Here is a 115343-nt window from a genome sequence, read left to right on the forward strand (position 1 = left end):
TGTCGGTCAGGAAGGCCTTGGTGATGGGGGTCAGCAGCGAGAGCATCTCGTCGCTGTCCTTGCGCACCTTCTCGTCGGGGTGGTTGTGCACCTTCTCCAGCAGCACCGAGCTGTAGATGGCGAGCGCGCGGCCGCCTTCGGCGTAGGCCTTGGCGGTCAGCAGCATCTTGCGCACGTCGGGGTGCACGATGATCGGATCGGCCGGCTTGTCCTTGGCCTTGGCGCCGGTCAGGCTGCGCATCTGGATGCGGTCCTTGGCGTAGGCCAGCGCGTTCTGGTAGGCCACCTCGGTCAGGCCGAGCGACTGGTTGCCCACGCCCAGGCGGGCGGCGTTCATCATCACGAACATGCCTTGCATGCCCTTGTGCGGCTGACCCACCAGGGTGCCGATGGCGCCGTCGATCACGATCTGCGCCGTGGCGTTGCCGTGGATGCCCATCTTGTGTTCCAGGCCGCCGCAGTAGATGCCGTTGCGCTCACCCAGCGAGCCGTCGGCGTTCACCAGGAACTTCGGCACCACGAACAGGCTGATGCCCTTGATGCCGGGAGGCGCATCGGGCAGGCGGGCCAGCACCAGGTGGATGATGTTGGGCGCCATGTCGTGTTCGCCGGCGCTGATGAAGATCTTGTTGCCGGTGATCTTGTAGGTGCCGTCGGCCAGCGGTTCGGCCTTGGTGCGCATCAGGCCCAGATCGGTGCCGCAGTGCGGTTCGGTCAGGCACATGGTGCCGGTCCACTCGCCGCTGGTCATCTTCGCGAGGTAGGTGGCCTTCTGCTCGGGCGTGCCGTGCGTGTGCAGCGAGGCGTAGGCGCCGTGCGTGAGGCCGGGGTACATGGTCCAGGCCTGGTTGGCCGAGTTCATCATTTCATAGAGGCACTGGTTCACCACCAGCGGCAGGCCCTGACCACCGAACTCGGGGTCGCAGGAGAGCGCGGCCCAGCCACCGTCCACATAGGTCTTGTAGGCCTCCTTGAAGCCCTTGGGCGTGGTGACTTCATGGGTCTTCTGGTCGAGCTTGCAACCCTCGGTGTCGCCGCTGATGTTCAGCGGAAAGATCACTTCGCTGGCGAACTTGCCGGCCTCTTCCAGCACCGCGTTGATGGTGTCGGCATCGACCTCCGCGTGCTGCGGCATGCCCTGGAACTCGGCGGTCACGTTCAGCACTTCGTGCATCACAAACTGCATGTCGCGCAGGGGCGGGTTGTAGACGGGCATGGGGATGAACTCCTGTGGGTTTGCGAACAAAAAGAATCAGACCTTGGGCGCTGCGCTCTTTCGCGCGCGCCTGGGTGCTGGTGGGGTGGTGTCGGCGGCCTGCGCTACACTGAAGCGGGCCACGATGCCTTCAAAGGCCGCCAGCGATCGCTTGAGCGAATCGGGGCTGCGCAGGAAACGCGCCTCGTAGTGCAAGGCCAAGATGAGCGAGTGGATCTCGAAGCGCATCTGGTCGGCGTCGGTGTCGGCGCGCAGGTGCCCCTCTTCGACCGCGATGTTGATGGCGCGCTGCATCGCGCTCAGCCAGGTGTTCACCGAGCTGGCCAGCGCGTCGCGCACCGGGCCGGGCCGGTCGTCGAACTCGACCGCGCCGCTGATGTAGATGCAACCCGAGTCGATCTCGACCGAGGTGCGCTTCATCCAGTTGTCGAACATGGCGCGCAGTCGGGGCAGCCCGCGCGGCGCGCTCATGGCGGGATAGAACACCTCTTCCTCGAAGCGTGTGTGGTACTCGCGCACCACCGAGATCTGCAGCTCTTCGCGCGAGCCGAAGTGGGCGAACACACCCGACTTGCTCATCTGCATGACCTCGGCCAAGGCACCGATGGACAGGCCCTCCAGGCCGATCTGCGTGGCCAGACCGAGCGCGGCGTCGACGATGGCCGCCTTGGTCTGCTGGCCCTTCTGCAGGGGTCGAACCTCGGCGGTTTCACGGCGGGCGCGCTTGACGGAAGAAGAGATGCTCATGCAGCGGGGTGATGGGTTGAAAAAACAAACCGCTCGTAAATCGAACGGTCGTGCTATTTTTACCGCAAAACGTGCCACCCATGCGATCAGCACGCCACAGGCATCGAAATTGTTTAGGGGCCAGGGCCTAAAAAGTCCGGAGAAGAACGTTCCGGTGCGGGTTTACCCGCACGCCTTGGCGCCATCCGTCTTGCATCCGGCTTGGCTTGGTGCGGACGCGCGAGGCGGTCAGCCCAGGGCACCGCCGGGCCGGCTCCGCCGGACGGCCAGTGCCGCCCCCTAGGGGGGGTCGCGCAAAGCGCGGCGGGGGTGATCCGTCTACAGCCGGCCGTCGGGCAGCAGCATGGCCAGGCTGTGGTCCAGGCTTTCGCTGGGTGAACGCTTGAAACCGCTGCGCGCAAAGCGCTGCAGCCGCCCCACACAAAACGAGGTGATCACCGATGCGTCGGCCTGTGCATCGACCGTGGGCGTGGTGGTGCCCACGAGCACGGCCGCTTCGCGCAGGTTCTGGCGCAGGGCCGATTCGATCTTGTCGAAGAAGAGATTCATGCGCTGCTGCAGCCGCTCGTTTTCAAACACCAGCGCGTCGCCCACCATGACGCGTGTCATGCCGGGGTTCTTTTCACCGAACTGCAAGAGCAGGCTGACCAGCTTGCGCGAACGAACGATCGCGTCGGGTTCGCGGTCACCCAGCTGGTTGATGAGGCCGAACACGGTCTGTTCGATGAATTCGATCAGGCCCTCGAACATCTGGGCCTTGCTGGCGAAATGGCGGTAGAGGGCGGCCTCGCTCACCTCGAGTCTGGCGGCCAGCGCCGCCGTCGTGACCCGCTCGGCGCCGGGCTGTTCCAGCATGGTCGCCAGCGCCTGCAGGATCTGCACCTTGCGCTCGCCCGGCTTGGGCCGCTTGCGCCCAACGCCTTCGCTGCTGTCGGCGGCATCGGAAGCGGCGGCGGACATGGGCAGGGGGGCGCTGGAGGTCATGGGCGAAAAGGTCCGTTGGTTTTCGGCGATGGGCGAGAGTCCCTGCCCGTGGTGTGTCTTCCCTGTTTTGATTCTCGCACAGGCCCGTCGGCCCTCCGCCCGCGCTGAAGTCAGGGCGCGACAGCGGCAGACTGCGGTGTCACCGCGTCAAAACTCACCCGCACCCGCAGGCCATGCCCCATCGCACCCACCGCCAGCTGAAGCTGTGTGCGATGCGCGCGCGCGATCTCGTCGGCAATGGCCAGGCCCAGGCCATTGCCCTCGGCCTGTGTGCCGGGCAGGCGGTAGAAGCGCTGCAGCACACGCTGCTGTTCGTCGCAAGCGATGCCCGGGCCGTCGTCCTCGACCTCCATCCAGGCGCGCCAGCCGGTCGCCGTGTCGTCCTGCCCGCAACGCAGGGTGATGCGCCCGCCCGGCGGGGTGTACTTCACCGCGTTGTCCACGATGTTGATCAGCAGCTCGCGCAACAGCCAGGCATGGCCGCGCGTCTGCGCGGGCTGGCTCTCGATGCCCAGGTCCATCTGCTTGTTCGCGGCCGCATCGAGGTACAGCGCAAGGATGTTCTCGCACAGCTCGCGAAGGTCCACCTGCTCCATCGGCTGGGTGTCGGCGCTGACGCTGTCGGCGCGCGACAGCGCGAGCAACTGGTTGGCCAGCTGCGAGGTCCGGCGGGTGGCGTCCCGCAAGCGCTGCACCTGTTCCACGCGCAGGCTCAGCAGGTCGCCTGCGCCCATGGAGCGGGCGGCCTGCGCCCAGGCCTCGACCTGGGCCTGCAGACCGGCCAGCGGCGTGCGCAGCTGGTGCGCGGCGTCGGCGACAAAACGGCGCTGCGCCTGCGTCTGGTCGTTCACCAGCGAGAACAGGCGGTTGAGCGACGCCACGAGCGGGCGCACCTCGGCGGGCGCGCTCTCGGCGTCGATGGGGCTCAGGTCGCGCGGGGAACGGTGCTCCACCGCCTCCTTCAGATCGATCAGGGGGCGCAACGCCCGGGCCACGGCCCAGGTCACGGCCGCAGCGGCCACCAGCAGCAGCAACAGGTTGGGCAGCAGCACACGCAGCAGCACCGTGTCGAGCCAGTGCTGGCGCGCGTCCGATCCGTCGGCCAGCATCACGATCAGATCGCCCGCCGCCGTGGCGTTGCGCTGCGCCACCACCCGGTAGGTGACGCCGCCTTCGACCACGCTGAGAAACTCCGCGTCGCCGGTCGATGGCAGCACCGTCGGCAGCCAGGCGTCTCCGAGCAACAAGCGGCCACTGGCGTCCATCAAACCGTAGGCCGCAAAGCCTTCCCGCTCTTTGAGAAACTCCTCGACCGGCGGCGCCAGGAGCAGCGCGAGCCCCAGCTCGGTGCCCAGCGCGCGGGGCTCGGAACCGTCTTGGCTCACCACCACCGAATCGGCCAGCAGCGGCACCAGGCGCAGCAACTGCTGGTCCTGCTGCAGGGCCGCCGTGCCGGCACTCTGGTAGTGGAAGAACACGCTGACCAGCCCCACCATGCCCAGGGGGAGAAACAGCATCACCAGCAGGCGGCGCTGCAGGCCCCAGATCAGGCCGTCCGAGGCGGCACGCTCAGCCCTTGGGCGCATGGTCCGGCGGCGCCATCAGCTCCAGGCGGTAGCCAAAACCCCGGATGGAGCGCAGCGCCACGCCCGCCGGTTCGAGCTTGGCCCGCAGTCGCGAGACATAGACCTCGATCGCGTTGGGCGTGATCTCCTTGTCCCACCCGGTCAGGGCGGCCAGCAGCTTGTCTTTGGCGGCGGGCTTGGGCGCCTGGAGCAACAGGTATTCGAGCACGGTCCACTCGCGCGGGCCCAGCTCCATCGGCTGTCCGGCGAGGCTCACGCGCCGTTGCGCGGTGTCCATCTCCAGCGGCCCCAGCCCCAGCACCGCCGAGGTCGCGGCCTGCGAGCGGCGCAGCAGGGCGCGCAAGCGCGCTAGCAGCTCGGGCAGCTCGAAGGGCTTGAGCATGTAGTCATCGGCCCCGAGGTCCAGGCCCTGCACGCGGTCGTGCAGCGCGTCGCGCGCGGTCAGGATCAGCACCGGCATGGTGAGTCCGCGCCCGCGCAAACGCTGCGTGAGCTCCAGGCCGTTGAGCCCGGGCAGGCCGATGTCCACGATCGCCAGATCGAAACTGTCGCGCTCCAGCGCCTGCTCGGCCCGCTCACCGCTGCCCACCCAGTCCACGGTGTAGCCAGCGTCGGTGAGCCCCAGCTTCATGCCACTGGCGACCATCACGTCGTCCTCGACCAGCAAAAGCCTCATCTAGTGCTTCCCCCTGCCGCGCTTCGCGCGTTCCCCCTGAGGGGGACGCGCCCTGGGACCGGCGGAGCCGGATCCTCGGGCGCCCTGGATCGGAGGCCTCGCTCCGGACAGGAGCGTGCGAGTTGCCATGTCAGCGGTTCTTGATCATGGTGCCGAAGGGCTGGTCGCCCAGCACTTCCAGCAACAGCGCGTGTGGCACGCGGCCGTCGATGATGTGCACGGCATTCACGCCGCTCTTGGCCGCGTCCAGCGCGCCCGCGATCTTGGGGATCATGCCGCCGCTGATCGTGCCGTCCTCCACCAGTTCGTCGATGCGGCGCGGCGTCAGCTCGGTCATCAGATTGCCGTCCTTGTCCAGCACCCCACGGATGTTGGTGAGCATCAGCAGCTTCTCGGCCTGCAACACCGTGGCCAGCTTGGCGGCCACCACGTCGGCGTTGATGTTGTAGCTCTCGTTCTTCTCGCCGAAGCCGATGGGGCTGACCACCGGGATGAACTGGTCGTCCTGCAGCGCCTGGACCACGCTGGGGTCGATGCTGACGATGTCGCCCACCTGGCCCACGTCGTGTTCCAGGCCTGGGTCCTTCTGATCGGCCAGGCGCAGCTTCTGCGCGCGGATCATCGCGCCGTCGCGCCCCGTCAGGCCCACGGCCTTGCCGCCGGCGGCGTTGATCAGGCCCACGATGTCCTGCTGCACCTCGCCGCCCAGCACCCACTCCACCACCTCCATGGTTTCGGCGTCGGTGACGCGCATGCCCTGGATGAACTGGCCCTTCTTGCCCAGGCGCTGCAGCAGCGTCTCGATCTGCGGACCACCACCGTGCACGACGACCGGGTTGATGCCGACCAGCTTCAGGAGCACCACATCTTCGGCAAAGTCCTGCTGCAGGGCCGGGTCGGTCATGGCGTTGCCGCCGTACTTGATGACCATGGTCTTGCCGTGGTACTTGCGGATGTAGGGCAAGGCCTGCGCCAGGATCTCGGCCTTTTCGCGGGGCTGGATGTGGGAGAGGTCGACGGGAGTGTGGTCAGGGCTGGTCATGGCGGGTGGGCTGATGAAAAGAGAGTGCCGCCAAATTGTAGGTCGCGCCGCGCAGCAGATCCGCCGACCAGAACACCGCGGGTCCGGCTCCGCCAGGCCGTTGGTGTTGCCCCCTTGAGGGGGTGGCGCAAAGCGCCGCAGGGGTGTGAAAGCCCCTAGAAGTGGATGCCCCGCATCATCTGCTGCATCGCCACCGCCTCCGGCGACAACTGCGACTTCGCGCCCTTCTCGCCCTTGGCCGCCGATGAATCCGGGAACATGCGGAAGCTCGTGTTCATCACGATCTGCGCGATGCGCGGCACGAAGGCGTGCAGCACCTGCCCCGTCACCCCCAGGCGCGTGGCGATGCGCACCGGCTTGAAGATGCAGGCCTGCGCGATCATGTCGGCCGCTTCTTCGGGCGCCAGCGTCGGCACGTTCTTGTAGATCTGGGTCGGCGCGATCATGGGCGTGCGCACCAGCGGCATGTTGATGGTGGTGAACGAGATGCCCTGGTCCGCGAACTCGCTGGAGGCGCAGCGTGTCCAGGCGTCCAGCGCGGCCTTGCTGGCCACGTAGGCGCTGAAACGCGGCGCGTTGGTCAGCACGCCGATGGAGCTGATGTTGACGATGTGCCCCTTGCGCTTGGCCACCATGCCCGGCAGAAAGCCCATGGTCACGCGCAGGCAGCCGAAGTAGTTGAGCTGCATGGTGCGTTCGAAATCGTGGAAGCGGTCGTAGCTGCCTTCAATCGCGCGGCGGATCGAGCGGCCCGCGTTGTTGATCAGGAAATCCACGCCGCCGTGGTTGGCGATCAGCAGCTGCACGAAACGGTCCGCGTCGGCCATGTCGGCGATGTCGGCCGGGTAGGCGATGAACTGGTAACCCTTGTCCTTCGCCTCCTTGCAGGCCTCATCCAGCTTGTCCTGGTCACGGCCACAGATGATCGTCACGGCGCCCGCCTCGGCGAACTTGTGTGCCGCCGCCAACCCGATGCCCGAGCTGCCGCCGGTGACCAGCACCACCTTGCCGGCCACCGTGCCCTTGAGGCTGCGGTCGATGTGCAGGTCGGGGTCGAGGTGGCGCTCCCAGTAGTCCCAGAGGCGCCAGGCGTAGTCCTTGAAATCGGGGCACGCGATGCCGCTGCCCTTGAGCGCGGCCGTGGTCTCGCGGCAGTCGAAGCGCGTCGGGTAGTTGACGAAGGTCATCATGTCCTCGGGCAAGCCGAGGTCCTGCATCACCGCGCGGTAGACGCGCCGCACCGGCGCCAGCGCCATCAGTCCCTTCTTCACGCTCTTCGGGATGAAGCCCATCAGCGCGGCGTTGATGAACAGGTTCATCTTGGGCGCGTGCGCGGCCTTGCTCAGGATGTCCAGCACGTCGCCCACGCGGTAACCCATCGGGTCCACCAGGTGGAAGCACTGGCCGCCGCCGCGTTTCTGGTGGCTGATGTGGTCCAGCGCATTGACCACAAAATCCACCGGCACGATGTTGATGCGCCCGCCTTCCAGCCCCACGCTGGGCATCCACGGCGGCAGGATCTGGCGCATGCGCTGGATCAGTTTGAAGAAGTAGTACGGCCCGTCGATCTTGTCCATCTCGCCGGTGCGGCTGTCGCCCACCACGGCGGCCGGCCGGTACACCGTCCAAGGGCCTTTGCATTCCTGGCGCACGATCTTTTCGCTCTCGTGCTTGGTCATGAAGTACGGGTGGTCCAGGCCCTCGGCCTCGTCGAACATGTCCTCGCGGAACACGCCTTCGTAGAGGCCGGCGGCGGCGATCGAGGACACGTGGTGGAAGTGACCGGCGCCGATGGCCTTGGCGAACTCGACGGTGTTGCGCGTGCCATCGACGTTCACCGCGATCTGGCTCTCGGCATCGGCCTCCAGGTCGTACACCGCGGCCAGGTGGTAGAAGTGATCGATCTGCCCTTTCAAGGCCTTCACAGCCTCGGCGCTCACACCCAGCTTCTTGGCCGTGAGGTCCCCAAACACCGGCACCGCGCGCGCCGCGCTCACGCCCCAGTACTCGCGCAAGGCCGCCACCTTCGCTTCACTTTCCTGGCGCAGCAGGAAGTGCACCACCGACCCTTTGCGCTCCAGGAGCTTCTTGACGAGGCGTTTGCCAATGAAGCCGGTGGCACCGGTGACGAAGTAATGCATGGCGGTTCTCCTGAGGTCGTTGGTTTCGGGCACAGCCCGCCATTCTTCACCATGCCCGTGGCCCTGGGGTTCAGCACAAACCCGTGTGCAAGCGGCCAGGATTTAGTCGTGAACCCCTACACAGGCCCCATGGCACCCCCTTACATTGATTCCGTTGCAGAGGGTTTTTCCCTCTGTCGAGCACACCCCCTGTCCACTTTCAACGGAGCCCCCCATGGTCACCAAGACACAGAAATCCGGCACCTCCAAAGCCAGCACCGCCACCTCCGGCTCGCCCCTGTCCGGCGCCATCAAGGACTCCGCGCAGCAGATCTGGCTGGCCGGCCTCGGCGCCTTCTCCAAGGCCCAGGAAGAAGGCGGCAAAGCCTTTGAATCGCTGGTCAAGGAAGGCCTGTCGATCCAGCGCAAGACCCAGGCCGTGGCCGAAGAGCGCATCTCGGAAGCCACCCACCGCATGAGCGGCATGGCCACCGAAATCTCGTCCAAGGCTGCGGGGCAGTGGGACAAGCTGGAGAACATCTTCGAAGACCGCGTCGCCAAGGCCCTGAACAAGCTGGGTGTGCCCTCAGCGCGCGACATCGACGCCCTGATCGAGCGCATCGACGCCCTGAACGCGCTGGTGCAGAAGCAGGGCATCAAGGCCGTTGCCGCGCCCAAGGCGCCCGCTCGCAAAGCCGCGCCGGCCAAGGCAGCGCCAGCCAAAGCCGCCGCCAAGCCAGCCGCTCGCAAGGCCCCTGCCCGGGCCAAGAAGGCCTGAGACCGCTGACCGTGCACACCGTTTGCACACAGCATCCGGGGCGCGAGGCGCCCCTTTTTTTGGCCCCGAGGTCGTGCTGCGATGCAGCATGACCGGTCACGTGGGCGGTCTACACTCAATCGCATGACGCCCTCCCGCACAGCCCCCGCCGCTCGACCCAAGGGCCCGGCGCGCGACAGGCGCCGGCCGCGCATCGCGCTGGCGTTCGCCGGTGGTGGACCGCTCGGCGCCATCTACGAGATCGGCACGTTGTGTGCGCTGGCCGATGCACTGAAGGGCCTGGACTTCAACGGCTGCGATCACTACGTGGGCGTGTCGGCCGGTGGCTTCATTGCAGCGGGTCTGGCCAATGGCATCACCCCGCGCCAGCTCTGCGACGCCTTCATCGAAGACCGCCTGGGTGACGACCACTTTGATCCGGCCAGCCTGATGAAGCCGGCGTGGCACGAACTGGGCGATCGGGCCAGGCGCGTGCCGGGCCTGCTCGGTGGCGCGCTCTGGGCCTGGATGGCTCAGGGCAAAAGCCTCACCAACGCCTTCGAGCGCATGGGCGCCGCACTGCCCACGGGTGTGTTTGACAACGAAGGCATCCACGAGCAGGTTCAACGGCTCTTCGACAAGCCCGGTCGCAGCAACGATTTCCGCCGCCTGCGCGCACGCCTGACCCTGGTGGCCACCGAACTCGACACCGGCGAGGCCGCTCCATTTGGCCGGCCGGGCTGGGACCACGTGCCGATCTCGCGCGCCATCCAGGCGAGCGCGGCCCTGCCCGGCCTGTTTCCGCCGGTGGAGATCGAAGGCAAACATTACGTCGACGGTGCGCTCAAGAAGACCGTGCACGCCACGGTGGCGCTGGATGAAGGTGTGGACCTGCTGATCTGCCTGAACCCGCTCGTGCCCTTTCACGCCGATCCCCGCGCCAGCCGCCCGACCCGCATCCCCTCCCTGGTGGAGGGCGGGCTGCCCGCGGTGATGAGCCAGACCTTCCGCTCCATGATCCACTCGCGCCTGGCGCTGGGGTTCAAGCACTATGAGCGTGCCTATCCCGACACCGACATCGTGCTGATCGAGCCCGACCAGCGCGACGCCGAGCTGTTTTTCGCCAACACCTTCAGCTACCGCCAGCGCCGCGAGCTGGCCGAACACGCCTACCGGCAAACGCTGAGGCTCTTGCGGCAGCGCGCATCGGCGCTGGCGCCGCGCCTGCAGCGCCATGGCGTGACGCTGGACATGGACGTGATCCACGACCGCCAGCGCCGCCTGCTCGCACCGCTGCGTCCAAGGCGCCCCGCCGCGCTGGACCGGCTGCACGCCACACTCGACACCCTGCAGCACCGGCTGCAGTCGCAGCGCGCCTGAACCATGGCAAAAAAAGCCCCCCGCCGCACCGCCGAGCGCATCCTGGAGGTCTCGCTGGCACTGTTCAACCGCTTCGGCGAACCCAATGTCTCCACGACCCTGATCTCGTCGGAGCTGGGCATCAGCCCGGGCAACCTGTACTACCACTACCCGGCCAAGGACGAGCTCATCAACTCGCTGTTCGAACGCTACGACAAGGCGCTGGGCGAGTTGCTGCAGGCGAGCGACGGTGTGCGCAACGTGGAAGACGCCTGGTTCTTCCTGCACTCGCTGTTCGAGATCGTCTGGGAATACCGCTTCCTGTACCGCGACCTCAACGACCTGCTGTCGAAGAACCGCCTGCTCGAAACCCGCTTCCAGGGCGTGCTGAAGAACAAGACCCGCGCCATCCGCAGCCTGCTCTCGGGCATGAGCCGCGCCGGCGCCATCGACCTCGATGCCCGCGAACTGGAGCCCACGGCCAACTGTATGGTGGTGCTGCTCACCTACTGGCTGAGCTTCGAATACGTGCGCGATCCGCGCCATGCGCTCGAACCCGACAACGCCCAGAAAGCCCTGCTGCGCGGTGCGCAACACGTGCTCAACCTGCTGGCGCCCTACCTCGAAGCCGGTCAGCGCCAGCATTTGCTGCAGCTCACCGGCGCTTACCAGAACCCGGTCTGACCCCCGGGACGCGCCATGCCTTCATGGACACCTTGCCCCTTCACCGGTGTTTTTCAACACCACCGCGACAGCATCGTCGGGCACTGGGCCCGCCTGCACACAGGCGACGCCGAGCCGCTGCCCACCGATGTGGCGCTGCTGGACGCCTGGGTGCTGTACCACAACGGGGCGTTCGAAGACGCTGCACTTGCCGCACTGGCGCTGGGCCCTTCCGGGTTCACCCTGGCCAACAAGGCCGCGTGCATCCACGCCACCTATGTCGAACCAAGCGAGCCGGTCCGCCTGGAGCGCCTGCTGGGCGCCGTGGAGCGTGCCCAGCAACAGCAGGCCCTTGCGCCGGACGTCCCCGGCGCCTGGTACTGGCAAGGTTATGCGCTGGGCCGCTACAGCCAGGGCGTGAGCGTGGCCAAGGCCCTGGCCAAGGGGCTGGGCAGCAAGGTGCGGCACGCCCTGGACACCACCATCGCGCTGGCCCCGCACCACGCCGACGCCCACCTGGCGCTGGCCAACTTCCACGCGGAAGTCATTGACAAGGTCGGTGAGCTGATCGGAAGCATGGTGCACGGCGCGCGCAAAAGCGCTGCGCTGGGCCTCTACGAGAAAGCCCTCGCGCTCAACCCACAGTCGGCCGTCACGCTCCACGAATACGCCAACGGGCTGATGATGCTGGAGGGTGAGGGAGGTCTGGCGCGGGCCACGCAACTGCGCGAGCGGGCCGAAGCCTTCGAGCCGCTGGATGCGATGGAGCGGCTCTACCTCGCCGGGGTCAGGGCCGACCTCGGCGGCTGAGCGCGTCCAGTCGCCGGCCTGCCGGACCCCACGGGCTGGCCATCAAAGTGAGAACAAGGCGCGAAGCCGCAGACAGTGCCACAGCACGGCAAGGCGAAGCAACGCAGTTATCGCCTTGATGGCCAGCCCGTGTCACACGCTGGCGCAGCGCCGGCGCAGGCCGTCCACCGCCTGAAACATCGCCTGCCGGGCCTGCACCACCACCTGGGCCCGCCACTCGTCGGTGTCCACATAAAACGCCTCTTTCATGCGCCGCTGGATCGCCGTGCGCAGGTCCGCCGGCGCGCCGGGGTGCTGGTGCAGCCAGTGGTCACCGCGCAAGGCGTTCAGCATCTCCAGCAGGGGCAAGGCGCCGTACTCCATCGCGATGCCGGTGTACTCGGCCTGCGGGCACTCTTCGTACACCGCGCCGCACATGAGCCCCGTGAGCCGGGTCGATGTCGACGTGCCGTCGTAGATTGACGTCACCGGGGTCTGTCCGTCACCTCCCCACCAGGCACGGGCGCGCCGCATCGCGTCCACATCGTCGCGGCCGGCGAAGATGCGCTCACCCAGGCCGCTGGGGCCGAGACCCGTGTGCAGGTCGATCCACGCGATGTGCCGCGCGGTCTGCGCGTGCTGACGCAGCACCTGCCTCAGGGTCAGGTTGCTCCAGGTGGGCGCGATGCCGCCATAGAACAGGCCATCGGGGTGGTGGTGCTGCCCCTGGGAGACCGCCGCCTGGTAGCGGTTCAGGCCATGCTGGCCGATGTAGTGGGCGATGCGCGCCTCGGTGTCGGCCGTGGGGGGCCACTCGGCCGGCACCAGGGCGCTGTGCAGTTCTTCGTAGGCCGGATTGACCGGCAGCGGCTGGCGAAAATCGTGGAAGTTGCGGTTGAGATCCACGTTCTCGTGGGTCACGCGACGCAGGTGGGAAAACCCGTGCGGGTTGAGCGCGTGGATGTAGAGCACGGCGACGCCTGCTGCCTTGGCATGAGCGCGCCATTCGGCGTCGTGCGCAGCGAACACCTGCACCCCCGAGCCACAGAAACCCTCGACGCCGTGACAGGCGCTGCTGACGATCAGCAGGCACCCGTCATCGGGCGACCCATCCAGTGCGGTGTCCATCGCCAGGGTTTCGCCGTCGCGCCCCGCCAGCGGGTGGTTGTGGCTCTGGATCGCCATCCCGGCGGTGGCGGCGCCTTCCAGAAACTGGACGCGGGCGCGCGCATAGGAGGTGGCAAAGGCCAACAGGGGATTGATCATGCCGCTGGCCCCGGCCGGGCCTGCCCCAGCCACTTCTCCGCGAGCCGGACCCAGTAGGTCGCGCCCAGCGGGATCAGGTCGTCGTTGAAGTCGTAGCTCGGGTTGTGCAGCATGCAGGGGCCACCGCCATGGCCCATCTCGCGGTGCGCACCGTCGCCATTGGCGATGAAGGCGTAGCAGCCCGGTTTCGCCTGCAACATGTAGGCGAAGTCTTCGGCGCCCATGGTGGGCTCCTGCTCCAGCACATGCTCGGCCCCCACGATTTCGGCCATGACCTCGCGCGCGAACGCGGTCTCGGCGGGGTGGTTGACGGTGGGCGGGTAGTTGCGTTTGAACTTGAACTCGACCGTGGCACCGAAGGCTGCGCAGGTGTGTTCGGCAATGACCTGCATGCGCTGCTCGATCATGTCGAGCACCTCGAACGTGAAGGTGCGCACCGTGCCCTGGATCTCGCAGCTGTCGGGCACCACGTTGGTCGCCTCACCGGTGTGGATCATGGTGACGCTGATCACGCCCGCGTCCACCGGCTTCTTGTTGCGTGTGATGATGGTCTGGAAGGCCATCACCATCTGGCAGGCCACCGGCACCGGGTCGATGCCGTTGTGCGGCAGCGCGGCGTGCGCGCCCTTGCCGCGGATGACGATGTGGAACTCGTTGCTCGACGCCATCACCGGACCGGAGCTGGCAGCAAAGCTGCCCACCGCCAGGCCGGGCCAGTTGTGCATGCCGAACACGGCCTCGACGGGAAACTGCTCGAACAGGCCGTCTTTGATCATCTCGCGCGCACCGCCACCGCCCTCTTCGGCCGGCTGGAAGATCAGGTAGACCGTGCCGTCGAAGTTGCGGTGTTTCGCAAAGTGCTGTGCCGCGGCCAGCAACATGGCGGTGTGGCCGTCGTGGCCGCAGGCGTGCATCTTGCCGGCGTGCTGGCTCTTGTGGGCAAAGTGGTTGTGCTCCTGCATGGGCAGGGCGTCCATGTCGGCGCGCAGGCCGATGGCCCGACCGCAGGCGCCGCCGTCACGCCCGTGCACGATGCCCACCACGCCGGTGGTGCCCAGACCCCGGTGCACCGGGATGCCCCACTCGGTGAGCTTTTGCGCCACCAGGTCGGCGGTGCGCACCTCTTCAAAACAGAGCTCGGGGTGGGCGTGGATGTCGCGGCGCACGGCCGCGATGCCGGCCGCCTGCGTCAGGATGGAGTCGATCAGTTGCATGGGAGCCTCCGGGTGCCCGGGAAAGGGCACCCCGGGTCAAAGGCTCATGGTAACCAAGACCGGTCGCGGCCGAGCACGCCGCCCATCATTCGACCCGCCGGGCCGGGGTTTCAGCGCCGGATGCGCCCGTCCTCGGTCAACAGGGTGAGCTCCACGAAGCGCGAGCCGGTGTGCTTCTGTGGGCCGAAATCCACCGGGAACCCCCCCAGATTGACCGCCTGCATGCCGTGGATGGCATCGATGAACGATTCCCGCGTGGCACCGCGACCGGCCCGCTTGAGTGCTTCGACAAACACCTTGGCCGCCACATAGCCCTCCATGCCCGAGTAATTGGGCGCCTGGCCACGCTTGTCCTTGAGGTCCGCGAGGTACTCGCCCGACAGCTGGGTGGCCGGCGAATAAGGAAAGGGCATCACCTGGCTCACCACCACCCCTTTCGCCACCGCCCCCAGCTCATCCATCAGGGCCTGCGTGCCGACGAAAGACACGTTGTAGAAGTTGCCGCCAAAGCCCTGCTGACGGGCCAGCCGGATGAAAGTGGCACAGGCCTTGTAGGCACCGATCTGCACGATCGCCTCGGGCTTGGCCGCCAGAATGGTTTTCAGCGCCGGCGCCACGTCGTTGGTGTTGCGCTCCACCGAGCCCTGCGCCACGGTCTCCAGGTTCATCGCCTTCAGTGCGCGCTGCACGCCTTCCAGTCCGGTCTTGCCGTAGGCGTCGTCCTGGTAAAACACCGCGAGCTTCTTGATGCCCGTCGACGTGACCTGCCGCACGATGGCCGCCGTTTCATCAAAGTACGAGGCCCGGACGTGGATCGCGTAGCGATTGAAGGGCTCACGCAGCGCCTGGGCGCCGGAGAAGGGCGCAAAGAACGGCGTCTTGGCTTCGCTGGCCAGCGGCAAGGCCGCCAGGCTGGTGGCGGTCCCGACATAACCGAACAAGGCGAACACGCCGTCGGAGATGAACTGCTTGGTGTTGGCCACACAGCGTTCGGGTTCGTAGCCATCGTCAAGGCGCTGAAGCTCGATGCGCCGCCCATTGACGCCACCCTTGGCATTGACCTGCTCGAAGTGAAGCTGTGCCCCGAGGTGAAACTGCAGGCCCAGCTGGGCAGATGGTCCGGTGAACGGGGCCGACTGGCCGATCACAATGCGGTCGCTCCCGCCAGCACTTTGGGCCTGGGCCATGGCGCTCCACCCACCCAGAACAGAACCACCCATCAACGAACCCACACTCGCAATCACCCGACGACGTTGCATACAGTTTCTCCTGATATGCTTTTTTTGATGTGTTCGGCCCGCTGCCTCGCACTTCTCAGTGTGAGGAGCTGTGACCACTGGCCGTGAGCGTACTACAGCCCCTTCCCCCTGCCTACACTTTCGCCGGTACCAAATGTCCCAAGTTATGCAAGAACGCACGGTGCGCGGCGCCTGCCCTCACGACTGCCCCGACACCTGTTCATTGATCACCACCGTGGTCGACACCAAGGCGGTGCGTGTGGCCGGCAACCCGGCCCACAGGCACACCGACGGTGCGCTGTGCACCAAAGTCTCGCGCTACACCGAACGGACCTACCACCCCGAACGCATCCTCCATCCGCTCAGGCGCGTCGGGCCCAAGGGCAGCGGCCAGTTCGAGCCCGTGGACTGGGACACCGCGCTGAGCGACATCGCCCTCCGCCTCAAGGCCATCGCCGCACGCGACCCGCAGGCCATCCAGCCCTACAGCTACGCCGGCACCATGGGTCTGGTGCAGGGCGAGGGCATGGCGGCACGCTTCTTCAACCGCCTCGGCGCCGCGCACCTGGACCGCACCATCTGCGCGGCCGCGGGCGGCGAGGCCCTGGTGCAGACGCTGGGCGGCAAGCTGGGCATGAAGGTCGAGTTCTTCGCCGAGGCGAAACTGATCGTCATCTGGGGCAGCAACTCCATCGCCAGCAACCTGCACTTCTGGCGCCTCGCACAACAGGCCAAACGCGACGGCGCGCGGCTGGTGTGCATCGACCCGCGCCGCAGCGAGACGGCGGACAAGTGCCACGAGCACATCGCCCTGCGCCCCGGCACCGACGCGGCGCTGGCGCTGGCGCTGATGCACCAGCTGATCACCCACGACTGGCTGGACCACGGCTACATCGCGCAGCACACGCTGGGCTGGGAAGCGCTGCGCGAACGTGCCTTGCAGTGGCCGCCCGAGCGTGCGGCCGAGGTGTGCGGCGTGCCGGTGCAGCAGATTGTCGATCTGGCGCGCGCCTACGGCACGACGAAGCCCGCCGCGATCCGCCTGAACTACGGCATGCAGCGCGTGCGCGGCGGCGGCAACGCGGTGCGGGCCGTGGCCTGCCTGCCGGCGCTGGTGGGCTCGTGGCGGCACCGGGCGGGGGGCTTGCTGCTCTCGGCCTCGGGCCATTTCCCGGTCCAGCGCGCCGCGCTGCACCGGCCCGACCTGCTGGCCGGGCGCACGCCGCGCACCATCAACATGGTCACGATCGGCGACGACCTGCTGCGCGAGGCCTCGCCCGGTTTCGGTCCGAAGATCGAGGCGCTGATCGTCTACAACAGCAACCCGGTGGCGGTGGCGCCCGAGTCGGGCCGGGTGGTGAAGGGCTTTGAACGCGAAGACCTGTTCACCGTGGTGCTTGAACACTTCCAGACCGACACCGCCGATTACGCCGACTACATCCTGCCCGCCACCACGCAGCTGGAGCACTGGGACATCCACACCAGCTACGGCCACACCGACGTGCTGCTCAACCAACCGGCCATCGCGCCACTGGGCGAGTCGCGCAGCAACACCGACATCTTCCGCGCGCTCGCGGCGCGCATGGGCTTCGACGAACCCTGCTTCGCCGACGACGATGAAACCTTGTGCCGCACAGCATTCGGCCCGGTGGTGAGTTTCGACCAGCTGCTGGAACACGGCTTCGCCACCCTGCCCCTGCCCGACGCCCCCTTTGCACAAGGCGGTTTCCCCACCGCCTCGGGTCGCTGCGAGTTCTTCAGCGCCGCACTCGCCGCGCAGGGCCAGGACGGCCTGCCCGACCACCTGCCCAACTTCGAGACGGCCGGCAGCGACCCGAGCCACCCGCTGGCCATGATCTCGCCACCGGCCCGCAACTTCCTCAACTCCAGCTTCGTCAACGTGAAGAGCCTGCGCGACATCGAGGGCGAACCGCTGCTGGAAATGCACGCCGGGGACGCCGAGGCGCGTGGCATCCAGAGCGGCGACACGGTGCGAGTCTTCAACGGCCGGGGCGAGTACCGCTGCAAGGCCAAGGTCTCGGCACGCGCCCGACCCGGCGTGGTCAACGGCCTGGGCATCTGGTGGCGCAAGCTGGGGCTGGACGGCACCAACGTCAACCAGCTCACCAGCCAGAAACTGACCGACATGGGACGGGGCCCGGTGTTCTATGACTGCCTGGTGGAGGTGGAGAGAGGATGACCCCCCCTGCGCCGCTGCGCGGCTTCCCCCCAGGGGGACCACGCCCTGGGACCGGCGAAGCCGGATCTTCGGCGTGTGCTGGTGGGACGCCCCTTCTTTGGCTGAGGGGTTTGTTTTCCGACGGCATCGCTGCGCTGGCGGTTCACATTGAGTCAGGAGGGCGACCACGGCGCTTGCTGGCGCTGCTGCTGGTGGCGAGTCTGGTCGGCGGCTGCGCTGCCACAGACGCTGGTCCCAGCTACTACTGGCAGTCGGTCACCGGTCATCTGAAGCTGATGAACGCGGCGCGCCCGGTGCAGGAATGGATCGACGACCCGGCCACGCCGCCGGCCCTGCAGCAAAAGCTGGTGCTGGCTCAGCGCATGCGCCGTTTCGCCGTGACCGAACTGGGCCTGCCCGACAACGCGAGCTACCAGCGGTATGCCGACCTCCAGCGCCGCGCCGCCGTCTACAACGTGGTGGCCGCGCCGGAGCTGTCGCTCACGCTGCACCAGTGGTGTTTTCCGGTGGCAGGTTGTGTCGGTTACCGCGGCTATTTCGACGAGGCCGAAGCCAAGGCTTTTGCGGCGACCTTGCCATCGAACATGGACACGGTGGTCTACCCGGTACCGGCGTATTCGACACTGGGCTGGATGAACTGGGCCGGCGGCGACCCGTTGCTCAACACCTTCATCGGCTACCCTGAGGGCGAACTGGCCCGGCTGCTGTTTCACGAGCTGGCGCACCAGGTGGTCTATGCCTCGGGTGACACGGTCTTCAACGAATCGTTTGCCACAGCGGTCGAACGCATCGGCGGCGCCCGCTGGCTGGCCCAGGCCGACGAGCCGGCGCGCCGGGCCTACGCCGAGTTCGACGGCCGCCGGCAGGCCTTTCGGGCCCACGCACTGGCCACGCGGCAAAGGCTGCAGGCGGTCTATGACGACGCCAGCCTCGACGACCAGACCAAACGCCAGCGCAAGGCCGCGGCCATGAGCGCTTTCCGCCAGCGCTACGAGGATCTGAAGCAGGGCTGGGGTGGCTACAAAGGCTACGACGCCTGGGTGGCGAGAGCCAACAACGCCAGCTTCGGCGCGCAGGCTGCCTACGACCAGTGGGTGCCGGCCTTCGAGGCCCTGTTCGCGCGCGAGGGCCGTGACCTGGCCCGGTTCTATGATGCGGTTCGCGTGCTGGCCGACATGAACGCCACGAACCGCCAGGCCGCGTTGCAGGCACTGGCCCCCGGGGCCGGACCTACCTCAACCCACTGAACAGGACACCCATGGCCGACATCCACATTCAGCGCTCCCACCAACTGGGCCTGAGCGGCGCACGCAAGGTGGCCTGGAAATGGGCCGAGCACGCCGAGGCCGAGTTCGACATGGCCTGCGCCTACGAAGAGGGCGACGATTGCGACGAAGTGCAGTTCACCCGATCGGGCGTGAAAGGCACGCTCAAGGTCTCGGCCGATCACTTCGAACTCGACGCCCAGCTCGGTTTCCTGCTGGGTGCGTTCAGAGACCGCATCGAAAGCGAAATCGTCAAGAACCTCGACGAGCTGCTGGCCGAAAAGAAAAAAAAGCCAGCGACCAAAAAGAAAACCACCTGAAGGGCCGGCAGCGATCTCACCGGCGCGAAATGCCTCATCGCAGGATGCGGCGCAACCGGCTTCGCCGGGCGGCGGTGTTCAGGCCAGCGAGCTGATCAGGTCGACATACTGTTGCTTGGCCGCGTCTGGCGCAGTGCCTTTCAATCCGTTCCACGCATCCCACTTGGCACGGCCAACCATGTCGCCGAAGCCGGGTTTTTTCTCGGTGTTGTCGCCGGTCGTGGCCTGCTTGTACAGCGCGTAGATCTTCAGCAGCGTCGCGTTGTCCGGGCGCTCGCTGAGGTTCTTGGAGTTGGCCACGGCGGCGTCGAAAAGGGACTGCAGATCGGACATGTTGAGGCTCCTGTGGAAAGCATGGGGGCGCCGGCGGGAGGCCGGGCTAAGGGCTGGCCCGGTATCTTACGTTTGGATCCACCGGCAAAATAGACGCCAGCATCCAACCACAGACCCCGCGCCATGACGCGGTGCAGCAGGAGACCCCATGGTTCAGCGCACTTCCCGGGCGACGCGTCCAGCAGCAGCCCCTCCCCTCCCACGTGCCGTCGCGGCCCTGAGCCTGGCAACCACGCTGGGACTGGAAGGCGAGCGCATGAGCAAGGTGGACACCGCGTGGCTGCGCATGGACTCGGCCACCAACCTGATGATGATCTTGGGCGTCTGGATCCTGCGCCCGGGCATCACCCTGGAAGCGCTCACCGAACGCGTGAGCGAGCGCCTGCTGCCCTACCGCCGCTTCGTGCAGGTCGCGCGCCAGGACGCGGCCGGCGCACACTGGATCGACGACCCGGATTTCGCGGTCAACCGCCACGTGGTGCGCCACGTGCTCACCCGCCAGCGCGGTCAAAGCGAGCAGGAGGCTCTGCAGGCGCGCGTGGGCACGCTGGCGATGGAGCCACTGGACGCACAGCACCCGCTGTGGCGCTTTGAGCTGATCGAGCGCTACGACGGCGGCTCGGCGCTGGTGGCCCGCATCCACCACTGCATCGCCGACGGCATCGCGCTCATCAGTGTGATGATGAGCCTGGTCGATGGTGGGGCCTCCCCACCGAAGCGCAAAACCAGAGCGAACAAAAGCGGCATGGACGCCGCCGAAGACTGGGTGGCGGACACCCTGATCCGCCCGTTCGGCGAGCTGACCGCCCGGGCGCTGGAGGCCGCCGGGGGCGGCGCCGCCAAGTCCTTCGCCATGCTCGCCTCGCCACAACAGGGGCTCAGCGACTCGCTGGGCCAGGCCGTGGAACTCGCCCGCATGGGTGGCCAGCTCGCGAGCGACCTCGCCGCGCTCGCCCTCATGCCCGACGATTCGCCGACCCGGCTCAAGGGCCAGCCCCAGGGCCACAAACGCGTGGCCTGGTGCCAGCCGATCCCGCTCGACGAGGTCAAGGCCATCGGCAAGGCCTTGAACTGCTCGGTCAACGACGTGCTGCTCGGCTGCGTGGCCGGCGCCATCGGCGCCTACCTGAAACAGCAGGGTGACGACCCGAAGGGCCAGGAGATTCGCGCCATGGTGCCGATCAACCTGCGGCCCATGGAGGACGCCTGGAAACTCGGCAACCGCTTCGGCCTGATTCCGCTGGTGCTGCCGATCGGCATGCCCAACCCCATCGAGCGCGTGTACACGGTGCGTTCGCGCATGAACGCCCTCAAAGGCAGCCTGCAGCCACTGCTGACCTTCGGGCTGCTGTCGGTGGCGGGCCTGCTGATCAAACCCGCACAAGACGCCATGTTGAGCCTGTTTGGCCGCAAGACGACGGCGGTGATGACCAACGTGCCGGGGCCGGCGACCAAGCTCAAGCTCTGCGGCGCCACGCTGGAGCAGACCATGTTCTGGGTGCCGCAGACCGGCACCGTGGGCCTGGGCGTGTCGATCCTGAGCTACGGCGGCGGCGTGCAGTTCGGCGTGATTGCAGACAGCGCGCTCTGCCCCGACCCGCAGCAGATCATCGATGCTTTCGAACCCGAGTTCGCCCAGTTGCTGGCGGTGACGCTGATGCTGCCCTGGGGGGACAGCTAACCCCCCGCGCCGCCTGCGGCGTCACCCCCCAGGGGGCGATGCGAGTGGCCCGGCGAAGCCGGTTCCACCGCATCCTGGGTGAACGGCCCCTCCGGCGTGAAGTACCTTCACTCAGGGCACCGCGGAACCGGCTTTGCCGGGCCGCCAGTGCCGCCCCCTTGGGGGTGACGCCGCAGGTGGCGCGGGGGATCAAGTGAAACGGTTTCGGGCGATTTCAAGCAGCCCGTCGAAGATCAGGCTGTCCACCAGTTCGCAGGGCGTCGACATGCTTGGCGCCATCTTCCAGCCAGCACCACCCGTCATGAAGACCGCAGGCATTTCGCCGCAATGGCGCTGGAGGTTGTCCACCATGCGCTGCACGGCGCCTGAGATGGCAAACGTGCCACCACTGGTGAGCGCGTCGCTGGTGTTGGTGGGAAAGTCGCGCACCTCGCCGGTGGGCACGTGCAAACCGGCCGTACCCGACTCCAGGGCGCGCAGCATGATGCCGTGGCCGGGCAGGATGATGCCGCCGAGAAAACGCCCTTCGGCGTCGATGGCCTCCACCGTCACGGCGGTTCCGACCATGACCACCACGCAAGGCCTCGGAGGACCTTGTCGCAACAGCCGCTGGCGCGCACCGATCATGGCCACCCAGCGGTCTGAGCCCAGCCGGGCCGGGTGATCGTAGCCATTGGTCAGCCCGGCTTCTGCGGCGCTGGAGACCACCCACTGAGGGGCCACGTCCCACAGCTCCATTTGTTCGATCACACGGCGCTTGACGGCGTCACCGGCCACCACACAACCCAGCACCCAGGCGGGGGCCGGCAGCGCGCTCCAGTCACCCTCGGCGAGTTTTTCGATGTTTTCCAGGAACTGCGCGCCATGCGCCAGCAACCGCCCGCCCACTCGGGGTGCGTCGTACAGCGCCCATTTCAATCGCGTGTTGCCTACGTCCAGGGCCAAGAATGTCATGGTCCGATTATGAACAAGGGTCAGCACCGAATATGCGGCGGCGCAGCACGGACACTGCCGGACAGCCCACGCAACCCCTGCAAGCTGAAGAGCTCATCCGGCGCGAAGTGAATGCCCCCAGGATGCGGTGGAACCGGCTCCGCCGGGCCACTCGCGTTGCCCCTTGAGGGGGTCACGCGCAGCGTGGCGGGGGTGGGTCAGATCAACCCGATCCAGCAAGCCCGCTGCACCGCCGAGAGCTTGTTGTCGGTCTTGAGCTTGGCCATGGCGTTGGCCAGGTGGTAGTTGACCGTGCGCTCGGAACAATCCATGCGCAGCGCCGTTTCGCGCGCGGTCAACCCTTCGAACGCGAGGTTCAGGCTCTCCTGCTCGCGTGGACTCAGGGTCACGCGCTGCTCAGCGATCGCGCGCCGCAACATCGGCCAGATGTTGAACGCCGACCAGGCCAGCGAGGCCGCTTCCGAGCGGTCCGCAAAGGCCCGGGGGCTGAACATGAAACACTCGAAGGCCCGGCCCGCCGGCAGGCTGAACGCCACGCGCACCAGTGTCTGGTGGCCGTGGGCCAGCCACAGGCGGCGCCAGCGCCCGGCCTGCTCGGCGTAGGCCGACTTGGAGATGTCCTGCCAGGCCACCAGGGGCGCATCGCTGTCGCGCCAGGCGGCGCCGAAGTCGGGGCTCTCGGCGAGCGCCTGCGCCGGACCGAGCAGGCGCGGCGGGTGCACCGCCAGCACCTCGCGCTCATCGCGACCGCCCAGCGGGTTCGGGCCGAGCACCAGCACCGCTTCCACGCCGTGGTCCTGCAGCGCACGGACCCAATCGGCCAGAATGGCGTCGACCCCCACGCTGTCAAAATTGACAGGCAAGGTCATGACCGGGACCACCCCGCAAAAGGGACAATGCACCACTTCGTCCCAGAGGCTCTGGCGAAAGGTGTGAACCGTAGCTGAAAGGAATACATGTTGCCGCTGGACCGCTTGTGGGTTCACAACGCCAGTGCAAGGTTCTGGCGCTGGGTGGTGGACGAAGTCGTCCACGCTCCTCTGGAACCTATTTTGCACCCATCCACGGTGCGGACTCAGTGGCTGGGCCTGTTCACGTTCGGAGGGCACTTCCTGTTCGCGTGGCTGTGGGGGCGCCTGCTGCCGCAGCCCTACGAGGTCTTCAGCGTCCGGGTCGCCCTGGCCGTCATGGGCCTGCTGCTGCTGCTCAAGCGGGTGAACCGCGATCTGACCGCCAAGACGAGCATCTGGGTGTTCGGCCTGATCTTCTGGACACAGCTGCCCCTGTACTTTGGCTGGATGTACCTGATGAACGAGGGCAACAAGGTCTGGCTGGCCAGCCTCTGCTCGATGGTCCTGATCTACTACCACATCACCGACTGGCGACTGGCAACACTCGGCACGGTGACCGGGTTTGCCCTCGCGGCGGTGCTGTTCGAACTCACCCGGACCGACCAGGCATGGCTGGGTCTGGACCTGGACAACCTCGCCGTGCTGTCTTTCGCCTGGGTCATGAGCATCATGCTCGGCATGTCGGGCGCCAACCTGCGCCGTGCCCGGCTCATCAACACCCTGAGCACCATGGGCGTCATGGCGCACGAATTGCGCACGCCGCTGGCGTCGGTGAACCTGATGGGCGACGTGCTGCGCGGTCTGGCGCAGGCCGACATGCCCGAGGTCAAACGCAAGAAACTCGAGGAGCTGTCGGCCCGGCTGCAGAACATGGTGCGCAGCATGAACCGGCAGATCGACACCCAGATTTCCAATGCCCAGCTGCTGCGCCTGCCCCGACCGACCACGCGGATCATGGCGTTTGAACTGGTTCAGGACGTGGTGGCGGAATACCCCTACCGGTCCGCCGGTGAACGCGGATGCGTCACCCTGGATCTCAAGGAAGACTTCTGTTTCCTGGGGTCGCGGGCCCAGTTTGCCCAGGTGTTGGTGAATCTGATCAAAAATGCACTGCATTCACTGGCCTCGTCCAGCGAGGCACTGCAATCCGGCGCCCTGCACATCACGGTGGACGTGTCCCGGGGCCGAGGGTGTTTCACGGTGACAGACCAGGGCATGGGCATCCCTCTGGCCAAACAGCAGCGTGTCTTCGAACCCTTCTTCTCGCTTCAAAACACCGTGGGCAACGGACTGGGCCTGACCTTCTGCAAAAACGTGGTGGAAGCCGCAGACGGTGTGCTGAGCGTGCGTTCCGATCCCCCGCATGGCGCCACCTTCACGATCGACCTGCCCATTCACCACCCCACGTCCGCCGAACCGTCACCCGATACCGCTTGATCCATGGCCCTCAAACTACCGCTGTACCACCGCTCGGGCTGCATCCTCTTCCTCGATGACGACATCGACTACCTGGAGATGCTCGGCATGGTCGTGCCGACCCACATGCAGGTGGAGCTGTACTCCCGCCCTGCTGCATTTCTCGCACGCATGCGCGATGAACCCGCCAAGTGGGAAGCCGATGCGGCGCTGCATCTGCAGATGATCGAACGCTGGCGCCAGGGGCATCCGCTGCTGCCGCAGGTGATGGGTTACTGGGGCAGCCACCCGGCGCGCTACCAGCTGGCCCACACCTGCGTGGTCGACTACGCCATGCCCGGCACCGACGGCCTCAAGGTGCTCAAGACGCTGCTGGACTGGCCGGGCTCGCGCATCCTGCTGACCGGGCAGGCCGACGAGCAGATCGCCATCCAGGCCTTCAACCAGGGTTTGATCGACCAGTTCATCCCCAAACAGACGGCCGACATCACCGGGCGCCTGCTGACCACCCTGGTCCGGCTCGCCCACGCGGCCCACCCCCGGCTCAACACCCTGTGGCGCACCGCGTTGCAACCGGCGCAACAGTCGCTGCTGCAGGTGCCTTCACTGGCCGAGGCGCTGCAGGCCTACGCGCTGAAGCACTGGATCGAGTACGTGGTGCTGGGCGAGCCGTTTGGCATGCTCGGGCTGGACGCGGCGGGTCGCTGCCACTGGCTGCAGCTCGAACCCGCCGCCGGTCTCAACGACGTCGCCGAGCTGGCCCGCTCGGCGGGGCTGGGGTCCGACACCGTGCGCGCCATCCAGAGCGGCACCCTCCTGCCCGCGGTCGAGCTGCACCAGCAGCTGGGCCTGCGCGGTCCGATCCGCACCGCCCCCGCCTTTGCCATCGGCAACGAAAGCCTGCTGAGCGGCGCGGTGTTCAGCCTGGACGAGGCCGACACACCGCACCCGGTGTACCCGTACCACAACTTCCTGGACGTGCAGGGCTCCCGCGCGATTCACGACAGTTGAGTCGCGCCCCGGTTCCGGCGCGCCACGGGCCAGTCCCAGGGCTTCACCAGCGCCGCCACCTCCTGCGCGGCCGCCTCGACGTGGCTCAACTCGGCCTCGGTCAGCGCGGCGTGCAAGGTCATCCTGGCGAGCGACCGGTTGCGGCTGGTCGCGGGCGCACCAAAGAACGCGGTGTGCACCCCCCGGGCATCCAGCTCGTCGCGCAGGCGGATGGTGGCCGGTTCGAGCCCGGCCTCCAGCGCAATGATCTGTTCGGTCCCCTGATGGATGGGGTAGCCCATGTCGGTGAGCGACTGGCGCATGCGGCGGGTGTGCCGCTGCAGCGTGGCCCGCGCGGCATCGGCCTGCTGCAGCACGTCCACGGTCGCGCCGAGACCGACCGCCTCGTGCGGCAGCACGCACGAACTGAAGATGTTGGGAAAGCTCGATGTGAGGATGTGGTACCGCAGCTTCGCGGGGGCGCTGAAGAAGCCCGCTCGGCCGGCCAGTGCCTTGGCGAGGCTGGCCGAGATGAAGTGCACGCGATCGGTCACGCCCAGCTGCGCGCACAGGCCCGCGCCGCGCGGACCGTGTGTGCCCAGCGAGTGCGACTCGTCGACCAGGATCATGGAGCCGTGGCGCTCGACCACCTCCAGGATCTCCTCCAGGGGACACACGGCGCCCGTGGTGCTGTAGACCGAATCGACCGCCACCAGGCCCGGCCCCGCGCGGGACATGAGCTTGTCGAGGTGCTGCGGGTCGTTGTGGCGGAACACGTGCGCCGGGGCGCGGGCCGCGTGTGCCCCTTCCCACAGCGAGGCGTGGGCCTGTCCGTCCAGGTACACCGGCGTGTCCTGGTTCGCGACCGACTGGATCAGACCGACATTGGCCGCGTAACCCGATTGACAGACGAACCCGTCGTCCATGCCCACCCAGTCGGCCAGCTTCAGCTCCAGATTGCGGGTCGGGTGCTCATCGTGCATGAACACGCCCGATTGCACCGCGAAATTGCCGTTGCGGGTCAGGGCCTCGACCTGCGCGCGAACAATGTCCGGATGGCCTGAAACGGCCAGGTAGTCGTTGCCGTCCAGTCGCACCGAATTGGGCCCGGGCCGGGCGCCTTGAACGGCGAAACGCCCGTTCCAGAGACCGTTCCAGCGCGGCGCAAAGTCCCGCTCCACGCGGGCCTCCAGTGCCGCACTCAAACGGGGTGCCTGACGGGGTGTTGAACGGGCGGTGGTTTCGAGCAGTTCCATGGGATTCTCCTGAGTAAAGAAGAACCCATTGAAAAAAGAAACAAAATGAAACCCCCGCACCACCTGTCAAGGTTGACAGGGGTTGTTACGCTTTCTTCTCAAGTTTGGGGCTGTTCATCCGATAAGCGGCGCCGTTGCCGTCCCGCCAAGGCCAGAAACCGCCGGGTTCGACCCGCCATCCGGGGCCGCGCACCGGCTCAATTCTGGCGCCAGGGCAAACCGTGGTGGCGCCAGCCGCCCTTTCGCCCCCGCTGGGCCTGGGCGTCCGGATCGCCCTCGAAACCTTCCAGGATGTTGTAGGCCTCCAGGCCCAGCTCGGTGGCCCGCTTGGCGGCGGCGATGGAGCGCACGCCGCTGCGGCACAACAGCACCAGTGGCTTCCCGCCGGCCGCGGCCTGCCGCACGGCGTCGTCGAACTGCGGGTTCATGGCCATGCCCGGCCACTGCTTCCAGGCCACCGGCACGGCGCCCGGCACGAAGCCCACCCATTCGCGCTCGGCATCGGTGCGCACGTCCACCAGCACGGCCCGGCCCGCCTGCGCCCACTGCCAGGCCAGCTGCGGCGACACATCGCCGGCGTAGCCGCTCTGGGTGGGTCGCGGCTGCATGAGCAGCGCACCGTCCATGTCGTGGCGGATGCCGGAGGTGAGGTTGGCCGGCACGGCCTCGTCGATGCGCCTGGGCTTGGGCAGGTTCAGGGCGTCCATGAGGGCCACGAACTCGGCCTCGCTCTTGCCCGCCACCCTGGCGTTGCCGGCCTTCTCCTGCCCGATGGTCGAGTGGCTGCGCCCCTGGTAGTCGTGGCCCGGCCAGACGGTGGTCGTGTCGGGCAGCGCAAACAGCACCTGCGTGAGGCTGCGGTAGAGGTCGGCGGCGCTGCCGGACTGGAAGTCGGTGCGGCCGCAGCCGTTGATGAGCAGCGTGTCGCCGGTGAACACGTGCTCGCGCCACACGAAGCTCATGCTGCCGGCGGTGTGTCCCGGCGTGTGCAGGGCGCTCAGCGTCTCGCCACCGAACGACAGGGTGTCGGCGTGCTGCAGCTGCACCCCCGCCGTGCCGATGCCGCAACCGACCGGTGCGGCGGTCCTGGCGCCGGTCAGCTCGGCGAGCTTGCCAGCGCTCGTGATGTGGTCGGCGTGGGCATGGGTCTCCACCGTCCAGACCAGCTTCAGGCCGTACTCGCGCAGCGTCGCCAGGTCGCGCTCGATCTGCTCGTCCACCGGATCGATGATCAGCGCGTCGCGGGTGGACTGGTCAAACAGCACATAGGTGAAGGTGCTGGACGCGGGGTCGAACAACTGGATCGGCTTCATGGCGGGTCGGCTTCCCAAAAATGGTGTCTCAGGCAAAACGCGACAGCATATCGGCCACATCGTCCGGCGGCACGTCACCCTGTGCGATCACACAACCGACCATGGCGAAAAACGTCTTGTCGAGGGCCTTGCGCGCGGCCGCCATCTGCTGCGCCACGATCTCGCAGTCCGCGTTGCCCTCAATGAGCTTCTGGATGCCGCGCAGCTGGCCCTCCACCCGTTTGAGGCGCAGCACGAGAGCGCGTTGGCGTGCGGGGTCGTGGACGGTGGTCATGGGCACTCCTGTGTGCGTGGTGGCAAGTCCGGGACGGCATCACACTATACCCCGGCAGGTATTTCAAGAACACCCGCCCCGCTGTTCTTCGGCCTGCTGGGGTGCTGAGCCCGCCGGTGGCCATGAGCGCGTTCGACCTGAAAGGCGTGGCGCCCAGGCACGTGGCGCGGCACCAGAGCGTCGCTGGCATGCTGCCGTTCATGACCATCGTGCTGCTGCCCTTGTTTCCGGCCATCGGCATGTGGCTGCCCGAGCGCTGTACAAGTGAGCGGCGCGGCGACACACTGAGGCCGTCAGGCTTCTTGAGAGGGCGCTTGGATGCCCTTTTTTCTGTCAAACCGGTTAATATGACGTTTACGTAAACGTCAACTCGGCCAGATGGCCACGCCCACCCTATCCGGAGCCGCCATGCCCTGCCCCACCGACGTCCCGCTGCCCTTCCCTGTTGCCGCCATCCAAGGCGGCAAAGGCAGTCTCTGGCAGGACTGGCTGATCGCACCCGCCGACGGGGAGCGCAGCGACAAGGCCCGAAAGAACCAGGCGCTCAAAAGCTTCGACACCGGCGCCAAACCGTTCAGCCAGGGCAAGAAGGCCGCCGACCTCGCGGCCACCGAGGCGCTGGCCCTGGAACTCGACGGTTTGCAGGACCGCTTCTACGCCGACCGCCGCTTCAAGATGCTGCTGGTGCTGCAGGGCACCGACACCTCGGGCAAGGACGGCACGGTGCGCGGCGTGTTCGCGCGCACCAGCCCGCTGGGCGTGCACACGGTGGGATGGAAGGCCCCGACCGAGGCCGAGCGCGACCACGATTACCTCTGGCGCATCCACCAGAAAATGCCCGGCGCGGGCGAGATCATGGTCTTCAACCGCAGCCACTACGAAGACGTGCTGGTGCCGGTGGTCAACGGCTGGATCACGCCCGAGCAGACGCAGCAGCGATATCGGCAGATCAACGATTTCGAGCGCCTGCTGGCCCAGAGTGGCACGGTGATCATCAAGTGCATGCTGCACATCGGCAGCGAAGAACAAAAACAGCGCTTGCAGGAGCGCGTGGACGACCCCGCCAAACACTGGAAATTCAGCCTCGGTGACCTGGAGGTGCGCAAGCAGTGGCCGGCCTACCAAGAGGCCTATCAAAACCTGCTGCACGCGACATCGACGCCCTGGGCGCCCTGGACCGTGGTGCCCGCCGACTCCAAGACCCACCGCAACCTGATGATCGCCACGATCGTGCGCGACAGCCTGCAGGCGCTGGACCTGCGTTACCCGCCCGCGAACCCGGCCCTCAAGGGCCTGCGCATCGAATAACAACCGCCCCCACCCGAGAGAGACAAAGAGATGACCGACCTGTCCGCCGACTTCAAGGCCCTGGCCAACTACCGCCCCACGAACAAGGTGCGCTTCGTCACCGCCGCGAGCCTGTTCGACGGCCACGACGCCGCCATCAACATCATGCGGCGCATCCTCCAGGGCATGGGCGCCGAGGTGATCCACCTGGGCCACAACCGCTCGGTGGACGACGTGGTGACGGCCGCGCTGCAGGAAGACGTGCAGGGCATCGCCATCAGCTCCTACCAGGGCGGCCACGTCGAGTACTTCAAGTACATGGTGGACCTGTTGCGCGCGCGCGGCGGTGAGCACATCCAGGTGTTCGGCGGCGGCGGCGGCGTGATCGTGCCGGCCGAGATCCGTGAGTTGCACAGCTACGGCGTGGGCCGCATCTACAGCCCGGAGGACGGGCAGAAGATGGGCCTGCAGGGGATGATCGGCGAGATGGTGATGCGCTGCGACCGCGACATCAGCGGCTACGCACCGAAGGCGCTGGAGGCGATCCAGGGCCACAACGAGCTGAACTGGCGCGCGCTGGCGCAGCTGATCACGGCCATCGAGAACGGCAAGGCCGAAGGGTCGGTGCTCGACGCGGTGCGCCAGGCGGCCGCGGGCATCACAACGCCCGTGATCGGCATCACCGGCACCGGCGGCGCCGGCAAGTCCAGCCTCACCGACGAACTGATCCGCCGCATCCGGCTCGACCAGGACGACGCGCTGCGCGTGGCCGTGATCTCCATCGACCCCTCGCGCCGCAAGAGCGGCGGCGCCCTGCTCGGCGACCGCATCCGCATGAACGCGATCACGCCGTGGCTCCGGCCGGCTGGTCAGACGGCCGCAGGAGATTCCGGGCAGCGTGTCTACATGCGTTCGCTCGCCACGCGAGACACCAGCAGCGAGATCAGCGCCGCCCTGCCCGACGTGGTGGCGGCCTGCAAGGTGGCGGGCTTCGATCTGATCGTGGTCGAGACCTCGGGCATCGGCCAGGGCGACGCGGCCATCGTGCCGCACGTGGACATCCCGATGTACGTGATGACGCCCGAGTTCGGCGCCGCCAGCCAGCTGGAGAAGATCGACATGCTCGACTTCGCCGAGTTCGTCGCGATCAACAAGTTCGACCGCAAGGGCGCCGCCGACGCGCTGCGCGACGTGGCCAAGCAGGTGCAGCGCAACCGCGAGGCCTTCACCGTCATGCCCGACCAGATGCCGGTCTTCGGCACCATGGCCGCGCGCTTCAACGACGACGGTGTGACCGCGCTGTACCAGGCCATCAAGGCGCGGCTGATCGAACTCGGCTTGAAGCTCGCCGACGGCCACCTGCCGCGGGTGAACGTGCGCCACAGCACCAACCAGACCCCCATCGTGCCGCCGGCCCGTACCCGCTACCTGGCCGAGATTTCGGACACCGTGCGTGGCTACAAGAAGAAAGCGCGCGAGCAGGCGAAGCTGGCCCGAGAGATCCAGCAACTGCGCGCCGCCGCCGACATGCTGGCGGTGGACAAACCCAACCGTCCCAAGGCGTCCGAGGCCGCGATCGACCTGGCCGAAGCCCGCGAGCTGGCGCAGGACCCGGCCGCGCGCAAGCTGCTCGTGCAGTGGCCCGACATGCAGAAGGCCTACGCGGGCGACGAGTACGTGGTGAAGATCCGCGACAAGGAGATCCGCACCGCGCTCACCACCAAGTCGCTCAGCGGCACCACCATCCGCAAGGTCGCGCTGCCACAGTACGAGGACCACGGCGAGATCCTCAAGTGGCTGATGCTGGACAACGTGCCCGGCAGCTTTCCCTACACATCCGGCACCTTCGCCTTCAAGCGCGAGGGCGAAGACCCGACCCGCATGTTCGCGGGCGAAGGCGACCCCTTCCGCACCAACCGCCGCTTCAAGCTGGTGAGCGAAGGCCTGCCGGCCAAGCGCCTGTCCACCGCGTTCGATTCGGTCACGCTCTACGGCAACGACCCCGACCTGCGGCCCGACATCTACGGCAAGGTCGGCAACAGCGGCGTGAACGTGGCGACGCTGGACGACATGAAGGTGCTGTACGGCGGCTTCGACCTGTGCCACCCAACCACCTCGGTGTCGATGACGATCAACGGCCCGGCGCCGAGCATTCTGGCGATGTTCATGAACACCGCCATCGACCAGAACATCGACAAGTTCAAGGCCGACAACGGCCGCGAGCCGACCGACACCGAAGCGCAGAAGATCCGCGAATGGGTGCTGGCCAATGTGCGTGGCACGGTGCAGGCCGACATCCTGAAAGAAGACCAGGGCCAGAACACCTGCATCTTCTCGACAGAGTTTTCATTGAAGGTCATGGGCGACATCGCCGAGTACTTCGTGCACCACGACGTGCGCAACTTCTACTCGGTGTCGATCAGCGGTTATCACATCGCCGAAGCCGGCGCGAACCCGATCAGCCAGCTGGCTTTCACGCTCTCGAACGGCTTCACCTTCGTGGAGGCCTACCTCGCGCGCGGCATGCACATCGACGACTTCGCGCCCAACCTCAGCTTCTTCTTCAGCAACGGCATGGACCCGGAGTACACCGTGCTGGGCCGCGTGGCGCGCCGCATCTGGGCCGTGGCCATGAAGGAGAAGTACGGCGCCAACGAACGCAGCCAGAAGCTGAAGTACCACATCCAGACATCGGGCCGTTCACTGCACGCGCAGGAAATCCAGTTCAACGACATCCGCACCACGCTGCAGGCGCTGATCGCGATCTACGACAACTGCAACTCGCTGCACACCAACGCCTTCGACGAGGCCATCACCACGCCCACCGAAGAGTCGGTGCGCCGCGCCATGGCGATCCAGCTCATCATCAACCGCGAGTGGGGCCTGGCCAAGAACGAGAACCCCAACCAGGGCGCCTTCATCATCGACGAGCTGACCGAGCTGGTGGAAGAAATGGTGCTGAGCGAATTCGAGAAGATCGCCGAGCGCGGCGGTGTGCTGGGCGCGATGGAGACCGGCTACCAGCGCAGCAAGATCCAGGAAGAGAGCATGCACTACGAGATGCTCAAACACACTGGCGAGTACCCCATCATCGGCGTCAACACCTTCCGCAACCCGCACGGCGACCAGACGCCCGAGACCATCGAGCTGGCGCGTTCGACCGAAGAAGAAAAGCAGAGCCAGCTGCAACGCCTGGCCGATTTCCACACCCGCCACGCGAACGAGGCGCCCGCCCAGCTCGCGCGACTGAAGCTGGCCGTCATCGAGAACAAGAACGTGTTCGAGGTGCTGATGGACGCGGTGCGCTGCTGCTCGCTGGGCCAGATCACCTCGGCCCTGTTCGAGGTGGGCGGCCAGTACCGGCGCAACATGTGAACCCTTCGGGGGTGCGGCGGTCGCGGGCATCTGGCCTGCTTTTGCAGGCCAGATTTCCCACTGAAACCGGTGGCGGATTGCTAGACTTGGTCGCGGCCCCACATGGGGTCACGCACCGAAGCCCACCCCCGACCCATGGCCTCACACACCACGCCGTCCGAGCCCCATCCCCCGGCATCCGCGGCCATGCGGCCCCGGTCCGGCACCAGGCCCTGGGGGCTCGTGGCACTGGCGCTGGTGTCGATCGGGCTGCTGCTGGCGCTTTCTGCGGTCCTGCTGGCCGCCCAGCGCGATGCCACCCTGGACCAGGCCAAGGCCCGGGCCCAACGCGAGGTCAAGCGCCTCGCGGCCGAACTTGACCAGTCGCTGCGACTGGGTCGCGCCAGCATCGAGGTCTCCAGCCATTCGCCACCACTGCAGGCCACCCACCTGCTGGGTGACCACCAGCCGCTGGTCGAGACGCTGAGCCTGCCGTTCGAACTGAACCTGCTGGACCCGGGATCGCGTCCGGGCCCACCGCTGCCGGAACGGACCTGGGTGCCGGAACTGGCCCGCCCGCTGGGCGACCGCTGGGTGCTGCCGCTCCTCTGGCAACAGCCGGGCGCGGACGCTCCCCAGACCTACGAGCTGTTGTTGCCCCGCGACGCCGTCCTGGCGCGTTTCGAGTCCGAGGGCCTGCCCGCCGGTGGCAGCATGAGCCTTTTCCGGCTGGAGCCCGACGGGGCGACCACGCTGCTGGTGCGCCATCCGCTGGTGCCCGAGGAGCAGGGGCGCAGCTTTCACGGACATGTCGCCACCGCGGTGACGGCGCAGGCCGCCGGGGTGTTCCGGGCGGAGGCCCGGCTCGACGGCGTCGAGCGCATCGTCGGCTACCAGCGCCTGGGTGGCGCAGCCGACCGCATGGTGGTGGTGTTCGCGCTGTCGGTCGACAGCGTGCTGGCCGAGTGGCGGGCCATCCTGCCGCTGGCCTGGGGGCTGACCCTGCTGGTGGCCGCCGCCATGGCCTATGGCGCCTGGCGCCTGGACCGTTCGATGCGCGCCCTCGCGCGCAGTGAACGCCACTTCCAGACCCTCACCGACCACATGCCCGACGTGGTGGTCCGGTACGACAGCGCCTGCCGGGTGCTGTACGCCAACCCGGCCATCGAGTCGGCCACCGGCCGCAAACCGGAAGAACTGACCGGCCGCTCGGTCGAGGCCTTTGGGGCATCCCCCGGCGCCGAGGCGATGTGGACCACCTGCCTGCAACGGGTGCTCGGCACCGGACAGGCGGAGACCCTGTACTTCAGCCACCCCGGGCCCGGCGGTGTGCGGCACTGGGAGGCGCAGGCCCGTCTGGAAGCCGTGCCCACCGGTGAGGCACCCACCGTCCTGGTCATCACGCGCGACATCACCGAACGCCATGAGGCCGAGGCCCTGCGGTACTCCGCGCAGCAGCTCTTTGAAACCGTCTTTCAGGCGGCTCCGGAGGCCATGTCGCTCAGCGAATGGGACAGCGCCCGCCTGCTGCTGGTCAACGATGCGTTCTGTGCCCTGTTCGGCCGCGCCCGCGATCAGTTGGTCGGCCAGCCCTCCACCGGCCTGGGTCTCTGGCGATCGGTCGCCGCCCGTCAGCAGCTGCTGGAGGCACTGGAGCGTGGCGAGAAGGTGTGCGATGTCGCGGGCAGCAGCAGCCGTCCGGATGGACAGGTCATCCACGTGCGCTACAGCGCAGAACGGGTGCAGCAGAACGGAGAACACCGCCTGTTGCTGATGTTCCGCGACGTGACCCAGCTGGAGCTCGACCAGCGGGCACTGGCGCGGAGCGAGCAACGCTTCCGGCTGGCGGCCTCACATGGCCAGGTGTGGGAGTGGGATTTCGGGCAGGGTTTGGCCCAGCCCAGTGACGAGTTTTTCGTTTCCCTGGGCCACCCGTCCCCGTCGACCGACCGCATGGCGCAGACCCTCAAGCACCTGCTGCACCCGGAAGACCGGCCGCGGATGCGCGAAGCCCTGGACCGCTTCTATGCGGGCGGGGCCGACTTCCGCATCGAGTACCGCGCCCGCGATGCACACGGCCAGTACCACTGGTTCGACACCCGGTGCAACGGCTTGCGCGATGCCAGCGGCCGTGTGACCTACATGGCCGGCACCACCTTCGACATCACCGATCGCAAGGCCCTGGAGGAAGCGCAGCGGCAGACCCTGAAGCACCTGGACACGGTGGCCAATGCCTCGGCCGCCCTGGCCTGGACCGTGGACGCACAGAAGCACCCGGACTGGCTCAACCAGGCCTGGCTCGACTTCACCGGGCGTGACCTGGCCACCGAGTGCGACACCTTCTGGCTGGAGGACCTTCACCCGCTGGACCAGCAGCGCTGCGAGAAGATCTTCGATGAAAGCTTCGCGGCACGCCGGCCCTACAGCATGGAATACCGCCTGCGGCGCCACGACGGCCAGTACCGCTGGGTGCACGAGCAGGGCAAACCCCGGTACGACGCCGACCACCGCTTCATCGGCTACGTGGGTTCCTGCCTGGACGTGACCGATCTGCGGGAGGCCGAAGCCACCGCGCGCGAACGCGACGCGATGCTCAAACAGGTCTTCGACGTGCTCAAGGACATGCTGTTCGTGGTGGACGCCCAGCAGCGCTTCATCTTCTTCCAGGCCGGTTCCGATGAGCGGCTCTACCGCCGGCCAGAGGACTTTCTGGGGCACACCATCAGCGAGGTCATGCCCCCGGCGCTGGTGTCCGACCTGAGGTCCGCCATGGAGAAGGCGCGCACCGACGGCCTGCAGGAACTGGACTACAGCATGGCGCTGCCGGATGGCACCCACCACTTCAACGCCCGCCTGGCCTGGCTGCCCGGCGCCGGCCAGTGCATGTTCCTGGTGCGCGACACCACCGAGCAGCAGGCGGTCCAGCGCGAGCGCGAGCGCCTGAACGATTTCGTGCTGCTGCTGTTCCGGCTGGCCAGCCGTTTCATCAACCTGCCGCTGCAGCAGATGGACGAAGCCATCGACGCGGCCCTGGGCGACATGGGCGTTTTCGTCGGCGCCGACCGCGCCTACCTCTTTGCCTACGACCCGCAGGCCGGCACCTCCTGCAACACCCATGAGTGGTGCGCGACCGGCATCGCCCCGCAAAAAGCGCAGTGGCAGAACATCCCGATCGGGCGCCTCTCTGAATGGCACCAGATGCATTTGCGCGGCGACAGGGTGCAGGTGGCCGACCGGGAGGCCCTGCCCGCCAGCGCCCTGCGCGACGTGCTGCAGGCCATGGACATCCGCGGCCTGCTCACCCTGCCGCTGATGAACGGCGACGCCTGCCTCGGCTTCGTGGGCCTGGACTCGGTACACCACGCGCGGGAGTACGGCAGCGAAGAGATCACGCTGCTGGAGCTGTTTGCCCAGATGCTGGTGAATCTGCGGCTGCGTGCCCAGGCGGCGGCAAAGGTGCACGAGATGACCGAGCAGCTGGAGCAGAAGGTGGAGGAGCGAACGCAGCAGCTGCACGAGAGCGTGCAACGCTTGCAGACCGTCAACCGCGAGCTGGAGTCCTTCACCTACTCGGCCTCGCACGACCTGCGCACGCCGCTGCGCGGCATCGAGGGATTCAGCGCCCTGCTGCTGGAAGAACACGCCGCGCAGCTGGACGAGCAGGGCCGCGAGTACCTGGGGCGCATCCAGCGCGCGACGCTGCACATGTCGCGGCTGGTCAGCGACCTGCTGGCCTACTCGCGCCTGCAGCAGATGACCGAACAGATCGAACCGGTGGCCCTCGCCGCCTGTGTGCGGGAGGTGACGGCCCCCTTCCGGGACGAGCTGGAAACGCGCCAGGGCGTGCTCACGGTCCAGATGCCCGATGACCTGCGGGTGCAGGCCGATGCCAAGGGTCTGGCGATCGCGCTGCGCAACCTGATCGACAACGCGCTGAAGTTCACGCCAGCTGGCCAGGCGCCGCGCATCGGCATCGAGGCGCAGGCCCGCGGTGAGCGGGTGCTGCTGAGCGTGTCTGACCAGGGCATCGGCTTCGACATGAAGCACCACGAGCGCATCTTCGGCATGTTCCAGCGCCTGCACCGGCAGGACCAGATTCCCGGCACCGGCATCGGCCTGGCACTCGTGCAGAAAGCGGTGGAGCGCATGGGAGGGCACATCCGCGCCGACAGCGCACCCGGACAGGGTGCCACCTTCCACATCGAGCTGCCGCGCGGGTAAGCCCGCTCAGGCTGATGCCGCCAGCGGCAGGTTGAGCAACAGGTTCTGTGGCTTGAGCCTGAGCAGGCCATCGGCCGTCATGGCCAGCCCCAGGTAGACCGGCTTGCCCTGCAGGTCGGCGCGCATCTGCTGCGGGTCGTCGAAACGCAGGCGGAACAGGCTGATCAGACGCTGCAGGCGCTCGGGCGCCACCTCGTGGCCCAGGTACAGGTCGTTGAGCAGGGGGCTGGACTCGGCGTCCAGGCCCAGGTGCCAGCGCCACGACGGGTCGTCCACGCGCGATTCGGGCTGGATCTGCACCGAGGCCCCCAGGAAGTGCCGCACCCACCGCTCCAGCACCCGGGCCAGCGCCGTCAGGCCCGAATCCGCGCGGTGCATCGTCAGGGTCAGGCCGTGGGGCAGCTCGTTGTGCACCTCGTGCGTGAGGTCCAGCAGAAAATTGAAGCGGCCCGCCCCCGCCCGGCTCTGCATGTAGCCCGCCGCGTTGTCCGGCCCCAGCACGGCCATCTCCACCGCCGGCAGCGCCGCCCCGCCCTGCATCAGCAAGCGGCCCATGTCACCGAGCCCGCCGGTCTGGCTCATCATGTCCAGCACCTCGCTGTCGCCGCAGAGCACGCGGCCCTCCTGCACGCTCACGCGCTGGCGGCGGAACAGCAACTCGGCCGCGCGCCAGTGCCAGGCATCGTCGTCGCCATCCAGCAGGCGGCAGACGATGGCCTGCGCCATCAGGTCGAGGAACAGCGGCGGGATCTGGATCGCGCCGTCCCGAAAGAAACCCGCGTAGGCCGCTTCGAGCGAGCCCGCCGCCTGCACCGCGTCGCGCAAGCCAAGAAACAGGCGGAAATTGGCGCGCACGTCGGCGTCTTCGATGGCGTCGAGTTCACGGGACGTCACCGCTCGCCCAGGAGATTCCACCAGGGCCGCGTGCAGGGCTTGTTCCCCGTTGCACGACTCATCGACCAGGGCGAGTTCGGGCCGCTCCAGCCACAGCCGCCAGTAGGCATCGGTCGGCACGAGCCAGCCATGGGCATTGCGTTCGAGGCGGTCGTGGCCGCAGGAGGTCCAGAAGGGGTTCACGGCAGGGGAGAAAAAAAGAAACCGCAGCGCGCTGCGGTGGTCAATCGGGCAAGCGATTGTCGGCCCGCGGGGGTGACTCGCTTCACAATAAGGGCATGCAACACCCCATCAGTCTCATTGGCGTTCCCACCGACATCGGCGCGGGCGCGCGCGGCGCCTCCATGGGGCCCGAAGCCCTGCGCGTGGCGGGCCTCCAGGCCGTGCTGGAAAGCCATGGCCTGCAGGTCGCCGACCGCGGCAACCTGGGTGGCCCAGCCAACCCCTGGTTGCCACCCGCCGAGGGCTACCGCCACCTGCCCGAGGTGGTGGCCTGGAACACCGCCCTGCACGACGCGGTGCACGCCGAGCTGGCCCAGAGGCGCATGCCCATCGTGCTGGGCGGCGACCACTGCCTGGGGCTGGGGTCGATCAGCGCGGTCGCGCGCCATTGCCGCGACACCGGCAAGACGCTGCGCGTGCTCTGGCTCGACGCCCACGCCGACTTCAACACCGCCGCGCTCACGCCCAGCGGCAACATCCACGGCATGCCGGTGGCCCTGCTCTGCGGCATGGGGCCGTCGGCCCTCACCGGCATCGGCGGCACCACCCCGGCCATCAGCGCGAACGTGGTGCGGCAGATCGGCATCCGCAGCGTGGACGCGGGCGAGAAGCGGCTGGTGCACGAAGCGGGGCTGGAGGTGTTCGACATGCGCTACATCGACGAGATGGGCATGCGCCACACCATGGACCAGGCGCTGATGGGCATGGATCACAACACGCACCTGCACGTGAGTTTCGACGTCGATTTCCTCGACCCCGAGATCGCCCCCGGCGTGGGCACCACGGTGCCCGGCGGCCCCACCTACCGCGAGGCGCAGCTCTGCATGGAAATGATCGCCGACACCGGGCGCCTGGCCTCGCTCGACGTGATGGAGCTGAACCCCGCGCTCGACGTGCGCAACCGAACCGCCGAGGTGGCTGTCGACCTGATCGAGAGCCTGTTCGGCAAGTCCACGCTGATGCGCCAGACGGCGCCACGGGCTTGATGCCATGAGCGCCGCGCGGCCGTTCCGAAGGCGCTCAGCCCCGCAGTGCGCAGCAGGGAGGGTGGTCGAGTGAGCCTGCACATGCTGCTGGCGTACAGCCTCATCACCTGGCTCACGGCGGCCACGCCCGGCCCGGCGGTGCTGCTGGCGCTGCGCAACGGCGCCACGCGCGGCTTTCGTGCCGGTTTCTTTTCCACGCTGGGCAACCAGCTGGGCCTGGTGCTGCTGGCAGGCGCGTCCATCCTCGGCCTGGGCGTGATCCTGCACACCTCGGCCTGGCTGTTCACGCTGGTGAAGTGGGTGGGCGCGGCCTACCTGGTGGTCCTGGGCACGCGCATGCTGCTGGCGCGCGGCGGGATGGAGCTGGACAGCACCGACAGCGGCGAAGCGCCGCCCGCCAGCGATGCGCAGATGCTGCGCCTGGGCCTCTGGGTCTCGCTCACCAACCCGAAAGCCATCCTGTTTTTTGGCGCGCTGTTCCCGCAGTTCGTGCACACCGACCAGGCGCTGCTGCCGCAGTTCGCCACGCTCGTGTCGCTCAGCATCTGCGCCTCGGTGTCGTGCCTGCTGACCTATGTGTGGCTCGCCAGCCGGGCGCGGCGCTGGCTGCAGCGGCCGAGGGCCGCGCTGTGGATCAACCGCGTGGCCGGCAGCGTGTTCATCGGCTTCGGACTGGTGCTGGCGGGGTTGCGCCGGACACCTGCCTGAATCTAGGAGGGGGTCAGCTCTTGCTGACCAGCTCCAGGTGCTCGACCACCGGTGGCTGCGCGAAGAACGGGCCGACGATGGCGCGCCAGTCGGCAAACGCCGGCGACTGGCGGAAACCCACCGTGTGGTTCTCCAGCGTGTCCCAGTAAATCATCAGGATGTAGCGGCCTGGGCTTTCGATGCTGCGGTTCACCTTGTAGCCCTGAAAACCTTTGGCCAGGGCGATGACGGTGCTGGCACCACGGGTGATGGCGGCTTCAAATTCAGCAGTCTTGGCGGGGTCGATGCGGATGTCGGCGTGTTCGAGGATCATGGTGGTGCGAGGTGGAGCCCAGTTCAGAAACACCGCAGAACCGGCTTTGCCGGGCTGCTGGTGTTGCCCCCTGGGGGGGGTGACGCGCCGTCAGGCGCGGCGCGGGGGGAAGTCCTGTCTGATCATATCCACCGCCTTCTCCGCCATCATGATCACCGGCGCATTGGTGTTGCCGCCGACCACGCTGGGCATCACCGAGGCATCGACCACCCGCAACCCCTGCACGCCGTGCACCCGCAGGCGGGCATCGACCACCGCCATCGCATCGGCGCCCATGCGGCAGGTGCCCACCGGGTGGTAGATGGTGTCGGCGTGGTTGCGCACGAACTTCTCGATCTGCGCATCGCTCTGCGCGCCCGCCGAGGCTTTTGATTCCCGGCCGCCGTGGCGCGCCAGCGCCGGCTGCTGCAGCAACTGCCGCATCACCTTGAAGCCGCGCACCAGCCGCGCGACGTCGTCCGGGTCCTTCAGGAACGCCGGGTCGATCAGCGGCATCACCTGCGGGTCGGCGCTCGCCAGGCGCAGCGTGCCCCGGCTCTTCGGGCGCAGCAGGCACACATGGCACGAATAGCCGTGGCCCAGCACCGTCTTGCGCCCATGGTCCACCAGCTTGCCGACCACGAAGTGCAACTGCAGGTCGGGAATGGCCTCTTCCGGCGCGCTCTTGATGAAGCCCCCCGCCTCGGCGAAGTTGCTGGTCAGCATGCCGCTGCGGTGGCGCCGCCATTCAAAGATGCCCTTGAGCATGTTCAGCACGCCAGCCGGTGAAATGCCGAAGAGGTCGGTGACCTTGGGCGCGTTCACCACCATCACCACATCGGGATGGTCGTGCAGGTTCTCGCCCACGCCGGGCAGGTCGAGCACCACCGGAATGCCGTGCCCGCGCACATGCGCTGCAGGACCGATGCCCGAGAGCATGAGCAGCTGCGGTGAACCGAAGGCCCCCGCGCTCAGCAGCACCTCGCCACCGGGTGTGAGCTTCAAGGCGTGCGACGCGCCTCGACCGCCATCGGCCCGGTATTCGACGCCCACCGCGCGCAGCTGCCCATTCACCGTTTCGGTGAGCACCCGAGTGGTCAGCGCGCCCGTGATCACCTGCAGGTTGGGTCGGCCCAGGTGGGGCGTGAGGTAGGCCTTGGCGGCACTGAAGCGTTCACCGTTCTTGTGCGTGACCTGGTAGACGCCCACGCCCTCCTGCTCCGGGCCGTTGAAGTCGGTGTTGAGCCGGTGACCCGCCTGCTGACCGGCCTCGACGAACGACGGCAGGAACGGGTTGGGCGAACGCAGGTCCATCACGTTGAGCGGGCCGCCCTGGCCGTGCAGCGCGTCCGCGCCGCGTTCGTTGTGTTCGGCGCGTTTGAAGTACGGCAGCACGTCGGCGAACGACCAGCCTGGGTTGCCTTCGGCCGCCCAGCCGTCGTAGTCCTGCGCATGGCCACGCGCGTAGATCATCGCGTTGATCGAGCTGGAGCCGCCGAGCACCTTGCCACGCGGCTGGTAACCCCGGCGCCCGTTCAGGCCGGGTTGCGGCGTGGTGCTGTAGCCCCAGCCGTTGAGCTCGTACTTGGCCATCACGGCCAGGCCGCCCGGGCAGTGGATCAGCACGCTCTGGTCCGCCGGGCCGGCTTCGAGCAGGGCCACGCGCACGGCCGGGTCTTCGCTCAGGCGCCCTGCGAGCACGCTGCCGGCCGATCCGCCGCCGACGATGATGAAATCAAACATGGGGTCTCCGTTGTGTGGCACGGGCATCGATTCCCCGTGAAAAGCGCACCGCTGTCGTGCCCCGGCACGGTGTGGCGCGACAATCTGCGGGCAAGTTAGCACGGCCCCGGGGCGCGCCGGTAGGTGCGCCAGCCTAGGAAAGACGCCTGCGGGACGGCCCTCTGCGCCCGCCTGGACGCCACCCCGGACAATGTATTTTTCGCAACGAACCACACAGGAGTGAACCTTTCATGAGCAGCATTCAAACCGTCGGCATCATCGGCTCGGGCACCATGGGCAACGGCATCGCCCAGGCCTGCGCCACCAGTGGCCTGCGCGTGGTCATGGTCGACATCGCGCAGGCCGCGGTCGACAAAGGCCTGGCCACCGTCGCCGGCAGCCTGGACCGCCTGATCAAGAAAGAGAAGATCACCGCCGCCGACAAGGACAAGGCCCTGGCGCTCATCACCGGCAGCACGAACTACGACGACCTCAAGGGCGCGCAGCTCGTCATCGAAGCCGCGACCGAAAACGAGGGCCTGAAGGTCAAGATCCTGCAGCAGCTCGACGGCCTGCTGGCGCCCGAGGTGATCGTGGCCACCAACACCAGCTCGATCAGCATCACCAAGCTGGCCGCCGCCACGCAGCGCCCCGACCGCTTCATTGGCATGCACTTCTTCAACCCCGTGCCCATGATGGCGCTGGTGGAGATCATCCGCGGCCTGCAGACCAGCGACGCCACGCACGATGCCGTGAAGGCGATGGCCGAAGCGCTGGGCAAGACGCCGATCACGGTGAAGAACGCGCCCGGCTTCGTGGTCAACCGCATCCTCGTGCCCATGATCAACGAGGCCTTCTTCGTGCTGGCCGAAGGTCTGGCCACGCCGGAAGACATCGACGCCGGCATGAAGCTCGGCTGCAACCAGCCCATCGGCCCGCTGGCGCTGGCCGACATGATCGGCCTGGACGTGTGCCTGGCGGTGATGAACGTCTACATGGCCGAGTACAACGACAGCAAGTACCGCCCTGCGCCGCTGCTGAAGGAAATGGTGGCCGCTGGCTGGCTCGGCCGCAAGACGGGCAAGGGTGTGTACACGTACTGACCCCAACACCGCGGTTCATCGGGAGCCCGCTTCGGCGGGCTTTTTGTTTGCGCAAGATCAAAATGCCGCGGCACCGCATCCTCAGAATGAACCCTTCGATTCACCGGAGTTCATCATGAGTGCCGCCCCTGTCTCCCTCGCCGTCTTCGAGTTCCTTGACAGCACCCATCAGGACATCCAGAGCCAGATCAAGCTGCTGCATGCGCTGGTGGACGCCATCGAGTTCTCAGGCCTGAATCAGGCCAACCGCGCCCAGGCGCGCCGCGTACTCGACTATTTCAATGGCGAGGCCCGCCAGCATCACCTGGACGAAGAGAAACACATCTTCCCCGCGCTGCTGGCCAGCCAGAACCCCGAGGTCGTGCAGGCCACCGAACACCTGATCCAGGACCATGGCTGGCTGGAGGAAAACTGGATCCAGATCGCGCCTTCGCTCGAAGCCGCCACCGGCGGCAACCTGTGGTTCGACACCATGGAGCTGCGCCACGCGCTGGAGGTGTTCGAAGCGCTGTACCTCGACCACATCATTCTGGAGGAGTCCATCGCCTACCCGGAAGCGAAGAAGCGCCTGATCGGCACCGACACCCTGGGCATGGGTCGCGAGATGGCCAAGCGCCGTGCGTTGCAGCGCGACGAGGTGCGCGCCAAGGCGTAGCCCCTGCGCCCTCGCCTATCGGGAAGACCCATGTCCCATGCCGGCGAGATGGGGTGAGCGCTCGGCAGGGCCCCAGCGCAACGGCAAGCCGCCCTGCACGCGCAGGGCGTTTGTGACCTCCAACCGCAGCAAGCGCTGCGCGCCCTCGAAGGCCGCGAGCTCGGCGCCGTCCCACACCACGCTGGCACGCGCGGTGAGGTAGAGCCGGTCGCCGCGATCAAAGTCCATGAACAGCAGGCCCGCCAGCGGATGCACCGCGAGGTTGCCCAGCGTGTTGAAGAACTGGTTGCCCACGAAGTCGGGCACGGTGAGGCGCTCGCCCTCGACCTTCACGAAACCCGGCGCGCCGCCTCGGTGCGACACGTCCACCCCGTGGCTCGGCTCGCGCGCCACGGCCGCATCGGGGTGCGCGGTGGCAATGAAAAAGGTGTCGGCCGCGCGGATCAGTTTGCGCGAGGCCTCGTCCAGCCCTGGGCCCTGGTGAGCCACCTGGCCCGCAGGCGCGTCGGGTGTCCACACCGGCTCGCGCGCCTGGATGTACTTCGGGCAGTTGCCAAAGCTCTGCCCCACCTCGACCTCGAAGCCGTTTTCCCCCAAGTGCGCCCTGCCGTTCAGGCGGTTGCGCCGCCGCGTGTGCGGCTGGATGCCGAGCAGGCCGAGCGCCGCGCCTTCCCACAGCGTGTGCTGCAGCGGGTCGTGCGGCAGCGCCTGTGCGCGAACGTGCAGGTGCCGGGGGTCGGGCGAACGCATGAAGCCCGGTGCGCCCGCGAGCACGCTGGCCCAGGGCTGGCCCTCGGCGTCCACGCTGCCCACCACCACAAAGGGCAAGAGGCCGAAGAATTCGCGGTGCTGGTCGGGCATGTGGTCGCGCATCACGCGCGGACCGATCTGCGCCAGCTGCGCCTGCACACCGGCTCGTGCCTGCAGGGCCTGCTCACCAGCGTGGAAGGCAGCAATGCCGGTCATGACGCCAACCCCACCGGCGACTTGAGCATGGGCACGAACCCCGGCAACGCCTCGATGCGCGCCAGCCAGGCGCGAATGGCGGGATAGGGCTGCAGCGACACCAGGCCCTCGGGCGCGCGCGCCACATAGGCGTAGTGCGCCAGGTCGGCCAGCGTGGCGCGCTCACCCACCAGAAACGGCGTGCGGTGGAGCTCCGCCTCCATCAAGCCGAGCAGTGCCTCGGCCCGCACGATCGCGTCTTTCGGGTCGGTCGGCAGCTTGAAGAGCTGCACCACACGGGCGGCCGCCGGCCCGAAGGCCAGCGGGCCGGCGGCCAGCGAGAGCCAGCGCTGCACGCGCGCCGCACCCACCGGGTCGCGCGGCAACCACTGGCCTGGCGCGTGGCGGGCTTCCAGGTAGACCAGGATCGCGTTCGAGTCGGCCAGCGTCAGCTCGCCATCGCACAGCACCGGGATCTGACCCAGCGGGTTCATCGCGAGGAAGTCGGGGGCCTTGTGCTGCTTCTGCGCGAGGTCCACATCGATGCTCTCGAACGGCAGGCCGAGCAGCGAGAGGAACAATTCAACGCGGTGGCAGTGGCCCGAGACGGGGTTGCGGTAGAGCCTGAGGGTGGGGAGGGTGGGTTTCATGACGGTTCCTGGGTGATGAGGCCGCCATCTTGTTTGCTGCGGCCAGTTTCACAAATACCCTTTCCTACACATCACTGCTCCGAAAATCGGTTTAATGCCGCATGGACAAGTTCCGCGCCATGGACACCTTTGTGCAGATCGCCGACGCCGGCAGCCTCACCGCGGCGGCCTGGGCCATGGGCACGTCCTTGCCCTCGGTGGTGCGCCTGCTCGCGACCTACGAGGCCGATCTGGGCGTGCGCCTGTTCAACCGCACCACGCGCCGCATCTCGCTCACCGAAGAGGGCCGCCGCCACCTGGAGAGCTGCCGCCAGCTGCTGGCCGCAGTGAACGACGCCGAGGCCGATCTGAAAAACGACGCCGCCGAACCCACCGGCCACCTCACCATCACCGCGCCGGTGCTGTTCGGCCAGATGCACGTGGCGCCCATCGTGACGCGCTTTGCGCAGCAGTACCGCCAGATGCGCTGCCGCGTGACGCTGCTGGACCGGGTGGTGAACCTGCTGGAGGAAGGCATCGATGTGGGCATCCGCATCGGCCACCTGCAGGACTCCAGCCTGGTGGCGCTGCCGCTGGGCGAGATGCGGCGCGTGGTGGTGGCCAGCCCGGTGTTTCTGCGCGAGCACGGCCGGCCGGCGCATCCGAACGACCTGCTCGCGGCCAACTGTGTGCGGGTCATCGACCACACGCCCACCTGGGGAGGCTTTCGCGACGGAAGCAAAACGCTCAAACTCAGCGTCAGCGGCAACCTCGAGTTCAATCACATCGCGCCCGCCGTGCAGGCCTGCGCCGCGGGCGCGGGTTTCGGCCAGTTTCTCTGGTACCAGGTGGCACCGCTGCTGAACACTGGAGAATTGCACACCGTGCTGGAAAGCTTTGAGGACAAGCCCCGACCGATCCATGTGGTCTACCCCCACGCCCGCCTGTTGCCCGCGCGCACGCGGGCCTTCATCGATTTCATCCGCCTGGAACTCAAGGGCTTCGAGCCCGGGAACACACACACATGACCTCTCCAACTTTTGACTTTGACCTGTTCGTGATCGGTGGCGGCAGTGGCGGCGTGCGCGCGGCCCGCATGGCCGCGCAGCGCGGCGCGCGCGTGGCGCTGGCCGAGACGCTGGGGCAGGACGGCCTCGGCGGCACCTGCGTCAACGTGGGCTGCATCCCGAAAAAGCTGTACAGCTACGCCGCGCATTACGCCGACGCCTTCCACGAGTCGGCCGGATTCGGCTGGGAGCTGGAGAGCGCACCACGCCTGAACTGGGCCACGCTCAAGGCCAACCGCGCCACCGAGATCAGCCGTCTCAACGGCGTCTATGGCAACCTGCTGCGCGGCTCGGGCGTGAGCGTGTTCGACGGCTTCGCGCGCATCCAGGGTGAGCACAGCGTGGGCCTGGCCACCATCAACGCCGATGGCAGCCCTGGCCACCAGAACTTCACGGCGAAACACATCCTGATCGCCACTGGCGGCACGCCGCACGTGCCGCACTTCGTGGGCCGTGAACACGTCATCACCTCCAACGAGATCTTCGATCTGGAGCCCTTCCCCCAGCGCCTGCTGGTGGTGGGCGGTGGTTACATCGCCTGCGAATTCGCCTCCATCTTCAACGGCCTGGGCTCGAAGGTGACCCAGCTCTACCGTGGCGAGCAGGTGCTGCGCGGCTTCGACGACGAGGTGCGCCACTTCGTCGCGGCCGAGATGAGCAAGTCGGGCGTGGACCTGCGACTCAACGCCGACGTGGTGGACATCCGCCAGACCGCCGATGGACTGCGCGTGGAGTGCGAAGGCGGCGGCGTGGTGCTGGCCGACGCCGTGCTCTACGCCACCGGCCGCAAGCCCAACGTGACCGGCCTGGGGCTCGACACGGTGGGCGTGGCCCAGGGTGCACAGGGCGAGGTGATCGTGAGCGACACCTACCAGACCAACGTGCCCAGCATCTACGCCGTGGGCGATGTGACCAACCGCGTGCAGCTCACGCCGGTGGCACTGGGCGAGGCGATGGTGGTGGTGGACCAGCTGTTCGGCCCGGCCGCCGGCAAACCGGCGCGCGCCATGAGCTACGACTTCGTCCCCACCGCCGTGTTCACGCACCCCAACATCGGCACCGTGGGTTTCAGCGAAGCGCAGGCGCGCGAGAAGTTTGGCCACATCACCGTCTTCCGCAGCGAGTTCAAGGCGCTGAAACACACGCTCTCGGGCAGCAGCGAGCGCACGCTCATGAAGCTGGTGGTGGACACCGCGAGCGACCGGGTGGTGGGTCTGCACATGGTGGGCTCGGAAGCCGGCGAGATCGTGCAGGGCTTTGCCGTGGCCATGAAGGCCGGTGCGACCAAGGCCGTGTTCGACAGCACCATCGGCATCCACCCGACCGCTGCCGAAGAGTTCGTGACCATGCGCGAACCCGTCAGGGTATAGCCCCCACACTCCGCCGCTGCGCGGGTCGTTGCCCCAAGACCCGGGAGGGGCCCGGTCTTTGCCGGGCCCGGGGGCTGATCCACCTTGGGGCGGCCCTGCGGTGGATCGCTCCGTCCCCGCACTCCGCCGCTGCGCTGGCCTATCCGCGAGCCATCCAGTACACCCCCGCCACGCACAGCGCCGTGTGGGCCCACAGCCCCGGCGCCAGGGCCAGCAGGTAGCGCCAGCCGCCGGTGATGCCGGCGGTCACGCTCTTGCTGCCCGCGTGCACCGACACCGCCAGCATCACCGCCCAGACCGCCGCACCACCCGCCTGGGGCGGGCCGGAGGCCAGCACCGCCGCCAGCGAGGCGTGCAGGTCGGCCAGCGCCGCCAGCGTGGCCCCGAGCAGCAGGCCCATCGAACCCAGCCACAGCTCCATGGCGTGCACGGCCACCTGAATGCCGCTCAGCAGCGCCGCCACACCCGCCGCACCCCACAGGCTGAACATGCGGTCTTCGTCGGGTTCCCGCGGCGCCTCGGCCGGGTCCACCGGTGCCCCGCGCACCATCCACCCGCCCCACAACAAGGCCAGTGCGCCGGCGGCCAGGGCCGGCGCCCAGAGCCACGCCAGCCAGGCCGGCTGCACGGCCGCCGCCACCAGCAGCAGCTGCACCTGGGTCGACACGCACGACAGCAGGCCACCACCGGCCAGCAGCCGCACGTCCGACGGCCGCTCGCGCACCGCCAGCCCCAGCGTGGCGATGGTGGCCGTGCTCGACACGAAACCCGAGGCCAGCGCCGACAGGGCCACCGCGTGGCGCGCCTGCAGCAGGCGGCGGCTCAGGTGCGCGAGCGCCTGCACCCCGAGCAGCAAAGCCAGCAACTGCACGATCACATGGGGGTTGAGCACCTTGTCCCACAGCGGCCGGTCGGGCACCAGCGGCAGCGCCATCAGCACCAGCGCCGCCAGCACGATGCCGTCGCGCACCTCGCCGGCGGTGAGCCACTGCCGGGCAAACCGGTGCAGCCGATCACGCCCGGCCAGCAACGCCGTCAACCCCACCGCCAGCGCCGCGGCCAGCGGCAGGCTCTGCGCACAGAGCACCCCGATCAGGTAGGTCAGCAGCAGGGCGATCTCGGTGGTGGCGCCGGGGTCGCCGGAGCGGTCGCGCCAGTAGGCCACCAGGGCCAGTGCCGCCACCAGCAGCGCGCCCGTCACCACCAGGCCGGACAGCTGCGTCAGCGCCGCGGCCGCGCCCACCACGCTGGCCAGCGCGAAGGTGCGCAAGCCGGCAAAACGGCGGCCCGGGCCCTCACCCTTGCGCCGCTCGCGCTCGATGCCCACCAGCAGGCCACAGCCCAGGGCCACGGCGAGCACGGCGGCGGCGGGGCCAGAGGCAACAAGGGGTTCAGGCAACAGCATCGGGGGAGCTCATCAGCGGCCCCACTGTACGCCCCCGCTGTGCCTCAGGGGAGGACCAAGCCGTCCATGCGAACCACCTCAAAGTGGCTTCCACGCACCTGCCCCAGCTCCCGGTTCAGCACGTCGTTGTTCCAGCGCGGGTCGGGCGCACCACTCACGTACCAGTTGCTGCCGTTGTCGGCCACGAACATGCCGTGTGTCTTCATGGCCGTCAGCAGCGCGCGGGTTTCGGTGCTGAAGGTCGAGGGGATCGCGTAGCTGGCCTTGAGGCGCACGCGCATGCCCATGGGCGGCAGGTTCGCACTGGTGTTCGACGACGCCCAGTGCGTGGCCGGCGGCACATACGCGCGGCGGCTGCGCTGCACCGTGAAGCGCAGGGCATGGGCGATGCCCCCCGGGCCGAGCGCCGCCTCCTCGTAGCGCGCCAGGCCAGGGAAGATCGGCAGCCCCGCCGCATCGGCGCTGGTCCAGCCCGGCAGGCCGCCCGGCCGGACGTTGTTGCTGTCCAGATGGAACAGCGCGCCGACGTCTGCGGACCAGGCGCCGCCCGCCTGCGGAAAAGCCCGTCCGATTTCGTAGAGCCGCTGGTTGTCCCGGTCGATCACGATCACATGGCGATCGCCCGTGCTGGCCCGGCCGCCTTCGACGGGCGCGTCCGGTGGCACCGGGTACGGCCCGGGATCGCTCTCGTCCCCATAGGCGGTCCAGGCCATTGGCACCTTGGCCTGCGCCCCCGACACGACCACGTACGGTATGCCGATGGGCGCCCCCTGCCAGAAGCCGGACCCGAAGTCCGGATGCAGCCCGGTGTCCAGCCCGATGCTCGCGATCAGCGCGCCCGAGTTCGGGTCCACCGGCAGGGCCGACACATCCTGGTTCCAGGGGTTGTCGGCCGGGAAGGCCAGCGCACCGTACAGCGGCGCCCCAGGACCGAGCGCGGCCCGCGAGAAGTTGCCGTGGCTGCGGATGGTGGCCGGCTCGCTGCCGAACACGTGGTAGCCCGTGCCCTCATGGGCGTACTGCGGCAGGTAGGCCACCTCGGTCGGGGTGACGGTGTAGAAGTGAAAGCCCTTGCCCGCCAGGTAGAAACGGCTCAGCGGCCGCAGCCCAGGGCCAGCCACCTGGCTGGCGAAATACGCCACGCCTTCGTAGGTGAACTGGGGCAAGGTGGCCAGGATGTGGGCCCGCTCCGCCTCGCTGATGGTGTAGAAGTGCACCCCGGTCTGGCGGTTGTAGAACCGGTGCAAGGGGCTCAGACCGGCGGCGGGTTGCACGCTGGCCTCGAACGCCGGGCCGTCGTAGACCATGTTCGGCAGCGTGGCCAGAACCACGTCGCGCTCGCTCGCGCTCACGGTGTAGAAGTGCGCGCTGGTGTTGCGGTTGTAGAAACGGTAGACCGGGACCGCGGAAACGGCCTTGGCGCGGGCATGGACGGCGCTGGAGGCCTGGGCTGCGGCCAGCTCTTGGGCATTGAGTCGCGCGCCCTCGGCCAGCGCGGCGTGGTCGGTCTCGCTGCGCGCGGACCGCTCTGCCACGGCGGTGGTGGACGCCGAAGGGGTGCCGGACCGGTCGCTCCCGGCGCCACCGCAAGCCACCAGCGGGCCCAGCAAGGTGGCCGCCGCGCCCAGAAGCGCCCATCGGCGAAGAAGCAGTGAACGAACCAGCATGGGCACAACCGTGAAGAGGTGATGAAGGGCAGCGCACCGCGCCGGGCAGACCCGGGGCAGTGTGCCACCCGCTGACCCGACTGGCACCACGCGCACCGCCACCGGAAACACCCCCTTACAGGCTGTTACATCGTCACAATGGGAACCACTCGGCCGGACCCCCTCCCACCTCGAAGCGAGCGACGTCATGAACACCACGCGCAACACCTGCGTCTACACCGTGATGGTGGGCGACTACGAGACCTTGAACGAGCAGCCCGTGGCGGCCGCGTCGGGCATGCCCTTCATCTGCCTGACCGACAACCCGCGACTGACGAGCCAGAGCTGGCGCATCGTCCATGTGCCCACCGCTTTCGCGATGGACCCGATCCGCAGCCAGCGCTTGCTGAAAATCTGCCCCCACCGGGTCGATGCCCTCGCCGGGTTCGAGCAATCGCTCTACATCGACAACGCCGTGCTCCTGCGCGAGCGGCCCGAAGCACTCATCGGGAAGATGGCCTTTGGCAGCGGTTTCGCCCTTCCCCTGCACAGCTTCCGGGACAGCGTGCACGACGAATTCATTGAGGTCGCGAGGCTCGGCCTGGACGACCAGGGCCGGATCTTCGAGCAGCTGAACCACTACCTGGCCCACGGCGACCCGACGCTCGAAGAAAGGCCCTTGTGGGCGGCCATCCTTCTTCGCGACCACCGCAACCCCGCGGTGCTGCGCACCATGGACCTCTGGATGGCCCACGTGCTCCGGTATTCCCGGCGCGATCAGCTCTCGATCAACACGGTCCTGCACCAGACGGGGCTGAACGCCGACCGCTGGACACTGGACAACCACGCCTCCTGGTTCCATTCATGGCCGCACCCGACCGGGCGAACGCCCTTGGCGGGCATGCGCCACCCCTTGAACGCCAACATGCCGGTCCCGGCGCAGCTGCAGCAATCCCGCAGCGACCTGCTGCTGACGCGCCGCGACCTGGACACGGCACGAGCCGCGATGGAGTCCGAGCGCCAGGCCCTGGAACAAGCGCGCCAGGACATCGCCGATCTGACCGGGCGCCTCGCGGCCACGGAACAGGCGTGCACCGACATGACGCAGCGGCATGCGCAAGCGGCGGTCGCCATGGCCTCTGCCGTGGCGGCCATGCGCGCCAGCACCAGCTGGCGCCTGACCGCCCCGCTGCGCCAGCTCAAGACCTGGCTGAACTGAGCCCGCTTTTGACCCCCTCGGCATCACCGGCGCAGCGGGGTCCCACACGGGTTGTCCGGGTCGGGGGAAGGTGTCATGGCGCGGCGCCACAATACGCCCATGCACAAAACGCCCGCCTTCACCGCCCCCGTTTTTTACCGCAACCCGGCCGCCGCGCTGGCCCAGGTGCAGCGCATCTACCAGCAGAACATCGAGTTCCTGCGCGCGGCCATGCGCGACTTCGTGGCCGGCGCCGATTTCGACGATGCCCGTGTGCGCGCCTGCTACCCCTTCGTGCGCCTGCACACCCACAGCGCCTCGCACCAGGGCACCGGGCGACTGAGCTATGGCTTCGTGGCCGGCCCGGGCCGTTTTGAAACCACCCTCACCCGGCCCGACCTGTACGCCGACTACCTGCTGGACCAGTTCAGCCTGCTGCTGATCAACCACGGCGGCGAGCTGGAGGTGGGCACCAGCACGCACCCCATTCCCATCCACTTCTCGTTCGCCGAACACGACCACGTCGAAGGCAGCCTGAGCGCCGAGCGCCGCGCCCTCATGCGCGACGTGTTCGATCTGCCCGATCTGGCGGCCATGGACGACGGCATCGCCAACGGCACACACGAACCGCGCCCCGGTGATCCGCATCCGCTCTCGCTGTTCACCGCCCCGCGCGTGGACTACTCGCTGCAGCGCCTGCGCCACTACACCGGCACCGCGCCCGAGTGGTTCCAGAACTTCGTGCTGTTCACCAACTACCAGTTCTACATCGACGAATTCATCCGGCTCGGCCACGCCGAAATGGCCAAGCCCGACAGCGAGTACATCGCCTTCGTCGAGCCCGGCAACCTGGTCACGCGACGCATCAACCTGCCACCCCAGCCGGGCGACGAGCTGGGCACCCCGCCGCCGCGCCTGCCGCAGATGCCGGGCTACCACCTCATGCGCGCCGACCGCAGCGGCATCACCATGGTCAACATCGGCGTGGGCCCGGCCAACGCCAAGACCATCACCGACCACATCGCCGTGCTGCGCCCGCACGCCTGGCTCATGATCGGCCACTGCGCCGGCCTGCGCAGCTCCCAGCAGCTCGGCGACTACGTGCTGGCGCACGCCTACGTGCGCGAAGACCATGTGCTGGACGAAGAGCTGCCGCTGTGGGTGCCCATTCCCGCGCTGGCCGAAATCCAGCTTGCGCTCGAAGCCGCCGTGGCCGACGTGACCGGGGTGGCGGCGCAGGAGGTGAAACGCATCATGCGCACCGGCACCGTGGCCAGCACCGACAACCGCAACTGGGAACTGCTGCCCGACAACCGGCCGCAGCGCCGCTTCTCGCAATCGCGCGCCGTGGCACTCGACATGGAGTCCGCCACCATCGCCGCCAACGGCTTCCGCTTCCGCGTGCCCTACGGCACCCTGCTGTGCGTGAGCGACAAGCCGCTGCACGGCGAGATCAAGCTGCCCGGCATGGCCAACCACTTCTATCGCGAGCGGGTCGATCAACATTTGCGCATCGGCATCCGCGCCGTGGAGCTGCTGCGCGAAGGCGGTTCGGCCCAGCTGCACAGCCGCAAGCTGCGCAGCTTTGCGGAGGTGGCTTTCCAGTAAGACGTCTCACGCCAAATCCGCGCGCGCCACACCCACCCCGTTCGGGCTGAGCCTGTCGAAGCCACCCCCTGGCTTCGACAGGCTCAGCCCGAACGGCCTTGAGGGCTTGTTGCTAAGCTCCCGCCCTCTCCCCCCAAACATCGGCCCCCATGCTCACCGGCGAACTCAAAAGCAAAATCGACCAGATCTGGAACGCCTTCTGGTCCGGCGGCATTGCCAACCCCATCGAGGTGATCGAGCAGATCACCTACCTGCTCTTTCTGCGCCGGCTCGACGACCTCCACACGCTCGAAGAAAACAAGGCCAATCGCCTCGGCCGCCCCATGGCGCGGCACATCTTCCCGCTCGGCCACGACGCCAAAGGCCGCCATTACGACACCCTTCGCTGGAGCCGTTTCAAGAACGAAGCCCCCGCCGAGATGTTTGAAACCGTGGGCGAACATGTGTTCCCCATGCTGCGCACGCTGGGCGCGAACGGTCAGAACGGCGGCAACACCGACGGCTCCACCTACGCGCAGCACATGAAAGACGCGCGCTTCACCATCCCCACGCCCGCGCTGCTGGCCAAGGTGGTCGACCTGCTCGACGCCGTGCCCATGGACAACCGCGACACCAAGGGCGACCTCTACGAATACATGCTCGGCAAGATCGCCAGCGCGGGGCAAAACGGCCAGTTCCGCACACCCAGGCACATCATCCAGCTCATGGTGGCCATGACCGCGCCCACCCCCACCGACACCATTTGCGACCCGGCCAGTGGCACCTGCGGTTTCTTGGTGGCCGCGAGCGAACACCTGCGCGAACAGCACCCCAGCCTGTTCCACGACCCGGCGTTGAACCAGCACTTCAACCACGGCATGTTCCACGGTTACGACTTCGACAACACCATGCTGCGCATCGGCAGCATGAACATGCTGCTGCACGGCGTGGAGAACCCCGCCATCACCTACCGCGACTCGCTGGGCCAGGAACACGGCAGCGAAGCAGGCCGCTACAGCCTGGTGCTCGCCAACCCACCCTTTGCCGGCAGCCTGGACTTTGAGAACGTGGCCAAGGACCTGCTGCAGACGGTGAAAACCAAGAAGACCGAGCTGCTCTTCCTCGCCCTCTTCCTGCGCCTGCTCAAGCCCGGCGGCCGGGCCGCGGTGATCGTGCCCGACGGCGTGTTGTTCGGCAGCAGCACCGCGCACAAAACCCTGCGCAAGCTGCTGGTGGAAGAGCAGAAGCTCGACGCCATCGTCAGCCTGCCCGGCGGCGTGTTCAAACCCTACGCGGGCGTGAGCACCGCCATCGTCTTCTTCACCAAGACCAACAGCGGCGGCACCGATCACGTGTGGTTCTACGACCTGCAAGCCGACGGCTGGAGCCTCGACGACAAACGCCAGCCCCTGCTGGGCGAAGAGCTGCTGGGCACCCGCCCGGCCCGCGCGCTGACCGACGCCGAACACGCCAAGAACAACCTGCCCGACGTGCTGGCCCGCTGGCAGACCCTGGCTTCACCCCCTCTCCCGCTCGCGGGAGAGGGCCGGGGTGAGGGCTCCCCCGAACACCAGCGCCCCCGCACCGCCCAGAGCTTCTGCGTGCCCAAGGCACACATCGCCGCCAACGGCTACGACCTCAGCCTCAACCGCTACAAGGAAGTGGTGCACGCGCAGGTGAACCACCGCGCCCCGGCCGAGATTCTGGCGGAGCTGGCGCGACTAGAGGCCGAGATCGCCCAGGGGACGAAAGCGCTGGCGGAGATGTTGAAGTGAGCAGGTGGGAAACGGTTGCGCTCGAAAAGGTTGCCGATATTGAGCGCGATGGCGTAGCGGCCTCGGCTATACGCGATGGAACGCTTTATGTCGGCCTGGAAAACATCCAGTCTGGAGGTGAATTTCTCGACGTCCGCGCTGTCGATGAGGGCGAATTGGCAAGCAGCAAGTTTGCCTTCACAGAAGAGCACTTGCTCTACGGAAGCACTTGCTCTACGGAAAATTGCGCCCCTATCTCGCCAAGATCGCGCGTCCAACCTTCGCAGGCGTTTGCAGCACCGACATACTTCCGATCAAACCCGGACCTCTGCTTGATCGAGACTACCTTTCGCACTTTCTTCGCCAACCGGGAATGGTGGACTTTGCGAATTCCCGCGCTACTGGCGCCAACCTGCCAAGGCTGAGCCCCCGCGTTCTGGCGAGTTTTGAGATCCTGCTCCCACCCCTCCCCGAACAACGCCGCATCGCCGCCATCCTTGACCAGGCCGACACCCTGCGAACCCAGCGCCGCGCCGCCCTCGCTCAACTCGACAGCCTCACCCGGTCCCTCTTCCTCGACATGTTCGGCGACCCAGTGACGAATCCGAAGGGCTGGCCGCGCTTCAAGCTGGGCGACTTGGTCGCAACCGGTCCGCAAAACGGTTTGTACAAACCGTCAACCGACTACGGATCAGGCACACCCATTTTGAGAATCGACGCTTTCTACGACGGAGTGGTCACCAAGCTGAACTCGCTCAAACGTGTGCGGGTGTCCCCCGAAGAGGCAACGCTGTTTGGCCTCGCTTGCGACGACATCGTGATCAACCGGGTAAACAGCATCGAATACCTCGGCAAGAGCGCGATCATTCCCCCCCTGCCCGAGCCCACGGTTTTCGAGTCCAACATGATGCGGTTCTCTGTTCAGCGTGACCGCGTGGACCCAGGCTTTGTGGTGCAGTTCCTGCAAACGCCCTATGTCAAGGCGCAAATCCTTTCTGGCTCAAAAAACGCAGTCAATCAGTCGAGCATCAACCAGCAGGACGTAAAGGGATTTCTGATCAACGTCCCCCCTCTCCCTCTCCAACAAACCTTCGCCACCCGCGTCCAGGCCATCGAAGCCCTGAAGGTCCAGCACCGCGCCGCCCTGGCCGAGCTGAACGCCCTGTTCGCCTCCCTGCAGCAGCGCGCTTTTGCTGGCACGCTTTGACGCTCAGACACTGCCGGGCAGCCACTCGCCCGTCGGACCAGACCGCAGCACCTAATCCCGTGGGATTACGGGACGACGTGTTGGGAAAGCGGGTTGCCAGCACGCTGCTGCGTCGGGTGCGCTTTCACTGCACGCCCAAGCACGCAAGTTGGCTGAACATGGCCGAGAGCGAAATCGGCATCCTCACGTGCCAATGCCTGAACCGCCGCTCGCCAAGCCAGCAACTTCTGCGAAGCGAAGTCGATGCTTTGCAAGCAGACCGAAACGCGCTGCGTCGAACCATCGAGTGGAAGTTCACTCGACAGGATGCAGATCACAAGCTCGGACGTCACTGCGCTACGAAACTTGCGTGTTGATGTGCCAGGCCCAGATCCGCATTTGTCGGAGACTGCGTGCTGATGGTTCCCCCCGCGTAAGCGGGGATGGGCCTTACGGGGTCAAGGTGACCCCTTATTAGGAGCAGGCTCCCCCGTCAGCCATGGTGGCCACCGGCAGTCAACATGGATTCGTCGGACGCTTACGGACAAATGGCAGCGATGCCATTTGTCCGGTCCACAAGGGGACAAGAAAGAACACGGGGAAGATCTTCAAAATTCTGACCCCATGAAAGCAAATTTGCGAAGTTTGCTTATCAGACATGCAGTTTCGCCCTCACGGGATCAATTTTTGATGCACCCACCCCGCCCCAAGGTGAGACCGCTTCGCCGTTGCGACATTTGGAAATTCTGCCCTCATGAGATCAATTTTTTCTCGATTGCTTGACAGCTGAGCTAAACTGACCCTCCAAGGTCAAAAAATGAACATCACCCCCGACACCCTGTCCGAGTTCGCCAAGCGGTTGATGACGGAGCGCAAGCGCCAGGGTTTGTCTCGCGCGCAGGCGGCCGCAGTCTGCAATGTGAGCACGTCGTTCATCCGCGACGCGGAGTCCGACCCGGGGCGCTGTTCGCTGGCGCGCCTGCAGCAACTGACCCGGGGGCTGGGGCTGACGCTGTCGGTCACGGGCTGGCAAGGCGCCGGCCCGGCAGGGAACTCCGATGACGCTGTGCCCGGGCAGCAACCCTTGAGCGGCGCATGATCCGCCTGCGCGTCTGGGCCAATGTTCGCCCGATGGGTTGGTTTGGCCATGCGGCAGGCGACTACTTCTTCGAGTACGACCCCCAATGGATTGAGCAGCCAGGCAGCTATGTGCTCGCGCCGCAGTTTCCGGTGCGGGCCGGGCGCTTTGCAGGTCTGGCCGTGCGCACGTTCTTCGAAAACCTGCTGCCAGAAGGCAATGCACTGGACGACATTGTCAGCGCCATTCATCTGCGGGGTGCCTCGTCGTTCGAGGTGCTGGGCAAGCTGGGGGCCGAGTTGCCGGGTGTGCTGTCCCTGTTGTCTGAGGATGCGCGTCCGGACAACCAGCAGGAATACCAACCCCTTTCGTTTGCGACCCTGAGTCAGCGCTTGGCCGACCGGGGGCGCACGCCTTTGCTGGTGTCGAACGACCAGGCGACGATGTCGCTGGCGGGCGCTCAGGACAAGATGGGCCTGCGTTTTGACAAGAAGAGCAAGCGACTGAGCGACAGCGTGGGGCACTCGCCCACCACGCACATCCTGAAACCCGACTCGCGCCAACCGCGCTACCAACCCAGCGCCATCAACGAATACGCCTGCATGAAGCTGGCCCGGGCCTTGAAGCTGCCGGTGCCCGATGTGTGGCTGTTGCGTGTGCCCGAGCCGGTCTATGTGGTGGAGCGCTACGACCGACAGATGACTGCCGGCAACATCGTGGGGCTGCATCAGATCGACGGCTGTCAGTTGCTGGGCCACGGGCCGGGCTGGAAATACGAACGCACGGGCGGACTGGTGAGCATTCCCAAGCTGGTGGCGGCGTTGCGGGCCTTGCGCCTGCGCGGCAATGACCTCCTGCAGTTACAGCGCTGGGTGATGTTCAACTACCTGATCGGCAATGCCGACGCACACGCCAAGAACCTGTCGGTGCTGATCGACGAGAAGGGTTTTCGACTGGCGCCGTTCTACGACCTGTTGTGCGTGCGCGCCTATGGCGATTCCGGGCTGGCGCTGTTCATTGGCGACGAAGACCACTTTGACGCGGTGGGAGCGCACTCGTGGGAGGCGCTGTGCGCTGACTGCGACTTTGGTTTTGCACCGGTACTGCAGGAATTTCGCCGGATGGCGCAGGACTTGTTGCCCGCCTGGCACAAGGTGAGCGAACGCATCGGCAAGGAGCCCGTGGTGACCGCTGCCGAGCAAGCACTGTTGGCACGCATGGGAACCGTCTTTGAACAACACTGCGGTCATGCAATGTCGATGACGGCGCGCTGAGACTGGCTCTGGGAGGAGCACACATGAAGGCATCGAACTTCGCCTTTCTGCAAGCCAGCTGGCCCGAGCTGCTGGCCGAGGCGCAGCGCGCCGAAGCGGCCTGTCATGCAGACCCGCGCACAGCCTGCTTCTACGCGCGGCGCACGCTGGAGCTGGCGGTGGCCTGGCTGTACCGGGCCGAGGGTGGCGCGGGTGGCGCGCTGCGTTTGCCCTACAAAGCGGATTTGTCGGCGTTTCTGTTTGAGCCGAGCTTCAAGCTGCTGGTGGGCCCGGCGCTGCACGCGAAGATGGACGTGATCCGCCGCCAGGGCAACAGCGCGGCGCACAGCACGCGGACCATGAGCAGCGCGGACGCGCTGGCGGTGCTGCGCGAGCTGTTTCAGGTGGCGTTCTGGCTGGCGCGACACTATGGGCGCCACGCAGCGGCGCGGCCAGACCCAGCGCTGCAGTTCCGCGCGGAGCTGCTGCCTACTGCGCAGCCATTGCAGCCCGAGAGCGCCAAGACACCGGCCGAGCTGCAGCGGCTGGCCACCGAGCTGGCCGAGCGCGACGCGGCCCTGGCGGCTGCGCAGCAGCGGAACGCGGCGATGGACGCGGAGCTGGCGCAGTTGCGCGCCGAGATCGCTGCGAGCAAGGCGGCCAACGAAGCACAGCCCGACACGCACGACTACACCGAAGAGCAGACGCGGGACCTCTACATTGACCTGCTGCTGAAGGAAGCTGGCTGGGCACTGGACCAGCCCCGCGACCGCGAGTTTGAAGTGCGGGGCATGCCGAACCGGTCGGTCGCCGGGCCGCCCCAAGACCGACTGCACCCCCTCGGGGGGTCTGGCGAAGCCGGGGTTGGGGGTCAGCGCCAAGCGCTGGGCTATGTGGACTATGTGCTGTGGGGCGACGACGGCTTGCCGCTGGCGGTGGTGGAGGCCAAGCGCACGCGGCGCGACGCGCGCGCGGGTCAGCAGCAGGCCAAGCTGTACGCCGACTGCCTGGAAAAGCAGTTTGGTCAGCGCCCGCTGATCTACTGCACCAACGGCTACGAGCATGTGTTCTGGGATGACAGCCAGTACCCGCCACGCGCGGTGCAAGGCTTTCACAAGAAGGACGAGCTGCAACTGCTGGTGCAGCGGCGACGCACGCGCAAGCCGCTGGCGGCGATGACCATCAACCCGGCGATGGTGGAGCGGCACTACCAGCTGCGCGCGATCCGCCGCGTGGGCGAAACCTTCGATGTGGACCGGCAGCGCCGGGCACTGGTGGTGATGGCCACGGGCGCGGGCAAGACGCGCACGGTGATCGCGCTGGCCGATCTGCTGATGCGCGCGAACTGGGCCAAGCGGGTGCTGTTTCTGGCCGACCGCGTGGCGCTGGTGAACCAGGCGGTGAACGCGTTCAAGACACACCTGCCCGAAGCGGTGCCGGTGAATCTGGTGACCGACAAAACCGCCGAGGGCCGGGTGTATGTGAGCACCTACCCGACCATGATGGGCCTGATCAACGAGGCTCGGGACGGCCAGGCCGGCGGCCAGCGGCGCTTTGGCGTGGGCCACTTCGACCTGATCGTGGTGGACGAAGCGCACCGCTCGATCTACCAGAAGTACCGCGCGATCTTCGGCTACTTCGACGCGCTGCTGGTGGGCCTGACGGCCACGCCCAAGGACGAGATCGACCGCAACACCTACGGCCTGTTTGGACTGGAAGACGGCGTGCCGACCGACGCCTATGGGCTGGACGACGCGATCGCCGAGGGCTACCTGGTGCCGCCGAAAACGGTGTCGGTGCCGCTGCGGTTTCAGCGCGAGGGCATTCGCTACGCCGAGCTGAGCGAGGCCGAGCGCGAGCAGTGGGACGAGCTGGAATGGGACGAAGACGGCACCGTGCCCGACGAGGTGAACGCCGAGGCGGTGAACAAGTGGCTGTTCAACCTGGACACGGTGGACAAGGTGCTGGAAACGCTGATGACCCGGGGCCACAAGGTGGCCGGCGGCGACCGACTGGGCAAGACCATCGTCTTTGCCAAGAACAACGCGCACGCCGAGTTCATTGCCGAGCGCTTCAACGCCAACTACCCGCACTACGCGGGGCAGTTTGCGCGCGTGATCACCTTCAAGACCGAATACGCACAGAGCCTGATCGACGACTTTTCGGTGAAAGACAAGGCGCCGCACATCGCGATTTCGGTGGACATGCTGGACACCGGCATCGACGTGCCCGAGGTGGTGAATCTGGTGCTGTTCAAGATCGTGCGCTCCAAAGCGAAGTTCTGGCAGATGCTGGGGCGCGGCACGCGCTTGTGCAAAGACCTGTACGGCCCGGGGCAGGACAAAGCCGACTTTCTGGTGTTCGACTTCTGCCAGAACCTGGAATTTTTCAGCCAGGACCTGGAAGGCAGCGACGGCGCGCTGGCGCAGCCGCTGGGGCAGCGGCTGTTCAACACCCGGCTGGCGCTGATTGCCGCGATGGACGATCGCCTGGCTGCCACCGGCGAACCGTCGGCCACCGCACAGGTTGGCGATGCAGACGCGGTGGGCGAAATTCGCCTGACCGAAGCGGGCATGCGGCGCGACACCGCGAGCCTGTTGCAAGCCATCGTGGCGGGCATGAGTTTGGACAACTTTGTGGTGCGGCCGAAGCGCCAATGGGTGGAGACCTGGGCTGCGGCCAGCGCCTGGGCACACCCGAGCAGCGAACAGCTGGTGGACGCGGGCGTGCACCTCTCGGGCCTGCCCAGCGCTGTGCGCGACGAAGACGAAGATGCCAAGCGCTTTGACCTGCTGATGCTGCGGCTGCAGCTGGGTGTGCTGAACGCGGAGCCGGGCTTTGAGCGGCTGGCGCAGAAGGTGCGCGACATCGCCGAACGCCTGCTGGAGTTGGGCAACATTCCCGAGGTGCGCAAGCACGGGGTGTTGATCGAGGCGGTGGCCGGTGAGGCGTGGTGGATGGACGTGACCCCGCCCATGTTGGAACAGGCGCGGCGTCACCTGCGCGCGCTGGTGAAGTTGATCGACAAGACGGCGCGCAAGGTGATCTACACCGACTTTGAAGACCATCTGGGCGAGTTGACCGAAGTGCTGCTTCCACTGGGTGGCGGCGCTGGCGACTTCGAGCGTTTTCGCACCAAGGTGCGAGTTTTTTTGCGCGCGCACGAAGACCACATCGCCCTGCACAAGCTGCGCCGCAACCTGCCGCTCACGCCGGCCGATCTGGCCGAGCTGGACCGCATGCTGGCCGCCAGCGGCACCGGCTCCGCGCAGGACTTTCAGCGAGCCGCTGCCGAATCGCAAGGACTGGGCCTGTTCGTGCGTTCGCTGGTAGGGCTGGACCGACAGGCCGCCACCGAAGCACTGAGCAGCTTCTTGCAGGACAAGGCGCTGGGCAGCAACCAGATGGAGTTCCTGAACCTGATCGTGAACCACCTGACCGAGCGCGGCGTGATGGACCCCGCCCTGCTCTACGAGCCACCGTTCACCGGCTACGCGCCGCAAGGCCCGGAAGCGCTGTTCACCCGTGCGAAAGTGAACCAGCTGTTCCAGACGCTGGACCACATCAAGGCCACGGCCACAGTGGCCCAGAGGGCTTGACCCTCTGACGCGCCGACACAACCCTACAATGACGCCTTGCAACAATTGCAAGACGTTCTCAGGGCGGGGTGAAACTCCCCACCGGCGGTATCTGTGACTGGATCACAGGAGCCCGCGAGCGCCTGAAGGCCCACTCCTTCGGGGTCAGCAGACATGGTGAGATGCCATGGCCGACGGTCACAGTCCGGATGAAAGAGCAACGTGTTTTCGCCTCGACCCCCGTGTGCACACCCGGGGTCGGGCGTGCCGTCGCACGCGCTGAGAGCAGCTTTCCCATGCCGGAACCCTGCCCTTTTCATCTCCACCGCGACCACCCGAACCCCACCTGCCCCTGGCCACCGTGCGACGCGGCGCGCCGCCGTCGTCATTCACACCGAGGAAACACCATGTCCGAATTCACATTTGCATCTGTCCCTGAGCTGGTCGCCGACATGGCGGCGGGCCGCATGGTCGTCCTGGTGGACGACGAAAGCCGCGAGAACGAAGGCGACGTGATCATTGCCGCCGACAAGATCACGCCCGAGGCCATCAACTTCATGGCCCGCTATTGCCGCGGCCTGATCTGCCTGACGCTGACCGCCGAACGCTGCGACTTTCTGCGGCTGCCCCCCATGGTGACGCGCAACGGCACCAAACACGCCACCGCCTTCACCGTGTCGATCGAAGCCGCCGAAGGGGTGGACACCGGCATCTCGGCCGCCGACCGGGCGCGCACCGTGCAGGTGGCGGTCGCGGCCGACTCCACGGCGGCCTCGCTGGTGCAGCCGGGCCACGTGTTCCCGCTGCGCGCGGCCGTCGGTGGCGTGCTGATGCGCGCCGGCCACACCGAGGCGGGCTGCGATCTGGCCCAGATGGCCGGCCTGCAACCGGCGGCGGTGATCTGCGAAATCATGAAGGACGACGGCACCATGGCCCGCCTGCCCGACCTGATCGAGTTCGCGAAACAGCACGGCATCAAGCTCGGCTCGATCGCCGACATGATCCGCTACCGCAGCCAGACCGAGCGCCTGGTCACGCTGGCCGGCCAGCGCCCGGTGAACACGCCGTATGGCCGCTTCGAGCTGCTGACCTACCGCGACAAGGTGGGCGGCACCCACCTGGCGCTGACCCACGGCGAATGGACCGCCAGCGATCTCGTCACCGTGCGCGTGCACGAGCCGGTGTCGATGATCGACTGGCTGGAAACCGACCAGAGCCCGCACTCGTGGCCACTGCCGCAGGCGCTGGCCGCGATCCACCAGCAGGGCAAGGGTGTGGCCCTGCTGCTCAACGCCGCGGAAGACGCGGACGACCTGGCCCGGGCCGCCAGCCAGCCCCGCGCCACGCGCCCGAAGAAAGAGGTGGCCAACGACGCCGACCTGCGCACCTACGGCGTGGGCGCGCAGATCCTGCGCGAGCTCGGGGTGGCGCGCATGCAGGTGCTGGGCAACCCGCGCCGCTTCCCGAGCATGGGCGGCTACGGCCTCACCGTCGAGGGCTTCGTGCCGCCGACGTCGGCGGCGTGACCCCCGCCCGGCGGCGCTGATCGACGGCCCCGGCGGGGGCCACGGCGCACCGGCCGGGGCCGGCGGTGGACACGGATCTTTACCGGAACTTCACCGCAGCGCCACGGTCGGTGGGGTGGGTTTGCGCACAATGGCTCCACGGCATACCCAGTATGCTGAATGAACACCATGAACCAGCTCCCCCCCTCCCCCCTGCGACGGTCCGCCACCTTCCTGGCCTCGGCCAGCGTGGTCCTGCTCACCGCCTGCGCCAGCCTGTCCCCCGCCAGCAGCGCCCTGCCGGCCACGCCCGTGCCCGCCGCCTGGTCCACCGGCCCGACGGCCACGGCGGGCTCCTCGGCCACCGTGCTCGCCCAGTGGTGGCAACGCTTCAACGACCCCGCCCTCAGCGCGCTGGTCACCCAGGCCCTGCAGGCCAACACCAGCGTGAAGAGCGCGCAGGCCGCCCTGCTCCAGGCCCGCGCGCAGCGCGACGTGCAGTCGGCCAACGCTGGCCCCTCGCTCAGCGCCTCCGGCTCGGCACAGCGCAGCCAGACCGGCAGCGCCGCCGGCAGCAACCGCTTCCAGGCCGGCTTTGACGCCAGCTGGGAGCCCGACGTGTTCGGGGGCAACCGCGCTGCGGTGAACGCCAGCGAAGCCGATGCGCTCGCCGCCGAAACCAGCCTGGCCGACGTGCAGGTGTCGCTGGCCGCCGAGGTGGCGGCCAGCTACATCGAACTGCGCGGCCTGCAGGCCCGCCTGGCCATCGCCAACAGCAACCTCTCCCTCCAGTCCGAGACGCTGCAGATCACCCGCTGGCGCAACCAGGCGGGCCTGGTGTCGTCGCTGGACGTGGAGCAGGCCGTCGTGTCCTCCGAGCAGACCCGGGCACAGGTGCCCGCGTTGCAGACCAGCGTGGCGCAGTCGCTCAACGCGCTGGCGGTGCTGACCGGCCAGGCCCCTGGCGCCTTGCAGGCCACGCTGGGTACGCCCGCCGCCGTGCCGCAGACGCCGCCTGGCCTGGCGCTCGCCTTCCCCGCCGAGACGCTGCGCCAGCGCCCCGACGTGCGCACCGCCGAGCACCGCATCAGCGCCGCGCTGGCCCGTGTGGACGCGGCCGAGGCGGCGCGCTACCCGAGCTTCCGCCTCGGTGGTTCGCTGGGCCTATCCGCGCTCACTTTGGGCACGCTCACCAACGGCGCTTCGGTGGTCCGCTCGCTGCTGGCCAGCGTGTCGGCGCCGTTGTTCGACGGTGGTGCGGCCCGGGCCCAGGTGCGCTCGCAAGAGGCCGCGCTGGAGCAGGCGCGCCTGAGCTACCAGGGCACCGTGCTCACCGCCTTGAAAGACGTGGAAGACGCCCTGGTCGCGCTGCAGGGCGACACCGAGCGCCTGGCCCGCCTGCAGGCCGCCGCCAGCGCCGCGGCCAACGCCGAGTTGCTGGCCCGCCAGCGCTACGAGAGCGGCCTGATCGACTTCCGCACCGTGCTCGACACGCAGCGCACCCTGCTCTCGGCGCAGGACAGCGTGGCCAGCACGCAGGCCACGCTGAGCGCCGACCACGTGCGCCTGTACAAGGCCCTCGGCGGCGGCTGGACACCCGACGCCAGCGCCGGCCGCTGAGACGCCCCGAACCCCGTATTCAGAGAAAAACACCATGAGCAAGCCCAAAGACGCCACCCCCGCCGACCTGCAAAACCTGCTGGGCAGCGACCACCCGCCGCGCTGGTGGCAACGCCCCACCCTGTGGATCGGCGTGGCCACTGTCGTGCTGCTCGCTGGCGGCTGGACCTGGTGGCAGGCGCAGCAGCAGACCAAGGCCGCACCGGTGTATGTGACCGAAGCCCTCAAGAAGGGCGACGTCACCCTCACCGTGTCGGCCAACGGCACGCTGCAACCCACGCGCTCGGTCAACATCGGCAGCGAGCTCTCGGGCACGGTCAAACGCGTGCATGTGGACGTGAACGACCGCATCAAGGCCGGCCAGGTGCTGGTGGAGCTGGACACGGCCAAGCTGATGGACCAGGTGACGCAATCGCGCGCCGGTCTGGCCTCGGCGCAGGCGCAACTGGCGCAGGCCGGTGCCACCGCGCGCGAGGCCCGCGCGACGCTGACGCGCTTCGAAGAGGTGTCGCGGCTCTCCGGTGGCAAGGTGCCCTCGGCCACCGAGCTGGACACGGCCAAGGCCGCGCTGGAGCGCGCCGTGGCCAGCGAGGCCGCCGCGCGTGCCTCTGTCACCGAAGCGCGCGCCGGCCTCGCCACCACCGAAACCAACCTGTCCAAGGCCTCGATCCGCTCGCCCATCAACGGCGTGGTGCTCAGCCGCACGGTCGACCCGGGCAACGCCGTGGCCGCCTCGCTGCAGGCCGTGACGCTGTTCTCCGTGGCCGAAGACCTGACCCAGCTCAAGCTCGACGTGGCGGTGGACGAGGCCGACGTGGGCGCCGTCAAGGTGGACCAGAAAGCCACCTTCACCGTGAGCGCCTTCCCCGCGCGCCGCTACCCGGCCGTCATCAACCGCGTCGCCTTCGGCTCCACCAAGACCGACAACGTCGTCACCTACACCACCACGCTCAACGTCGACAACGGCGACCTCAGCCTGCGCCCCGGCATGACGGCGGCCGCCACCATCGTGGCCCAGGAAGCGAAAGGCGTGCTGCTGGTGCCGAACACCGCGCTGCGTTTCTCGCCCGCCAGCGGCAACGGCGCCGCAGCGGCGAACACCAGCATCCTCTCGAAGCTGATGCCTCGCCCGCCTCGCACCGCCACCAAGACCGCCGGCACCGACCGACGTGGCGGCGGACCGCGCCAGATCTGGGTGCTGCAGGACGGCCAGCCGGTGGCGAAACCCGTCAAGACCGGCATCAGCGACGGCCGCAACACCGAGGTCAGCGGCGAAGGCCTGGCCGAAGGCATGGCCGTCATCACCGAGCAACGGTCTTCTGCCACGGGTTCCTGAACATGGACACCCCGCTGATCCGCCTGCGCGGCATCACCAAGACCTACGGTGAAGGCAACACCGCCTTCCAGGCCCTCAAGGGCGTGGACCTGGACATCCAGCAGGGCGATTTCGTGGCCATCATGGGCCCCAGCGGCTCGGGCAAGTCCACCGCGATGAACACGCTGGGCTGCCTGGACGTGCCCACCACGGGCGACTACCTGTTCCGTGGCGTGCACGTGGAAGCGCTCTCGCGCGACGAACGTGCGCGCCTGCGGCGGCGCTTCTTCGGCTTCGTGTTCCAGGGCTTCCATTTGCTCGCGCGAACCTCGGCGCAGGAGAACGTAGAGCTGCCGCTGGTCTACCGCGGCGAGCCCGCGGCCTCGCGCCACAGCCTGGCCCAGCGCGCGCTGGAAAAGGTCGGTCTCAAGGGCTGGGAACACCACACGCCCGGCGAACTCTCGGGCGGGCAGCAGCAGCGCGTGGCCATCGCGCGCGCCATCGTCACAGAGCCGCAGGTGCTGTTGGCCGACGAGCCCACGGGCAACCTCGACACGCACCGCAGCCAGGAAATCATGGAACTGCTCTGGCGCCTGAACGCCGAACAGGGCATCACCGTGCTCATGGTCACGCACGAACCCGACATGGCCGCCTACGCCAAGCGCATCGTGCGTTTCGTGGACGGGGTGGTGGCGAGCGACGAGCGCAACCCGCACCCGGTGGCGCTGCAGGCCGGACCTGCCCACGCCACCGCCAGCGACTTCAGCGGGGAGGTGGGTCATGTGGCTTAACACCCTGCTGCTCGCGCTCCGCTCGATCCGCCGCAACCTGCTGCGCTCCTTCCTCACCATCCTGGGCATCGTGATCGGCGTGAGCGCGGTGATCACCATGGTCACCGTCGGCAACGGCGCCACGCTGGCGGTGCAGAACCAGATCTCGGGCCTGGGCACCAACCTGCTGCAGATCCGCCCCGGCCAGCGCATGGGCCCCGGCGGCAGCGGTGCCAGCGCCCCGGCGTTCAAGGAAAGCGACGGCGACGTGATCGCGGCCCAGGTGGCCGGCGTCGCCGCGGTGGCGCCCGAAGCGCGCAGCGGCGTCACGCTGGTGGCCAACGGCCGCAACTGGACCAGCAGCGTCATCGGCAGCACCAACGCCTGGCTCACCACCGGCAACTGGAAGCTGGCCGACGGCCGCGAGTTCTCCGACGACGAGCTGCGCGCCGGCGGCGCGGTCTGCCTGATCGGCAGCACCGTGCAGCGCGAGCTGTTCGGCAGCACCAGCGCCACCGGCGGACAGCTGCGCGTGAAGGCCATGAGCTGCGAGGTCATCGGCACGCTGCAGTCCAAGGGCCAGGGCGCCTTCGGCAACGACCAGGACGACATGGTGCTGATGCCCATCAAGACGCTGCAGCGGCGCATCACCGGGCACACGCGGGTGAACACGCTGCTGGTCTCGATGAGCGAGGGCAGCAACGCCACCAGCGTCACCGCCAGCCTCACGCAGCTGCTGCGCGAGCGGCGCAAGCTGTCCGAGACCGACGAAGACAACTTCAACGTGCTCGACACCAAGCAGCTCGCCGAAACGCTCTCGGGCACCACCAAGATCCTCACCATGCTGCTGGGCGCGGTGGCGGCCGTGAGCCTGCTGGTGGGCGGCATCGGCATCATGAACATCATGCTGGTGAGCGTGACCGAGCGCACCCGCGAGATCGGCCTGCGCCTGGCGATTGGCGCGCTGGAGCGCGAGGTGCTGCTGCAGTTCCTGATCGAGGCCGTGGTGCTGGCCGCGCTCGGCGGCCTGATCGGCATCGTGCTCGCCACCGGCGCCTCGATCGGCCTGTCGGCGCTGATGAACGTGCCCTACCAGTTCAACCTGAGCGTGAACCTGCTGAGCTTCCTGTTTTCCGCGGCCATCGGCGTGCTGTTCGGTTTCTTCCCGGCGCGGCGCGCGGCGCGGCTGAACCCGATTGACGCGCTGAGGCACGAATAGGCCCACCCCCGCGCCGCCTGCGGCGTCACCCCCTCAAGGGGGCGGCACTGGCGGCCCGGCAAAGCCGGTTCCGCGGTGCCCTGGGCCCGACTCCCCCTCCGGCGTGAAGTACCTTGTTCGAGGATGCGGTGGAACCGGCTTTGCCGGGCCACTCGCATCGCCCCCTTGAGGGGGTGACGCCGCAGGCGGCGCGGGGGTGTCTAGATCAGGGGCCCGAAGATCCAGGCCATCAGGACCAGCCACCACACAGCCCCGGCCCAGCCGACCCAGCGCGGCGGCAACCACACCAGCAAGGGCAAGGCCGCCAGCAACACCACAGTCTGACCGACCCACACCGCGTCGGAGCCAAACACGGTCACGACGCCCTGGTAGCGCGTGGAGCTGGTGTGCACCTCGGTGACGATGGCGAGGGTGCCCGCTGCGGCCAGCACCAGCGCGATGGCGGTGAACAGCAGCTTGGCCGAGGTCTTCATGCCGGCCCGCAGGTCTTGACCTCTCAGGCCGTGCGCGGCTTGACTTTGGAGGCCGCCAGCTTGGCCTGCGTGCGCGCGACCTCGACGTCCGCATCGTGCACCAGCGCCACGCCCATGCGGCGTTTCACGAAACTCTCGGGCTTGCCAAACAGGCGGATCTCGCTGTTCGGTACGCGCATCGCTTCGTCCACGCCGTCGAACACGATGCCTTTCGCTTCCACGCCACCGTAGATCACAGCGCTGGCGCCGGGGCTCTTGAGCGCGGTGCTGACCGGCAGACCGAGGATGGCGCGGGCGTGCAGCTCGAACTCGTTCTGCCACTGCGTGATCATGGTGACCATGCCGGTGTCGTGCGGGCGCGGGCTCACCTCGCTGAACCAGACCTGGTCGCCCTTGACGAACAGCTCCACACCGAACAGGCCGAGACCCGAGGGCTGGCCGTCGTGGCCCATGCCGAGATCGTCCGTCACCGCCTTGGCGATGCGGCGCGACTCGGCCAGCGCGGTCGATGTCATGGGGTGCGGCTGCCAGCTCTCCACGTAGTCGCCACTCACCTGCACGTGGCCGATGGGGTCACAGAAGTGCGTTTGAATCTGGCCGTCGGCACCGCGCGCGCGCACGGTGAGCTGCGTGATTTCGTAGTCGAAGTCGATGAAGCCTTCGACGATGATGCGGCCCGGGCCGACGCGGCCGCCCGACATCGCGTAGTCCCACGCGGTTTTCACATCGGCCGGGCCGTCGATCTTGCTCTGGCCTTTGCCCGAGCTGCTCATCACCGGCTTGACGATGCAGGGGTAGCCAATGCCACCTTCGATCGCGGCCTGCAGCTCTTCGAGCGAGTCGCAGAACTGGTAGGGGCTGGTCGGCAGGCCCAGCGTTTCGGCGGCCAGGCGGCGGATGCCCTCGCGGTCCATGGTCAGGCGGGCGGCGCGCGCGGTCGGGATCACGCGCACCACGCCGGCGGCCTCCAGTTCCTGCAACACGGGCGTGGCGATCGCCTCGATCTCGGGCACCACCAGCTGCGGTCGCTCGGCCTCGATCAGCGCTTTCAGCTGAAGCGCGTCGCGCATGGTGATGGTGCGCGCGTGGTGCGCCACCTGCTGGCCCGGCGCGTTCTCGTAGCGGTCCACCGCGATGGTCTCCACGCCCAGGCGCTGCAGGGCGATCAGCACCTCCTTGCCCAGCTCGCCGGAGCCGAGCAGCATCACGCGGGTGGCCGAAGGAGACAGCGGGGTGCCGATCATGGTCATGGAAAACCTTGAAAAAAGGGGTTCAGGGAATCATCCGGCCCATGGCCTCGCCCATGCGCACATCGCGCTCGGGCGTCCACGTCGGGTTGAAGTCAATCGTGTTTTTGGGCCAGAGCAGCACCACGGTGGAGCCCAGCAGGAAACAGCCCATTTCTTCACCGCGGCCGAGCATGCAGGGCTCGTCGTCGTAGGTCCACTCGCGCACGGCCTTCGTGCGCGGCGGGTTCACCACGCCGTGCCACACGGTGGCCATGCTGCCGACGATGGTGGCGCCCACCAGCACCTGCACGAAGGGACGGGTTTCGCCTTGGTCACCGTGCGGCACGTCGAACACGCAGACCACGCGCTCGTTGCGCGCAAACAGGCCAGGCACGCCACGCGCCGTGGTCGGATTGACTGAAAACAGCTCGCCGGGCACGTAGATCATGCGGCGCAGGCGCGCGGCGGCGGGCATGTGGATGCGGTGGTAGTCCTTGGGGCTGAGGTAGATCGTGGCGAAATTGCCGTCCTGGAACTGCGCCGCCAACCGGGCATCGCCGCCCACCAGGGCGCGCGTGCTGTAGCTGTGGCCCTTGGCCTGGAAGATCTGGTCCTTCTTGATGGCACCGAGCTGGCTGATGGCACCGTCCACCGGGCAGACCCACCCGCTGGGGGCCAGAGGCCGCACCCCGGCCTTGAGCGGCCGGGTGAAGAACTCGTTGAAGGTCGCGTAGCCCTTGGGATCGGGGTTGGCCGCATCGGCCATGTTCACGCCATAGCGGCGGATGAACCAGGGGATCACGTTGTGGACCCACCAGGTGGCGCGCGAGTGGGCACACCAGCCCGCGAACACGTTGATGGCGCGCTTGGGCAGCAGGTATTGCAGGGCAACAGCGGGAGGAACAGACACTTCGAAGCGCGCACAAGGCGGCAAAAAGACCGGCCGGTCGGGTGGCGCCCATTGTAGGGCGCGCGCCCTCAGCGCCCGAGGGGCGGCGGGGCGCGGGCACAATGCCGGCCATGCCCTCACCGCTCTTTGCATGCCAGCACCTCGTCAAGCGTTTTGGCGGGCACACCGTCGTCAACGACCTGTGTTTTGCCATCGACCCGGGCGAGTGCCTGGGCGTGATCGGACCCAACGGCGCGGGCAAGACCACCACCATCCGCATGTGCCTGGGCCTGACCGCGCCCGACGAAGGCCGAGTGAGCGCCTTCGGTCTCGACATGCCGCGCGATGCGCTCGCGATCAAGGCCCGGCTGGGTGTGGTGAGCCAGATGGACACGCTGGACCCCGACTTCAGTTGCGCCGAAAACCTGCTGGTCTATGGCCGCTACTTCGGCATGAGAGACCGCGACATCCGCGCCCGCATCCCGCAGCTGCTGGAGTTCGCCGCGCTGACCCACAAGGCCGACGCCAAACCGGGCGAACTCTCTGGCGGCATGAAGCGGCGGCTGTCGCTGGCGCGAGCACTGGTCAACGACCCGCAGCTCCTGCTGCTCGACGAACCCACCACCGGCCTGGACCCGCAGGCCCGCCACCTGATGTGGGAGCGCCTGCAGATGCTGCTGCAGCAAGGCAAGAGCATCCTGCTGACCACGCACTTCATGGACGAGGCCGAGCGCCTGTGTTCGCGCCTGCTGGTGCTGGACCACGGCCGCAAGATCGCCGAAGGCCGCCCGCGTGAACTGATCGCACAGCACCTGGAGCCCGATGTGGTGGAGGTCTACGGCAACGGCGCGACCGCGCTGGCGCAGGCGGACGCACACGCCGGCTTGCGGGCGATGGCCGCGCGCGTGGAGGTGAGCGGCGAAACCGTGTTTTTCTACACAGCCCAGGCTCAGCCACTGCTGGCGGCGTTGGGCGCACACCACGAACTGCGCACCCTGCACCGGCCCGCGAACCTGGAAGACCTGTTTTTGAAGCTCACCGGACGCCAGATCCGGGAAGAAGGATGAACACGATGACCTCCTCCCACTGGGCGTTACCCCGGCTGTCCCTGCGCTGGTGGCCCGTGTTCCAGCGCAACTTCCTGGTCTGGAAAAAACTCGCCGTGCCCAGCCTGGTCGGCAACATCGCCGAACCGCTGATGTGGCTGGTGGCGTTCGGTTACGGCATGGGCGCACTGGTGGGACAGGTGAACGTCGCCACACCCGAAGGCAGCACGGCCGTGCCCTACATCCTGTTCCTGGCCAGCGGCAGCATCTGCATGAGCGCGATGAACGCGGCGAGCTTCGAGGCGCTGTACTCGGCGTTCTCGCGCATGCACGTGCAGAAAACCTGGGACGGCATCCTGAACGCGCCGGTGCGGCTGGACGACGTGGTGCTGGCCGAAATGTTGTGGGCCGCCTTCAAGGCGCTGTTCACCGTGGTGGCGATCATGGGCGTGATGCTCGCCCTGGGCATCAGCCACAGCCCCAAGCTGCTGCTGGCCCTGCCGGTGCTGCTGTTCGCCGGCATCACCTTCTCGTGCATCGCGCTGGTGTTCAACGCGCTGGCGCAGGGTTACGACTTCTTCACCTACTACTTCACGCTCTTCCTGACCCCGATGATGTTCCTCTCCGGGGTCTTCTTCCCGCGTGAACAGCTGCCGGCGGTGGTGCGCGTGATCTCGGACTGGCTGCCCCTCACCAACGCGGTGGCCCTCGTTCGACCCCTGTTCATGGACCAGTGGCCCGAGAGGCCTTGGTTGCACCTGGCGGTGCTGGCGGTCTATGCGGTGGCGGCCTTCTGGCTGGCACTGGCACTCACGAGGAAGCGCTTCGCCAAATAGAAACAATACAAATCAACCTCACCGGAGCACGTGTCCCAGCCGTGAACGCGGCGGAGCTGGCTCTGCCAGGCCGCTCGCGTTGCCCCCTTGAGGGGGTCGCGCGCAGCGCGGCGGGGGTGTGTCCTCAGTGCACTGCGTGCAACGCAGGCTGCGCGTCCACCCAGCTCTCGATGCCGCTGTCCATGAATTCTTCGTTGTCGATCACGGCGTCGAACTGGGTCAGCAACACGCGGTCCAGACCATGGGTCTTGGGAATCAGGGGCTTGTCCAGAGGGCGGCAGATGCGGTGGCGCAGGCCACGCAGGTTCATGCTGCCTTCCATGGCGCTGATCACGGCTTCCGGATCAAGCATGAGGACGAAGGGGTTGAGGCGGCTGTGGATCGAGTTCATGGCGGTGTCCTGGAGAAAAGCGGGGTGAAAACAACTTGTTTGTCGATGTGTCAAACTGTATTCATCCTGTTTCAAGACGTTAAGTCGGCGCACCCCCATTCAGCGTGTAGGAAGTTGCCTGACAAGACCTGAGAAGGCCGGAAAACACCCTGCTGTTTTCCCCCGTTCCTGCGCCGGCAGGAACGCGTCCGCCGCCCGCCTCAGGCCCGCAGGGCCTCGACCGCGGCCGCCACCACCCCCTGCACGCTGCCGCTCGCTCCGTAACACTTTCGAAGGAAGCTGGCGTGGTTGCCATCGCGCGCAGCAGTACGTTCGATTTCATCGAGCGCGGCCTGGGCGTTGAGGGCGTCGGCGTGTGGACCGAGCACGCGCAGGGTGGCCAGGATGTCTTCGCGGATGCTGATCTGCTCGCGGGTTTTGGGGTTGACCATCATGCCGTCGAGGCCGAAACGGCAGGCCTGGAACCGGTTGTAGGTGTACACAAGGTAGTCGTCTTCTTCGGGCGCGGGCTCCTCGCGCTGTAACAGGTGGCGGCACAGACTCTGCAGGTAACAGGCCAGCCCGGCGGCGCGTTCCACGGTCAGCGGCGTGTCGCACACCCGCAACTCGATGGTGCCGTACTCGGGCTTGGGCCGAATGTCCCAGTAGAAGTCCTTCATGGACTTGACCACGCCCGTGCTCTCCATCTTGGTGAAGTACACGTTGGCGAACTCGTCCCAGCTCAAGGTGAACGGCGCGCGGCCGCTCAAGGGAAAGGCGAACACCGAGTTGAGCCGCGCCGAATCGAACAGCGTGTCCACGCCCTGCGAGAACGGCGACGAGGCCGAGAGCGCAATGAAGTGCGGCACGTAGCGGTTGAGCGAGTGCAGCAGGAACAGCGCCTCGTCGGGCGAGCTGCAGCCCACGTGCACATGCTGCCCGAACACGGTGAACTGCTTGGCGAGGTAGCCGTACAGGCCCGACAGCTCCTGGAAGCGCGGCTTGGAGAAGATGCGCTGCTCGAACCAGCGCTGGAACGGGTGGGTGCCGCCACCCGCGATGGCGATGTTGAGGCGGTCGCCCGCGTGCACCAGGGTGTCGCGGATCTCGCGCAACTGGCCCAGCAGGGGGCCGTGTTCGGTCTGCACGTCGGTGGCGATCTCGATCATGCTCTGCGTCATCTCGGGCGTGACCACGCCGGGGAAGGGCTTGCGTCGCAGCAGCTCCAGCAGGTCGTTGGCGCTGCTGGAGAGGTCCATGTCGTAGGTGTTGACGAGCTGCAGCTCCAGCTCCACGCCGAGGGTGAGCGATTTCGAGGCTTTGAAGGTTTCGAGCGGCATCGCTTATTCCTGTGTCACGTGCGTTTCGGCCGCGGCATTGAGGGCGCGCTGGGTCACCAGCGGTCCGAACAGTTCCTGCACCAGCATCATGAAGGCCAGCGCGGTGAGCACCTGCTGCGCCGGCTCGAAGCCGTAGAGGCGGCTCTGTTCCAGCAGCAGGATGGCGAAGGCCGACATGGGCGTGAGCGCCAGGCCGGTGAGCAGGCCCTTGCGCTCGGTGCTGCCCGAGAGCCGCGCCGCCGCCACGTTGCACAGCACCTTGGAGGCCGTGCGCACAACAATCAGCGCCAGCCCCAGCAGCACGCCGCCGCCCACGTCGCTCCAGTCCAGCAGCGCGGCGATGTAGACGAACAGGAACAGCGTGAGCAGGTCACCCGCGGTGCCGAAGCCGCGTTGCGCGTTGGTCAGGTGCACCCGGCGTTCGCGCGCCACGATGCCGAAGGTGAGCGCGGCCAGCAGCGGCGAGAGCTTGAACCCGTAGGCCATGGTGGTGAGCAGCACCACGGCGAGCGCAAACACCAGGGTCACGTCGCGCTCCTGGATGCGCTGCGCGCGCAGCAGCGCCGGCATGGCCATGCCGAGCAGCGCGCCGACCGCGACCGAGGTCACCAGCACGTGCACGCTGCCAAACGCGGCCATCACCAGGTCGCCGGAGGTCGACAGGTGCCAGTAGCCCACCACCAGCTTGAGCGCGAGCACCGCGACCAGGCAGTTGATGGCGCAGAGGTGCAACACGCGCTCGGTCACCTGGCCCGCGCTGCGCAACTCGTTGGCCACGCGAAGGATGCCGGCGGGCGAAGCCGACACCGACAGCGCCGCGACGATGAGCCGGGTGTCGGTGGACAACGCGAAGAACCCCGAGGCCAGGTAGACCACGCTGAAGGTCACCACCGACTCCACCAGACCGAGCGCGAGCACCCAGGGGTTGTGGCGGAACCAGCGCAGGTGGATGCGGTAGCCCAGCTCGAACAGGATGAGCGAGAGCGCCACGTTCGCGAGAAACGGCAGGCCGGGCACCGCGTCCGTCAGACCCGGCAGGTTGATCAGGCTGGCCAGCAGGCCGACCGTCACGTAGCTGCTCACACGCGGGATGCGCGCGGCCTCGTGAAGGCGTTCACCCAGGAACCAGGCCACCAGCAGCACCAGGGGCCAGGCCATGGACTGCAACAGAAAAGACACATCAGACACCATGAGACAACACTTGGAAACGGGACCGCGTCCCGGAGCGACTGTGTAACACCTGCAGCGCAGGCAGCTTGTAACAAGACGAAAGGACCTAGGGTTTGTCCAGAAGTTCAAACCGCTGTTCCAGCAGCCGCGCGTCATCGAAGTGCCGCCGGCCCACAAAGGCCGTGGGATGGCGACCCCATTGCCGCATCGCGCCCGGGCTCGCGATGCCCATCGGCCAGAACAGCGCACGTTCGCCCCGTTCGGTGCCGGGCATGATGCCATGGGACCAGAAGGCGCTGCGCCGGCCGCCGTCCGGCGTGGGCAGGCTGCGCAAGCCGTCTTCGTCGGTCAGCGTGTAGGGCACCGCGTCCACGCGGACGGAGCCGCCCCCATCGGGTTGCGCCCCGACGACCTGGTGGTCGGCCGACGACAGGCGCACGCGCAGACGCTGCCCGGCGGCCATCGCCGGCAGGGTCGCGGGCACAAAGGCCCACTCCGTGCGCGCCTCGGGCGGGGGCTTCAGGGCCATGGACGGCGTGGGCACGAACAGGTGGTAGCAGCCACAGCCATGGATGCTGTCGAGCATCAGCACGCGGCCATCGCCGGACAGCGTGAGGCGCAGCACCACGGCGTCGATCCGCCCGGCCAGCAGGTCCAGTCCCGACCGGGCGGGCCGCTCGCTGAACCAGACGCTGTAGACCAGCTGCATCAGGGTCTGGTCGCCGTGACGGGTGTGGGCGATGCGCTGGTAGACCACCGGTTCGCGGGTGTTCACGTCGGGCGCGGGGCCCTGGGTCCAGCGCAGCGCTCCAGGGCGATCGAAGTCCCCGCGGGTCTCGATGTCCAGCACCGGGGCATGGGCCTGCAAGAGACGCTGTGCGGTGGCCTCGTCGGGCTGCGGAATGCCGAGGGCGTCCCGAGGCACGGCGCGAACCAGCGCCCCGACCTCGGCCGCGCCCAGCGGCGACGCCGTGTTCTGGTAACGCACCCAGCCCGGCATCGGGTCGGGCACCGCCGCCAGCGCCGCCCAACGCGCCTGCCAGTGCCGTTGCTCGCGCTCGACGCCGCCGAAGAACGGCCGCCGGCTCAAGGGGTACAGCCCGAGGGTGCGCATCAGCGCGCTGTAGTCGTCGGGCACGCGGGCGGTGGCCTGGAGCCGCTCGCGTTGAGTGGCATCGGCCGAAGTCGCGGCCCACAAGCGCGCGCCGCAGTCGCGCACGCGGGCCTTCGCCGCGGCCGGGTCGGGCACCGCCAGCGAAGCCATCACCCAGGGCGGCAGGTGGTCGATTTCCAGGGCGCGTGCCTGGGCATCCAGCGCGAGCAAGCCCGCCCCCCAGTCCCGCCACCGCGCGTCGCCGTGCCCGGCCTCGTCGCGGAACGACGCCAGCAGGCGGTCCACCCGCAGGAAACGGAAACCCGGCACGGGGGCCGCACCACCGTCACGCACCGCCTGCGCGTCCACATGCCCGTCCAGCCGCTCCAGCCAGCGCCGGCATTCGGCGACGGCGACGGGCTCCACGGGCGCACGGGCCGGGGTCGCACAGGCGCCCAGGATCAGGAGCAGAGCCACACCGACCACGGCCCGAATGGGGCGGGCAAGGAGGTACGAAAGCGACATCACGGCATGGTAACGGCCCGTTACGCAACGCTCCCGTCCCGTGAGAACCACCCCACGGCCAGCGTTACCATGCACCATGCCCTACATCCCACGCTCCTCCCTGGCGCTCGCACTGGTGCTCGTCACCGGCGGCGCCCACGCCCAATCAACACCCGCCCCGGCTGCGCCGGCCTCCGCGTCCGCACCCGCGCCCTCCAGCCCTGCGAAAAAAGAACTCGTGCAGCGCGTGCTCAAGCTCCAGCAAAGTGGCATCGAGCGATTGGCCACGGCCATGACCGAAGAACCGGCGGTGGTGCTGGTTGAGCGCGCGTCGATGATGATCGCGGCCAACGTGCCCAAGGAGCGCCAGGAAGCCATCTCCAAGGAGATCCAGGCCGACGTGCAGAAGTACCTCAAAGACACCGTTCCGCAGGTGCGCAAGAGCGCCCAGCAGCTCGCCCCATCGACCATCGGCGCGGTGCTGGAGAGCAAGTTCAGTGAAGAAGAGCTGCGTCAGGTCGTGGCCGTCATGGAGTCACCGGCCTACGCCAAGTACCAGCAACTCAGCGGCGAGATGCAGCAGACCCTGCAGGCCAAGCTGGTGGACGACACCCGCGCCACCGTCGAGCCCCGGGTGCAAGCCCTGGAAAAGACGCTCGGCGACCGCCTCAGGGTAGCCACGCAGGCCTCAGCCCCCGCCACCAAACCGGCGGCGCCGGCCAAGCCCGCCAAGTGAAGCGAAAAGGTCCGCGTTGACGGCCCGTCGATATCTGTTTTCCATGGCGCCGGAGCACCTTCCCGGAGCGTGAGGCGGTGCCACCCAGGGCACCGCCGGGCCGGCTGTGCCGGACGGCCAGTGCGCCTTGCAGGCCGCAGCTTCGCCAGAGGCGAGGCTTCTTCGGGCCGTCCAAGCCTGCGCAGGCAGGCTCGGAGCCGCGGCCCTCAGCCCCCTGGAGGGGGTCGCGCGCAGCGCGGCGGGGGTGGGTCAAACCCCGAAGCGTTCGCTCAGCGGCTGCAAGCCCAGTTCATCAAGGATCTGGCCCAGGCGCTCAAGGGAGCGTTCACGCTGGGCGCGGGGCGCCTCGTTGCGGCGCGCCAGGATCAGTTCGTTCTTCATCGAGTGCTCCCAGCCCACCAGCTCGGTCACGGTCACGCTGTAGCCGTGGGCTTCGAGCTGCAGGCAGCGCAGCACGTTGGTGATCTGGCTGCCGAACTCGCGCGTGTGCAGCGGGTGGCGCCACAGTTCGGCCAGCGGCGTGCGCGACAGCGAGAGCGCCTTGTGCTGCCGCATCACCGACGCGACCTCGGCCTGGCAGCACGGCACCAGCACCATGAAGCGCGCCTGCCGCGCCAGCCCGAAAGCAATGGCGTCGTCGGTGGCCGTGTCGCAGGCGTGCAGCGCGGTCACCACGTCGATCTGCGCGGGCAGCTCGGGGTGGTTGAGCGCCTGTTGCACCGTCGTGGCCAGAAAGGCCATGCGGTCAAACCCCAGCCGCGCCGCCAGCGCCTTCGATTTCTCGACCAGCTCGGCGCGGGTCTCCACACCCACGACGCGGCCCACCGGCTTCGCTTTGAAAAACAGGTCGTACAGGATGAAGCCCAGGTACGACTTGCCCGCGCCGTGGTCGGCCAGGGTCACGTCACCGCGCTCCTTCAGCACCTCGGCCAGCAGCGGCTCGATGAACTGCACCAGGTGGTAGACCTGCTTGAGCTTGCGCCGCGTGTCCTGGTTGAGCTTGCCCTCGCGGGTGAGGATGTGCAGCTCCTTGAGCAGTTCGACGGACTGGCCTTCGCGCAGTTCGGGCAGTTGCTCCTGCAGGGTTTTGGGCGGCTGGTGGGGGGCCTTGGTGGTTTTCACGGACGGGTCTTTTCGGATGGTTGTGTGGCGGTGTGCGCGGGTCCGTTCAGCCGCTGATCGAGGGCCTGCACCTGCTCGCGCAGCGCACGGATTTCGCGCATGAGTTCGTGTTCGATCTGGCGCTCTTCGGTGTGGACCTCGTCCTCCACCTCCTGCTCCACGAAGATCGCCGCCAGCGACGCAGTGACCAGCGACAGCACCGCCAGACCCAGCAACACCATCAGCGCGGCGAACACGCGACCGGCCTGGGTGTGCGGCACCACGTCGCCGTAGCCCACGGTGGCGGCGGTCGTGAAGGCCAGCCAGAGGCCGTCCTGCAGGGTGATCACCTGCGGCTCCAGCATCCAGAAACCGACACCGCCGAACAGCATGATGACCAGGCACAACGCCAGCGAGTACCACAGGCCTCGGCGCATGATGTGCCGACGGCGTTGTCTTGAACGTGTCATCGTTGGATTCTGGCACGCCCCAAGGCGACAATGCCCCTCATGCACTCCCCAGAACCGTCGGCAGCCACCCACCCCTACACCGCCCTCACACCCGATGTGGTGCAGGACGCGCTGGGCCACATCGGCCTGTGGGGCGACGGCCGGCTGGCCGCACTCAACAGCTTTGAAAACCGGGTCTACCAGATCCACCTCGAATCCCCGTTCGACGGCCACGCCCAGGTGGTGGCCAAGTTCTACCGCCCCGGGCGCTGGAGCGACGCGCAGATCGCAGAAGAACACGGCTTCGCCGCCGAGCTGGTGGCGGCCGAAATCCCGGCCGTGCCGCCGCTGGCGGTGAACGGACAGACGCTGCACCACTTCGGCGGGTTCGCGTTCGCCGTGAGCCCACGCCGCGGCGGGCGGCGGCCCGAGCTGGACGACTTCGAGGTGCTGGAGTGGATCGGCCGTTTTCTGGCGCGCATCCACAGCGTGGGCGCGGCTCGCCCCTTCGTGGCCCGCCCGGCGCTGGACGTGGCCGGCTTCGGCCACGAGCCGCGCGACTGGTTGATCGAACACCGCATGGTCTCTCCCGAGGTGCAGACCGCCTGGTCCGCCGCGCTGGCCGAAGCGCTGGCGCTGATCGACGCCCACCCGGTGCTGCGAGCCCATCCGCCGGCCGATGAAGACGGCATCCAGTGCATCCGCCTGCACGGCGACTGTCACCCCGGCAACATCCTCTGGACGCCCGAGGGCCAGCCCGGCGCCGGCCCGCATTTTGTGGACCTGGACGACGCTCGCACCGGCCCGGCTGTGCAGGACCTCTGGATGCTGCTCTCTGGCGACCGGCGCCAGCAGAACCAGCAGCTCGGCGCGCTGGTCGACGGCTACGAACAGTTCCGCCCGTTCGACCGGCGCGAGCTGGCCTTGATCGAACCGCTGCGCACGCTGCGCCTGATCCACTACAGCGCCTGGATCGCGCGGCGCTGGGAAGACCCGGCCTTCCCGATCAACTTCCCCTGGTTCGGCAGCCGCGACTACTGGCAGGGCCAGGTGGACATGCTGGTGGAGCAGATCGAGGAAATGCAGAACCCGCCGCTGGTGGCTTGAGGGGCATCCACCCCCGCGCCGGGCTGCGCCCGTCACCCCCTCAAGGGGGCAACGCGAGTGGCCCGGCAAAGCCGGTTCCACCGCGTTCTGGGCAAGACATCGCGATCGACATTGACCACGCTTGTTTAAAGGTTTTCATCAATTCAATTGCACACAATTCAATTGACAGCTACAGTTCACCCCATGGTCACGCAAAACACCCCTCGGAACACCTTGTCGGACCAGGCCCTGCGCCTGGACAACCAGCTCTGTTTCGCGCTGTATTCGGCCTCGCTGGCCATGACCAAGCTCTACAAACCGCTGCTCGAAGACCTGGGTCTGACCTACCCGCAGTACCTGGCGCTCCTGGTGCTGTGGGAACAGGATGGTTTGACCGTGTCCGAGCTGGGCGCTCGCCTGAGCCTCGACTCCGGCACCCTCACCCCCCTGCTCAAGCGCATGGAGGCCGCCGGCCTGGTGTCGCGGCTGCGCGATGCGGCCGACGAACGCCGCGTGCTGATCCGCCTCACCGCCGAGGGCCGCCAGCTCAAGGCCCGTGCGCGCCGCATCCCGGGCTGCGTGCTGGAAGCCTCGCAGTGCGATCTTGCCGAGATCACGGCACTCACCCGCCAGGTGCAGGTGCTGCGCGACCGGCTCACCGCCTGACCCCCCCTTTTTTCACCCCGCTTCACCGAAGCAACCAACCACCAAGGAACCACCATGGCATCCCTCGACAAAGTCCTCTACACCGCCCGCACCCACACCACCGGGGGCCGCGACGGCGCGTCCAAGTCCGACGACGGCCGCCTGGCCGTGACCCACACGCCCCCCGGCGCGCCCGGCACCGGCACCAACCCCGAGCAGCTGTTCGCCGCCGGTTATTCCGCCTGTTTCATCGGCGCCATCAAGGCCGTGGCCGGCAAGATGAAGCTGGCCGTGCCCGCCGACGTGGCGGTGGACGCCGAGGTGGACCTGGGCCCCGTGGGCCAGGCCTACGGCATCGCCGCGCGCCTGACGGTGCACCTGCCCGGCATGGACCGCACCCAGGCCCAGTCGCTGGTGGACGCTGCCCACCAGGTCTGCCCCTACTCCAACGCCACGCGCGGCAACATCGACGTGACGATCACGCTCGCCTGATTTCGCGAACACCATGAAAAGAGGCCCTTCCCGGGCAACCGGGAAGGGCCTCTGTCATTCAGGCAAGGTCTGCAGCGTTGAGCAATGCAGCCAAGAGGCACCGCCGGGCCGGCTTTGCCGGACGGCCAGTGCCGCCCCCCTTGGGGGGGGACGCGAAGCGGCGCGGGGGGTGTTTCCTGCTATCCGCGTTTCTGGATCGTGTTGGCCAGGTGGCGCTCGCGGAAGCGGCGCATCGCGCGGAACAGGATGGGCGGTGTGTAGTCCTGCGAAATCTTCCAGCGCAGGCCCCCGATCTTTTCGTTGGGACGCTCGGCGAAGATCGTCGTGTGTGCCCCGTTGACCTCGGCCTCGGGTCGCCCGTTGGTGTAATAGAACAAGGCCAGCGACTTGCGGGAGTCACCCTCGGGGCAGGTGAGCGGATCGGGGTGGCCGTGGAAGGTGTTGCTGGTCGGCGAGAAGATGGCCAGGCGGTTGAAGACGGGCAGGATCTTGGCGCCGCAGTAGGTGACCTCGCGGTCCCACAGCTCCAGGCTGCCGCCGTACTCTTCCTTCCAGTCCTTGTTCATGTAGAAGATGACGTTGATGCGGCGGTCCAGGAAGTTGGCATCGTGTTTGTTGAAGTCTGCGTGCAACTTCAGCAGGCCACCGCGCGGTGTCTGGTGCAGACCGCCCCCGCGCATGCTCGGGTCGGCGATCATGTTGTCGATGCCGGTGACCTTCTCCAGGAAGCGAAGGAACGGGGCGGAATTGAACTGGTACAGCATCTGCCGGGTGACCGGCCCGAACTTGGTTTCGTCCACGCACACCAGCTTGCGCTCGGCAGGCCGGTTGTAGTTGTGCCACTGAATCTCCTGCGCCTTGGGAAACTCCTGCCACATCGCCTCGGCGATGTCCGGCGGCAGGAAGTTGTCGAACGCCATGTGGTTGAAAGGGGTGCCCAGCTTGTACTGGGCCTCACCCTCCAGGGCGAGTTGCGCGTAGCGCGGGTCATCGAACACAAACCGGTTGGCCAGATCTTTCAGTTCCACCAGGGACTCCTTGGACACGGGGCCGAACGCCGGCCCCTTCACAAAAAAGTCCTGAAACGATGGCCAGCGGCAGGATCAGCCCGGCAGCTCCTGCGACTTGCGGGACTGCAGGTGACGCCCCAGCACGCCCACCAGCACGGTGAGCCCATCCCCCAGCAGCGTGGTGAGACGCATGCTGACGGCCAGCCCGGTCGCCACCGCACCGCCGGTGAGCGGAGACAACAACACCACCATCATGGCCTCACGGACACCCAGGCCACCGGGTGCACCCGGCACCACATAACCGACCACCCAGGCACTGCTGAACAGCAGGGTGATGCTGAACCAATCGACATCAGGACGCGCGAAAAACACTTCAGCCTGCAATTTCAGCACGTACCCCAGGATCATGAAATTGACCAGGATCAACAGGGACACAAGTAACGATGTCCGCAGACGCGGCAGGCGCAGCAGCTGGCCGCCACCGATCTTCATGCTGAGCTTGGGCAGCACGGTGTTGAGCACCTTGATGCCCAGCCAGGGCAGCACCAGCGCCAGCGGCAGCAGCCAGGCCGCCTGCGCGGTGAAGCCCGGGCTGACCGCCTGCACCGTGTTCAGGTCCCAGAGCACCCAGGTGGACAACAAGGCCAGCGACAGGCTGATGATCAGGTTCCAGATGCCCTCGAACACCGCCGTGCCCACCGCCACGCCGACGGGAATGCCGGTGGATTTCGCCAGCACGCCGCGCCCCAGGAACTGCCCGACGTTGCCCGGCAGGTACTTGCCCAGCTGGGAGATGAAAAACACCTGGACCGCGAGCCGCGTGGGCACGCGGTGCCCCTGGTCGGACATCAGCAACCGCCAGACGTGGGTGCCGAAGAAGTGGGTGAGCACCACGCTGCAGATGCTCAGGATGGCCACCGCCACGGTCTTGGGATTGAAGGCGATCGGTGGCAGCTGTTCGACGTGCTTCTTGAACGCCAGCAGGAAATAGGCGAAGGAGACCAGGACGGCTGCGTACATCAGCCACTTGAACAGGGTCTTGGCGTGCTTCATGAGATCGGTTGTCGAGGGAGCGGGATCACCCGGAGCGGCACCCGCCGGTCAGCGGGGCGCCGGGTGCAGGCGCCGCGAATGCGGTGTGCTCGGCGTGGCGCGGGAAGGCCCGAGTGTACCGACCCCACCACGGACAGCCCCTTGACGCAGGGCAAACGCCGGTCGACGTCAGGCGGTGCGCCCGAGCCGCTCCATCGCGTCGGCCAGCCAGTCCGGCGGCAAAGCCACGGGCCCGGTGAGGCTCACGCGCCAGCCGCCCGGCTCCGCCGCCACCTCGGCGGCGCTCCCGCACCAGAGCAGCCACGCGAACCAGGCGCAGGCCGGCGCCGGTGCCGCCTCGCCCGCGGGCGCGGCCAGCAACGCGGTCAGACCCGCCGCGTCCGGCAGGTGCACGGCCCCGCCCCGGACCGCGCCGCCCAGCGCCTGCGCCAGCACCGTCAGCGCCTGGTCGTCGTCCGCGCGGGCGCCCCACTGCTGCATCCGGTGGCGCAGATGGGTGGCGATGCCCGCGCCGCGCCGCGCTTCGGCCTGCAGCAGGTCGGCGTGGTCCCAGCGGTTCCAGTCCACCGCGGGTTCGATCCCGCCCACCACCAGGGCCGCGCGGGCAAAACCGGCCACGGCGGCCTCATGGGCCGTCTCGTGCACGGCGGCGGCGATCGTCAGCAGCGAGCCCAGCCGGCTGCCCAGCAGGCGGGACTGCTGCGCGAGCAGCTTGTCGCGCACGAGCCCGTCGCGCTCGCTGCGCAGCTCGGCCAGTTCCATGGCGTTCTTGAGGTCGGTACGCAGGCTCTCCAGCTCCCAGGGCTTGGCGATGTAGCGGTAAATCTCGCCGGTGTTGATGGCGTCGATGGCCTCGCCCAGCTCGGAGTAGGCGGTGGTCAGCATGCGCACGATGTTCGGGTAATGCTGGCGCGCATGGCGCAGCAGCTCGTTGCCGCGCTCACCCGGCATGCGCTGGTCACACACCAGCACCGCGATGTCGGCGTGGTGCGCGCTGAGCACCGCGCGGCCTTCTTCGACCGAATTCGCCGTGAGCACGGGCGCCAGCGGTCCCACCAGGCGCTCGAAATACTTCAATGCAATCGGTTCATCGTCAACGTAGAGGATTTTGGTGGGTGTCATGTCGGTTCCTCGTCTGGGTGTTCTTGGATAGGGGGAAAGTACAGACTGACCACGGTGCCGCCATCCGGGCCCGACCGGACCTCGATCGTGCCGCCCATCGAGGTCATCACCCGCTGGCAAAACACCAGGCCCATGCCGCTGCCGCCGCTGGTCGCGCGGGTGGTCACCGGTTCGTGGGTCAGGCGCCGCAACACCTCGGGGGCGATCCCGGGGCCGTTGTCGATCACCCGGATCACCGATTGCGGGGGTAGGCCCGGGGCGGGCGCCCCCAGTTCGAGCAGCAGGTGGACGCGGGGCTGCCCGGGTGGCGCAGCCCGTAGGGCCATCAGCGCGTTCTTCACCAGCGTGCAGATCACGAGATACAACAGATCGCGCCGCCCCGGCAGCGTGAAATCGCGCGCCAGATCGCAGCCGAGCCACACGGACTCCCCCTCCTCGAAGGGGTACTCGTCCAGCACCGCCTGCACCAGGTCGCTGGCCCGCAAGCTGGCCGAACTGTCGGCATGGTAGGCGTCACGGGCGGTTTGCACAAACGAGGACACCAGCGACTGGGCGTAGTCCGACCGGCGCAGCGCGGCCTCCAGCATGGCCTTGACTTCACCCGGACGGCGCTGGCCGATGCAGGCCACCTCGGGCTTGCAACCGATCGCATCCAGGTGCCGGTCGCGCATCGCGGTGAGGTAACCGCTCACGGTCGCCAGCGGTGTCGTCACTTCGTGGGCCAGAAACCCCAGGGTCTCGCGCAAGGTGGCCTCGCGGCGCTCGATGAGCGCCTTGTCGCGCGCCCGCTCGCGGCTGTTGGCCAGCGCGCTGCGCAGGGCCTGGCGCGTGATCGTTTCGTCCAGCGGCTTCTCCAGGATGGCCTCCACATGCCCCTGGTTGACCGCGGCCATGGCCACGTCCTTGTCGGCGCAAGCTGACACCAGGAGGCGCGACACGTGGGGGTGTTCGCGCCGTGCGGTGCTCAGCAGCGCCACGCCGTCCTGGCCCGGCATGCTGTAGTCGGTCAGCAGCACCGCCACCTCGTGCCCACGTTGTGCCAGCAGGTCGAGCGCCTGCGCGACCCCGCCGGCCGTGAGCACGACAAACTCGTCGCCGTACTGTCTCGCGAACCACTTGAGGGCCATGGGCTCGTCATCGACCAGCAGGATGGCGTGGGCGTCCAGCGCGGAGGGCTTTGCACCCGGGGTGTCGGACATCATGTGGACGGCCTCGGCAGATCAAAGGTGAACTCGGTCCATTCACCCCACACGCTGTCCACGGCCAGGGTTCCGCCGTGGCGCTGCACGATGCCGTAGCTCACGCTCAGCCCCAGGCCCAGTCCGGCACCGACATCGCGGGTGGTGAAAAACGGCTCGAACACCCGCCCGATGTGGGCCGGATCGATGCCCGGCCCGTTGTCTCGCACCGAAACCGCCAGCCGCTCGCCCTGCTGCTGGACGCGCACCACGATCTTCGCCCCCAGGCGCTGCACCGCCTGCAACGCGTGCGCCGCGTTGCTCAGCAGGTTGATCAGCACTCCGATGATGGCCGGCTCGTCGCCCAGCACGTGGGTGTCCTGTGGCAGGTCCACCGTGACCTCGATGCCCTTGAGTTCGTAGCCCGCGAGCCGCAGCGCCGAGCGCACCGCGTTCTCCAGCAGGAACGGGCGCTGGCTGTCTTCCCCGGGTTTCTGGTAGGCGAAGGTCTTGAGGTCGGAGACGATGTTCTGCACCCGGGTCATGCCTTCGAGCGCGTCGTCCAGGCTCTCCTTGAGCATGGGGTCGGTCTTGGCCGCGGGCACCATCAGGCCCATGTTGATCGCCATCAGGCTGTAGTTGACCGGGTTGTTCAGCTCGTGCAGCAGGCCGGCGGAGAGCGTGCCGATGGCGGCCATCTTTTCGCGCTGCAGCAACTGGCCCTTGACTTCGGCCAGGGTGCGGTTGGTTTCCTTCAACCGCTCGTTCTGCTCCGCCACCTGCTCCCGGAGGGCAAACAGGCGCAGGCGGCTCAACTCGGCAAAGTAGGTGCAGCCCACGCAGATGATGGCCGAGAAGGCCGTGAACAGCAGGTGCGCGACGAACTGGCCCGTGGTGACGATGCCGCCCGCGTGCCAGAAGCAGGCCACGGCATAGATGAGGCAGGTGAACACCCCGAACGCCAGCCCTTCGAGGTAGCTGATGGGCACGATCATGCCCACGGCGTACAGCGCCAGATGAAGCCCCACGAAGTAGATGGACGCCGCCCCTTCGGTCTGGGCGATCATCCAGGCGATCATGACCTGCGGCAGGACCAGCCACAGCAGGGTCAGCATGCGCACATGGCGCCGCCCGAACTCGCCCTGGATGACCCAGAGGATCAGCAGGGTCGCCACCGCCACCAGCGCACGCACCAGCAGAAACACGGTCGCCTGCTCGGGATAGATCGCCATGTCCAGCCCGATGCCCGCCAGCACCAGCACGGCCGAGGTGACGCAGCCGGTCTTGCTGAACGCCAGCCGCACGTCCTGCACCGCCGCACCCAGTGACTGAACGGAGGCGTCGGTCATCAGGCCGTGACGCGCTCAAGCGCTGGGACGAGGAAGGACGCGAACACGTTCACGCCGGTGGCGTCGGTGAAGATCTTCTCGTCGCTGCGCCGGCTCGGAAGCACCCCCTGAAGGCGGGCCTCATCGCGGTAGATCAGGTACCACTCCAGCACATGCTCCATCACCCCGCGCTGCGAGTTGCTGGCGTGCACGTTGGTCACCAGCACCTGGCCGCCCGGCAGGGTTCTGGCGTGCAGGTACTCCAGCAGGCGGCTGCAGACCTTGTCCGACAGGTAGTCGAACAGACCGGCGCAGTAGGCAAAGTCGTAGGCCTCGCTCGCCTCCGTGGCGTCGGCCCGGGTGGCCCGCTTGAGCAGGTTGTGCACCGAGTCGTTGACCAGCTGGAACTGCACCGGCTTGCCCAGCTGGCGCCCCACCTCCAGCATCTTGGCGCGGGTGTGCTCCAGGGTCACTTCGCTGAAATCCAGCAGCGTGAAGTGCACGCTGTCCGGGTCGCCGCCGCCCAGCAGGAAGCGCTCGACCTCCACCGCCGGCCCGCAACCGATGTTCAGGATGCGCACCGGCCGGCCCAGGGTCCGCGCCCGGGCGCTGACTTGCTTCAAATGGTCCACCAGGATGTCGATGCGGTTGCGATGCGCCTGGGCCACAGCGGACTGCAGGAACAAGGCGTTGATCATCTGGAAGTAGGTGGTGGCCCCTTGCTGGGGGTCTGACAGGATCTGGTTCACCATCTCGTAGTCACCGGCATAGCCCAGTGGCTTGGCAAACGTGCGGTACACGAAAGGCGCGCGCAGCAGCAGGGGGTGCAGGGAGGCCTGGGCGAAACTGCGGTAGGTGGCCAGGTCTTCCTCGGGCACATCCTGGGTTTCGGCCTCCAGCGCGGCGAAATAACCGGCCGCCGCCGCCATCACCGGCGACGCGATTTCCTGGAACACCGCCGGCGACACGCGGCCGTCAGCGTCCCTCGGCAGGGCACTGGAAAAATCGGCGTGGTCGGTCCACCGGGACACCTCCGTGAGATAGGCGCGGATCTCGCTCACCGCCACCAGGTAGCCCCGCTTGATCTTGAAGCGCCCGAACCAGTCCTCCACGAACCGCTGGGCCTGCTGGCCCACACTGCCCGAGTCGCCCCGGGCCATGCTCAGATCGGACCACTCGTCGATCAGGGCCAGCGACACCACGGCCATCAGCCCGGTGTTGAGCAGGCTCACCACCACCGCCTTGCCCTTGTAGATGCTGCGGTCGCCCGAGCGGATGTTCAGCTCGGTGAGCACCTCGCTGACCTGGACGATGGAGTAGGGGTTGTAGACCTCCATCGCCAGCGAGCGCCGCTGCAGGCTCGTCAGGGTTCCGCGTGCAACCTCACCCTGGCTGTTGCGGAAAGTGACGACGGGGTCGAATGGACGCTGGAGTTGCACGGCGGAGTTGCTATCAATAAGGGAGAGGCCGAGCAATGCATCGACCGTAAACAAAGAGCCCGAGCGCCAGTGTAGTCATCTGCGGCCGATGGCGTCCGGATCGACTGCCGATCCGCCGCACCCACCCCCTTTAGGCGAAAGAGCCCGACCGGGATTTCACCGGCCGGGCTCTCTGTGCCCCCCGCAAAGGGGCTGTTGCGGCGGCTTTGCGCCGCCGCGCCGTTCACACCAGCAGGGCATTCACCCGCTTGACATACTCGGCAGGGTTTTCCGGCAGGCCGCCTTCGGCCAGCAGGGCCTGGTCAAACAGGATGTGGGCCAGGTCGTCGAAGTGGGCGCTGCCCTCCAGCTTCTTCACCAGCGGGTGCTCGGCGTTCACCTCCAGGATGGGCTTGCTGGCCGGCGCCTGCTGGCCGGCGGCCTTGAGCATGCGAGCCAGCTGGTTGGAGAGGTCACCCTCGCCCACCACCAGGCAGGCCGCGGAATCGACCAGGCGCGTGGTCACGCGCACGTCCTGCGCCTTGTCCTTGAGCGCCTCCTTGAGCTTGTCGAGCATGGGCTTGAAGCTCTCGGCGGCGGCTTCGGCGGCCTTCTTCTCTTCTTCGTCCTGCAAGGTGCCCAGATCCACCGCGCCCTTGGCCACGCTCTGCAGCGGCGTGCCGTCGAAGTCGTGCAGGTGCGACACCGCCCACTCGTCCACGCGGTCGGCCATCAGCAGCACCTCGATGCCCTTCTTCTTGAACACTTCGAGCTGGGGGCTGTTCTTGGCGGCGGCGATGCTGTCGGCCGTGATGTAGTAGATCGCGGCCTGGCCTTCCTTCATGCGCGCCTTGTAGTCCGCCAGGCTCACGCTCACCGCGTCGCTGGTGGTGGAGGCAAAGCGCAGCAGCCTGGCGATCTTCTCGCGGTTGGCGAAATCTTCGCCCAGGCCTTCTTTCAACACGGCGCCGAACTCGGCGTAGAAGGCCGAGTACTTGCCGGCGTCCTTCTCGGCCGCGGCCTTCTCGTCGTCGCTCAGCACGTCGGTCACGCCGTCCGCGCCCTCTTCGGCCTTCGGCGCCACGTCCTTCTTCGCCAGGTCTTCCAGCATGGCCAGCACGCGGCGCGTGTTGCCTTCGCGGATCGCCTTCACGTCGCGGCTTTCCTGCAGCAGCTCGCGGCTCACGTTGAGCGGCAGATCGGCCGAATCGACCACGCCCTTGACCCAGCGCAGGTACGAGGGCATCAGCGCCTCGGCCTCGTCCATGATGAACACGCGGCGCACGTAGAGCTTGATGCCGGCCTTGCGGTCGCGGTTCCACAGGTCCATCGGCGCCTTGGCCGGGATGTAGAGCAGCTGCGTGTACTCGGTGCTGCCTTCCACCCGGTTGTGGCTCCAGGCCAGCGGGGCCTCCTGGTCGTAGCTGATGTTCTTGTAGAAATCGGCGTACTGCTCGTCGGAAATGTCCTTCTTGCTGCGCGCCCACAGCGCGTTGGCCGAGTTGGCGGCTTCCCACTCGTCCTGCGTCACGTACTCGCTCTTCTCGGCGTCCCACGCTTCCTTCTGCATCAGGATCGGCAGGCTGATGTGGTCGGAGTACTTGGTGATGAGCGACTTGAGCTTCCAGTGGCTCAGGTACTCGCCCGCGTCGTCGCGCAGGTGCAGGGTGATGGTGGTGCCGCGCGCGGCGCGCTCGATGGTCTCCACCTCGAACTCGCCCGTGCCGCCGCTGGTCCAGCGCACGCCCTCGGCCGCCGGCAGGCCGGCGCGGCGCGACTCGACCGTGATCTTGTCGGCCACGATGAAGCCCGAATAGAAGCCCACGCCGAACTGGCCGATCAGCTGCGCGTCCTTCTTCTGGTCACCGCTCAGGTGGCTCATGAAGTCCTTGGTGCCGCTCTTGGCGATGGTGCCCAGGTGCTCCACCGCTTCGGCCTGGCTCATGCCGATGCCGTTGTCGGTGATGGTGATGGTCTTCGCTTCCTTGTCGAAAGCCACGCGCACGTCGAGGTTGGGCGCGTCTTCGAACAGCGCGGCGTTGTTCAGGCCTTCAAAGCGCAGCTTGTCGCAGGCGTCAGACGCGTTGGACACCAGCTCGCGCAGGAAGATCTCGGGGTTGGAATACAGCGAATGGGTGACGAGGTGCAGCAGCTGCGCCACCTCGGCCTGGAAAGACAGGGTTTGTTTGCTCATGATTTCAGTTGGCTGGAAAACGACAGACCGGCGCACACCGGATCGAATAGCGCGTGGCGCGGACCGGCATTCTGGCACCGGACCGCAGATCCGCTCACCAGATGGCGGTGGCCGGGCCCGTTTCAAGAGGCGGCCAGCAGCCTGGGCAGCCTTTCCCCGAGCAGGTCCAGCACCACCCGGGTCTTCAAGGGCAGGCGCCGGCTGTGCGGCCACAGCAGGTGCATGGGGAAGCCGAACGGCTCCGGCTCGTCAAACACCTGCAGCAATTGCCCCGAGGCCACGTCCGGCGCCACCAGCCATTTCGGCAGACGCACCAGCCCCAGCCCCGCCACGCCCGCGGCGCACATGGCCTCGAGGCTGTCGAACACCAACGCCGGCGCGGGAATGGGCAGCGTGTCTTCAGCCCGTTCGCCTTGGCCGAACTGCCACAGCTTGGCGGCCCCGTCGCGACCATAGGCGATGAAGCGGTGCGCAGGGCATTGCGCGCGCAGGTCGGCCAGGCCTGCGGGCCTGCCTCGGGTGGCCAGGTAGGCCGGCGCGGCATACAACCCCATCCACTGGTGTCCGACGGACCGGGCCGACAGCACCGCGCTGTCGGGCAGCTCGCCACTGCGCAACGCCACGTCCACCCCGTCTTCCACCAAGTCCACACGCCGGTCGTTCAGCGACACCTCCAGCACCAGCTCGGGGTGCTGCTGCGCCAGCTCCAGCAGCAAGGGCACCACACACCGGCGCCCCACCACGTCGGGCAACGACACGCGCACGCGCCCGGTGGGCACCAGCCGGCCCGCATCGATCTCCTGCCGCGCGGCCTCCAGTTCCTGCAGTGCGCGGCGGCAGCGTTCGTAACAGGCAGCACCCTCGTCGGTCAGGCTCTGGCTGCGGGTGGTGCGGTGGAACAGCCGCACACCCAGGCGCGACTCCATCACCGAAATGCTCTTGGCCACCGCCGAGCGGGTGATGTGCAGGCGCTGCGCCGCTTGCGCAAAGCTGCCGGCCTCCACCGCCGCCACGAACTCTTCCACGCCCCTGAAACTTTCGCTCATTGACAACCCCAAATCAACAATGTGTTGAAAATTATCCACCACACAGCAATCTTTGGAACCAATAGCATCGGTCGCTGGTTTCAACCCTTCAAGCAACACACCATGACGGACGCACCCAACACCCTTTCCCGCTGGCAACTCAGCGCCTATGGCCGCCAGCACCTCAGCCACGTCGAGGCCCCCATGCCCACCCCGGGGCCGGGCCAAATCCTGGTGCAGGTGGCCGCCGCTTCGCTCAACTACCGCGATCTGCTGATGATTCACAACGGCATGGGCACGCCCTTCACCGCCCCCTGGACGCCCGGCTCCGACATGGCCGGCCGCGTGCTCGCCGTGGGCGACGGCGTCAAGCGCTGGCAAGCCGGCGACGCAGTGATCAGCAGCTTCTACGCTGGCTGGATCGACGGCAAACCTTCGCCCGAGGTCTTTCCCCTGGGCGGACCCGGCCCCGGCATGTTGGCATCCCACGTGCTACTGGACGCGCAATGGGTCGCGGCCGCGCCCACCACGCTGAGCCCTGCGCAGGCCAGCACCCTGCCCTGTGCGGCCCTGACCGCCTGGTTTGCCCTGATCGAACAGGGCGGGCTGCGCGCCGGCCAGACCGTGCTGATCCACGGCACCGGCGGCGTCGCGCTGTTCGGCCTGCAACTGGCACGCTTGCACGGCGCGCGCACGGTGGTGGTCTCGGGCGACGCCAGCAAACGCGAGCAGGTGCTGGCGATGGGTGCCACCCATGCCCTGGCGCGGGATGGCGACTGGGTCGCCGAGCTGCACCAACTGACCCAGGGCCACGGCGCGGACCACGTGCTGGAACTGGTGGGCGGCGCCAACGTGGAGCGTTCGGTGCAAGCCCTGGCGGCAGGCGGACGGCTGTCGGTCATTGGCGTGCTGGACGGCGACCGCATCGGCACGTCCGCCTACCCGCTGATTCGCCACCGGACCGTGCTGCAAGGCATCAACGTGGGGCACCGCCGTGCCCTGGAGGATCTGGTGCGCGCCATCGACGTGAACGGGCTCACGCCCACCGTGGCCGCCACCTACAAGGCCAGCGAGCTGACCGCCGCGCTGGACCACCTGGCCCGAGGCGCTTTCGGCAAGATCGTGGTCACGTTCTGACGCAGGGAGCCCGAGCGCCGGGGCTTTGGGCCACACCCCGCCCGGCGAACGCTCAGGCCGTGGGTGCCAGCCAGTGCAGGAGCTGCTGCGCCACCACCGGGCTGGAGAGCAGCTCCAGGTGGCCGGTGCGGTAGACGATGTGCTGGCTGTCCTTCGCAAACACCAGCCGGCGCGCGGGCTCGTCGTGCTGGCCCAGCGCGCTGCGGAGCGGCACCAGGCCATCGCCCATCAACCGGTCGGCCAGCAGTCCGCGCTGACCGACCAGCGAGGCCGCCACGGTGAAACAGGCCACGCCCTCGGGCAGCGGCAGCGGCACGCGGTGGTCGTCGGGCGAATCGAACTGGTCACGGCTCTGCCAGTCCACATCCTGAACATGGCCGTGGCGCAGGTCGGTGATGCCCGCGCTGCGGATGCGGCCCAGCCGGGCGAACGGCGCCGTGTGCGGCGAGGACGCCAGCAGCAGGTCCACCCCGTGGCCCGCGCGCTCCAGCGGCGCGCCGTGGTGCGGCGTGCCCAGAAACACCAGCTCGCGCAGCAGCCCCGGCCAGCGCTGGCCCGCCTCGCGCGCCACCTGCACGGCCGAACGCGCCACCAGCCCGCCCATGCTGTGGCCCACGATCGTGATGCGCTCCAGCGGCACCGGCCAGGCCGCCACCAGCCGGTCCATCAACGCGGCCAGTTCACGGCCGTTGACGGAGGTGTGCAGGCCGGAGTTGTAGCGCAGGTAGACCGGCGTGCAGCCGAGTGCCCGTGCGAGGAATTGGCCATGGTCATGCCCACTGCGGCGCCATTGCGTGTCGCTCATGCACAGGCCATGCGCCAGCAAGAGCAGGTGCGAACCCGTCGCCGTGCCGAGCGATGCGGCCAGCGCATCGGCCTCGCCCAGCGACAGCGTCGCGCCATCGAAGCGCAGCTCCATCGGCTGCGCCAGCGGGTTGCCCATGGCCAGCAGCTTGTCGCCCAGCACGCCGTTCAGCGCCGCCAGCACCGCCTCACGCGCGGGCGAAGCCTCGGGGTGCTTGGCAGGGTCGTCCAGCAGCGGCAGCAACAGGCCCAGCACGGTGTCCGTGCCGCGGCCCACCAGCCGGGTCACACCGCGCACAGCCTGGTACACCTGCCCGGTCAGTCCACCGGCCTGCTCAGCGGAAGCCCCGTTCGACATTCCCAGCCGCCGCCGCACCGACTGATGCACCCCCTCGGTGATGTTGATGGCGCCCTGCGTCGCCTGCAGGATCAGCTGCGCCACGGCCTTCAGGTCCGATGGGCGCACATGGCGCAACACGGCGTGTTGGGGGGTGGTGGGTGGGGTGGGAGCGGTCATGGGGCATTGTGGCGGTGGCCATGGAGCGACGGTAGACACGCCTCACCAATGGTGCCAAGGGTTAGAAACTCGCAAAAACACGACCACGGCGTCCCCCGAAGGCGGCCTCGTGCCTGTCAGTCGGAAACGGCTCCGGCCATGAAGCCAGATCAGCAATACGCCCTTGGACTGGGCCGAGACTCATTGGAAGTCCGTATCAAATGACCGCCACGTTCAATGCCGCTGCCAAGGGGCTCAGAAACTCTCCCCAGCCCCCAGATACCGCCACTGCCCCACCGGCAGATTGCCCAGCACCACGTTCCCGATGCGGATGCGCTTGAGGCCCACCACGTGCAGGCCGACCTGTTCGCACATGCGGCGGATCTGGCGCTTCTTGCCTTCTTTCAATATGAAGCGCAGCTGCTCGGGGTTCATCCAGTCCACCTGGGCGGGCTTCAGGGGCTGGTCGTCCAGGCTCAGTCCGTGGCGCAGCCGGGCCAGCTGGGCGGCGGGAAAAACGGACTGCACGTCCTGCGTGACCACGCCCGCGCCGTGCGGGCCGTTGGGTGCGTAGTGCACGCGCACCAGGTATTCCTTTTCGATGCCGCTGCTCTCGCCGATGAGCTGGCGCGCGATGCGGCCGTCCTGCGTGAGCACGAGCAGGCCGACGGAGTCGATGTCGAGGCGGCCACAGGGCGCGAGGCCGCGCGTGTGTTCGGGGGCGAAACGGCGGCCGTCGGCCGGGTGGCGGGCATCGCCACGCCACTGGCTGGGTGCGCCGATCAGCGTGGCGGCGGCTTCGTGGCCGTCTTCGGGCTGGCCGCTCACGTAGCCCATGGGCTTGTGCAGCAGGATCGTCACCTGGCCCGCCTGCTGGTGGCGCGCCTGGGGCAGCACCTCCACGTTGGCGTCGGGCGCCACGGGCATGCCCATGACGGCGGGCTCGCCGTTGACCAGCACCCAGCCGCGCGCGATCCACTCGTCGGCCTCGCGGCGCGAGCACAGGCCGAGGTCGGCCATGCGTTTGTTGAGGCGGATTTCACCGCGCACGTTGCCCACGCGGGCGAGGTCGGGCCGGTGCGGCTGCACCGGGCGCGGGGCAGCGGACGGCGCGCGTTGCGGGCGGTCGGCCGCGCCATAGGGTGCGTCGCGCGGGTCGGCGCGGCGCGGGGCCGGACGCTCGCTCCAGCCACGGTCGTCACCGCGCGGTGCGGCTCCGGGGCCTGAGCGCGGGCGGTCGCCGGTGGGTCGGGGGCCTGTGGGCCGGTCGCTGCCCGGGCGGTCGGCGCCATAGCGGGGCCGCTCGGCACGCTCGCCTTCGGGGCCAGCCCGTTGGGCACCGCGGCCAGGTGAGGGTTCACGCGGCGGCTTGGGGGCGGAGGCCGACACGCTCTTGGCGCGGGCCGGACCGGGCGGGCGCACCGGGGCGCGGCGCGGCGCGAAGGGGTCGGGGGCGGTCTTTTTGGCGGCGCCCGGGGTGAGCTTGAGGGTGCGTGCGGGCTTGTCGGTGGTCATGGAGGGGATCATCCCAGATTGGCGCGGCGGCATCGGCACAATCGACGGTTTGTGACCCCAGATCAAGGTGCCTCTCGATGAAACGTTTCCCTGCCACCTGCGCAGCTTTGAGCCTCCTGCTGCTGAACGCGTGTGCCGCGCGGTCCAACCCGGATGCAGAGCCACCGATTTCCGAGCGCACCTACGCGGATCACGGCTGCGCCGACCTGGGCGAGGCCTGGCGCGACATGCGCGACCACGAAGACCAGCTGAGCGGCGAGGTCGCGCGCATCGCGAGCGGGCAGCCGGTCACCGATTCCCCGCGTCCGCCGAAGGACCGCGGCCACGCCCAGGCGCTGGACGCGGTGCGCGCCCACCTGGACGCGATCCGGGCGCGCGCCAGCCGCACGGCCTGCACCTTGCCGACGGGCACCACGGCGCGCAATTGAGGTTCACGAGGCCTGCCTCCGGAGCGTGCCTCAATCTGGAAACCCCACCGGAGCGCGTGCCTCAACCCAGAACGCGGTGGAACCGGCTTCGCCGGGCCACTCGCGTTGTCCCCCCGGGGGGAAGCCGCGAAGCGGCGCAGGGGGGCCTACAACTCGCCTTGCCGCAGCGCCGCAAGGTCCAGCACCCGCAGGCCGCCGTACTCGATGCGGATCCAGCCCTTCTCAGCCAGCGTGGACAGCGCTTCGTTGACCCGCTGGCGCGAGAGGCCGACGAGGTACGCCAGCTCCTGCTGGGTGATGCGCAGGATGCCGCCCACGTTGGGCGAGAGCAACGGGTGAAACAGCGCCGCGAGGTTGCGCGCCACGCGCAGGTCGGGGTTGTTGATGCGGTCGATCTCGCGCGCGGCGATGAACTGGCCCAGCCGCTCGTTGAGCTGGAACATGACAAACCGGTTGAACCCGATCGAGTGGTCGAGCAGCCAGTCAAAGGTCTCGACCGGCAGGCCGGCCACGTGGCTGCGGCGCAGGGCCTGGATGTTGTAGCGGTACTGCTCGTGTTTGAGCACCGTGCCTTCGCCGAACCAGCCGCCCGGCGCCACACCGGTGAAGGTGATCACCGGGCCTTGCGAGTCGTCGTTGCTCATCTTGAGCAGACCGTCGACCAGGCCGAACCAGTAGGTCACGGGCCGGCCGATGCGGCAGATGTAGTCGCCGACCTGCGCCTGCGTCACCACCAGCGCGTCGACCGCGCGCTGCCGCTCGCTCTCGGTCAGGCGCTGCAACCAGGGAATCTGGGCCAGTTCGCTGGCCTCAGGCGCACGGGCGCGCTCTCGCAGCGCGGCACCGGAGCGCAGGGGTGTCATGGGCGCCATGGCGTTGGTCCTGTCACTCGTGATGTCCATGTCGGGGGGCCGAACGGCCCCCCGCTCCTGAAACGGCGGCACGTTGTCATGTCAACAGCACGGACATGATCATGACGGCACCCATGCCCGCGTACAGCGCACGGTAGCGGATCTGCAGTCGGCGCACGCTCTGGAACGGCAGGCCCTCACGCATCGCCTGCAGCGTCCAGTGGAGATGCAAGGGGTAGATCGCGGCGACGACAAGGGCCAGCCCTTGCGGCACGGCGCCGTTCAAAGCCAGCAGGATCAACAGCGCGTCGGCGAAGTTGAACAGCGCGAAGCTGACGATGAAGACCCGCTTCTTGCCGAACTTCACCGCGTTGGTGTGGATGCCGTTGCCCAGGTCGGCCTCGCGGTCGCGAACCTCCTGTGTCAGGTGCCCCGCGCTGAAGATCACGGCAAAGAACAGCGCAATCTGCAGGCCATGGATGTCGGGGCTTCGAAACACGGAATAGCCCAGCAAGAAGTGCAGCACGCCACTGACCAGGTGCAGCGCCGAGCTGACCAGGGGGACACCCTTCATATAGACATGGGGGACGGAGTACAGCGCGCTCGCGACGGCGATCATCAGCCCCAAGCCCAGCGTTGCAGGCCCCAGCTGGCTGAAGGCCATCAAGCTCAACAGGAGCAGCAGCAGGAGCAAGGCCGCGACCTCATGGCGCCGAATGCCTCGGTTCAGGAACACGCCCGCCGAACGTGCGGGGTCCCGAAGGTCCTGGTGGACGCCGGCCCAGTCGTTGAGCAAAAAGACGTGAGCCACCAGGAAGGCGTTGCCGGCCGCCAGCAGCATGAGCGCCATCACGCTCTGGTTCGTGAGCTGGCTCATCGCGAACACGGCACCCAGCAGGGGCGTGCCCTGAAGCACCAGGACCTCGTCGAACCGGATGCACGACAACAGACGCAGCGCCCAAGGCGCAACGGGAGACCGATCCGTCATGGCTGGCGACCCGCGCTGTTCAGATACAGCCGCAGCCAGATGGCGTACCCCACATCCTCTGACCAGTACAGCCGCGACACCGAGGCGCTGAGGTCGTTGTGGTAGAGCATGGGCGGATTCTGTCTCACCGCGGAAAACCCGTCGTCCGAGAGCGCCTGCAGCAATTGAAGCACCTGGGCCTGGGAAGGCACCTGATCCCCGCCCCCTTCCAGCGCCACCAGCATCCGGGCCGCATCCAGCCAGACGCGCTGCTCTGGAATGTCGGTCTGCACCCGGGTCGGCGGCAGCTGCAAGTCGCAGCCCACGGCTTTCAGGTCCGTCTGGCGCATCACGGGCACCAGCGGCGCCTTGCGGTAATAGACCCAGAGGCGTTCCTGATCGATGGTGTTGCGCAGCGCCGTACACAGCGCTCGGGCGGCTGGCGGGTCCACCTGGGCCAGCCACATGAGCAGGTGCATCTGGATGCCCACATCCGGAGGGTTCGGGTCGGCGCCGGGGTTGAGGCAGCTGTACCCGCTTTGCGGCGCCAGCCAGGTCTGGTACAGACCTTCAGCGGTGCGGTAGCGTCGCAGCGTCTCCAGAGCGGCCGGTCGCAGCGAATCGGCGCCCGGCGCCAGGCGCCACACCAGCGCGGTGTCGTCGGTGTCCGGCGTGATGGTGCACATGCCGTTCTCTTTCATGGCGCGTCCACCGGGCTTGCCGTGGTACCGGACCAGGCCACTGGACTCGATCTGCTGTTGCAGATGGTTCCGGGCCAACGCCAGGCTGCCCGCCAGACCCACGTTGTCGGCCTTGCTCCCGAGCACATCGACCATCAGGGCGGTGACGTAGGTGTTCATCTCTTTCACAGGCTGCTCAAAGCGTGTCCCGGTGGTGTGTGAAGTGAGCCAGTAACCGTCGGCCTGCTGCCGGCGGTGGATCAGCCCCACGGCCAGCCCTGCGCGTCGGGCCAGCTCACCGTCTGGCGTGCGGGCTTCAGGGTCCTCGGCAATCCCTGCCTGTGCCGGTTCGACACGGATGTCGCTCAGGCCAAGAACCAGGTTCCGGGCATCGCCACTGGGCAAGGGATTGACCGTGGCGCTGTCCAGCGCCAGGAGGTTGATGAGGTTGCGTCCCGCGTGGAGGCGGGTGCGCACCACGACAGAGGCTGCACCCTCGAAGGTGCGCTCCCGTCCCACCGGCAGACCATCGTGGAGCAACAGGAACCTGCGATCGGAAGTGGTGAGACCGGGGCCGGGCACCACATCGAGCCGCAGGTCCACGTCGCGGTCCTGCCGCGACCACAGCGCAAACTCGATCCCTTCGGCGGCCCCCTGCCCCAACCACAGGAACCCGCGCTCCTGGCCTCCATGGTCTTCCACGGGCCAGGGTGTCTGCCACATCGCGGGATCAATCCCCACCTGGTTCATGAGCGGGGGCGCGACCCTCACCAGGGGCAACGCGGCGGGAACTTCCGTGTGGGCCAACGGCAGCTCGTTCATGGGCGAGCCCTTCACCTCGTACAGCCGCTGACCCGGCGAGCGCAACGGGATGTCCCTCAGGTTCGCATCCTCGTTGAGCCACCGCACGAACTCGCGGGTATCGTGGGCCGGCGACCAGAGAAAGCTGGCCCGCTTATCGTTGTGGATCAACACATGGGTCACCCGCTCCGTGTCCATGATCCGGCGCATCCGGACCGGGTCGAACCGGCCGTTCCCCCAGGGAATCACCGCGTTGGCGTAGTGCGTTTCCGGTGAAAAGAGGGGGTATTCGCGCGAATCCCTGTCCCCCACGAGCAGCACACGGGACCCGGAGGGCAACACCGATCTGGTCACCTCGCTGAACGGTTCGCTGAGCACCACACCGGTCGCCGCCCCGGAAGCCGGTTGCCACACGTTCTGGACCAGAGACCGGATGGGCTGGAACGCGGCGTACACGACCGCCAACGCCGCCAATGCCCTGGCAACGCGGCTGCCCGACAGGCGTGGGGCCAGCACCGCGATGCCCAGAGTCAAGGCCAGCGCATAGGCGCCCACCAGAAACCGCCCGGGCACGTCCGAATGGACCATCCAGCGCGCCCCGAACAGAATCGCCGCCCACAGGGGAATGGCCAGCAAGGCCAGCACCGAGACATCGGTCAGCCTGACGCGGGGCCATGTCGACACCAGGTTGCGCGCCAGGTGCACCAGCGCGACCAGCAGCACCGGCATCCAGAGCAGCCCCCACAGCGAATACCGGGCGGCCTGCTCTGGCAGCGTGTAGGCAAACAGGCCCGGCCAGGATTGGTCCTTCTCGCCCAGCAAGGGCTCGCCCGCCCCCAACGCGGCCATCGCCTGGTTGGCCGCCCGACTGAAGCCGGCGCGAGCTTCCTCAGAAACAGGCACGACAGGCAACTCCAGCGTCTGGAAGGCAAAGCGCACCGCGTGCGTGTACATGACTTGTGGCTCGATCTGCGCTTTCACCGCCTGTTGCGCCAGCTCGGGCCCCATCGGGTGACCGTGGTTGACGGTGTTGAAGACCAAGGGGATCAGCAGCGCGCTCAACAGTCCTCCACACAGTCCTCCTGCGGCCAGGAACTTCAGCTGCCGGACACGTGACACCTCGCCGGACGCCCACCACACGATCAGCACCAGGCTGGGCAGCAGCACCACCGGGAACGACCGGACATTGATGCTCAGGACCGCGAACACGCCCAGGAAGAAACACCGGATCGGCCCCGGCGCGGCACCCACCGTCACCGCCCAGTGAGCGAGACCGAGCAAGGTCAGGATCGCCCAGATTTCCGGCTTGAGGCCCATCGCGCTGGAGAGCACCAGTGGCGTCGAGACCAGGACCAGCACACCCGCCAGGGCCGCGGTCTGCCCCAGCCTCAATGCGCGCAAGAGCAGGTACTGCCCGACGGTCGCCAGCGGCAACGCCAGCCCGAACACCAGACGGCCGACCAGCTCCGACTTGGTCAGCAACACCGGCCACAGGAAAAACAGCTCACTGCCGAACGGCACGATGTTCTGCTGGATGATGTGCGCGCTGTAGGGAAACACGCTGCGGTTCTGGATCCAGTGGATGACCCGCGTGGCGTGATACAGCCAGTCGTCCGAGTTCCGCAGCGGCTCCATCCCCTGCCGCACCATCGCCAGCAGGACGACCGCGCCGATGACGCACAGGAGCAGGAGGCCCCACACCGAAAGCCCCCCGACAAACGCCGCCAACCCCGAGCGCAGCCGGCTCACAGCCTGTTCGACACCTTGCCGCGTGGGCCAGTGCCAGCCGCCCGTGAACCGCAGGGTCAGTGCGCACAACAGCCCCTGAAACAGCAACCACCCCGCCGGGGTCAGCTGGTGAACCAAGGAGGTCAGGCTGGTGATCGCACCGACCTGCAGCATCACGCTGGCCACAAAGATCCAGTAGCCGTCGGCCGGTGTGCGAGCGAGTCGCGAGGCCCAGCGCAGCGAGACCCAGACCATCAACAGCAGGGAGATGAAAAAAAACATGCGTGGCGTTTCGAGGTGTGGTCTCGTCCGTGGACGGTCTGCGCTGCGGTGGCGGCCTGCCCCCATTGTCGGGTGCACCCATGCGCGCCCTCGCGCGGCATCCAGAGGTTCGACAGCCAGCGCCGCGGCTTGAATGGCGGGGTGCCGTTCGGGCGCTTGCTGGGCGGGGCGCCCCTAGGGAAAGTCCTAGCAGGGGTCAACCCTCAATTGTCGTCGTACCGACAACATAACGTCAAACATCTGCCTACCATCGCGACCAGAGTGATTTGAACGTGGGGTGCCCCACAGATCCCGGAAGCGGTCTGTCCCGACCCTCGGACCCAGGAGATTTTGGCAATGCAAACGACTTTCCCCCGGCTTTTGCTGGCTCACGCGAAGCAGCGTCCCGACGCGGCCGCGATGCGCGAAAAGGAATACGGTATCTGGCAAACCACGACCTGGGCCGCCATGGCGCAGCTGGTGGAAGCCATCGCCTGCGGCCTGCATCAGGCGGGCCTGCAGCGCGGTGAGCACATGGTGGTGATCGGCGCCAACCGCCCGCGCCTCTACGCCACCATGCTGGCCGCGCAGTCGCTGGGCGCGATTCCGGTGCCGCTGTACCAGGACGCCGTGGGCGCCGAATGCGTGTTCCCCATCAACAACGCCGAGGTGCGCTTCGCGGTGGTGGAAGACCAGGAGCAGGTCGACAAGATGCTCGAAATCCGCGACCGCTGCCCGCAGCTCTCGCACATCTACTACGACGACCCGCGCGGCCTGCGCCACTACGACCAGCCCGGCCTGGGCGCGCTGGAAGAACTCATCGGCGCCGGCCAGGCGTTTGCCAAGATCCACCCCCAGCTGTTCCAGCAGCAGGTGGACATGGCGCAGCCCGACGACGTGGCCGCGATGTTCTTCACCTCGGGCACCACCGGCAACCCCAAGGGCGTGGTGCACACGCACCACACGCTGATCAACCGCGCCGACGTGGGCGCGCGCTTCGACAAGCTGACCAGCGCCGACGAGGTGCTGGCCTACCTGCCGCCGGCCTGGATCGGCCAGAACATCTTTTCGTATGCACAGTGGCTGGTGGCCGGCTACGTGGTGAACTGCCCGGAGTCGGGCGCCACCGTCACCATCGACCTGAAGGAAGTCGGCCCCACGTATTACTTCGCGCCGCCGCGCGTGTTCGAGGGCCTGCTCACCACGGTGATGATCCGCATGGAAGACGCGGGCACGATCAAACGCAAGATGTTCCACGCCTTCATGGACGTGGCACGTCGCGTCGGCCCGGCCAAGATGGACGGCAAGTCGGTCGGCTTTCTGGACGGCCTCAAGTACGCGCTGGGCAACCTCTTCGTGTACGGCCCGCTGCGCAACAGCCTGGGCCTGTCCCGCGTGCGCGTGGCCTACACCGCCGGCGAGGCCATCGGGCCCGACCTGTTCAGCTTCTACCGCTCCATCGGCATCAACCTCAAGCAGCTCTACGGCTCGACCGAAACCGCCGTGTTCGTCTGCCTGCAGCCCGACCACGAAGCGCGCGCCGACACGGTGGGCGTGCCTTGTGAGGGCGTGGAGATCAAGCTCAGCGAGACCGGCGAGATCCTGGTCAAGTCGCCCGGCCTGCTCAAGGGTTACTACAAGAACCCCGAGGCCACGGCCGAGGTGCTCACCGCCGACGGCTGGTACCACACCAGCGACGCCGGCTTCATCGACGCGTCGGGCCACCTGAAGATCATCGACCGCGTGAAAGACGTGGGCCGCATCAAGGGCGGCAGCAACGACGGCGCCATGTTCGCGCCCAAGTACGTGGAGAACAAACTCAAGTTCTTCTCGCAGATCAAGGAGGTGGTGGCCTATGGTGACCAGCGCGAGAAGGTCTGCGTGATGGTCAACATCGACTTCGAGGCCGTGGGCAACTGGGCCGAGCGCCGCAACCTGCCCTACGCCGGCTACACCGACCTGGCGCAGAAGCCTGAGGTGTACGAGCTGATCCGTGAGTGCGTGGAGAAAGTCAACGCCGACCTGAGCCGAGACGAGCTGCTCGCCGGCAGCCAGATCAGCCGTTACCTGGTGCTGCACAAGGAGCTGGACGCCGACGACGGCGAGCTGACCCGCACCAACAAGGTCCGTCGCGGCTTCATTGCCGACAAATACAGCGCCCTGGTCGACGCCCTCTACAGCGGCAAGACCGAGCAGTACATCGAAACCCAGGTGAAGTTCGAAGACGGCCGCACCGGCAGCGTGAGCGCCACGTTGCAGGTGCGCGATGCGAAAACCTTTGCTCCTGTGAAAGCTGCGGCATGACCAAAAAGATTGGCGACGTCATCCTGGACGTGCAAAACATCAGCCTGCGCTTCGGCGGCGTGAAGGCGCTGACCGACATTTCCTTCAACGTGAAGGAACACGAGGTGCGAGCCATCATCGGCCCCAACGGCGCGGGCAAGAGCTCCATGCTCAACTGCATCAACGGCGTGTACCAGCCGCAGGAGGGCAGCATCAGCTTCCGCGGCCAGACCTTCAAGCACATGAACAGCCGGCAGGTGGCCGAGATGGGCATCGCGCGCACCTTCCAGAACCTGGCGCTGTTCAAGGGCATGAGCGTGATCGACAACATCATGACCGGCCGCAACCTGCGCATCAAGAGCAACCTCTTCCTGCAGGCGCTGCGCCTCGGCCCGGCCCAGCGCGAAGAAGAGCAGCACCGCGAGTTCGTCGAACACATCATCGACTTCCTGGAAATCCAGGCCTTCCGCAAGACGCCCGTGGGCCAGCTGCCCTACGGCCTGCAAAAGCGCGTGGACCTGGGGCGCGCCCTGGCGATGGAGCCGCAGGTGCTGCTGCTCGACGAGCCCATGGCCGGCATGAACCTGGAAGAGAAGCAGGACATGAGCCGCTTCATCCTGGACGTGAACGACGAGTTCGGCACCACCATCGTGCTGATCGAACACGACATGGGCGTGGTGATGGACATCTCCGACCGCGTGGTGGTGCTCGACTACGGCAAGAAGATCGGCGACGGCACCCCGGAAGAAGTGCGCAACAACGAAGAAGTCATCAGCGCGTACCTCGGCACATCTCATTGATGGGACAGACCATGTATCAGAACAACACACCAGTCCACCTGAAGGAGCGCCAACCCAGGGCGCCGCAGATCCGGCTTTGCCGGGCTGCCAGCGCCGCCCCCTTGAGGGGGGATGCGGCTACGCGCAGCGAGCAAGCAACGGGGGGGAGATAACTCATGGCTTTTTTTCTGGAAACTTTGCTGGGCGGCCTGATGGCCGGCATGCTGTATTCGCTGGTCGCGCTCGGCTTTGTGCTGATCTACAAGGCTTCGGGCGTCTTCAACTTCGCGCAGGGCGCGATGGTGCTGTTCGCGGCGCTGGCCATGGCCCGCTTCTCGCAATGGATCCCCGAGTGGCTGGGCTTGGACAACAAGTTCCTCGGCAACGTGCTCGCCTTTGCCGTCGCGGCGGCCTGCATGTTCGTGCTGGCCTGGCTGATCGAACGGCTGGTGCTGCGCCACCTGGTCAACCAGGAAGGCGTGACGCTGTTGATGGCGACGCTGGGCATCACCTACTTCCTCGACGGCCTGGGCCAGACCATCTTCGGTTCGGACATCTACCAGATCGACGTCGGCATGCCCAAGGACCCGATCTTCCTGCTCGAAGGCGTTTTCGAAGGTGGCGTGCTGGTGAACCTGGAAGACGTGTACGCGGCCTGCGTCGCGGCCTTGCTGGTGGTGGTGTTGTCTCTGTTCTTCCAGAAGACCAGCACCGGCCGCGCGTTGCGCGCCGTGGCCGACGACCACCAGGCAGCGCAGTCCATCGGCATCCCGCTCAACCGCATCTGGGTCATCGTCTGGTTCGTGGCCGGAATCACCGCGCTGGTGGCCGGGATCATCTGGGGCTCCAAGATGGGCGTGCAGTTCTCGCTCACCACGGTGGCCCTGCGCGCCCTGCCCGTGATCATCCTGGGCGGCCTGACTTCGGTGCCCGGCGCCATCATCGGCGGCCTGATCATCGGCGTGGGCGAGAAGCTCTCCGAGGTCTACCTCGGCCCCATGGTCGGCGGCGGCATCGAGATCTGGTTCGCGTATGTGCTGGCGCTGGTGTTCCTGCTGTTCCGGCCGCAAGGACTGTTCGGCGAGAAGATCATCGACCGCGTGTGACCGCACAACGAAAACAAAGAAAGGGCTCGCACCATGTTCTATCGTGAAAACGGTCAATTCAAGACCTCCTACCGCACCGACCAGCAGATCTTCCCGATCGCGCAGGACCGCTGGGCCATCCTCGCACTGATCGCGTTCGCCTTCATCGGCGTGCCGTTCCTGGTGGACGAGTACATGTTCCGCGCCATCCTGATTCCGTTCCTGATCCTGGCGCTGGCCGCGCTGGGCGTGAACATCCTGGTGGGCTACTGCGGCCAGATCTCGCTGGGTTCGGGCGCCTTCATGGCCGTGGGCGCCTACATGGCCTACAACACCTACATCCGCATCGAAGGCATGCCGCTGGTCATCGCCCTGCTCTCGGGCGGCTTCTTTGCCACGCTGGTGGGCATGTTCTTCGGCATCCCCAGCCTGCGCGTCAAGGGCCTGTACCTCGCGGTGGCCACGCTGGCAGCGCAGTTCTTCTGCGACTGGGCCTTCCTGCGCATCGGCTGGTTCACCAACAACAACGCCTCGGGCTCGGTGTCGGTGTCCAACATGCAGATGTTCGGCATGCCGATCGAGACGCCGGTGCAGAAGTACCTGTTCTGCCTGAGCTTCCTGGTGGTGTTCGGCCTGCTGGCCAAGAACCTGGTGCGCTCGGCCATCGGCCGCGAGTGGATGGCGATCCGCGACATGGACGTGGCGGCCGCCGTGATCGGCATCCGCCCGATGTACGCCAAGCTCAGCGCGTTCGCGGTCAGCTCCTTCATCGTCGGCGTGGCGGGCGCGTTGTGGGCCTTCGTGCACCTCGGTTCGTGGGAGCCGGCCGCCTTCTCGATCGACCGCTCGTTCCAGCTGCTGTTCATGGTGATCATCGGCGGCATGGGTTCGATCATGGGCAGCTTCTTCGGCGCGGCCTTCATCGTGGTGCTGCCCATCTTCCTGAACCAGTTCCTGCCCGCGCTGGGTTCGCTGTTGGGCGTGGAGATTTCCACGGCGACCGTGTCGCACACCGAGTTCATGGTGTTCGGCGCGCTGATCGTGTGGTTCCTGATCGTGGAACCCCATGGCCTCGCCAAGCTCTGGAGCATTGCGAAGCAGAAGCTTCGCCTGTGGCCCTTCCCGCATTGAGATGGCTACCCCCTGCGCCGCTTCGCGTCTTCCCCCTGGAAGGGGGACGCTCCCTGTGGCCCGGCGAAGCCGGTTCCACGGGAGCCCTGGCAGGTGCACGTGCCCCGGTTACAGATGTGATTTTGAGTGATGGTTTTCTGTGTGTTTGTTTGAACGTTCCTTTAGGAGACAAATGATGAAGATGCGCAATCTGGTTCTTTCTGTGTCCATGGCCTGTGGTGCCCTTTCCGGCGCTCTGGTCCCGACGGCTGCCATGGCCCAGGCCAAGGAGCAGTTCTTCCCGGTGCTGGTGTACCGCACCGGAGCCTACGCGCCCAACGGCGTGCCGTTCGCCAATGGCTATGTGGACTACCTCAAGCTGGTGAATGCGCGCGGCGGCATCAACGGCGTCAAGATCTCCTTTGAAGAGTGCGAGACCGGCTACGCCACCGACCGTGGCGTGGAGTGCTACGAACGCCTGAAGGGCAAGGGCGCCACGGTGTTCCAGCCGCTGTCGACCGGCATCACCTTCGCGCTGACCGAGAAGGCCCCCAATGACAAGATTCCATTGATCACCGCCGGCTATGGCCGCAGCGAGTCGTCGGACGGCGGCGTGTTCAAGTGGAACTTCCCCATCGCCGGCACCTACTGGGTCGCAGCCGATGCGCTGGTCCAGCAGATCGCCAAGAAAGAAGGCGGCATGGACAAGCTCAAGGGCAAGAAGATCGCGCTGGTTTACCACGACAGCCCGTTTGGCAAAGAGCCGATCCCGCTGCTGCAGGAGCGTGCTGCCCAGCTCGGCTTCCAGCTCAGCCTGCTGCCCGTGACCGCCCCTGGCGTCGAGCAGAAAGCCACCTGGCTGCAGGTGCGCCAGCAGCGCCCTGACCACGTGATGCTGTGGGGCTGGGGCGTGATGAACTCCACCGCCCTGAAGGAAGCACAGGCGACCGGCTACCCGCGTGAAAAGATGTGGGGCGTGTGGTGGGCCGGTGCCGAGCCGGACGTGAAGGACGTGGGCGCGGGCGCCAAGGGCTACAACGCCGTGACCATGCAACACGGCACCGAGAAGGGTGCGGACGTGGTCAAGGAAGTGCTGGCGAAGCTGCACGACAAAGGCCAGGGCACCGGACCGAAGGAAGAGGTCGGCGACGTGCTGTACATGCGCGGCCTGATGAGCGCCATGTTCGGCGTGGAAGGCGTGCGCGCTGCCCAGGAACGCTTTGGCAAGGGCAAGGTCGTGACGGGTGAGCAGGCCCGCTGGGGCTATGAAAACCTGAACCTGACGCAGCCCAAGCTGGACGCGCTGGGCTTCAAGGGCGTGATGCGCCCGATCTCCACCAGCTGCCAGGACCACATGGGCGCCAACTGGGCCCGCGTGCACACCTGGGACGGTGCCAAGTGGCAGTTCTCCAGCGAATGGCTCCAGGCCGACGAGCAGGTGCTCAAGCCCATGGTCAAGGCCGCCGCCGACAAGTACGCGGCCGAGAAGAAGCTGACCCGACGCGCGCCGGCCGACTGCCAGAGCTGATCGGAATCACCCCCGCCGCGCTTTGCGCGACCCCCTCAAGGGGGCGACACCAGCGGCCCGGCAAAGCCGGTTCCGCGGTGTCCCTTGATGGGGTCACTTCGTCTGCGGCGGGACGTGCTGAAGATTGATCCGGGCTGACCTGCTCAGCCCCCATCCGAAAGGTCGGTTCGCCACACCTTTCGAATGGCTCCCAAGGAACACACCATGACGACTCCCAACATCGTTCTCAACGTCAACGGCATCGAGGTCATCTACAACCACGTGATCCTCGTGTTGAAGGGCGTTTCGCTCAACGTGCCCGAGGGCAAGATCGCGGCGCTGCTGGGCGGCAATGGCGCGGGCAAGACGACCACGCTGCGCGCCATCTCCAACCTGCTCAAGGCCGAGCGCGGCGAGGTCACCAAGGGCAGCGTGGAGCTGCGCGGCGAGCGCATTGAAAACCTCACGCCCGCCGATCTGGTGAACCGCGGGGTGGTGCAGGTGATGGAAGGGCGCCACTGCTTCGCCCACCTGACCATCGAAGAGAACCTGATGACCGGTTCTTACACGCGCACCGACAAGGCCGAGATCGCGCGCAACCTGGAGAAGGTCTACAACTACTTCCCGCGCCTGAAGACGCGCCGCACCTCGCAGGCGGCCTACACCTCGGGCGGCGAGCAGCAGATGTGCGCCATCGGCCGCGCGCTCATGGCCAACCCCAGCGTGGTGCTGCTCGACGAACCCTCGATGGGCCTGGCGCCACAGATCGTGGAAGAGGTGTTCGAGATCGTGAAAGACCTCAACACCAAGGAAAAGGTCACCTTCCTGCTGGCCGAGCAGAACACCAACATGGCGCTGAAGTACGCCGACTACGGCTACATCATGGAAAGCGGCCGCATCGTGATGGACGGCGCTGCCGCCGACCTGCGCAACAACGAAGACGTGAAAGAGTTCTACCTCGGCATGGGCGGCGGCGAGCGCAAGTCGTTCAAGGACGTGAAAAGTTACAAGCGCAGGAAGCGTTGGCTCGCGTAGCGAGCCAACAGCTTCTGCTGGCCCACCCCTGCGCCGCCTTCGGCGTCACCCCCTCAAGGGGGCAACGCGAGTGGCCCGGCAAAGCCGGTTCCACCGCGTTCTTGGTTCAAGACACCTCCCTCCACCTTTTGTCGCTGCTGCCATGACCGACTTCTTTGACCGCCTGGAAACCCGTTCACCCGCTGATCGTGAAGCCGCTCAGATGGCCGCGCTGCCGGGTCAGCTGGCGCACGCCAAGCAGAACAGCGCGGCGTTCGCCGACATCCTGCGGGACATCGACGTCTCGGGCATCCAGAGCCGCGCCGCGCTGACCCGCATCCCGGTCACGCGCAAGAGCGAGCTGCTGGAGCGCCAGAAGGCCAAGCGGCAGCACGATGCGTTCGGTGGTTTTTCCGCCCTGCTGCGCGGGCCGGCGATGTCGCGCATCTTCGCGTCGCCGGGCCCGATCTACGAACCTGAAGGCGCGAGCAAGGACTACTGGCGCGCCGGCCGCGCCCTGTTCGCCGCCGGCTTCCGCTCCGGCGAGCTGGTGCACAACAGCTTCAGTTACCACATGACACCGGGTGCGTTCATCCTGGAGTCGGGCGCGCACGCCGTGGGTTGCACCGTGTTCCCGGCCGGCACCGGCCAGACCGAGCAGCAGCTCGAAGCCATGGTGGACCTCAAGCCCAACGGCTACACCGGCACGCCGAGCTTCCTGCGCATCCTGCTGGAGAAGGCCCGCGACACCGGTTCGGACGTGCGCAGCCTGAGCAAGGCCTCGGTCGGTGGCGAGGCCTGCCCCCCCAGCCTCACGGCCTGGTTCAAGGAACAGGGCGTGGACGTGTACCAGACCTACGCCACCGCCGACCTCGGTCTGGTGGCCTACGAGACCGCGGCGCGCGAGGGACTGGTGCTGGAAGAGGGCGTGATTGTCGAGATCGTGCGTCCCGGCACGGGCGACCCGGTGGCGGAGGGCGAGGTGGGCGAACTGGTCGTGACCAGCCTCAACCCGGCCTACCCGCTGATCCGCTTCGGCACCGGTGACCTCTCGGCCGTGTTGCCTGGCACCTGCCCCACGGGCCGCACCGCGCCACGCATCAAGGGCTGGATGGGCCGCGCCGACCAGACCACCAAGATCAAGGGCATGTTCGTGCACGCGGCCCAGGTGGCCGACATCGCCAAGCGCTTTCCGCAAGTGCACAAGGCCCGTCTGGTGGTCAGCGGCGAAATGGCGAACGACCAGATGTGCCTGCAGGTGGAAGCCAGTGATGTGGGCGAAGGACTCCGCGAACAGATCGAGGCCGCCATGCGGGAGGTCACCAAACTGCGTGGGCAGGTGCAGGTGGTGCGCCCGGGCAGCCTGCCCAACGACGGCAAGGTGATCGAGGACGCCCGCAGCTACCGTTGATCTGGCGCAAACACCTGTCACGAAAGGGTTTTCCCCTGTGGCCGGCTACGTAATTACCGCGATTCCAGGCCCGGGTTTGAGGGCTACCATGCAGCGTCGAACATCCCATCCTAGGAGCAACTGCATGAAAAAGATCCTGGCCCTTGCACTGACCGCCGCCGTCTCGGCCGGCGCCTTTGCCCAAGCCTTCCCCTCCAAGCCCATCACCCTCGTGGTGCCTTTCGCCGCCGGCGGCCCGACCGACCTCGTCGCGCGTCAGCTGGCCGAAGCCATGCGCAAGCCCCTGGGCGGCGCCACGGTGGTGGTGGAAAACGCGGCCGGTGCCGGTGGCACCATCGGTGCCGCCAAGGTCGCCCGTGCCGCACCCGATGGCCACACCCTGCTGGTCTGGCACATCGGCATGGCCGCCACGGCCGGCCTGTACCGCAAGCTGCCCTACAAGCCGCTGGAAGACTTCGAGTACCTCGGCATGATCAACGACGTGCCGATGACGCTGCTGGGCGCGCCCAAGCTGCCCGCCGCCACCTACCGCGACTTCGAGAATTACATCAAGGCCAACGGCGGCAAGCTCAACCTGGCCCACGCCGGGCTGGGTTCCGCCTCCCACCTGTGCGGCCTGATGTGGCAGTCGGCGATGAAACTGGACAAGTCCATGACCACCATCGCCTACCGCGGCACGGGCCCGGCCATGAACGACCTGCTGGGCGGCCAGGTGGACGTGATGTGCGACCAGACCACCAACACCACGGCGCAGATCGAAGCCGGCCGCGTCAAGGCCTTCGCCGTGACCACCGCCAAGCCGCTGAGTGGCCACAAGCTGCTCAAGGACTACCCATCGCTGCAGGAAATGGGCCTCAAGGGCTTCAACCTGACGATCTGGCACGCCATGTACGCACCCAAGGGCACGCCGGCCGACGTGCAGAAGAAGCTCAACGACGCCCTGCAGGTCGCGCTGAAGGACCCTGAGTTCGTCAAGAAACAGAATGAACTCGGCGCCATCGTCGTGACCGACAGCCGCGTGACCCCAGCGGGCCACAAGGCGTTCGTGGCCAGCGAAATCACCAAACTGAAGGCTGTGATCGACGCTGCCGGCCAGTTCGCCGACTGAAGCGCCGGGCACCCGCGCCCGGTCGGGCGCAGGCCAACCCAGCAAGCCGCCTTCGGGCGGCTTTTTTGCGCCCGCCGAACAACCCTTGCCAGGGGTCAGGTGCCCCAGACGATCGCCACGTCCGCCGTCTGGCAGCGCTGCATCATCTCGATGAAGGGCGCACAACGCATGCGCAGGCTGACCGTCTCGAACTCCGGTTCGGGTTCGCCCTTGGCCCGGGCCTCTTCCTTGAGGCGCTGGTGCAGGGCTTCTTCGACCACCGCCGCCTCGCGCAATGCCTCGACCGCACCGGGAAACTCGGCCGGTTGAAGGATGCCGGGCCCGGCGGGGTCTTTGCCCAGGATTTCAAGGATGCGCTTGCCGGTGGGCTGGAGCATCACGAGGTCGCCCGTTTCTCGGGACTTGAATCGGTACAGGGACATGTGGAACTCCTAGGTTGAACGGGTCCATTCTTGCACCGTGGGCGCGCAGAAGATACCGGGTCCATCAACGCGGTTCGGGTTTACCCGGTTGGTCGAATATATTTCAGGTCTAAACTAATTAGGCATGAACACCTCTCATCCAGCGCTGCGGCGCATCCTGTGCATCGGTGGTGGGCCTGCGGGCCTGTATTTCGCGCTGCTCATGAAGCGGCGCGACCCCTCGCTCACCGTCACGGTGGTCGAGCGCAACCGGCCGTTCGACACCTTTGGCTGGGGCGTGGTGTTCTCCGACCAGACGCTGCAGAACCTGAAGAAGGCCGACCCGGAATCGGCCCAGCAGATGGCCGACGCCTTCAACCACTGGGACGACATTGAGGTCTTCTACAAGGGCGGCCGCGTGCGCTCCGGTGGTCACGGCTTCATCGGCATCGGGCGCAAGCGCCTGCTCAACATCCTGCAGGAACGCTGTCTGGCCCTCGGTGTGGACCTGGTGTTCGAGACCGACGTGACCGACGACCAGGCACTGGCGCAGCAGTACAACGCCGACCTCGTGATCGCGAGCGACGGCCTGAACAGCCGCATCCGCACGCGCTACGAGAGCACCTTCCAGCCCGACATCGACACCCGCCAGTGCCGCTTCGTCTGGCTGGGCACCAGGAAGACCTTTGACGCCTTCACCTTCGCGTTCGAACAGACCGAGCACGGCTGGTTCCAGGCGCACGCCTACAAGTTCGACGACGAGACCTCAACCTTCATCGTTGAAACGCCGGAAGACGTGTGGAAGGCGCACGGCATCGAAGACATGAGCCAGGAAGACGGCGTGGCGTTCTGCGAAAAGCTGTTCGCGAAGTACCTGGATGGCAACGCCCTGATCAGCAACGCCAAGCACCTGCGCGGCTCGGCCAACTGGATCCGCTTCCCACGCGTGATCTGCCACACCTGGGTGCACTGGCAGGACATTGCCGACCCCCACGCTCCACCGCTGCGCGGGTCGCTGCCCCCCGAGGGGGCTGGTCCGGCTTGGGGCGGCCCGGCGCCGGCCCCTGTCCGCCGCGTTCCCATCGTGCTGATGGGCGACGCCGCGCACACCGCGCACTTCTCCATCGGCAGCGGGACCAAGCTCGCGCTGGAAGACGCGATCGACCTGGCCGACGAGTTCACGCGCCACGCCAACGCCGACATGGCCGAGGTGCTGCAGGGCTACGAAGCGCGCCGCAGTGTCGAGGTGCTGAAGATCCAGAACGCGGCGCGCAACTCCACCGAGTGGTTCGAGAACGTCGACCGCTACACCGGCATGGACATTGAGCAGTTCAGCTACTCGCTGCTCACGCGCAGCCAGCGCATCAGCCACGAGAACCTGCGGCTGCGCGATGCGAACTGGCTCGAAGGCTACGAGGCATGGCTGGAGTCCAAAGCCGCACCCGGCACCGCGCCCAAGAAGCACCCCACGCCGCCCATGTTGCTGCCGCTGAAGGTGCGCGGCGTCGAGCTGAAGAACCGCATCGTCGTCTCGCCCATGGCGCAGTACAAGGCCACGGATGGCGTGGCCGGCGACTGGCACCTGATGCACCTGGGCGCGCGCGCTGTCGGTGGTGCGGCACTGGTGATGGTGGAGATGACCAGCCCCACGCCCGAAGGCCGCATCACCCCCGGCTGCCCGGGCCTGTGGAACGACGTGCAGCAGGCCGCCTTCCAGCGCATCGTGGACTTTGCGCACAGCAACAGCCACGCGAAGATCGGCATCCAGCTCGGCCACAGCGGACCCAAGGGCTCCACGCAGCTCGGCTGGGAGACCACCGACGAGCCACTGCAGCAAGGCAACTGGCCGCTGCTCTCGGCCAGCGCCGTGCCCTATGGCGAGCAGAACCAGGTGCCCCAGGCGATGACCCGCGCCGACATGGACACGATGACCGCGGCCTTTGTGGCGTCCACGCAGCGCGCCGCCGCCGCCGGCTTCGACTGGCTGGAGCTGCACGCCGCCCACGGCTACCTGCTCTCGGCCTTCATCTGCCCGCTCACCAACCAGCGCACCGACGACTACGGCGGCTCGCTCGAAAACCGCTGCCGCTACCCGCTGGAGGTGTTCGCCG

At 67.4% G+C, this 115343-nt stretch carries 95 protein-coding genes, 1 pseudogene and 1 riboswitch (2 of these 97 cut by a window edge); of the genes and pseudogenes, 49 read left to right on the forward strand and 47 right to left on the reverse strand.

Annotated elements, in window-relative coordinates:
• From IM738_RS18500 to IM738_RS18530, 7 genes are all read right to left on the reverse strand, one after another.
• On the reverse strand, positions 1-1216 hold the 5' portion of the coding sequence (locus tag IM738_RS18500) for an acyl-CoA dehydrogenase C-terminal domain-containing protein (RefSeq protein WP_236962517.1). Its footprint begins 581 nt before the window's first position; only the first 1216 of its 1797 coding nucleotides appear in the window; its start codon is at positions 1214-1216; its stop codon lies off the left edge, out of view.
• 36 nt (positions 1217-1252) lie between these two features.
• Positions 1253-1963 (reverse strand): TetR/AcrR family transcriptional regulator, encoded by a 711-nt coding sequence (locus tag IM738_RS18505; protein WP_236962518.1) that lies wholly within the window; start codon positions 1961-1963, stop codon positions 1253-1255.
• Positions 1964-2281: 318 nt separating this feature from the next.
• Positions 2282-2947, reverse strand: coding sequence for a nucleoid occlusion factor SlmA (slmA, locus tag IM738_RS18510; RefSeq protein ID WP_442908443.1), 666 nt, complete (start codon positions 2945-2947; stop codon positions 2282-2284).
• 110 nt (positions 2948-3057) lie between these two features.
• Positions 3058-4533, reverse strand: coding sequence for an ATP-binding protein (locus IM738_RS18515; RefSeq protein WP_236962519.1), 1476 nt, complete (start codon positions 4531-4533; stop codon positions 3058-3060).
• A complete protein-coding gene (locus tag IM738_RS18520; protein WP_236962520.1) occupies positions 4517-5209 on the reverse strand; it encodes a response regulator transcription factor in 693 nt (230 codons plus the stop codon). Before IM738_RS18520 ends, IM738_RS18515 begins: the two co-directional genes overlap by 17 nt.
• Before the next feature lie 130 nt (positions 5210-5339).
• Positions 5340-6251 (reverse strand): acetylglutamate kinase, encoded by a 912-nt coding sequence (gene argB / locus IM738_RS18525; protein ID WP_236962521.1) that lies wholly within the window; start codon positions 6249-6251, stop codon positions 5340-5342.
• Between the two features lie 155 nt (positions 6252-6406).
• Complete coding sequence (locus IM738_RS18530) at positions 6407-8392, reverse strand: SDR family oxidoreductase (RefSeq protein ID WP_236962522.1); 1986 nt, start codon at positions 8390-8392, stop codon at positions 6407-6409.
• Between the two features lie 214 nt (positions 8393-8606).
• Between IM738_RS18530 and IM738_RS18535 the strand changes: the two genes are divergently transcribed.
• From IM738_RS18535 to IM738_RS18550, 4 genes are all read left to right on the forward strand, one after another.
• A complete protein-coding gene (locus IM738_RS18535) occupies positions 8607-9149 on the forward strand; it encodes a phasin family protein (RefSeq protein ID WP_236962523.1) in 543 nt (180 codons plus the stop codon).
• 123 nt (positions 9150-9272) lie between these two features.
• Complete coding sequence (locus IM738_RS18540) at positions 9273-10508, forward strand: patatin-like phospholipase family protein (RefSeq protein ID WP_236962524.1); 1236 nt, start codon at positions 9273-9275, stop codon at positions 10506-10508.
• A gap of 3 nt (positions 10509-10511) precedes the next feature.
• A complete protein-coding gene (locus tag IM738_RS18545; protein WP_236962525.1) occupies positions 10512-11171 on the forward strand; it encodes a TetR/AcrR family transcriptional regulator in 660 nt (219 codons plus the stop codon).
• Positions 11172-11186: 15 nt separating this feature from the next.
• Positions 11187-11960 (forward strand): tetratricopeptide repeat protein, encoded by a 774-nt coding sequence (locus IM738_RS18550; RefSeq protein ID WP_236962526.1) that lies wholly within the window; start codon positions 11187-11189, stop codon positions 11958-11960.
• A 132-nt stretch (positions 11961-12092) separates the two neighbouring features.
• On the opposite strand, the gene IM738_RS18555 is transcribed toward IM738_RS18550, so the two are convergent.
• From IM738_RS18555 to IM738_RS18565, 3 genes are all read right to left on the reverse strand, one after another.
• Positions 12093-13205 carry a M14 family metallopeptidase gene (locus IM738_RS18555; RefSeq protein WP_236962527.1) on the reverse strand — a complete coding sequence of 371 codons (1113 nt, stop codon included), beginning with the start codon at positions 13203-13205 and terminating at the stop codon, positions 12093-12095.
• Entirely contained in the window at positions 13202-14419 is a 1218-nt protein-coding gene (locus IM738_RS18560; protein ID WP_236962528.1) for a M20 aminoacylase family protein, read from the reverse strand. The genes IM738_RS18555 and IM738_RS18560 overlap by 4 nt, the downstream gene beginning before the upstream one ends.
• Positions 14420-14529: 110 nt before the next feature.
• The gene (locus tag IM738_RS18565) at positions 14530-15678 is read right to left on the reverse strand and encodes an ABC transporter substrate-binding protein (protein WP_236962529.1); all 1149 of its coding nucleotides are present in this window, start codon (positions 15676-15678) and stop codon (positions 14530-14532) included.
• Between the two features lie 145 nt (positions 15679-15823).
• Between IM738_RS18565 and IM738_RS18570 the strand changes: the two genes are divergently transcribed.
• The 3 genes from IM738_RS18570 (at position 15824) to IM738_RS18580 (ending at position 19442) form a co-directional block, all read left to right on the forward strand.
• Positions 15824-17857 carry a molybdopterin-containing oxidoreductase family protein gene (locus IM738_RS18570; RefSeq protein ID WP_236962530.1) on the forward strand — a complete coding sequence of 678 codons (2034 nt, stop codon included), beginning with the start codon at positions 15824-15826 and terminating at the stop codon, positions 17855-17857.
• 173 nt (positions 17858-18030) lie between these two features.
• On the forward strand, positions 18031-19104 hold the full coding sequence (locus IM738_RS18575; protein WP_442908445.1) for an aminopeptidase: 1074 nt from the start codon (positions 18031-18033) through the stop codon (positions 19102-19104).
• A gap of 11 nt (positions 19105-19115) precedes the next feature.
• Entirely contained in the window at positions 19116-19442 is a 327-nt protein-coding gene (locus IM738_RS18580; RefSeq protein ID WP_236962531.1) for a polyhydroxyalkanoic acid system family protein, read from the forward strand.
• Between the two features lie 78 nt (positions 19443-19520).
• On the opposite strand, the gene IM738_RS18585 is transcribed toward IM738_RS18580, so the two are convergent.
• Entirely contained in the window at positions 19521-19775 is a 255-nt protein-coding gene (locus tag IM738_RS18585; protein WP_236962532.1) for an acyl-CoA-binding protein, read from the reverse strand.
• Between the two features lie 256 nt (positions 19776-20031).
• Here IM738_RS18585 and IM738_RS18590 point away from each other — a divergent pair, with 256 nt between their 5' ends.
• Positions 20032-21456, forward strand: coding sequence for a wax ester/triacylglycerol synthase family O-acyltransferase (locus IM738_RS18590; RefSeq protein WP_236966358.1), 1425 nt, complete (start codon positions 20032-20034; stop codon positions 21454-21456).
• Between the two features lie 189 nt (positions 21457-21645).
• Here the strand turns inward: IM738_RS18590 and IM738_RS18595 are convergent, their stop codons facing one another.
• Positions 21646-22410 (reverse strand): type III pantothenate kinase, encoded by a 765-nt coding sequence (locus IM738_RS18595; RefSeq protein WP_236962533.1) that lies wholly within the window; start codon positions 22408-22410, stop codon positions 21646-21648.
• A gap of 197 nt (positions 22411-22607) precedes the next feature.
• A complete protein-coding gene (locus IM738_RS18600; RefSeq protein ID WP_236962534.1) occupies positions 22608-23279 on the reverse strand; it encodes a helix-turn-helix transcriptional regulator in 672 nt (223 codons plus the stop codon).
• Positions 23280-23462: 183 nt separating this feature from the next.
• Between IM738_RS18600 and IM738_RS18605 the strand changes: the two genes are divergently transcribed.
• Positions 23463-24698, forward strand: a complete 1236-nt coding sequence (locus IM738_RS18605; protein ID WP_236962535.1) for a sensor histidine kinase — start codon at positions 23463-23465, stop codon at positions 24696-24698.
• 3 nt (positions 24699-24701) lie between these two features.
• Positions 24702-25688 carry a response regulator gene (locus IM738_RS18610; protein WP_236962536.1) on the forward strand — a complete coding sequence of 329 codons (987 nt, stop codon included), beginning with the start codon at positions 24702-24704 and terminating at the stop codon, positions 25686-25688.
• Here IM738_RS18610 and cqsA read toward each other — a convergent pair.
• From cqsA to IM738_RS18630, 4 genes and pseudogenes are all read right to left on the reverse strand, one after another.
• Entirely contained in the window at positions 25676-26923 is a 1248-nt protein-coding gene (gene cqsA / locus IM738_RS18615; RefSeq protein ID WP_236962537.1) for an alpha-hydroxyketone-type quorum-sensing autoinducer synthase, read from the reverse strand. The genes IM738_RS18610 and cqsA overlap by 13 nt on opposite strands.
• A gap of 197 nt (positions 26924-27120) precedes the next feature.
• A complete protein-coding gene (locus IM738_RS18620; protein WP_236966359.1) occupies positions 27121-27531 on the reverse strand; it encodes a rhodanese-like domain-containing protein in 411 nt (136 codons plus the stop codon).
• A 204-nt stretch (positions 27532-27735) separates the two neighbouring features.
• A pseudogene (locus IM738_RS18625) lies at positions 27736-28296 on the reverse strand (MBL fold metallo-hydrolase); the annotation flags it as partial.
• Entirely contained in the window at positions 28265-28510 is a 246-nt protein-coding gene (locus tag IM738_RS18630; protein WP_236962538.1) for a metal-sensing transcriptional repressor, read from the reverse strand. The gene IM738_RS18630 and the pseudogene IM738_RS18625, both read right to left, overlap by 32 nt.
• Positions 28511-28632: 122 nt before the next feature.
• Here IM738_RS18630 and IM738_RS18635 point away from each other — a divergent pair, with 122 nt between their 5' ends.
• From IM738_RS18635 to IM738_RS18650, 4 genes are all read left to right on the forward strand, one after another.
• Positions 28633-28872, forward strand: a complete 240-nt coding sequence (locus tag IM738_RS18635; RefSeq protein ID WP_236966465.1) for a hypothetical protein — start codon at positions 28633-28635, stop codon at positions 28870-28872.
• Positions 28873-28918: 46 nt separating this feature from the next.
• A complete protein-coding gene (locus tag IM738_RS18640) occupies positions 28919-29818 on the forward strand; it encodes a PPK2 family polyphosphate kinase (protein ID WP_236962539.1) in 900 nt (299 codons plus the stop codon).
• A gap of 30 nt (positions 29819-29848) precedes the next feature.
• Positions 29849-33172 (forward strand): fused isobutyryl-CoA mutase/GTPase IcmF, encoded by a 3324-nt coding sequence (icmF, locus tag IM738_RS18645; protein ID WP_236962540.1) that lies wholly within the window; start codon positions 29849-29851, stop codon positions 33170-33172.
• A gap of 135 nt (positions 33173-33307) precedes the next feature.
• Complete coding sequence (locus IM738_RS18650) at positions 33308-37372, forward strand: PAS domain S-box protein (RefSeq protein WP_236962541.1); 4065 nt, start codon at positions 33308-33310, stop codon at positions 37370-37372.
• 6 nt (positions 37373-37378) lie between these two features.
• Here IM738_RS18650 and IM738_RS18655 read toward each other — a convergent pair whose 3' ends face one another.
• The gene (locus tag IM738_RS18655) at positions 37379-38449 is read right to left on the reverse strand and encodes a DUF6352 family protein (RefSeq protein WP_236962542.1); all 1071 of its coding nucleotides are present in this window, start codon (positions 38447-38449) and stop codon (positions 37379-37381) included.
• Positions 38450-38544: 95 nt separating this feature from the next.
• Here IM738_RS18655 and rocF point away from each other — a divergent pair, with 95 nt between their 5' ends.
• On the forward strand, positions 38545-39474 hold the full coding sequence (gene rocF / locus IM738_RS18660; RefSeq protein WP_236962543.1) for an arginase: 930 nt from the start codon (positions 38545-38547) through the stop codon (positions 39472-39474).
• 69 nt (positions 39475-39543) lie between these two features.
• Entirely contained in the window at positions 39544-40182 is a 639-nt protein-coding gene (locus IM738_RS18665) for a LysE family translocator (protein WP_236962544.1), read from the forward strand.
• Between the two features lie 13 nt (positions 40183-40195).
• Here IM738_RS18665 and IM738_RS18670 read toward each other — a convergent pair whose 3' ends face one another.
• Positions 40196-40495 carry an antibiotic biosynthesis monooxygenase family protein gene (locus IM738_RS18670; RefSeq protein WP_236962545.1) on the reverse strand — a complete coding sequence of 100 codons (300 nt, stop codon included), beginning with the start codon at positions 40493-40495 and terminating at the stop codon, positions 40196-40198.
• 90 nt (positions 40496-40585) lie between these two features.
• Positions 40586-42217, reverse strand: coding sequence for a GMC family oxidoreductase (locus IM738_RS18675; RefSeq protein ID WP_236962546.1), 1632 nt, complete (start codon positions 42215-42217; stop codon positions 40586-40588).
• Between the two features lie 230 nt (positions 42218-42447).
• Between IM738_RS18675 and IM738_RS18680 the strand changes: the two genes are divergently transcribed.
• Positions 42448-43299 (forward strand): 3-hydroxybutyryl-CoA dehydrogenase, encoded by an 852-nt coding sequence (locus IM738_RS18680; protein WP_236962547.1) that lies wholly within the window; start codon positions 42448-42450, stop codon positions 43297-43299.
• A 115-nt stretch (positions 43300-43414) separates the two neighbouring features.
• Entirely contained in the window at positions 43415-43954 is a 540-nt protein-coding gene (locus IM738_RS18685; protein WP_236962548.1) for a hemerythrin domain-containing protein, read from the forward strand.
• Between the two features lie 15 nt (positions 43955-43969).
• On the opposite strand, the gene IM738_RS18690 is transcribed toward IM738_RS18685, so the two are convergent.
• Positions 43970-44920 carry a pyridoxamine 5'-phosphate oxidase family protein gene (locus IM738_RS18690; RefSeq protein WP_236962549.1) on the reverse strand — a complete coding sequence of 317 codons (951 nt, stop codon included), beginning with the start codon at positions 44918-44920 and terminating at the stop codon, positions 43970-43972.
• Entirely contained in the window at positions 44917-45549 is a 633-nt protein-coding gene (locus IM738_RS18695; protein WP_236962550.1) for a glutathione S-transferase family protein, read from the reverse strand. The genes IM738_RS18690 and IM738_RS18695 overlap by 4 nt, the downstream gene beginning before the upstream one ends.
• Positions 45550-45650: 101 nt before the next feature.
• Between IM738_RS18695 and IM738_RS18700 the strand changes: the two genes are divergently transcribed.
• Together IM738_RS18700 and gorA are read left to right on the forward strand one after the other, a co-directional pair.
• Complete coding sequence (locus tag IM738_RS18700) at positions 45651-46556, forward strand: LysR family transcriptional regulator (protein WP_236962551.1); 906 nt, start codon at positions 45651-45653, stop codon at positions 46554-46556.
• Positions 46553-47965: a glutathione-disulfide reductase gene (gorA, locus tag IM738_RS18705; RefSeq protein ID WP_236962552.1), complete on the forward strand. Its 1413-nt coding sequence runs from the start codon at positions 46553-46555 to the stop codon at positions 47963-47965. Before IM738_RS18700 ends, gorA begins: the two co-directional genes overlap by 4 nt.
• Before the next feature lie 139 nt (positions 47966-48104).
• Here gorA and IM738_RS18710 read toward each other — a convergent pair whose 3' ends face one another.
• Both IM738_RS18710 and IM738_RS18715 read right to left on the reverse strand, forming a co-directional pair.
• Entirely contained in the window at positions 48105-49370 is a 1266-nt protein-coding gene (locus tag IM738_RS18710) for an MgtC/SapB family protein (RefSeq protein ID WP_236962553.1), read from the reverse strand.
• 44 nt (positions 49371-49414) lie between these two features.
• Positions 49415-51037: a hypothetical protein gene (locus IM738_RS18715; RefSeq protein WP_236962554.1), complete on the reverse strand. Its 1623-nt coding sequence runs from the start codon at positions 51035-51037 to the stop codon at positions 49415-49417.
• A 187-nt stretch (positions 51038-51224) separates the two neighbouring features.
• On the opposite strand from IM738_RS18715, the gene IM738_RS18720 reads away from it, so the two are divergent.
• From IM738_RS18720 to IM738_RS18775, 12 genes are all read left to right on the forward strand, one after another.
• A complete protein-coding gene (locus IM738_RS18720; RefSeq protein WP_236962555.1) occupies positions 51225-52235 on the forward strand; it encodes a glycosyltransferase domain-containing protein in 1011 nt (336 codons plus the stop codon).
• Positions 52236-52334: 99 nt separating this feature from the next.
• Entirely contained in the window at positions 52335-53822 is a 1488-nt protein-coding gene (locus IM738_RS18725; RefSeq protein WP_236962556.1) for an AMP nucleosidase, read from the forward strand.
• Positions 53823-53971: 149 nt separating this feature from the next.
• A complete protein-coding gene (locus IM738_RS18730) occupies positions 53972-55576 on the forward strand; it encodes a class I SAM-dependent DNA methyltransferase (protein WP_236962557.1) in 1605 nt (534 codons plus the stop codon).
• A gap of 208 nt (positions 55577-55784) precedes the next feature.
• Complete coding sequence (locus tag IM738_RS18735) at positions 55785-56762, forward strand: restriction endonuclease subunit S (protein ID WP_236962558.1); 978 nt, start codon at positions 55785-55787, stop codon at positions 56760-56762.
• Between the two features lie 796 nt (positions 56763-57558).
• Positions 57559-57840 (forward strand): helix-turn-helix domain-containing protein, encoded by a 282-nt coding sequence (locus IM738_RS18740; protein WP_236962559.1) that lies wholly within the window; start codon positions 57559-57561, stop codon positions 57838-57840.
• Positions 57837-59093 carry a HipA domain-containing protein gene (locus IM738_RS18745; RefSeq protein WP_236962560.1) on the forward strand — a complete coding sequence of 419 codons (1257 nt, stop codon included), beginning with the start codon at positions 57837-57839 and terminating at the stop codon, positions 59091-59093. The genes IM738_RS18740 and IM738_RS18745 overlap by 4 nt, the downstream gene beginning before the upstream one ends.
• Positions 59094-59116: 23 nt before the next feature.
• The gene (locus tag IM738_RS18750; protein ID WP_236962561.1) at positions 59117-62671 is read left to right on the forward strand and encodes a DEAD/DEAH box helicase family protein; all 3555 of its coding nucleotides are present in this window, start codon (positions 59117-59119) and stop codon (positions 62669-62671) included.
• 50 nt (positions 62672-62721) lie between these two features.
• Positions 62722-62876, forward strand: a riboswitch (FMN riboswitch).
• 181 nt (positions 62877-63057) lie between these two features.
• Positions 63058-64176 (forward strand): bifunctional 3,4-dihydroxy-2-butanone-4-phosphate synthase/GTP cyclohydrolase II, encoded by a 1119-nt coding sequence (ribBA, locus tag IM738_RS18755; protein WP_236962562.1) that lies wholly within the window; start codon positions 63058-63060, stop codon positions 64174-64176.
• 168 nt (positions 64177-64344) lie between these two features.
• Entirely contained in the window at positions 64345-65775 is a 1431-nt protein-coding gene (locus tag IM738_RS18760) for an efflux transporter outer membrane subunit (protein WP_236962563.1), read from the forward strand.
• A gap of 34 nt (positions 65776-65809) precedes the next feature.
• Positions 65810-67111 (forward strand): efflux RND transporter periplasmic adaptor subunit, encoded by a 1302-nt coding sequence (locus tag IM738_RS18765; RefSeq protein WP_236962564.1) that lies wholly within the window; start codon positions 65810-65812, stop codon positions 67109-67111.
• Positions 67112-67113: 2 nt separating this feature from the next.
• Entirely contained in the window at positions 67114-67881 is a 768-nt protein-coding gene (locus IM738_RS18770; protein ID WP_236962565.1) for an ABC transporter ATP-binding protein, read from the forward strand.
• Positions 67871-69079: an ABC transporter permease gene (locus IM738_RS18775; RefSeq protein ID WP_236962566.1), complete on the forward strand. Its 1209-nt coding sequence runs from the start codon at positions 67871-67873 to the stop codon at positions 69077-69079. The genes IM738_RS18770 and IM738_RS18775 overlap by 11 nt, the downstream gene beginning before the upstream one ends.
• A gap of 200 nt (positions 69080-69279) precedes the next feature.
• Here IM738_RS18775 and IM738_RS18780 read toward each other — a convergent pair whose 3' ends face one another.
• The 3 genes from IM738_RS18780 to asd are packed head-to-tail and all read right to left on the reverse strand — an operon-like array spanning position 69280 to position 71691.
• Positions 69280-69552, reverse strand: coding sequence for a hypothetical protein (locus IM738_RS18780; protein ID WP_236962567.1), 273 nt, complete (start codon positions 69550-69552; stop codon positions 69280-69282).
• Positions 69553-69575: 23 nt separating this feature from the next.
• Positions 69576-70802, reverse strand: a complete 1227-nt coding sequence (purT, locus tag IM738_RS18785) for a formate-dependent phosphoribosylglycinamide formyltransferase (RefSeq protein ID WP_236962568.1) — start codon at positions 70800-70802, stop codon at positions 69576-69578.
• A 22-nt stretch (positions 70803-70824) separates the two neighbouring features.
• Positions 70825-71691 (reverse strand): archaetidylserine decarboxylase, encoded by an 867-nt coding sequence (gene asd, locus IM738_RS18790; protein ID WP_236962569.1) that lies wholly within the window; start codon positions 71689-71691, stop codon positions 70825-70827.
• Positions 71692-71792: 101 nt separating this feature from the next.
• On the opposite strand from asd, the gene IM738_RS18795 reads away from it, so the two are divergent.
• Both IM738_RS18795 and IM738_RS18800 read left to right on the forward strand, forming a co-directional pair.
• Positions 71793-72737 carry an ATP-binding cassette domain-containing protein gene (locus tag IM738_RS18795; RefSeq protein ID WP_236962570.1) on the forward strand — a complete coding sequence of 315 codons (945 nt, stop codon included), beginning with the start codon at positions 71793-71795 and terminating at the stop codon, positions 72735-72737.
• Positions 72734-73552, forward strand: a complete 819-nt coding sequence (locus IM738_RS18800) for an ABC transporter permease (protein WP_236962571.1) — start codon at positions 72734-72736, stop codon at positions 73550-73552. Before IM738_RS18795 ends, IM738_RS18800 begins: the two co-directional genes overlap by 4 nt.
• A gap of 124 nt (positions 73553-73676) precedes the next feature.
• Here the strand turns inward: IM738_RS18800 and IM738_RS18805 are convergent, their stop codons facing one another.
• The 4 genes from IM738_RS18805 to IM738_RS18820 form a co-directional block, all read right to left on the reverse strand.
• Entirely contained in the window at positions 73677-73943 is a 267-nt protein-coding gene (locus IM738_RS18805) for a hypothetical protein (RefSeq protein ID WP_236962572.1), read from the reverse strand.
• 200 nt (positions 73944-74143) lie between these two features.
• Positions 74144-75262, reverse strand: coding sequence for a YbdK family carboxylate-amine ligase (locus IM738_RS18810; protein ID WP_236962573.1), 1119 nt, complete (start codon positions 75260-75262; stop codon positions 74144-74146).
• 3 nt (positions 75263-75265) lie between these two features.
• Complete coding sequence (locus tag IM738_RS18815; RefSeq protein ID WP_236962574.1) at positions 75266-76441, reverse strand: cation:proton antiporter; 1176 nt, start codon at positions 76439-76441, stop codon at positions 75266-75268.
• Between the two features lie 97 nt (positions 76442-76538).
• Positions 76539-78050 carry a hypothetical protein gene (locus tag IM738_RS18820; protein ID WP_236962575.1) on the reverse strand — a complete coding sequence of 504 codons (1512 nt, stop codon included), beginning with the start codon at positions 78048-78050 and terminating at the stop codon, positions 76539-76541.
• A gap of 76 nt (positions 78051-78126) precedes the next feature.
• Between IM738_RS18820 and IM738_RS18825 the strand changes: the two genes are divergently transcribed.
• Positions 78127-78765: a hypothetical protein gene (locus IM738_RS18825; protein WP_236962576.1), complete on the forward strand. Its 639-nt coding sequence runs from the start codon at positions 78127-78129 to the stop codon at positions 78763-78765.
• Positions 78766-79014: 249 nt separating this feature from the next.
• On the opposite strand, the gene IM738_RS18830 is transcribed toward IM738_RS18825, so the two are convergent.
• Positions 79015-79887: a class I SAM-dependent methyltransferase gene (locus IM738_RS18830; protein WP_236962577.1), complete on the reverse strand. Its 873-nt coding sequence runs from the start codon at positions 79885-79887 to the stop codon at positions 79015-79017.
• Complete coding sequence (locus tag IM738_RS18835; protein WP_236962578.1) at positions 79884-80336, reverse strand: ion channel; 453 nt, start codon at positions 80334-80336, stop codon at positions 79884-79886. The genes IM738_RS18830 and IM738_RS18835 overlap by 4 nt, the downstream gene beginning before the upstream one ends.
• Positions 80337-80366: 30 nt before the next feature.
• On the opposite strand from IM738_RS18835, the gene IM738_RS18840 reads away from it, so the two are divergent.
• From IM738_RS18840 to IM738_RS18850, 3 genes are all read left to right on the forward strand, one after another.
• Positions 80367-81422 (forward strand): serine/threonine protein kinase, encoded by a 1056-nt coding sequence (locus IM738_RS18840; RefSeq protein WP_442908446.1) that lies wholly within the window; start codon positions 80367-80369, stop codon positions 81420-81422.
• A 183-nt stretch (positions 81423-81605) separates the two neighbouring features.
• Positions 81606-82067, forward strand: coding sequence for a MarR family winged helix-turn-helix transcriptional regulator (locus IM738_RS18845; protein ID WP_236962580.1), 462 nt, complete (start codon positions 81606-81608; stop codon positions 82065-82067).
• A gap of 54 nt (positions 82068-82121) precedes the next feature.
• Positions 82122-82538: an organic hydroperoxide resistance protein gene (locus tag IM738_RS18850; RefSeq protein WP_236962581.1), complete on the forward strand. Its 417-nt coding sequence runs from the start codon at positions 82122-82124 to the stop codon at positions 82536-82538.
• 179 nt (positions 82539-82717) lie between these two features.
• Here the strand turns inward: IM738_RS18850 and IM738_RS18855 are convergent, their stop codons facing one another.
• The 8 genes from IM738_RS18855 to IM738_RS18890 form a co-directional block, all read right to left on the reverse strand.
• Positions 82718-83566: a 2OG-Fe(II) oxygenase gene (locus tag IM738_RS18855; RefSeq protein WP_236962582.1), complete on the reverse strand. Its 849-nt coding sequence runs from the start codon at positions 83564-83566 to the stop codon at positions 82718-82720.
• 75 nt (positions 83567-83641) lie between these two features.
• Positions 83642-84601, reverse strand: a complete 960-nt coding sequence (locus IM738_RS18860) for a lysylphosphatidylglycerol synthase domain-containing protein (RefSeq protein WP_236962583.1) — start codon at positions 84599-84601, stop codon at positions 83642-83644.
• Between the two features lie 168 nt (positions 84602-84769).
• The gene (locus IM738_RS18865) at positions 84770-85723 is read right to left on the reverse strand and encodes a response regulator (RefSeq protein ID WP_236962584.1); all 954 of its coding nucleotides are present in this window, start codon (positions 85721-85723) and stop codon (positions 84770-84772) included.
• Positions 85720-86925: a hybrid sensor histidine kinase/response regulator gene (locus IM738_RS18870; protein WP_236962585.1), complete on the reverse strand. Its 1206-nt coding sequence runs from the start codon at positions 86923-86925 to the stop codon at positions 85720-85722. The genes IM738_RS18865 and IM738_RS18870 overlap by 4 nt, the downstream gene beginning before the upstream one ends.
• On the reverse strand, positions 86922-88250 hold the full coding sequence (locus IM738_RS18875) for a sensor histidine kinase (protein WP_236962586.1): 1329 nt from the start codon (positions 88248-88250) through the stop codon (positions 86922-86924). The genes IM738_RS18870 and IM738_RS18875 overlap by 4 nt, the downstream gene beginning before the upstream one ends.
• Positions 88250-89668 carry a class I SAM-dependent methyltransferase gene (locus tag IM738_RS18880; RefSeq protein ID WP_236962587.1) on the reverse strand — a complete coding sequence of 473 codons (1419 nt, stop codon included), beginning with the start codon at positions 89666-89668 and terminating at the stop codon, positions 88250-88252. Before IM738_RS18880 ends, IM738_RS18875 begins: the two co-directional genes overlap by 1 nt.
• Before the next feature lie 223 nt (positions 89669-89891).
• Positions 89892-91841: a molecular chaperone HtpG gene (gene htpG / locus IM738_RS18885; protein ID WP_236962588.1), complete on the reverse strand. Its 1950-nt coding sequence runs from the start codon at positions 91839-91841 to the stop codon at positions 89892-89894.
• 122 nt (positions 91842-91963) lie between these two features.
• On the reverse strand, positions 91964-92887 hold the full coding sequence (locus tag IM738_RS18890) for a LysR family transcriptional regulator (protein WP_236962589.1): 924 nt from the start codon (positions 92885-92887) through the stop codon (positions 91964-91966).
• 102 nt (positions 92888-92989) lie between these two features.
• Between IM738_RS18890 and IM738_RS18895 the strand changes: the two genes are divergently transcribed.
• The gene (locus IM738_RS18895; RefSeq protein ID WP_236962590.1) at positions 92990-94003 is read left to right on the forward strand and encodes a zinc-dependent alcohol dehydrogenase family protein; all 1014 of its coding nucleotides are present in this window, start codon (positions 92990-92992) and stop codon (positions 94001-94003) included.
• A gap of 52 nt (positions 94004-94055) precedes the next feature.
• On the opposite strand, the gene IM738_RS18900 is transcribed toward IM738_RS18895, so the two are convergent.
• Positions 94056-95324, reverse strand: coding sequence for an esterase/lipase family protein (locus IM738_RS18900; RefSeq protein WP_236962591.1), 1269 nt, complete (start codon positions 95322-95324; stop codon positions 94056-94058).
• 234 nt (positions 95325-95558) lie between these two features.
• Entirely contained in the window at positions 95559-96818 is a 1260-nt protein-coding gene (locus IM738_RS18905) for a pseudouridine synthase (RefSeq protein WP_336886528.1), read from the reverse strand.
• A gap of 77 nt (positions 96819-96895) precedes the next feature.
• On the opposite strand from IM738_RS18905, the gene IM738_RS18910 reads away from it, so the two are divergent.
• Positions 96896-97246: a hypothetical protein gene (locus IM738_RS18910; protein ID WP_236962592.1), complete on the forward strand. Its 351-nt coding sequence runs from the start codon at positions 96896-96898 to the stop codon at positions 97244-97246.
• Between the two features lie 146 nt (positions 97247-97392).
• Here IM738_RS18910 and IM738_RS18915 read toward each other — a convergent pair whose 3' ends face one another.
• The 3 genes from IM738_RS18915 to IM738_RS18925 all read right to left on the reverse strand — a co-directional run bounded on the left by IM738_RS18915 (position 97393) and on the right by IM738_RS18925 (position 102555).
• Entirely contained in the window at positions 97393-98109 is a 717-nt protein-coding gene (locus IM738_RS18915; RefSeq protein WP_236966360.1) for a Crp/Fnr family transcriptional regulator, read from the reverse strand.
• Positions 98110-98194: 85 nt separating this feature from the next.
• Entirely contained in the window at positions 98195-99085 is an 891-nt protein-coding gene (locus IM738_RS18920) for a UbiA family prenyltransferase (RefSeq protein WP_236962593.1), read from the reverse strand.
• Positions 99082-102555, reverse strand: coding sequence for a glycosyltransferase family 39 protein (locus IM738_RS18925; RefSeq protein ID WP_236962594.1), 3474 nt, complete (start codon positions 102553-102555; stop codon positions 99082-99084). The genes IM738_RS18920 and IM738_RS18925 overlap by 4 nt, the downstream gene beginning before the upstream one ends.
• 336 nt (positions 102556-102891) lie before the next feature.
• Here IM738_RS18925 and IM738_RS18930 point away from each other — a divergent pair, with 336 nt between their 5' ends.
• The 8 genes from IM738_RS18930 (at position 102892) to IM738_RS18965 (ending at position 112831) form a co-directional block, all read left to right on the forward strand.
• Positions 102892-104838: an AMP-dependent synthetase/ligase gene (locus IM738_RS18930; RefSeq protein WP_236962595.1), complete on the forward strand. Its 1947-nt coding sequence runs from the start codon at positions 102892-102894 to the stop codon at positions 104836-104838.
• Positions 104835-105617, forward strand: a complete 783-nt coding sequence (locus tag IM738_RS18935; protein WP_236962596.1) for an ABC transporter ATP-binding protein — start codon at positions 104835-104837, stop codon at positions 105615-105617. The genes IM738_RS18930 and IM738_RS18935 overlap by 4 nt, the downstream gene beginning before the upstream one ends.
• A gap of 155 nt (positions 105618-105772) precedes the next feature.
• Entirely contained in the window at positions 105773-106702 is a 930-nt protein-coding gene (locus IM738_RS18940; RefSeq protein WP_236962597.1) for a branched-chain amino acid ABC transporter permease, read from the forward strand.
• A gap of 33 nt (positions 106703-106735) precedes the next feature.
• Entirely contained in the window at positions 106736-107812 is a 1077-nt protein-coding gene (locus tag IM738_RS18945; protein ID WP_236962598.1) for a branched-chain amino acid ABC transporter permease, read from the forward strand.
• 175 nt (positions 107813-107987) lie between these two features.
• Positions 107988-109319: an ABC transporter substrate-binding protein gene (locus IM738_RS18950; RefSeq protein ID WP_236962599.1), complete on the forward strand. Its 1332-nt coding sequence runs from the start codon at positions 107988-107990 to the stop codon at positions 109317-109319.
• Positions 109320-109523: 204 nt separating this feature from the next.
• On the forward strand, positions 109524-110333 hold the full coding sequence (locus tag IM738_RS18955; RefSeq protein ID WP_236962600.1) for an ABC transporter ATP-binding protein: 810 nt from the start codon (positions 109524-109526) through the stop codon (positions 110331-110333).
• A gap of 142 nt (positions 110334-110475) precedes the next feature.
• Positions 110476-111723 (forward strand): phenylacetate--CoA ligase family protein, encoded by a 1248-nt coding sequence (locus IM738_RS18960; RefSeq protein WP_236962601.1) that lies wholly within the window; start codon positions 110476-110478, stop codon positions 111721-111723.
• A 124-nt stretch (positions 111724-111847) separates the two neighbouring features.
• On the forward strand, positions 111848-112831 hold the full coding sequence (locus tag IM738_RS18965; protein ID WP_236962602.1) for a tripartite tricarboxylate transporter substrate-binding protein: 984 nt from the start codon (positions 111848-111850) through the stop codon (positions 112829-112831).
• A 95-nt stretch (positions 112832-112926) separates the two neighbouring features.
• On the opposite strand, the gene IM738_RS18970 is transcribed toward IM738_RS18965, so the two are convergent.
• Positions 112927-113253 (reverse strand): DUF1840 domain-containing protein, encoded by a 327-nt coding sequence (locus tag IM738_RS18970; protein ID WP_236962603.1) that lies wholly within the window; start codon positions 113251-113253, stop codon positions 112927-112929.
• A 124-nt stretch (positions 113254-113377) separates the two neighbouring features.
• Here IM738_RS18970 and IM738_RS18975 point away from each other — a divergent pair, with 124 nt between their 5' ends.
• Positions 113378-115343, forward strand: the 5' portion of a protein-coding gene (locus IM738_RS18975; protein WP_236962604.1) for a bifunctional salicylyl-CoA 5-hydroxylase/oxidoreductase. 500 nt of this gene lie beyond the right edge of the window; the window shows 1966 of its 2466 coding nt (coding positions 1-1966); it begins with the start codon at positions 113378-113380; its stop codon lies off the right edge, out of view.

The sequence above is a fragment of the Hydrogenophaga sp. SL48 genome (genome assembly GCF_021729865.1).
In the GTDB taxonomy this organism is placed as follows: Bacteria; Pseudomonadota; Gammaproteobacteria; order Burkholderiales; family Burkholderiaceae_C; genus Hydrogenophaga.

What these genes read in the sequence shown, in the direction of transcription:
- IM738_RS18505 (WP_236962518.1), bottom strand. Translation starts at nt 1,963, where the DNA reads ATGAGCATCTCTTCTTCCGTCAAGCGCGCCCGCCGTGAAACCGCCGAG.
- slmA (WP_442908443.1), bottom strand. Translation starts at nt 2,947, where the DNA reads ATGACCTCCAGCGCCCCCCTGCCCATGTCCGCCGCCGCTTCCGATGCC.
- IM738_RS18515 (WP_236962519.1), bottom strand. Translation starts at nt 4,533, where the DNA reads ATGCGCCCAAGGGCTGAGCGTGCCGCCTCGGACGGCCTGATCTGGGGC.
- IM738_RS18520 (WP_236962520.1), bottom strand. Translation starts at nt 5,209, where the DNA reads ATGAGGCTTTTGCTGGTCGAGGACGACGTGATGGTCGCCAGTGGCATG.
- argB (WP_236962521.1), bottom strand. Translation starts at nt 6,251, where the DNA reads ATGACCAGCCCTGACCACACTCCCGTCGACCTCTCCCACATCCAGCCC.
- IM738_RS18530 (WP_236962522.1), bottom strand. Translation starts at nt 8,392, where the DNA reads ATGCATTACTTCGTCACCGGTGCCACCGGCTTCATTGGCAAACGCCTC.
- IM738_RS18535 (WP_236962523.1), top strand. Translation starts at nt 8,607, where the DNA reads ATGGTCACCAAGACACAGAAATCCGGCACCTCCAAAGCCAGCACCGCC.
- IM738_RS18540 (WP_236962524.1), top strand. Translation starts at nt 9,273, where the DNA reads ATGACGCCCTCCCGCACAGCCCCCGCCGCTCGACCCAAGGGCCCGGCG.
- IM738_RS18545 (WP_236962525.1), top strand. Translation starts at nt 10,512, where the DNA reads ATGGCAAAAAAAGCCCCCCGCCGCACCGCCGAGCGCATCCTGGAGGTC.
- IM738_RS18550 (WP_236962526.1), top strand. Translation starts at nt 11,187, where the DNA reads ATGCCTTCATGGACACCTTGCCCCTTCACCGGTGTTTTTCAACACCAC.
- IM738_RS18555 (WP_236962527.1), bottom strand. Translation starts at nt 13,205, where the DNA reads ATGATCAATCCCCTGTTGGCCTTTGCCACCTCCTATGCGCGCGCCCGC.
- IM738_RS18560 (WP_236962528.1), bottom strand. Translation starts at nt 14,419, where the DNA reads ATGCAACTGATCGACTCCATCCTGACGCAGGCGGCCGGCATCGCGGCC.
- IM738_RS18565 (WP_236962529.1), bottom strand. Translation starts at nt 15,678, where the DNA reads ATGCAACGTCGTCGGGTGATTGCGAGTGTGGGTTCGTTGATGGGTGGT.
- IM738_RS18570 (WP_236962530.1), top strand. Translation starts at nt 15,824, where the DNA reads ATGCAAGAACGCACGGTGCGCGGCGCCTGCCCTCACGACTGCCCCGAC.
- IM738_RS18580 (WP_236962531.1), top strand. Translation starts at nt 19,116, where the DNA reads ATGGCCGACATCCACATTCAGCGCTCCCACCAACTGGGCCTGAGCGGC.
- IM738_RS18585 (WP_236962532.1), bottom strand. Translation starts at nt 19,775, where the DNA reads ATGTCCGATCTGCAGTCCCTTTTCGACGCCGCCGTGGCCAACTCCAAG.
- IM738_RS18590 (WP_236966358.1), top strand. Translation starts at nt 20,032, where the DNA reads ATGAGCAAGGTGGACACCGCGTGGCTGCGCATGGACTCGGCCACCAAC.
- IM738_RS18595 (WP_236962533.1), bottom strand. Translation starts at nt 22,410, where the DNA reads ATGACATTCTTGGCCCTGGACGTAGGCAACACGCGATTGAAATGGGCG.
- IM738_RS18600 (WP_236962534.1), bottom strand. Translation starts at nt 23,279, where the DNA reads ATGACCTTGCCTGTCAATTTTGACAGCGTGGGGGTCGACGCCATTCTG.
- IM738_RS18610 (WP_236962536.1), top strand. Translation starts at nt 24,702, where the DNA reads ATGGCCCTCAAACTACCGCTGTACCACCGCTCGGGCTGCATCCTCTTC.
- cqsA (WP_236962537.1), bottom strand. Translation starts at nt 26,923, where the DNA reads ATGGAACTGCTCGAAACCACCGCCCGTTCAACACCCCGTCAGGCACCC.
- IM738_RS18620 (WP_236966359.1), bottom strand. Translation starts at nt 27,531, where the DNA reads ATGCAGCCGCGACCCACCCAGAGCGGCTACGCCGGCGATGTGTCGCCG.
- IM738_RS18630 (WP_236962538.1), bottom strand. Translation starts at nt 28,510, where the DNA reads ATGACCACCGTCCACGACCCCGCACGCCAACGCGCTCTCGTGCTGCGC.
- IM738_RS18635 (WP_236966465.1), top strand. Translation starts at nt 28,633, where the DNA reads ATGAGCGCGTTCGACCTGAAAGGCGTGGCGCCCAGGCACGTGGCGCGG.
- IM738_RS18640 (WP_236962539.1), top strand. Translation starts at nt 28,919, where the DNA reads ATGCCCTGCCCCACCGACGTCCCGCTGCCCTTCCCTGTTGCCGCCATC.
- icmF (WP_236962540.1), top strand. Translation starts at nt 29,849, where the DNA reads ATGACCGACCTGTCCGCCGACTTCAAGGCCCTGGCCAACTACCGCCCC.
- IM738_RS18650 (WP_236962541.1), top strand. Translation starts at nt 33,308, where the DNA reads ATGGCCTCACACACCACGCCGTCCGAGCCCCATCCCCCGGCATCCGCG.
- rocF (WP_236962543.1), top strand. Translation starts at nt 38,545, where the DNA reads ATGCAACACCCCATCAGTCTCATTGGCGTTCCCACCGACATCGGCGCG.
- IM738_RS18670 (WP_236962545.1), bottom strand. Translation starts at nt 40,495, where the DNA reads ATGATCCTCGAACACGCCGACATCCGCATCGACCCCGCCAAGACTGCT.
- IM738_RS18675 (WP_236962546.1), bottom strand. Translation starts at nt 42,217, where the DNA reads ATGTTTGATTTCATCATCGTCGGCGGCGGATCGGCCGGCAGCGTGCTC.
- IM738_RS18680 (WP_236962547.1), top strand. Translation starts at nt 42,448, where the DNA reads ATGAGCAGCATTCAAACCGTCGGCATCATCGGCTCGGGCACCATGGGC.
- IM738_RS18685 (WP_236962548.1), top strand. Translation starts at nt 43,415, where the DNA reads ATGAGTGCCGCCCCTGTCTCCCTCGCCGTCTTCGAGTTCCTTGACAGC.
- IM738_RS18690 (WP_236962549.1), bottom strand. Translation starts at nt 44,920, where the DNA reads ATGACCGGCATTGCTGCCTTCCACGCTGGTGAGCAGGCCCTGCAGGCA.
- IM738_RS18695 (WP_236962550.1), bottom strand. Translation starts at nt 45,549, where the DNA reads ATGAAACCCACCCTCCCCACCCTCAGGCTCTACCGCAACCCCGTCTCG.
- IM738_RS18700 (WP_236962551.1), top strand. Translation starts at nt 45,651, where the DNA reads ATGGACAAGTTCCGCGCCATGGACACCTTTGTGCAGATCGCCGACGCC.
- gorA (WP_236962552.1), top strand. Translation starts at nt 46,553, where the DNA reads ATGACCTCTCCAACTTTTGACTTTGACCTGTTCGTGATCGGTGGCGGC.
- IM738_RS18710 (WP_236962553.1), bottom strand. Translation starts at nt 49,370, where the DNA reads ATGCTGTTGCCTGAACCCCTTGTTGCCTCTGGCCCCGCCGCCGCCGTG.
- IM738_RS18715 (WP_236962554.1), bottom strand. Translation starts at nt 51,037, where the DNA reads ATGCTGGTTCGTTCACTGCTTCTTCGCCGATGGGCGCTTCTGGGCGCG.
- IM738_RS18720 (WP_236962555.1), top strand. Translation starts at nt 51,225, where the DNA reads ATGAACACCACGCGCAACACCTGCGTCTACACCGTGATGGTGGGCGAC.
- IM738_RS18725 (WP_236962556.1), top strand. Translation starts at nt 52,335, where the DNA reads ATGCACAAAACGCCCGCCTTCACCGCCCCCGTTTTTTACCGCAACCCG.
- IM738_RS18730 (WP_236962557.1), top strand. Translation starts at nt 53,972, where the DNA reads ATGCTCACCGGCGAACTCAAAAGCAAAATCGACCAGATCTGGAACGCC.
- IM738_RS18740 (WP_236962559.1), top strand. Translation starts at nt 57,559, where the DNA reads ATGAACATCACCCCCGACACCCTGTCCGAGTTCGCCAAGCGGTTGATG.
- IM738_RS18745 (WP_236962560.1), top strand. Translation starts at nt 57,837, where the DNA reads ATGATCCGCCTGCGCGTCTGGGCCAATGTTCGCCCGATGGGTTGGTTT.
- IM738_RS18750 (WP_236962561.1), top strand. Translation starts at nt 59,117, where the DNA reads ATGAAGGCATCGAACTTCGCCTTTCTGCAAGCCAGCTGGCCCGAGCTG.
- ribBA (WP_236962562.1), top strand. Translation starts at nt 63,058, where the DNA reads ATGTCCGAATTCACATTTGCATCTGTCCCTGAGCTGGTCGCCGACATG.
- IM738_RS18760 (WP_236962563.1), top strand. Translation starts at nt 64,345, where the DNA reads ATGAACCAGCTCCCCCCCTCCCCCCTGCGACGGTCCGCCACCTTCCTG.
- IM738_RS18765 (WP_236962564.1), top strand. Translation starts at nt 65,810, where the DNA reads ATGAGCAAGCCCAAAGACGCCACCCCCGCCGACCTGCAAAACCTGCTG.
- IM738_RS18770 (WP_236962565.1), top strand. Translation starts at nt 67,114, where the DNA reads ATGGACACCCCGCTGATCCGCCTGCGCGGCATCACCAAGACCTACGGT.
- IM738_RS18775 (WP_236962566.1), top strand. Translation starts at nt 67,871, where the DNA reads ATGTGGCTTAACACCCTGCTGCTCGCGCTCCGCTCGATCCGCCGCAAC.
- IM738_RS18780 (WP_236962567.1), bottom strand. Translation starts at nt 69,552, where the DNA reads ATGAAGACCTCGGCCAAGCTGCTGTTCACCGCCATCGCGCTGGTGCTG.
- purT (WP_236962568.1), bottom strand. Translation starts at nt 70,802, where the DNA reads ATGACCATGATCGGCACCCCGCTGTCTCCTTCGGCCACCCGCGTGATG.
- IM738_RS18795 (WP_236962570.1), top strand. Translation starts at nt 71,793, where the DNA reads ATGCCGGCCATGCCCTCACCGCTCTTTGCATGCCAGCACCTCGTCAAG.
- IM738_RS18800 (WP_236962571.1), top strand. Translation starts at nt 72,734, where the DNA reads ATGAACACGATGACCTCCTCCCACTGGGCGTTACCCCGGCTGTCCCTG.
- IM738_RS18805 (WP_236962572.1), bottom strand. Translation starts at nt 73,943, where the DNA reads ATGAACTCGATCCACAGCCGCCTCAACCCCTTCGTCCTCATGCTTGAT.
- IM738_RS18810 (WP_236962573.1), bottom strand. Translation starts at nt 75,262, where the DNA reads ATGCCGCTCGAAACCTTCAAAGCCTCGAAATCGCTCACCCTCGGCGTG.
- IM738_RS18820 (WP_236962575.1), bottom strand. Translation starts at nt 78,050, where the DNA reads ATGTCGCTTTCGTACCTCCTTGCCCGCCCCATTCGGGCCGTGGTCGGT.
- IM738_RS18825 (WP_236962576.1), top strand. Translation starts at nt 78,127, where the DNA reads ATGCCCTACATCCCACGCTCCTCCCTGGCGCTCGCACTGGTGCTCGTC.
- IM738_RS18835 (WP_236962578.1), bottom strand. Translation starts at nt 80,336, where the DNA reads ATGACACGTTCAAGACAACGCCGTCGGCACATCATGCGCCGAGGCCTG.
- IM738_RS18840 (WP_442908446.1), top strand. Translation starts at nt 80,367, where the DNA reads ATGCCCCTCATGCACTCCCCAGAACCGTCGGCAGCCACCCACCCCTAC.
- IM738_RS18845 (WP_236962580.1), top strand. Translation starts at nt 81,606, where the DNA reads ATGGTCACGCAAAACACCCCTCGGAACACCTTGTCGGACCAGGCCCTG.
- IM738_RS18850 (WP_236962581.1), top strand. Translation starts at nt 82,122, where the DNA reads ATGGCATCCCTCGACAAAGTCCTCTACACCGCCCGCACCCACACCACC.
- IM738_RS18860 (WP_236962583.1), bottom strand. Translation starts at nt 84,601, where the DNA reads ATGAAGCACGCCAAGACCCTGTTCAAGTGGCTGATGTACGCAGCCGTC.
- IM738_RS18865 (WP_236962584.1), bottom strand. Translation starts at nt 85,723, where the DNA reads ATGACACCCACCAAAATCCTCTACGTTGACGATGAACCGATTGCATTG.
- IM738_RS18870 (WP_236962585.1), bottom strand. Translation starts at nt 86,925, where the DNA reads ATGATGTCCGACACCCCGGGTGCAAAGCCCTCCGCGCTGGACGCCCAC.
- IM738_RS18875 (WP_236962586.1), bottom strand. Translation starts at nt 88,250, where the DNA reads ATGACCGACGCCTCCGTTCAGTCACTGGGTGCGGCGGTGCAGGACGTG.
- htpG (WP_236962588.1), bottom strand. Translation starts at nt 91,841, where the DNA reads ATGAGCAAACAAACCCTGTCTTTCCAGGCCGAGGTGGCGCAGCTGCTG.
- IM738_RS18890 (WP_236962589.1), bottom strand. Translation starts at nt 92,887, where the DNA reads ATGAGCGAAAGTTTCAGGGGCGTGGAAGAGTTCGTGGCGGCGGTGGAG.
- IM738_RS18895 (WP_236962590.1), top strand. Translation starts at nt 92,990, where the DNA reads ATGACGGACGCACCCAACACCCTTTCCCGCTGGCAACTCAGCGCCTAT.
- IM738_RS18900 (WP_236962591.1), bottom strand. Translation starts at nt 95,324, where the DNA reads ATGACCGCTCCCACCCCACCCACCACCCCCCAACACGCCGTGTTGCGC.
- IM738_RS18905 (WP_336886528.1), bottom strand. Translation starts at nt 96,818, where the DNA reads ATGACCACCGACAAGCCCGCACGCACCCTCAAGCTCACCCCGGGCGCC.
- IM738_RS18910 (WP_236962592.1), top strand. Translation starts at nt 96,896, where the DNA reads ATGAAACGTTTCCCTGCCACCTGCGCAGCTTTGAGCCTCCTGCTGCTG.
- IM738_RS18915 (WP_236966360.1), bottom strand. Translation starts at nt 98,109, where the DNA reads ATGACACCCCTGCGCTCCGGTGCCGCGCTGCGAGAGCGCGCCCGTGCG.
- IM738_RS18920 (WP_236962593.1), bottom strand. Translation starts at nt 99,085, where the DNA reads ATGACGGATCGGTCTCCCGTTGCGCCTTGGGCGCTGCGTCTGTTGTCG.
- IM738_RS18925 (WP_236962594.1), bottom strand. Translation starts at nt 102,555, where the DNA reads ATGTTTTTTTTCATCTCCCTGCTGTTGATGGTCTGGGTCTCGCTGCGC.
- IM738_RS18930 (WP_236962595.1), top strand. Translation starts at nt 102,892, where the DNA reads ATGCAAACGACTTTCCCCCGGCTTTTGCTGGCTCACGCGAAGCAGCGT.
- IM738_RS18935 (WP_236962596.1), top strand. Translation starts at nt 104,835, where the DNA reads ATGACCAAAAAGATTGGCGACGTCATCCTGGACGTGCAAAACATCAGC.
- IM738_RS18940 (WP_236962597.1), top strand. Translation starts at nt 105,773, where the DNA reads ATGGCTTTTTTTCTGGAAACTTTGCTGGGCGGCCTGATGGCCGGCATG.
- IM738_RS18945 (WP_236962598.1), top strand. Translation starts at nt 106,736, where the DNA reads ATGTTCTATCGTGAAAACGGTCAATTCAAGACCTCCTACCGCACCGAC.
- IM738_RS18950 (WP_236962599.1), top strand. Translation starts at nt 107,988, where the DNA reads ATGAAGATGCGCAATCTGGTTCTTTCTGTGTCCATGGCCTGTGGTGCC.
- IM738_RS18955 (WP_236962600.1), top strand. Translation starts at nt 109,524, where the DNA reads ATGACGACTCCCAACATCGTTCTCAACGTCAACGGCATCGAGGTCATC.
- IM738_RS18960 (WP_236962601.1), top strand. Translation starts at nt 110,476, where the DNA reads ATGACCGACTTCTTTGACCGCCTGGAAACCCGTTCACCCGCTGATCGT.
- IM738_RS18965 (WP_236962602.1), top strand. Translation starts at nt 111,848, where the DNA reads ATGAAAAAGATCCTGGCCCTTGCACTGACCGCCGCCGTCTCGGCCGGC.
- IM738_RS18970 (WP_236962603.1), bottom strand. Translation starts at nt 113,253, where the DNA reads ATGTCCCTGTACCGATTCAAGTCCCGAGAAACGGGCGACCTCGTGATG.